At 46.9% G+C, this 115343-nt stretch carries 113 protein-coding genes and 1 riboswitch (2 of these 114 running past the window's edge); of the genes, 46 read left to right on the top strand and 67 right to left on the bottom strand.

The window, feature by feature from the left end; translation table 11 throughout:
- The 9 genes from secY to ACKU40_RS09555 form a co-directional block, all read left to right on the top strand.
- Positions 1–823 carry the 3' portion of a preprotein translocase subunit SecY gene (secY, locus tag ACKU40_RS09595; RefSeq protein ID WP_320176294.1) on the top strand. It extends 488 nt beyond the left edge of the window, so the window shows 823 of its 1311 coding nt (coding positions 489–1311); the start codon falls outside the window, past its left edge; its stop codon occupies positions 821–823.
- A gap of 5 nt (positions 824–828) precedes the next feature.
- Positions 829–1596 (top strand): type I methionyl aminopeptidase, encoded by a 768-nt coding sequence (map, locus tag ACKU40_RS09590; RefSeq protein ID WP_320176293.1) that lies wholly within the window; start codon positions 829–831, stop codon positions 1594–1596.
- 189 nt (positions 1597–1785) lie between these two features.
- Positions 1786–1899, top strand: a complete 114-nt coding sequence (gene rpmJ / locus ACKU40_RS09585; protein ID WP_015851088.1) for a 50S ribosomal protein L36 — start codon at positions 1786–1788, stop codon at positions 1897–1899.
- A gap of 12 nt (positions 1900–1911) precedes the next feature.
- The gene (rpsM, locus tag ACKU40_RS09580; RefSeq protein ID WP_015851089.1) at positions 1912–2283 is read left to right on the top strand and encodes a 30S ribosomal protein S13; all 372 of its coding nucleotides are present in this window, start codon (positions 1912–1914) and stop codon (positions 2281–2283) included.
- A 73-nt stretch (positions 2284–2356) separates the two neighbouring features.
- Positions 2357–2746: a 30S ribosomal protein S11 gene (gene rpsK, locus ACKU40_RS09575; RefSeq protein WP_015851090.1), complete on the top strand. Its 390-nt coding sequence runs from the start codon at positions 2357–2359 to the stop codon at positions 2744–2746.
- Between the two features lie 19 nt (positions 2747–2765).
- Positions 2766–3392 (top strand): 30S ribosomal protein S4, encoded by a 627-nt coding sequence (gene rpsD, locus ACKU40_RS09570; protein ID WP_320176292.1) that lies wholly within the window; start codon positions 2766–2768, stop codon positions 3390–3392.
- Between the two features lie 13 nt (positions 3393–3405).
- The gene (locus tag ACKU40_RS09565) at positions 3406–4446 is read left to right on the top strand and encodes a DNA-directed RNA polymerase subunit alpha (protein WP_320176291.1); all 1041 of its coding nucleotides are present in this window, start codon (positions 3406–3408) and stop codon (positions 4444–4446) included.
- Positions 4436–4861, top strand: coding sequence for a 50S ribosomal protein L17 (gene rplQ, locus ACKU40_RS09560; protein ID WP_320176290.1), 426 nt, complete (start codon positions 4436–4438; stop codon positions 4859–4861). The genes ACKU40_RS09565 and rplQ overlap by 11 nt, the downstream gene beginning before the upstream one ends.
- 84 nt (positions 4862–4945) lie before the next feature.
- Positions 4946–5839 (top strand): selenium metabolism-associated LysR family transcriptional regulator, encoded by an 894-nt coding sequence (locus ACKU40_RS09555; RefSeq protein WP_320176289.1) that lies wholly within the window; start codon positions 4946–4948, stop codon positions 5837–5839.
- A 69-nt stretch (positions 5840–5908) separates the two neighbouring features.
- Here ACKU40_RS09555 and ACKU40_RS09550 read toward each other — a convergent pair whose 3' ends face one another.
- Genes ACKU40_RS09550 through mqnE form a run of 3 tightly spaced genes read right to left on the bottom strand, consistent with a single transcriptional unit; the run spans position 5909 to position 8916 of the window.
- Positions 5909–6733: a menaquinone biosynthesis protein gene (locus tag ACKU40_RS09550; protein WP_320176288.1), complete on the bottom strand. Its 825-nt coding sequence runs from the start codon at positions 6731–6733 to the stop codon at positions 5909–5911.
- Positions 6726–7823 (bottom strand): cyclic dehypoxanthinyl futalosine synthase, encoded by a 1098-nt coding sequence (gene mqnC, locus ACKU40_RS09545; RefSeq protein WP_320176287.1) that lies wholly within the window; start codon positions 7821–7823, stop codon positions 6726–6728. Before mqnC ends, ACKU40_RS09550 begins: the two co-directional genes overlap by 8 nt.
- A gap of 4 nt (positions 7824–7827) precedes the next feature.
- Positions 7828–8916, bottom strand: coding sequence for an aminofutalosine synthase MqnE (mqnE, locus tag ACKU40_RS09540; RefSeq protein ID WP_320176286.1), 1089 nt, complete (start codon positions 8914–8916; stop codon positions 7828–7830).
- 91 nt (positions 8917–9007) lie between these two features.
- Here mqnE and ACKU40_RS09535 point away from each other — a divergent pair, with 91 nt between their 5' ends.
- On the top strand, positions 9008–9856 hold the full coding sequence (locus ACKU40_RS09535; protein ID WP_320176285.1) for a 1,4-dihydroxy-6-naphthoate synthase: 849 nt from the start codon (positions 9008–9010) through the stop codon (positions 9854–9856).
- 62 nt (positions 9857–9918) lie between these two features.
- Here ACKU40_RS09535 and ACKU40_RS09530 read toward each other — a convergent pair whose 3' ends face one another.
- The 5 genes from ACKU40_RS09530 to ACKU40_RS09510 form a co-directional block, all read right to left on the bottom strand.
- Positions 9919–10806: a DMT family transporter gene (locus ACKU40_RS09530; protein WP_320176284.1), complete on the bottom strand. Its 888-nt coding sequence runs from the start codon at positions 10804–10806 to the stop codon at positions 9919–9921.
- 171 nt (positions 10807–10977) lie between these two features.
- Positions 10978–11235 (bottom strand): hypothetical protein, encoded by a 258-nt coding sequence (locus ACKU40_RS09525; RefSeq protein ID WP_320176283.1) that lies wholly within the window; start codon positions 11233–11235, stop codon positions 10978–10980.
- A gap of 94 nt (positions 11236–11329) precedes the next feature.
- On the bottom strand, positions 11330–11845 hold the full coding sequence (yjgA, locus tag ACKU40_RS09520; RefSeq protein ID WP_320176282.1) for a ribosome biogenesis factor YjgA: 516 nt from the start codon (positions 11843–11845) through the stop codon (positions 11330–11332).
- Positions 11846–12140: 295 nt separating this feature from the next.
- Positions 12141–13022 (bottom strand): DMT family transporter, encoded by an 882-nt coding sequence (locus ACKU40_RS09515; protein ID WP_320176281.1) that lies wholly within the window; start codon positions 13020–13022, stop codon positions 12141–12143.
- A 1-nt stretch (position 13023) separates the two neighbouring features.
- Positions 13024–13461 (bottom strand): C-GCAxxG-C-C family protein, encoded by a 438-nt coding sequence (locus tag ACKU40_RS09510; protein ID WP_320176280.1) that lies wholly within the window; start codon positions 13459–13461, stop codon positions 13024–13026.
- A 578-nt stretch (positions 13462–14039) separates the two neighbouring features.
- Here ACKU40_RS09510 and ACKU40_RS09505 point away from each other — a divergent pair.
- Positions 14040–14519 (top strand): Lrp/AsnC family transcriptional regulator, encoded by a 480-nt coding sequence (locus ACKU40_RS09505; protein WP_320176279.1) that lies wholly within the window; start codon positions 14040–14042, stop codon positions 14517–14519.
- A 140-nt stretch (positions 14520–14659) separates the two neighbouring features.
- Positions 14660–17683 carry a proline dehydrogenase family protein gene (locus ACKU40_RS09500; RefSeq protein WP_320176278.1) on the top strand — a complete coding sequence of 1008 codons (3024 nt, stop codon included), beginning with the start codon at positions 14660–14662 and terminating at the stop codon, positions 17681–17683.
- A gap of 82 nt (positions 17684–17765) precedes the next feature.
- On the opposite strand, the gene ACKU40_RS09495 is transcribed toward ACKU40_RS09500, so the two are convergent.
- Positions 17766–19733 carry a HAMP domain-containing methyl-accepting chemotaxis protein gene (locus tag ACKU40_RS09495; protein WP_320176277.1) on the bottom strand — a complete coding sequence of 656 codons (1968 nt, stop codon included), beginning with the start codon at positions 19731–19733 and terminating at the stop codon, positions 17766–17768.
- Between the two features lie 206 nt (positions 19734–19939).
- Here ACKU40_RS09495 and ACKU40_RS09490 point away from each other — a divergent pair, with 206 nt between their 5' ends.
- The 4 genes from ACKU40_RS09490 to ACKU40_RS09475 are packed head-to-tail and all read left to right on the top strand — an operon-like array spanning position 19940 to position 23691.
- Complete coding sequence (locus ACKU40_RS09490) at positions 19940–21055, top strand: MlaE family lipid ABC transporter permease subunit (protein ID WP_320176276.1); 1116 nt, start codon at positions 19940–19942, stop codon at positions 21053–21055.
- Between the two features lies 1 nt (position 21056).
- On the top strand, positions 21057–21854 hold the full coding sequence (locus ACKU40_RS09485; RefSeq protein ID WP_320176275.1) for an ATP-binding cassette domain-containing protein: 798 nt from the start codon (positions 21057–21059) through the stop codon (positions 21852–21854).
- The gene (locus ACKU40_RS09480) at positions 21851–23008 is read left to right on the top strand and encodes an MlaD family protein (RefSeq protein WP_320176274.1); all 1158 of its coding nucleotides are present in this window, start codon (positions 21851–21853) and stop codon (positions 23006–23008) included. Before ACKU40_RS09485 ends, ACKU40_RS09480 begins: the two co-directional genes overlap by 4 nt.
- Positions 23008–23691 (top strand): hypothetical protein, encoded by a 684-nt coding sequence (locus ACKU40_RS09475; RefSeq protein ID WP_320176273.1) that lies wholly within the window; start codon positions 23008–23010, stop codon positions 23689–23691. Before ACKU40_RS09480 ends, ACKU40_RS09475 begins: the two co-directional genes overlap by 1 nt.
- Here ACKU40_RS09475 and ACKU40_RS09470 read toward each other — a convergent pair.
- The gene (locus ACKU40_RS09470) at positions 23673–24824 is read right to left on the bottom strand and encodes a diguanylate cyclase (protein ID WP_320176272.1); all 1152 of its coding nucleotides are present in this window, start codon (positions 24822–24824) and stop codon (positions 23673–23675) included. The genes ACKU40_RS09475 and ACKU40_RS09470 overlap by 19 nt on opposite strands.
- 193 nt (positions 24825–25017) lie before the next feature.
- Between ACKU40_RS09470 and ACKU40_RS09465 the strand changes: the two genes are divergently transcribed.
- From ACKU40_RS09465 to ACKU40_RS09440, 6 genes are all read left to right on the top strand, one after another.
- Positions 25018–25620 (top strand): DUF445 family protein, encoded by a 603-nt coding sequence (locus ACKU40_RS09465; protein WP_320176271.1) that lies wholly within the window; start codon positions 25018–25020, stop codon positions 25618–25620.
- A gap of 115 nt (positions 25621–25735) precedes the next feature.
- Complete coding sequence (locus ACKU40_RS09460) at positions 25736–26689, top strand: tetratricopeptide repeat protein (RefSeq protein ID WP_320176270.1); 954 nt, start codon at positions 25736–25738, stop codon at positions 26687–26689.
- 15 nt (positions 26690–26704) lie between these two features.
- Positions 26705–27883: a hypothetical protein gene (locus ACKU40_RS09455; protein WP_320176269.1), complete on the top strand. Its 1179-nt coding sequence runs from the start codon at positions 26705–26707 to the stop codon at positions 27881–27883.
- Between the two features lie 171 nt (positions 27884–28054).
- Positions 28055–28792: a transporter substrate-binding domain-containing protein gene (locus tag ACKU40_RS09450; protein WP_320176268.1), complete on the top strand. Its 738-nt coding sequence runs from the start codon at positions 28055–28057 to the stop codon at positions 28790–28792.
- A gap of 73 nt (positions 28793–28865) precedes the next feature.
- Positions 28866–29603, top strand: coding sequence for a transporter substrate-binding domain-containing protein (locus tag ACKU40_RS09445; protein ID WP_320176267.1), 738 nt, complete (start codon positions 28866–28868; stop codon positions 29601–29603).
- A 503-nt stretch (positions 29604–30106) separates the two neighbouring features.
- On the top strand, positions 30107–31042 hold the full coding sequence (locus ACKU40_RS09440) for a hypothetical protein (RefSeq protein WP_320176266.1): 936 nt from the start codon (positions 30107–30109) through the stop codon (positions 31040–31042).
- Between the two features lie 78 nt (positions 31043–31120).
- Here the strand turns inward: ACKU40_RS09440 and rpe are convergent, their stop codons facing one another.
- From rpe to ACKU40_RS09355, 17 genes are all read right to left on the bottom strand, one after another.
- Positions 31121–31789: a ribulose-phosphate 3-epimerase gene (gene rpe, locus ACKU40_RS09435; RefSeq protein WP_320176265.1), complete on the bottom strand. Its 669-nt coding sequence runs from the start codon at positions 31787–31789 to the stop codon at positions 31121–31123.
- Positions 31790–32254 carry an AsnC family transcriptional regulator gene (locus ACKU40_RS09430; RefSeq protein ID WP_320176264.1) on the bottom strand — a complete coding sequence of 155 codons (465 nt, stop codon included), beginning with the start codon at positions 32252–32254 and terminating at the stop codon, positions 31790–31792.
- 13 nt (positions 32255–32267) lie between these two features.
- Positions 32268–33464: a heme b synthase gene (gene ahbD, locus ACKU40_RS09425; RefSeq protein WP_320176263.1), complete on the bottom strand. Its 1197-nt coding sequence runs from the start codon at positions 33462–33464 to the stop codon at positions 32268–32270.
- Between the two features lies 1 nt (position 33465).
- The gene (gene hemB, locus ACKU40_RS09420) at positions 33466–34449 is read right to left on the bottom strand and encodes a porphobilinogen synthase (RefSeq protein WP_320176262.1); all 984 of its coding nucleotides are present in this window, start codon (positions 34447–34449) and stop codon (positions 33466–33468) included.
- Positions 34450–34655: 206 nt separating this feature from the next.
- Positions 34656–35840, bottom strand: coding sequence for a 12,18-didecarboxysiroheme deacetylase (ahbC, locus tag ACKU40_RS09415; protein WP_320176261.1), 1185 nt, complete (start codon positions 35838–35840; stop codon positions 34656–34658).
- A gap of 341 nt (positions 35841–36181) precedes the next feature.
- Positions 36182–37339 carry an OmpA family protein gene (locus ACKU40_RS09410; protein ID WP_320176260.1) on the bottom strand — a complete coding sequence of 386 codons (1158 nt, stop codon included), beginning with the start codon at positions 37337–37339 and terminating at the stop codon, positions 36182–36184.
- Positions 37340–37473: 134 nt separating this feature from the next.
- Positions 37474–37809, bottom strand: coding sequence for a hypothetical protein (locus tag ACKU40_RS09405; protein ID WP_320176259.1), 336 nt, complete (start codon positions 37807–37809; stop codon positions 37474–37476).
- A gap of 19 nt (positions 37810–37828) precedes the next feature.
- On the bottom strand, positions 37829–38878 hold the full coding sequence (locus tag ACKU40_RS09400) for a zinc-ribbon domain-containing protein (RefSeq protein WP_320176258.1): 1050 nt from the start codon (positions 38876–38878) through the stop codon (positions 37829–37831).
- Between the two features lie 87 nt (positions 38879–38965).
- The gene (locus ACKU40_RS09395; RefSeq protein ID WP_320176257.1) at positions 38966–39973 is read right to left on the bottom strand and encodes a glycosyltransferase; all 1008 of its coding nucleotides are present in this window, start codon (positions 39971–39973) and stop codon (positions 38966–38968) included.
- Between the two features lie 180 nt (positions 39974–40153).
- Positions 40154–41239 carry a glycosyltransferase family 4 protein gene (locus ACKU40_RS09390; protein WP_320176256.1) on the bottom strand — a complete coding sequence of 362 codons (1086 nt, stop codon included), beginning with the start codon at positions 41237–41239 and terminating at the stop codon, positions 40154–40156.
- A 135-nt stretch (positions 41240–41374) separates the two neighbouring features.
- The gene (gene fliS, locus ACKU40_RS09385) at positions 41375–41917 is read right to left on the bottom strand and encodes a flagellar export chaperone FliS (protein ID WP_320176255.1); all 543 of its coding nucleotides are present in this window, start codon (positions 41915–41917) and stop codon (positions 41375–41377) included.
- A 79-nt stretch (positions 41918–41996) separates the two neighbouring features.
- A complete protein-coding gene (gene fliD, locus ACKU40_RS09380; protein WP_320176254.1) occupies positions 41997–43730 on the bottom strand; it encodes a flagellar filament capping protein FliD in 1734 nt (577 codons plus the stop codon).
- A 206-nt stretch (positions 43731–43936) separates the two neighbouring features.
- The gene (locus ACKU40_RS09375; protein ID WP_320176253.1) at positions 43937–44809 is read right to left on the bottom strand and encodes a flagellin; all 873 of its coding nucleotides are present in this window, start codon (positions 44807–44809) and stop codon (positions 43937–43939) included.
- A gap of 214 nt (positions 44810–45023) precedes the next feature.
- A complete protein-coding gene (gene tsaB / locus ACKU40_RS09370; protein WP_320176252.1) occupies positions 45024–45827 on the bottom strand; it encodes a tRNA (adenosine(37)-N6)-threonylcarbamoyltransferase complex dimerization subunit type 1 TsaB in 804 nt (267 codons plus the stop codon).
- Entirely contained in the window at positions 45828–46895 is a 1068-nt protein-coding gene (gene rseP, locus ACKU40_RS09365) for an RIP metalloprotease RseP (protein ID WP_320176251.1), read from the bottom strand.
- Between the two features lie 9 nt (positions 46896–46904).
- Positions 46905–48107, bottom strand: coding sequence for a 1-deoxy-D-xylulose-5-phosphate reductoisomerase (locus ACKU40_RS09360; RefSeq protein ID WP_320176250.1), 1203 nt, complete (start codon positions 48105–48107; stop codon positions 46905–46907).
- A 45-nt stretch (positions 48108–48152) separates the two neighbouring features.
- Positions 48153–48956, bottom strand: coding sequence for a phosphatidate cytidylyltransferase (locus ACKU40_RS09355; RefSeq protein ID WP_320176249.1), 804 nt, complete (start codon positions 48954–48956; stop codon positions 48153–48155).
- Positions 48957–49436: 480 nt separating this feature from the next.
- On the opposite strand from ACKU40_RS09355, the gene ACKU40_RS09350 reads away from it, so the two are divergent.
- The gene (locus tag ACKU40_RS09350) at positions 49437–51149 is read left to right on the top strand and encodes an HD domain-containing phosphohydrolase (protein ID WP_320176248.1); all 1713 of its coding nucleotides are present in this window, start codon (positions 49437–49439) and stop codon (positions 51147–51149) included.
- Between the two features lie 38 nt (positions 51150–51187).
- Here ACKU40_RS09350 and ACKU40_RS09345 read toward each other — a convergent pair whose 3' ends face one another.
- From ACKU40_RS09345 to fusA, 16 genes are all read right to left on the bottom strand, one after another.
- On the bottom strand, positions 51188–51823 hold the full coding sequence (locus tag ACKU40_RS09345) for a hypothetical protein (RefSeq protein WP_320176247.1): 636 nt from the start codon (positions 51821–51823) through the stop codon (positions 51188–51190).
- Positions 51824–51849: 26 nt separating this feature from the next.
- Positions 51850–52965 carry a hypothetical protein gene (locus ACKU40_RS09340; protein WP_320176246.1) on the bottom strand — a complete coding sequence of 372 codons (1116 nt, stop codon included), beginning with the start codon at positions 52963–52965 and terminating at the stop codon, positions 51850–51852.
- A 6-nt stretch (positions 52966–52971) separates the two neighbouring features.
- A complete protein-coding gene (locus tag ACKU40_RS09335; protein WP_320176245.1) occupies positions 52972–53184 on the bottom strand; it encodes a hypothetical protein in 213 nt (70 codons plus the stop codon).
- A gap of 21 nt (positions 53185–53205) precedes the next feature.
- A complete protein-coding gene (locus ACKU40_RS09330) occupies positions 53206–54969 on the bottom strand; it encodes an SH3 domain-containing protein (RefSeq protein ID WP_320176244.1) in 1764 nt (587 codons plus the stop codon).
- Between the two features lie 216 nt (positions 54970–55185).
- Positions 55186–55881 (bottom strand): isoprenyl transferase, encoded by a 696-nt coding sequence (locus tag ACKU40_RS09325; RefSeq protein WP_320176243.1) that lies wholly within the window; start codon positions 55879–55881, stop codon positions 55186–55188.
- Between the two features lie 4 nt (positions 55882–55885).
- Positions 55886–56443, bottom strand: coding sequence for a ribosome recycling factor (frr, locus tag ACKU40_RS09320; RefSeq protein WP_320176242.1), 558 nt, complete (start codon positions 56441–56443; stop codon positions 55886–55888).
- A 2-nt stretch (positions 56444–56445) separates the two neighbouring features.
- The gene (gene pyrH / locus ACKU40_RS09315) at positions 56446–57165 is read right to left on the bottom strand and encodes a UMP kinase (RefSeq protein WP_015851143.1); all 720 of its coding nucleotides are present in this window, start codon (positions 57163–57165) and stop codon (positions 56446–56448) included.
- Between the two features lie 436 nt (positions 57166–57601).
- Positions 57602–58222, bottom strand: coding sequence for a translation elongation factor Ts (tsf, locus tag ACKU40_RS09310; protein ID WP_320176241.1), 621 nt, complete (start codon positions 58220–58222; stop codon positions 57602–57604).
- A 2-nt stretch (positions 58223–58224) separates the two neighbouring features.
- Positions 58225–59004, bottom strand: a complete 780-nt coding sequence (gene rpsB / locus ACKU40_RS09305; RefSeq protein WP_320176240.1) for a 30S ribosomal protein S2 — start codon at positions 59002–59004, stop codon at positions 58225–58227.
- A gap of 154 nt (positions 59005–59158) precedes the next feature.
- Positions 59159–59926 (bottom strand): fumarylacetoacetate hydrolase family protein, encoded by a 768-nt coding sequence (locus ACKU40_RS09300; RefSeq protein ID WP_320176239.1) that lies wholly within the window; start codon positions 59924–59926, stop codon positions 59159–59161.
- An 83-nt stretch (positions 59927–60009) separates the two neighbouring features.
- Positions 60010–61713 (bottom strand): ribonuclease J, encoded by a 1704-nt coding sequence (locus ACKU40_RS09295; protein ID WP_320176238.1) that lies wholly within the window; start codon positions 61711–61713, stop codon positions 60010–60012.
- A complete protein-coding gene (locus tag ACKU40_RS09290) occupies positions 61706–62425 on the bottom strand; it encodes a lysophospholipid acyltransferase family protein (protein WP_320176237.1) in 720 nt (239 codons plus the stop codon). Before ACKU40_RS09290 ends, ACKU40_RS09295 begins: the two co-directional genes overlap by 8 nt.
- Before the next feature lie 213 nt (positions 62426–62638).
- Positions 62639–63157 (bottom strand): hypothetical protein, encoded by a 519-nt coding sequence (locus ACKU40_RS09285; RefSeq protein ID WP_320176236.1) that lies wholly within the window; start codon positions 63155–63157, stop codon positions 62639–62641.
- A 150-nt stretch (positions 63158–63307) separates the two neighbouring features.
- On the bottom strand, positions 63308–65491 hold the full coding sequence (katG, locus tag ACKU40_RS09280; protein ID WP_320176235.1) for a catalase/peroxidase HPI: 2184 nt from the start codon (positions 65489–65491) through the stop codon (positions 63308–63310).
- Positions 65492–65979: 488 nt separating this feature from the next.
- Complete coding sequence (locus ACKU40_RS09275; protein ID WP_320176234.1) at positions 65980–66399, bottom strand: hypothetical protein; 420 nt, start codon at positions 66397–66399, stop codon at positions 65980–65982.
- A gap of 171 nt (positions 66400–66570) precedes the next feature.
- Positions 66571–68634 carry an elongation factor G gene (gene fusA, locus ACKU40_RS09270; RefSeq protein WP_320176233.1) on the bottom strand — a complete coding sequence of 688 codons (2064 nt, stop codon included), beginning with the start codon at positions 68632–68634 and terminating at the stop codon, positions 66571–66573.
- 203 nt (positions 68635–68837) lie between these two features.
- On the opposite strand from fusA, the gene ACKU40_RS09265 reads away from it, so the two are divergent.
- The 5 genes from ACKU40_RS09265 (at position 68838) to ACKU40_RS09245 (ending at position 72459) form a co-directional block, all read left to right on the top strand.
- Positions 68838–69791, top strand: a complete 954-nt coding sequence (locus ACKU40_RS09265; protein WP_320176232.1) for a ParB/RepB/Spo0J family partition protein — start codon at positions 68838–68840, stop codon at positions 69789–69791.
- An 11-nt stretch (positions 69792–69802) separates the two neighbouring features.
- On the top strand, positions 69803–70903 hold the full coding sequence (locus ACKU40_RS09260) for a spore photoproduct lyase family protein (RefSeq protein WP_320176231.1): 1101 nt from the start codon (positions 69803–69805) through the stop codon (positions 70901–70903).
- 246 nt (positions 70904–71149) lie between these two features.
- Positions 71150–71389 carry a hypothetical protein gene (locus ACKU40_RS09255; protein ID WP_320176230.1) on the top strand — a complete coding sequence of 80 codons (240 nt, stop codon included), beginning with the start codon at positions 71150–71152 and terminating at the stop codon, positions 71387–71389.
- A gap of 260 nt (positions 71390–71649) precedes the next feature.
- Positions 71650–71922: an SHOCT domain-containing protein gene (locus tag ACKU40_RS09250; RefSeq protein ID WP_320176229.1), complete on the top strand. Its 273-nt coding sequence runs from the start codon at positions 71650–71652 to the stop codon at positions 71920–71922.
- 66 nt (positions 71923–71988) lie between these two features.
- Entirely contained in the window at positions 71989–72459 is a 471-nt protein-coding gene (locus tag ACKU40_RS09245; RefSeq protein WP_320176228.1) for a hypothetical protein, read from the top strand.
- A gap of 78 nt (positions 72460–72537) precedes the next feature.
- On the opposite strand, the gene ACKU40_RS09240 is transcribed toward ACKU40_RS09245, so the two are convergent.
- From ACKU40_RS09240 to ACKU40_RS09205, 8 genes are all read right to left on the bottom strand, one after another.
- The gene (locus ACKU40_RS09240; RefSeq protein WP_320176227.1) at positions 72538–73902 is read right to left on the bottom strand and encodes a P-loop NTPase fold protein; all 1365 of its coding nucleotides are present in this window, start codon (positions 73900–73902) and stop codon (positions 72538–72540) included.
- Positions 73903–74095: 193 nt separating this feature from the next.
- Positions 74096–74620: a hypothetical protein gene (locus tag ACKU40_RS09235; protein WP_320176226.1), complete on the bottom strand. Its 525-nt coding sequence runs from the start codon at positions 74618–74620 to the stop codon at positions 74096–74098.
- 151 nt (positions 74621–74771) lie between these two features.
- Complete coding sequence (locus ACKU40_RS09230; RefSeq protein ID WP_320176225.1) at positions 74772–75092, bottom strand: hypothetical protein; 321 nt, start codon at positions 75090–75092, stop codon at positions 74772–74774.
- A gap of 324 nt (positions 75093–75416) precedes the next feature.
- The gene (gene caiE / locus ACKU40_RS09225; protein WP_320176224.1) at positions 75417–76007 is read right to left on the bottom strand and encodes a carnitine operon protein CaiE; all 591 of its coding nucleotides are present in this window, start codon (positions 76005–76007) and stop codon (positions 75417–75419) included.
- A gap of 238 nt (positions 76008–76245) precedes the next feature.
- Positions 76246–77415, bottom strand: a complete 1170-nt coding sequence (metK, locus tag ACKU40_RS09220) for a methionine adenosyltransferase (RefSeq protein WP_320176223.1) — start codon at positions 77413–77415, stop codon at positions 76246–76248.
- Between the two features lie 126 nt (positions 77416–77541).
- Positions 77542–78390 (bottom strand): pantoate--beta-alanine ligase, encoded by an 849-nt coding sequence (panC, locus tag ACKU40_RS09215; RefSeq protein WP_320176222.1) that lies wholly within the window; start codon positions 78388–78390, stop codon positions 77542–77544.
- 150 nt (positions 78391–78540) lie between these two features.
- On the bottom strand, positions 78541–79440 hold the full coding sequence (locus ACKU40_RS09210) for a DMT family transporter (RefSeq protein WP_320176221.1): 900 nt from the start codon (positions 79438–79440) through the stop codon (positions 78541–78543).
- A gap of 37 nt (positions 79441–79477) precedes the next feature.
- Positions 79478–80320, bottom strand: coding sequence for an AraC family transcriptional regulator (locus tag ACKU40_RS09205; RefSeq protein ID WP_320176220.1), 843 nt, complete (start codon positions 80318–80320; stop codon positions 79478–79480).
- A 203-nt stretch (positions 80321–80523) separates the two neighbouring features.
- On the opposite strand from ACKU40_RS09205, the gene ACKU40_RS09200 reads away from it, so the two are divergent.
- Together ACKU40_RS09200 and ACKU40_RS09195 are read left to right on the top strand one after the other, a co-directional pair.
- Entirely contained in the window at positions 80524–81117 is a 594-nt protein-coding gene (locus ACKU40_RS09200) for a hypothetical protein (RefSeq protein WP_320176219.1), read from the top strand.
- Positions 81118–81620: 503 nt separating this feature from the next.
- Positions 81621–82064, top strand: a complete 444-nt coding sequence (locus ACKU40_RS09195) for an Lrp/AsnC family transcriptional regulator (RefSeq protein WP_320176218.1) — start codon at positions 81621–81623, stop codon at positions 82062–82064.
- 3 nt (positions 82065–82067) lie between these two features.
- Here ACKU40_RS09195 and ACKU40_RS09190 read toward each other — a convergent pair whose 3' ends face one another.
- Positions 82068–82322: a hypothetical protein gene (locus tag ACKU40_RS09190; RefSeq protein WP_320176217.1), complete on the bottom strand. Its 255-nt coding sequence runs from the start codon at positions 82320–82322 to the stop codon at positions 82068–82070.
- A 201-nt stretch (positions 82323–82523) separates the two neighbouring features.
- The gene (locus tag ACKU40_RS09185) at positions 82524–84572 is read right to left on the bottom strand and encodes a chemotaxis protein CheW (RefSeq protein WP_320176216.1); all 2049 of its coding nucleotides are present in this window, start codon (positions 84570–84572) and stop codon (positions 82524–82526) included.
- Between the two features lie 398 nt (positions 84573–84970).
- Here ACKU40_RS09185 and ACKU40_RS09180 point away from each other — a divergent pair, with 398 nt between their 5' ends.
- The 8 genes from ACKU40_RS09180 to ACKU40_RS09145 all read left to right on the top strand — a co-directional run bounded on the left by ACKU40_RS09180 (position 84971) and on the right by ACKU40_RS09145 (position 96662).
- The gene (locus ACKU40_RS09180; protein ID WP_320176215.1) at positions 84971–87385 is read left to right on the top strand and encodes a tetratricopeptide repeat protein; all 2415 of its coding nucleotides are present in this window, start codon (positions 84971–84973) and stop codon (positions 87383–87385) included.
- A gap of 14 nt (positions 87386–87399) precedes the next feature.
- Positions 87400–88002, top strand: a complete 603-nt coding sequence (locus tag ACKU40_RS09175; RefSeq protein WP_015851166.1) for a lytic transglycosylase domain-containing protein — start codon at positions 87400–87402, stop codon at positions 88000–88002.
- Positions 88003–88006: 4 nt separating this feature from the next.
- Positions 88007–88492, top strand: coding sequence for a chemotaxis protein CheW (locus ACKU40_RS09170; RefSeq protein ID WP_320176214.1), 486 nt, complete (start codon positions 88007–88009; stop codon positions 88490–88492).
- Positions 88485–90041: a CheR family methyltransferase gene (locus ACKU40_RS09165; protein WP_320176213.1), complete on the top strand. Its 1557-nt coding sequence runs from the start codon at positions 88485–88487 to the stop codon at positions 90039–90041. Before ACKU40_RS09170 ends, ACKU40_RS09165 begins: the two co-directional genes overlap by 8 nt.
- Before the next feature lie 21 nt (positions 90042–90062).
- On the top strand, positions 90063–90641 hold the full coding sequence (locus ACKU40_RS09160) for a chemotaxis protein CheW (RefSeq protein WP_320176212.1): 579 nt from the start codon (positions 90063–90065) through the stop codon (positions 90639–90641).
- Positions 90642–90667: 26 nt separating this feature from the next.
- Positions 90668–92992: a response regulator gene (locus tag ACKU40_RS09155; protein WP_320176211.1), complete on the top strand. Its 2325-nt coding sequence runs from the start codon at positions 90668–90670 to the stop codon at positions 92990–92992.
- A gap of 134 nt (positions 92993–93126) precedes the next feature.
- Positions 93127–94194: a chemotaxis-specific protein-glutamate methyltransferase CheB gene (gene cheB, locus ACKU40_RS09150; RefSeq protein WP_320176210.1), complete on the top strand. Its 1068-nt coding sequence runs from the start codon at positions 93127–93129 to the stop codon at positions 94192–94194.
- Entirely contained in the window at positions 94194–96662 is a 2469-nt protein-coding gene (locus ACKU40_RS09145) for a response regulator (protein ID WP_320176209.1), read from the top strand. The genes cheB and ACKU40_RS09145 overlap by 1 nt, the downstream gene beginning before the upstream one ends.
- Positions 96663–96743: 81 nt before the next feature.
- Here the strand turns inward: ACKU40_RS09145 and pgm are convergent, their stop codons facing one another.
- The 6 genes from pgm to ACKU40_RS09115 form a co-directional block, all read right to left on the bottom strand.
- Positions 96744–98393: a phosphoglucomutase (alpha-D-glucose-1,6-bisphosphate-dependent) gene (gene pgm / locus ACKU40_RS09140; RefSeq protein WP_320176208.1), complete on the bottom strand. Its 1650-nt coding sequence runs from the start codon at positions 98391–98393 to the stop codon at positions 96744–96746.
- A 226-nt stretch (positions 98394–98619) separates the two neighbouring features.
- Complete coding sequence (locus tag ACKU40_RS09135; RefSeq protein WP_320176207.1) at positions 98620–99066, bottom strand: hypothetical protein; 447 nt, start codon at positions 99064–99066, stop codon at positions 98620–98622.
- 19 nt (positions 99067–99085) lie between these two features.
- The gene (locus ACKU40_RS09130) at positions 99086–99547 is read right to left on the bottom strand and encodes a DUF3795 domain-containing protein (RefSeq protein WP_407944326.1); all 462 of its coding nucleotides are present in this window, start codon (positions 99545–99547) and stop codon (positions 99086–99088) included.
- 202 nt (positions 99548–99749) lie between these two features.
- The gene (locus ACKU40_RS09125) at positions 99750–100370 is read right to left on the bottom strand and encodes a tetratricopeptide repeat protein (RefSeq protein WP_320176206.1); all 621 of its coding nucleotides are present in this window, start codon (positions 100368–100370) and stop codon (positions 99750–99752) included.
- Between the two features lie 65 nt (positions 100371–100435).
- Positions 100436–100738 (bottom strand): hypothetical protein, encoded by a 303-nt coding sequence (locus ACKU40_RS09120; protein ID WP_407944333.1) that lies wholly within the window; start codon positions 100736–100738, stop codon positions 100436–100438.
- 61 nt (positions 100739–100799) lie between these two features.
- Entirely contained in the window at positions 100800–101570 is a 771-nt protein-coding gene (locus ACKU40_RS09115) for a YkgJ family cysteine cluster protein (protein ID WP_320176204.1), read from the bottom strand.
- A 100-nt stretch (positions 101571–101670) separates the two neighbouring features.
- On the opposite strand from ACKU40_RS09115, the gene ACKU40_RS09110 reads away from it, so the two are divergent.
- On the top strand, positions 101671–101838 hold the full coding sequence (locus ACKU40_RS09110) for a hypothetical protein (protein ID WP_320176203.1): 168 nt from the start codon (positions 101671–101673) through the stop codon (positions 101836–101838).
- A gap of 69 nt (positions 101839–101907) precedes the next feature.
- Here the strand turns inward: ACKU40_RS09110 and ACKU40_RS09105 are convergent, their stop codons facing one another.
- On the bottom strand, positions 101908–102096 hold the full coding sequence (locus ACKU40_RS09105) for a ferredoxin (RefSeq protein WP_319780348.1): 189 nt from the start codon (positions 102094–102096) through the stop codon (positions 101908–101910).
- A 354-nt stretch (positions 102097–102450) separates the two neighbouring features.
- On the opposite strand from ACKU40_RS09105, the gene ACKU40_RS09100 reads away from it, so the two are divergent.
- On the top strand, positions 102451–103650 hold the full coding sequence (locus ACKU40_RS09100; RefSeq protein ID WP_320176202.1) for an aminopeptidase: 1200 nt from the start codon (positions 102451–102453) through the stop codon (positions 103648–103650).
- A gap of 314 nt (positions 103651–103964) precedes the next feature.
- A complete protein-coding gene (locus tag ACKU40_RS09095) occupies positions 103965–104555 on the top strand; it encodes a hypothetical protein (protein WP_320176201.1) in 591 nt (196 codons plus the stop codon).
- Positions 104556–104620: 65 nt separating this feature from the next.
- Here the strand turns inward: ACKU40_RS09095 and ACKU40_RS09090 are convergent, their stop codons facing one another.
- Positions 104621–105862, bottom strand: coding sequence for an amino acid permease (locus ACKU40_RS09090; RefSeq protein WP_320176200.1), 1242 nt, complete (start codon positions 105860–105862; stop codon positions 104621–104623).
- A 118-nt stretch (positions 105863–105980) separates the two neighbouring features.
- On the opposite strand from ACKU40_RS09090, the gene ACKU40_RS09085 reads away from it, so the two are divergent.
- From ACKU40_RS09085 to ACKU40_RS09070, 4 genes are all read left to right on the top strand, one after another.
- Positions 105981–106856, top strand: a complete 876-nt coding sequence (locus ACKU40_RS09085; protein ID WP_320176199.1) for a LysR family transcriptional regulator — start codon at positions 105981–105983, stop codon at positions 106854–106856.
- An 85-nt stretch (positions 106857–106941) separates the two neighbouring features.
- A complete protein-coding gene (locus ACKU40_RS09080) occupies positions 106942–107385 on the top strand; it encodes a hypothetical protein (RefSeq protein ID WP_320176198.1) in 444 nt (147 codons plus the stop codon).
- Positions 107386–107452: 67 nt separating this feature from the next.
- A riboswitch (ZMP/ZTP riboswitch) is annotated at positions 107453–107541 on the top strand.
- A 53-nt stretch (positions 107542–107594) separates the two neighbouring features.
- Positions 107595–108851 carry a serine hydroxymethyltransferase gene (glyA, locus tag ACKU40_RS09075; protein ID WP_320176197.1) on the top strand — a complete coding sequence of 419 codons (1257 nt, stop codon included), beginning with the start codon at positions 107595–107597 and terminating at the stop codon, positions 108849–108851.
- Between the two features lie 268 nt (positions 108852–109119).
- Entirely contained in the window at positions 109120–109641 is a 522-nt protein-coding gene (locus ACKU40_RS09070; protein WP_320176196.1) for a hypothetical protein, read from the top strand.
- 76 nt (positions 109642–109717) lie between these two features.
- Here the strand turns inward: ACKU40_RS09070 and ACKU40_RS09065 are convergent, their stop codons facing one another.
- The gene (locus ACKU40_RS09065) at positions 109718–110317 is read right to left on the bottom strand and encodes a phosphatase PAP2 family protein (RefSeq protein WP_320176195.1); all 600 of its coding nucleotides are present in this window, start codon (positions 110315–110317) and stop codon (positions 109718–109720) included.
- Positions 110318–110488: 171 nt separating this feature from the next.
- On the opposite strand from ACKU40_RS09065, the gene ACKU40_RS09060 reads away from it, so the two are divergent.
- Positions 110489–111604 (top strand): glycosyltransferase family 4 protein, encoded by a 1116-nt coding sequence (locus ACKU40_RS09060; protein WP_320176194.1) that lies wholly within the window; start codon positions 110489–110491, stop codon positions 111602–111604.
- 110 nt (positions 111605–111714) lie between these two features.
- Here ACKU40_RS09060 and ACKU40_RS09055 read toward each other — a convergent pair whose 3' ends face one another.
- The 5 genes from ACKU40_RS09055 to ACKU40_RS09035 all read right to left on the bottom strand — a co-directional run.
- Positions 111715–112260: a hypothetical protein gene (locus ACKU40_RS09055; protein ID WP_320176193.1), complete on the bottom strand. Its 546-nt coding sequence runs from the start codon at positions 112258–112260 to the stop codon at positions 111715–111717.
- Positions 112261–112507: 247 nt separating this feature from the next.
- A complete protein-coding gene (gene hisF, locus ACKU40_RS09050; protein ID WP_320176192.1) occupies positions 112508–113287 on the bottom strand; it encodes an imidazole glycerol phosphate synthase subunit HisF in 780 nt (259 codons plus the stop codon).
- Entirely contained in the window at positions 113280–113918 is a 639-nt protein-coding gene (gene hisH / locus ACKU40_RS09045; protein ID WP_320176191.1) for an imidazole glycerol phosphate synthase subunit HisH, read from the bottom strand. Before hisH ends, hisF begins: the two co-directional genes overlap by 8 nt.
- Before the next feature lie 237 nt (positions 113919–114155).
- Positions 114156–114965 (bottom strand): DnaJ domain-containing protein, encoded by an 810-nt coding sequence (locus ACKU40_RS09040; protein WP_320176190.1) that lies wholly within the window; start codon positions 114963–114965, stop codon positions 114156–114158.
- Between the two features lie 8 nt (positions 114966–114973).
- A protein-coding gene (locus tag ACKU40_RS09035) for a YkgJ family cysteine cluster protein (RefSeq protein ID WP_320176189.1) crosses the window boundary here: on the bottom strand, positions 114974–115343 show its 3' portion. Its footprint extends 68 nt past the window's final position; 370 of the gene's 438 nt are visible here — the last part of the coding sequence; its start codon lies beyond the right edge, outside the window — the gene reads right to left on this strand; the stop codon is at positions 114974–114976.

Here is a 115343-nt window from a genome sequence, read left to right as displayed (position 1 = left end):
AGCAGGTACTGTATTCCTGATGTGGCTCGGTGAGCAAATGACCGAGAAAGGCATCGGAAACGGTATCTCAATGATCATTTTTGCCGGTATTGTTGCAGGCCTTCCGGCCGCTATCTTCAATACTGTCAGACTGATGCAGGCTGGAGAAATTACTCTCTTCCTGCTCTTGTTTGTTTTGGCATTTATGGTCGCCATTCTCGCTTTTATCGTTTATATGGAGCGCGGACAGCGCAGGATTCCAATACATTATGCTAAGCGCATGATGGGACGTAAAATGATGGGCGGTCAGACTACACATCTGCCGCTGCGAATCAACACCGCCGGTGTTATTCCCCCCATTTTTGCTTCTTCTATCCTGATGTTCCCCGCGACCTTGGCCAGTTTTTCCAATAACGAGATTCTGTCCAAGTTCTCTGCGTACTTTGCTCCATCTTCCGTAGTATATAACGTAGTATACATCGCCCTGATTATCTTCTTTTGCTACTTCTACACTGCGATCATGTTTGATCCCAAAGGAATTGCAGAGAATATTCAGAAGCAGGGTGGTTTTATCCCCGGTATCCGTCCTGGTAACAGAACTCGCGAATACATTGATCGCATTCTGACCAGGATCACTCTCTGGGGATCTCTGTACGTTGCAGCTATCTGCGTACTGCCTATGATTCTTATCGCTCAGTTCAACGTGCCTTTCTACTTCGGTGGAACCGCACTGCTCATCGTTGTCGGTGTTGCAATGGACTTTATGGGTAAAATTGAATCTTACATGATATCCCGTCAGTATGAAGGGCTCATGGGTAAGGGCAGCAAAGTTAAGGGCAGGTAATTGCTTTGAAAAAGTACAGAGGTATCTACCTCAAGAATGACAAGGAGATTGGCCTCATGCGTGAGGCCAATCGTCTTGTTTCTACTATTTTAGATATGCTGGGTGAAGCCATCAAGCCAGGTATTACTACCATGAGTCTTGAAGAAATCGCCTGCAAGGCCTGCGAAGATTTCGGCGTTAAACCGGCCTTCAAAGGTTATCACGGGTTTCCATTTGCCCTGTGCTGCTCCGTGAACGAGGAAATTGTTCACGGATTTCCTTCTGAGAAGAGAATTCTTGAAGAGGGAGATATTGTCAGCATCGATATGGGTGTTATTTATCAGGGGTTTTACGGTGACTCTGCCCGTACTTATCCGGTCGGCAATATTGTCGATTCTACCCGCAAACTTCTTGATGTAACTCGTGAATCTCTCATGTTGGGTATCAAGCAGGCATTGCCGGGCAACAGTCTTTATGATATTTCCCGGGCAGTTCAGGAATATGCTGAAGGAGCAGGGTTCGGAGTTGTGCGCCGTTTTGTGGGGCATGGCATCGGACGCAACCTTCATGAAAAACCTGAAGTACCCAACTTTGTACCCTCGGGTCTTCCCGGTGTGCAACTCAGAACGGGAATGGTAATCGCCATCGAACCGATGGTGACAGAAGGTTCTCATGACATTGAGATTCTCGATGACAAGTGGACCGCTGTGACCAAGGACAGGAAGCTGTCCGCCCATTTTGAACACACCATTGCCATTACTGCAGACGGGCCTCAGATTCTGAGCCTCTCTTAATTTTTTTTAAAGTACTCTATAGGGGTTGATTTTTCTAAAATCATTCTGTAGAGTACACGTCTTGAATTTCGCGGCAACGAAAGACTGGCATGGTACAGTTACCCTTTAGCCGGGTAGCTAGGCATTAGGCCCACAATCGGCTAGCTCCCGATTGTTGAAACTGTTTAACTGCATTATTTGGAGACGGTCATGAAAGTAAGACCATCTGTTAAGAAGATTTGTCCCAAATGCAAAGTAATCAGACGCAAGGGTGTTCTGAGGGTTATTTGTGACAACCCCAGACACAAACAGCGTCAAGGATAGAGAGGTATAACTGTGGCTCGTATCGCTGGAGTAGACCTTCCGAAAAATAAGCGTTTGGATATTGCACTGACTTACATCTACGGCGTAGGTCGGACTACCGCTCTCAAGATTCTTGATACTGTTGGTATCGACTGGACACTCAAAACTGATGATCTCAGTGGCGAGCAGGTGAACACCATCCGTAAGGAACTTGAAGATAATTACAAAGTTGAAGGTGACCTTCGCCGTGATCAGATTGCTGACATCAAGCGTCTGATGGATATCGGCTGTTACCGTGGACTGCGTCACCGTCGCGGACTGCCCGTGCGTGGACAGAGCTCAAAGACCAACGCAAGAACTCGCAAAGGTCCCCGTCGCTCTGTAATGAGCAGGAAGAAGAAATAATATAATCCGCAGTTGTCAGACCATGTAACGGTCCCACGTGCTGCTGATATAAATTCATTCTGGAGAGAATGGTATGGCTAGACCTCGCCGTTCCGGCAAGAAAAAAGAGAAGAAGAATGTTCCCGTGGGCATCGCTCACGTTAAAGCAACATTCAACAATACCATCATCACCTTCACTGACCTGAAGGGTAACGTGATCAGCTGGGCTACTTCCGGTGCATCTGGTTTCAAGGGATCTAGGAAATCTACTCCCTTTGCTGCACAGGTTGCTGCTGAAACCGCTGCAAGGAAAGCTCAGGATCAGGGTATGCGTACCGTTGGTATTTTCGTCAAAGGCCCCGGCTCCGGTCGTGAAGCAGCAATGCGCGCTATCGGTAACGTCGGTATGAAGGTTAACTTCATTCGCGATATAACACCCATCCCGCACAACGGCTGTCGTCCGCCGAAACGTCGCAGGGTCTAATTTCGAAGGAGTAATAACCTTGGCCAGATATACAAAAGCAAAGTGCAGACTGTGTCGTCGTGAAGGCGAAAAGCTTTTCATCAAAGGCGACCGCTGCTTTACTGATAAGTGCTCTTATGAGCGTCGTCCTTATGCTCCCGGTATTGCCGGTCGCATGAGAAAGAAAATGAGCGACTACGCAATTCAGCTTCGTGAGAAGCAGAAAGTTCGTCGTATGTACGGTGTCCTCGAAGGCCAGTTCCGCAGCTACTTCAAGCGCGCAGACGGCATGAAAGGTGTAACCGGTGCAAACCTGCTCATGCTTCTTGAGACCCGCCTTGACAATACTGTTTACCGTCTTGGTTTTGCCAACTCCCGCGCGCAGGCTCGCCAGCTCGTGAAACACGGCATCTTCACCAAAAACGGCAGACGTGTTAATGTTCCTTCCATGCATGTAAAACCCGGTGATGTTATCGAGGTTCGTGAAGAATCCCGTAAAATCCCCGTAATTGCAGAAGCACAGGAAGTTATTGCCCGTCGCGGCTGCCCCGAGTGGCTTGAATCTGACGGTGCTAATTTCAAAGGTGAAGTGAAAGCGATGCCGACTAGGGAAGATATCCAGTTCCCTATCAACGAACAGCTGATTGTCGAGCTGTACTCCAAATAAGAAGGATTAGTGCATGCTTATTCAAGACGGTGACAAACTCATCAACACCCGCAACTGGGCCGAGCTGGTTAAGCCGGAACAGCTTGTGCGTGACCCCAAGTCTAACGAGCTTTATGGTAAGTTCATTTGTGAACCCCTTGAGCGCGGATTTGGAACAACCATCGGGAACTCTCTCCGTAGAGTTCTGCTCTCTTCAATGCAGGGAGCTGCCGCGGTTGCTGTAAAGATCGAAGGAGTTCAGCACGAATTCACCACTATTGAAGGTGTGATGGAAGATGTGACTGAGATTGTTCTGAACATCAAGCAGATCAGATTCGCAATGACTACAGATGAACCCCAGTTTCTTACCCTTCGGGTTAACAAGCAGGGTGTCGTCACCGCAGCTGATATTCAGGAAAACCAGAACGTCAAAGTCCTCAATCCTGAGCAGATTATTGCGACTCTGTCTGAGAAAATGGACATGGAAATGACTTTCGAGATCCGCATGGGTAAGGGCTACGTGCCTGCTGACATGCACGAAGGTCTTGTCAATGAAATCGGTCATATCATTCTTGACTCCAGCTTTTCTCCCATCCGTAAGGTAGCTTACAGTGTGGAGCAGGCTCGTGTCGGACAGATGACCAACTACGACAAGCTTATTCTCGAAGTTTATACCGATGGTTCCGTTACCCCTGAGGATGCTATTGCGTACAGTGCAAAGATCCTCAAGGATCAGCTCTCCGTATTCATCAACTTTGATGAAATGGGATCCGAGCAGGAAGAGTCCAAAGAAAGCGACCTCGATCTCAACCCGAATCTGTTCAAGAGCATCGACGAACTCGAACTCTCCGTTCGTGCAACTAACTGCCTCAAGGCTGCCAACATTCGCATTGTTGGTGAACTTGTGCAGCGCACTGAGCAGACTATGCTTAAAACCAAGAATTTTGGACGTAAGTCTCTCGACGAAATCCGCCGTGTTCTTGATAGCATGGAACTTAAGTTCGGTATGGTCCTCGAGGATTTCGATAAAAAGCATCAGGAATGGCTGAAGAGGAAAGAGAAAAATGAGGCATAAAAAGTCCGGAAGAAAGTTCAACAGAAGTTCTTCTCATAGGAAGGCCATGCTGAAAAACATGGTTCGCTCTCTGTTGACCTACGAGCATATCCGTACCACCGAGCCTAAAGCAAAGGAACTGAGAAGCTCTTGCGAAAAGCTGATCACCCTTGCTCTCCGCAACGACCTTCACTCTCGTCGTCTTGCTTACAAGACCCTTGAGAACCACGGTCTTGTAAAAAGGCTTTTCGATGAAATCGGCCCCCGCTACGAAGGCGGCGGTGGTGGTTACACCCGCATTATCAAGCTCGCTGAACCCCGTAAAGGTGACTGCGCTCCCATGTGCATCATCGAGCTTACCAAACGTGCTGAAGCTCCTGTTAAAGAAGCTGCGGCAACCACTGAAGCTCCCGCTGAGGAAGCTCAGGAAGCATAAATCAATGCTTATCCAAAGGGGCGGAAACTTTTCCGCCCCTTTTTTTTATAAATACTTATAGATATTTTCGATACGAGAAATTACATGGACTTACGTCGACTCGAAGCCTTTTGCAAGGTCTATGAATTAAAGAGTTTTTCCAAGGCAGGTAAAGAGCTTTTCCTTTCTCAGCCAACCATCAGCGCCCATATCTCCACTTTGGAAGAAGAGCTAGGGGTTCCTCTTTTCGACCGTCTGGGCAGGTCTATCATGGCCACTCAGGCTGGGGAGGTGCTTTATCGCAACGCTAAAGATATTTACAGTTTGATCGGAAAAGCACAGTCAGAAATTAACATCTTGCGTGATAAAGTTGTCGGTGATTTGGAAATTGGCGGTAGTACTATTCCGTCTCACTACCTTCTGCCCGAGATTCTGTACAATTACTGCAAAAAATATCCCGACGTTAGTGTGCATCTTTCTGTAGGGGACACAGCAGAAATACTTGAAAAGGTCCGTACCGGTAAATTGATAATCGGTGTTGTGGGGGCTACCGCGGATGTTCCCAATATAGAATTCGTTCCCATTATGCGCGATGAGCTGGTTATAGTCGCTCCTCCGGTATTGGTCCGCAATTACGATGTCATTGATGACATCCAGCATCTTGCTGAACTTCCGTGGGTCATGCGTGAAGGTGGATCAGGTACACGCAAAGCACTTGAAGCCGGGCTGTCCGAAATGGGCACAAGTGTTCGTGAACTTAATGTCACTGTCTGGGTTGAATCCACTCAGGCTGTTGTGCAGTGTGTGAGGGCGGGCCTCGGTGTCAGTGTTACTTCGCGGCTTGCGGCTCAACCGCTTATTGATTCCGGTGAGCTTGTGCATATCAGCGATCTTCCGCTTAATCTTGAAAGAAGTTTTTATCTCGCTCACCTTCAGGGCAGGGAGTTTTTTCCTGCGGTTCGTTATTTTATTGAGCATGTTAAAAATATATCCAAGTAGAAGCAGGATATCAAAAAAGGCCGGATACGCATAAAGCATATCCGGCCTTTTTGTTTGCAGTCCGGTGAACTAAATATCAATAAATTCGAGGTCTGGAATATGGTCTATCTGACCGGTCTTTTGTAAATATTTAGAAAAAACCTTCAGTCCTTCAATTTCAGTTTTGCCTAGATCATAGACGAGACCGTCGTAGTATGAGCGGCTCTCCTCAAGATTGAGCATAGTTTTATCGGCGGTCATTTGGCATATCCTTTCAATATTAGCCTGACCCCATTTTTTAGCTCGTATTAAATCGCGCACAGCCTGCTTTACATCTTCACGATGGGCAGCATCGCGACGTACAGTCCAGATGCCGAATATGAAGGGCAGGCCGGTCCAACGTATCCATTCTTCTCCAAGATCAAATATGTAAGGATACTCTTCATGTTTGCGCAGGTTCAAAGCCTCGTCTCCAATACAAAGAATAGCTTCAGGCTTATCTCCGGATTCGAGCCGTGCTGTTGCGTTACCTGTTTCGTAGGTTGCATTGAGAGGAATGTACTCTGAAAGCAGAATTTTGAGCAGCGCAGCAGAAGTATGGGTCTGGGCGCTGACCAGCACGTCGCACCCTTTGAGCTGTTCAAGCGGCTTACGGCTGATCATTATTACGGATTGGACCGGACCACGGCTGCCGATAGCCAGGTCCGGCAGCAGCAGATATTGTTCAGCATGGCGCAGGTATTCAATGCTGGAGTTGGACGCAATATGCATCAACCCTTCGGCCATCATCGTGTTCAATTGTGCAGGAGGACCGTAAACAAATTCAAAGTCATTAGCGATCAACCCTGATTCGAGGGGATAATAGATCGGCAGAACGTTCAAATAAGAAATGCGTCCTACTTTAACTTTATCCATTAGCGTTCTCCGCAAGGGTGTAATCCATGAGACGTTGTTTGGGTACGAATCCGGCTTTTCTGATCAGGTTATGGATTTCCGCTTCAGAGAGCCTGAAGCTTACGCCTGCGGCTTTAACAACGTTTTCTTCAATCATGGTAGAGCCGAAGTCATTCCCGCCGTAGAAGAGCGCTAACTGCGATATTTTCGGACCCATGGTAACCCACGAGACCTGCACGTTGTCGAAGTTGTCGAGCACAATGCGGGAAACAGCGAGCATGCGCAGATATTCAACGCTGGTCATTTTGCGTGCTTTGGGAATGTTGGTGTTATCCGGCTGGAAAGTCCAGGGGATAAAGGCAGTGAATCCACCGGTGCGATCCTGTACCTCCCGCAATGCGAAAAGATGTTTGATACGGTCTACGGGCTGTTCTTCATGGCCGAACATCATGGTAGCAGTGGTTCGAAGGCCCAAATTATGGGCGGTTTCCATTACTTCCAGCCATTTAGCGGTGCTGCATTTATTGGGAGCAATTTTGCTGCGGATTTCATCCACAAGAATTTCAGCTCCACCACCGGGGATGGAAGCCAGTCCTGCCTTGATCAGTCTTTCCAGCACTTCCTTGATGGAAATTCCGTTCAGCTCACTCCAGTAGACAACTTCCGGCGGAGAAAAAGCATGAATATGGACAGGATAATTATCTTTAATAAAGGCCAGCATCTCTTCATAAAAAGAGAGAGGCAGATCCGGGTGATGTCCGCCCTGCATGAGAATCTGGGTACCACCGAGTTCGATAGTTTCCTGAATTTTCTGACCAAGTTCTTCCCTGCTGATTATGAAACCGCCATCTTTACCAGGAGCAACATAAAATGCGCAAAAGCGGCAGCCGCAATCACAGATATTGGAGTAGTTGATATTGCGGTCGATTACATAAGTAACGTTCGGTGCAGGATGTTTTTTCATCCTGATGGAATGGGCAAGGCTGCCCAGATCAAAAAGGTCAGCCTTCTCCATTAAGGTAACGGCTTCATCAAAATTTATACGTTCCCCGGCTTCAACTTTCTTTCCGATTTCCAGAACTTCAGCGGGGCTTTGAGTTAAATTTGTCATATTATTAAACCTCATTAAAAGCCGCATCGCGTTCAACTGGAGTGAACCCGCAACCGACAATCATTTCTTCCAATTCAGTGCGGCTCAAGCCTTGTTCAGACTCAGCTCCGGCCATATGTCCGATTTTTTCTTCGACGACAGTACCATCGAAATCATCCGCGCCGAAATGGAGTGCTGCCTGAGCCTGCTTAACTCCGAGCATTACCCAGTAGGCTTTGATGTGCGGGATGTTATCGAGCATGAGTCGACTGACAGCAATATTGCGAAGTTCATCAACGCCGGTAAGCGGATTGTCGATCTTGAGCTTGCTGTTCTCGGTCAGGAAGGGGAGAGGAATCAGGCAATTGAACCCGCCGGAGATATCCTGCTGACGGCGTAACTGGTCCAGATGGTCGACGCGGTCTGCATAGGACTCTACATGACCGTAAAGCATGGTGCAGTTTGTGGTATAGCCGAGTTCATGGGCTTCACCGTGGATACGCAGCCATTCCTTGCCGGGAAGTTTTTCAGGGCAGATTTTTGCGCGTACTTCAGGATTGAAAATTTCAGCACCGCCGCCGGTGAGCATCTCAGAACCGGCAGCTTTCAGCCGTTTGAGAACTTCAACGGTGGAGATTTCTTCTGCTTTGGCAAGATGATCGATCTCCACAGCAGTGAATGCTTTTATCGCAGCCTGAGGGAGAAGTTTTTTGATTTCAACGAAAGTCTCTTCGAAGAATGAAAGCGGAATATCGTGATGGCAACCGCCGACTACGTGAACTTCACGGGGGGGGATCGGTGCATTTGCAAGCTTTTCGAGAATTTCTTCTCTGCTTAGTTTGAAAGAACCGTCCTCTTCGGGTTTACGGGCATAAGCGCAGAAGAGGCAACCGTTCACACAGATATTGGTGTAATTGATGTGGCGGTTAATCACGTAAAAGGTCTTGTTGCCGTGAAGTTGGCGTCTGCGGATGGAGGCCAGTGCTCCCAGCGCATTAAGATCAGGACAGTTGAAGAGGGTAAGCCCGTCATCGGCGGAAATCCTTTCTCCGGCAAGCACTTTGTCGAGGATCGAGCCGAGTCCGGCGTTTTGGAAGTAATTTTTTGAGATCATTTATATTCACCTTTGTTCAGCCGTAAATAAAAGTCGCTTCCAGCCATGTCAACACTGGATTTCCGGCTCTTAAAAATATAAAACCTTGTCCATGAGCAAAATATTGAAATTGGGCTATTCGCCCTGTCCGAACGATACATTTATTTTTCATGCCCTCGCCAGCGGGGCTGTCAGCATAGACCCTTTCAAATTGGACGTCACCCTTGCTGATGTGGAGGAACTCAATTCCATGGCCCGTTCAGGGCAGATGGATATCTGTAAGGTTTCCGTCCATGCCGCCGCACATATTATGGATGATTATATCCTGCTGCGCGCCGGAGGAGCCATGGGCCGTGGTGTCGGGCCGTTGCTGCTTACCGGAGCACCTTGCACCATAGCGGACCTTGATGGCAAGCGTATTGCTATACCGGGGCGTAATACCACTGCAAATTTGCTTTTCAGCCTCATGTGCCGCGAAGCAGGAATCAAAGTGGATCTGGTGGAAATGGTTTTTGATCAGGTAATGCCTGCCATCAAAAATGGCGAAGTAGATGCCGGGGTGGTCATTCACGAAGGCCGTTTCACCTACGAAGCGCTGGGCTTATCCAGACTTGCCGATCTCGGCCAGTGGTGGGAGGATTTCTCCGGTCTGCCCATTCCGCTCGGTTCCATTGCAATCAAGCGTTCTCTGGGCGCTGAAACCGCATCTTTCGTCAATGCTGCTATCCGCAAATCCCTGACTCTTTCTTATGTGGATGAAGAAGCCGCATGGCCTTACATCAAAGAACATGCACAGGAAATGGACGACGAGGTCATTCATCAGCACATCAAGACTTTCGTGACTGATTATTCCGATGATGTCGGTCAGGAAGGAGAGCAGGCTGTCGCTAGACTGCTGCAGGAAGCAGCGCGAATGGATGGTATTGAATTGCCTGATCTGCCTGTTTTTATTGATATGTAATTAAATCAAATAATAGCTCTAAACAAAATCGCAATATCTTTCGAGATATTGCGATTTTAATTTTATCCGCTTTTTTTGTCCTGACTTAAAATGACTCCTCCCATTACCAGTGCCGCAGCTACGAACTGCATGGAGGTGAATGTTTCATCGAGAATCAGCCAGCCGAGGAACAGGGTGAACACCGGGATAAGGTTGACATATGCGGTTGTCTGGTTGGCGGGAAGCTTGGACATACCGAAGTTGTACAGCCCGTATGCACCGATGGTGATGCAGATTCCAAGATAGATAATGCTGCCTGCTGCCAGTGGATCAAATACAGTGGGAATGTCGGTTGAAGGCAGCGCCAAGAGCGGCAGATAGAAAATTGCACCCATGAATGCCTGAAATGCAGTCAGAAACAGGGTGGAGTAGTGGGCAGTCATTTTCTTGAGTACGGTCATGTAGCCCACCGCACAACACATAGCCAAAAATTCAAAGAAGTTTCCAAGTATTGGATTGGGGGCACTTTCCGTTGATTCTGAAGAGAGGGAAAGCCAGATTCCGCCGCATACGGCAAGTGCAAAGCCGATTAGAGTCCTGCGGCTGAGTTCTTCATTGAGTATAAAGCGGGCGGCAACTGCCATGAGCAACGGCAGAGTTGCGCAGATCATTCCGGCCTGTGATGCCGAAGTCATGGTCAGGGCCTGACTCTCGAAAACAAAATACATACAAGGTTCGCAAAAGGCCATGAAGACCAGCAACTTGAGGTCTCCCTTGCGGATTGGCTGCTTCTTGAAATTGGGAATGAAAAACAGGAAGCAGATAGAGGCCAGCATCATTCGGCCGAAGATTACAAAAGTGGGGTCATATACCGCCATGGCAATCTTGAGCGCGATGAAGGAGCTGGACCAGAGTAGTACTGCTGTTAGCAGGGCCACGACTGCAATATGCGGGGATTGGAGAAAGGACATTTAGACCCTCACGGGATAGATTTTATCGATAGGAAACATGGAATAGAAGTTGTTATTTGCTTTGTCAATATAGCGTTTTGAGCGGAAACATTTAAATTCGGCTGTAAAATGAGAAAAACCCCGCAGGCCGGAGCTTGCGGGGTTTTGAATTATTGTGGTTACAGCTGCTAGCTATCTGGTCCACGCAAGGAGGTTGAACGGAGTGTATTTGTTATCCGGGTTTTCCGCATAGCGGCAACCGAGGTTGGAATCATCGCGTTTGTTAACGATGTCGCAGTCGGAGCCTACATAGTGCGGGCATTTATTGTTGTTGCAGACTACGATTACCCCCCAACCGGATTCCGGCGGTGCAATCCAAGGGCTGAGCTCTTCTCCACAATGGGGGCATGTTCTTTCTTCCAGTTCAACACCACTAAAAGTATAAGTCACGGTATTTCTCCTTGATTTTTTTCTTGGAAACGGGACTGTGAATTAATTCACAACATAAGTAAAGTAAGAATGTAATCTCAGTAGTCAAGACCGCTTATTCAGATAATTCTCGCAGTGCTTTGAAAAGAGCACGGGCAGACTTCGGCGGCTTGGATTGATCTTTTTCTTTCTTGGCATTGCGGGCCAATTGTGAAAGTCGCTGGCGGTCAGCCTGTGGATGCAGTTCCATGATTTCGTCAAATACGGAAAGATCACCTTCAATCAATCTGCTGCGCCACACTTCGAGAGCGTGGAATTTCATGTTGTCGGCTTTGTTACCGGTTTCGATATCTTCAATGAAGTCTATAAGAGGCTGCGGATCGATATCGCGCATGAGTTTACCGATGTATTGCACTTTACGGCGTTTGGCTTCATGGGCTGTTATAGCCATGGCATCCAGTGCTTCTTCAATAAAGTAGTCCGGAAGGCCGCATTTCTTGACCAGTTCCGGGCCGAGGGTCATCAGCTTTTCGGCAAGTTTCTGCAATGCGGTCATGTCACGCTTTTTTTGCGATCTGCTCGGACCGGAATATTCCTCTTCATCATTATATAAGTCATCTGAGTCGTACATATATTAATGCCTCCAGCGGCTCTCCGAGTGCCAGATAACTTTTTGAGTTTATCCGGACTCTTCAAAAACTTTTACTAGGCTTCGCCGCTCTTTCTAAAATTTGACTGTTGTTAACAAAATACTGTTTTTAGTAGTTATTATAGACCCAAACTATTAACAGGTTTTATGGCTCCGACAGGCCCCGTTGTAGTTAGGTTGGAAGCTTTGCTTCGAGTCTTACGAATACGTGCGGGCTTGATGCTGCCGAAAGCGAAATCTTTCTAAAAGAGCGCGTAGCGCATCATAATATAAAAGTCTAGCTACGGTTGGTCAGCCAGACTCCGAAGATGGTCAGTGCGCCACCGGTTACGAGAAAAAGGTCAACAGGTTCATTTAGCATGATGGCTCCGAGGATGACTGCTACAACCGGGACGAGGTTGATGAAAATTCCGGTCTTGGATGGACCTATTTCCTGCATTGCTTCAAAGTACCAGCTGAATCCCAGTCCTGTGCCGAACAGGGCCAGATACAGAATGCAGCTGTAGTCCACAAGGGAAGCACTTACAATTTCAGAAGTCAGACCATGATAGAGGGCAGGGCCGAAAAGCATCATTGTTCCAAACAGGCAGCACCAGTAGACCATTTCAATAGGATGGATCTTTTTCATGACCGGCTTTCCGGCTAGAGAATAGGCCGCCCAGCTGATTACGCAGCCGATGATGCATAAATCTCCGTAGCTGGTTCCCTCTGTAATTATGGATATGGGATTGCCGTGCCCTATGATGGTGCTGACCCCGGTCAGGGCCAGAATGAATCCGGCAATCTTCCATAACGTAAATTTTTCCTTGAAAATAATGGCAGACCCAAGGGCGATGAAAGTCGGTGTGGCGGCAATGATCAGTGCGGCCCTGCCTGCGGTTACGGTCTGGAGTCCGCTGAAAAACAGAATATTATACAGAAAAACTCCGGTCAGACCGAGGAACGAAAGTGGCAGAATATCTGCTTTGGTACAGCTGGGCTTCTTTCCTGTGGCCCTGCATGTAAGAAAAAACATGAAGATGGTCGCAAAGAAAAAGCGGAGGAATGCTGCAGAGTATGGAGTCAGGTCTCCGGCCAGAATTCTTCCTGCAATCCAGGTTCCGCCCCAGAAAATAACGGAACCGATGAGTTTAAAGTAGAGTAGTGCGGGTGATGACATGTTATGCTTTTTTGTGGAGTAGGTTGATTGTGAAGTCCGTTATATCTTCAACTAGGGGTAAACATTTGCTTTGTTTAACTCTATTTTCCTGAAAATATTTCTGACCTTGTGTGGTGGATAAGTCGCAGGTCGTGATGTCGAAGCAGTTGATAGATTCATTACGTTCATTGAAGTGTTCCGTCAATTTTTGAACTAGGCTGTAGCAATCATCAACTTTATGCTCCGGTGAATTTCGGCCGTGGGTAAGGCTTACTGCCAGAATAGCTCCTTGCAATGCCCCGCATACTCCTTTTGTTCTTGAGGTTCCTGAACAGAAGGCTGTTGTGACAGAGGGTATGCATGGATTATTCATGCCTGTAGATTCGGCTATCGCCAGTAATACACTTTCAGCACACAGATAGCCGTTAGTGAAGTAATGACATGCTTTTTTTTCATTCACGATTTTACTCCAATTTAAATGTTCTATTTCAGTTTTAATAAAGTAATACCTCGCTTGTATTGCGGATTGTACTGATAAAATTTGTTCAGATTGTTTTATGCAGTGAAAAAGAAGATTAATATTCAGGAATCCGAAGAATGTTCGGAAGGCTTGCTTTGTTCTGCTTTATTACATAATATACGAACTTAATTCGTCAAGATCCATTTGGCCTTAAAATACCTCCGATTCCTGTGTAGTCGCTTTCTGTACTTACGAAATCAGACTTTTGTATTAATTGTTTTTAAGTATTGCAGCATTGAAACGTGTTGTTCTGTCTTTATTGTTATGTCGATTTCCTACAAAATTGTATGTTACTTGATGAATGTTTGTTTTTTTGATTGATCAATTAATCAGTAAGTCACAGGTATATGATGCATGTTTTGGTGTGCAGTATTCGAAAATTCAGGTATAAGGGCTCTTGAGTAGAAAATTGTTCGGTTACATTGCTGTTTTGCTTAACTTTTGATGTTTAGATGCGTGTCGTTAGGTGATTTCTTCTTGACAAAACTTTGAAAATTGAATTTTATTCTAAAAGACAAATGAATAAGAGAAAAATTGACGAAACTGATCGTAGAATTCTGACAATACTTCAGAATAGTGGCCGAGTCTCCAATGCCGATATCGCAAGAAAGGTCGGCATGGCTCCTTCAGCGGTGCTTGAGCGTGTCCGCAAGCTGGAACGCAAAGGTGTGCTTACCGGATATGAAGCTATCGTTAACCCGAAGTCTGTCGGACGTTCCCTTACCGCCTTTATATTTGTGAATGTAAATGAAGGCGTAGGTGCCACCTCCACAGGTGAAGAACTTTCACGGGTTCCCGGTGTTTTGGAAGTGCATTACTGTGCAGGGCGCGACAGCTATCTTATAAAAGTCCGCTGCGAAGATACCGACGGACTAGCCATTATGCTGGGGCAGATCGGAAGAATCGAAACCGTCAGGGACACCAATTCAACAATCGTATTAAACACTATCAAGGAGTCTCGGGCAATTCCTCTTGAAGAGGATGATTACGAATCATAGCAGACTGTGAAATATCCCGTGTTCAGGCTCGGCAGTGAGAGCCTGTAAATTCCTGTTGATTCAGGGTCGGAGTGATTTTTGATCGGTCTGCAAAATTTATGATTTTGAAGAACCATTAAAAATCTCTAAGGAGAGCAGGTATGAACGCAGAAGTCTCCACTCTGGACAGCAAAGTAATCGAACGTGGGAAACAGTTTTTTGATTCCATATCCGGTGAAGCGCCTTCAGTCTTTAATAAGGGTTGGTGGACAGGTAAGGTTATGGACTGGTCCATGAAAAATGAAGATTTCAAGGTCCAGATGTTCCGCTTTGTTGATGTGTTGCCATACCTGAATACTTCCGAGTCTCTTTCGAGGCACATTGAAGAGTATTTTGCCGGAGAAGACAGCAATATCCCCGATGTTCTCAAGTGGGGTGCCACCAAGACCGGATTTGGCGGTGGGCTTGTCGCCAAGGTGCTGAACAAGACTATCCGCTCCAACATTGAAGGCATGGCCCGCCAGTTTATTATCGGCCAGAAATCCAAGGAAGCGGTTAAAGGCATTCGCAAGCTGCGTAAAGACGGTTTTGCATTTGTCCTTGACCTGCTTGGTGAAGCTACCGTTTCACATGAGGAAGCTGCAGCTTACCGTGATGGTTATCTGGAAGTCCTTGATGCAATCGAAAATGAATACAAGAAATGGGATGCCCTTGATGCTTCCGGTGATCTTGACTGGGGCCATGCTCCCAAGATCAACGTAGCAGTTAAGCCTTCCGCATTTTACTCCCAGTCCAAGCCGGTAGACCTTGAAGGTACTGTGCAGGGTATGATGGATGCCATCGAGCCTGTGTACAAGAAGATCATGGGCATGGGCGGTTTCATGTGTATCGACATGGAAGCCCTGAAATATAAAGAGCCCACCGTTGAAATGTACAAGCGGTTCAGGAAAAAATATCCTGATTATCCGCATCTCGGAATTGTTTTTCAGGCCTACCTGCGCAGCGTGGATGATGATGTCTCCGACATGATCGAGTGGGCTCGCGCAGAGAATCTGCCAATCTCCATTCGTCTGGTAAAGGGTGCTTACTGGGATTACGAAACCGTACTCGCCAAGCAGAATGATTGGCCTGTTCCGGTCTGGACTCACAAGCCCGAATCCGACATGGCTTATGAGCGTGTGGCCCGAATGATTCTTGAGAATCAGGATATCTGCCATTTTGCATGCGCTTCACACAACATCCGTACAATTTCTTCAGTAATGGAAGTTGCCAATGAACTTGGCGTTCCTGAAGACAGATATGAGTTTCAGGTTCTTTACGGAATGGCTGAACCAGTACGTAAAGGTCTCCGCAACGTTGCCAAACGTGTCCGCCTCTACTGCCCATACGGTGACCTTATTCCCGGTATGGCTTATCTTGTTCGCCGCCTGCTGGAAAACACCGCTAACGAATCCTTCCTCAAGCAGACCTTTGCAGATGAAGCTGATGTAAGTCGTCTGTTGGAAAATCCTGAGCTGACCCTTGAGCGGGAACTTGCCGCCAAGCCTAAAAAGAATCCGGGTAACAAGACTCCTGAAGGTGAACTGCCGCCGTTCAACAACTTCCCGCCTGCTGATTTCACTGTGAAAGAAGAGCGTGCCGGTTTCCCCGTAGCCATGTCTAAGATCAGGAAGGATTTCGGCAAACGCTACCCGCTCTATATCGGTGGACAGGAAATCGTTACCGACGATACTCTCGATTCTTACAATCCGGCTGATACTTCCGAGATCATCGGTTCCGTTTGTCAGGCAGGAACAGCGGAAGTCGATAAGGCCGTTGCAACAGCAAAACAGGCTTACCTCGAGTGGCGTGATGTCGAGCCCAAAGAACGTGCCCAGTATCTGCTCAAGGCTTCTCAGTATCTCAAGGATAATATTTATGACCTTTGTGCCTTGCAGGTTCTAGAAGTCGGAAAGCAGTGGGATCAGGCTCAGGCTGATGTTGCCGAGGCTATCGACTTCCTCGAATATTATGCCCGCGAGATGATACGTCTTGGTGTTCCCAAGCGTATGGGTAACGCACCGGGTGAATATTCCCAGTATTTTTATCAGGGCAAGGGTGTTGCCGCGGTGATTGCTCCGTGGAACTTCCCGCTGGCTATCAGTGTAGGGATGGTTTCAGCTGCAATTGTGTCCGGTTGTCCGGTTGTTTACAAGCCTGCCGGAATTTCTTCCGCAGTTGGTTACGGTATCGTGGAAATGTTCAAGGCTGCAGGCCTGCCGGACGGTGTATTCAACTACTGCCCCGGCCGCGGTTCGGTAATGGGTGATCATCTGGTTGACCATCCCGATGTTTCCGTTATTGCATTCACCGGATCAATGGAAGTCGGCCTGCGTATTCAGGAACGTGCCGCCAAGGTTCATCCCGGACAGGAACAGTGCAAGAAGGTTATTGCTGAAATGGGCGGTAAGAACGGCATTATCATTGATGATGATGCTGACCTTGATGAAGCAGTACTCGGTGTACTTTACGCGGCCTTCGGTTTTCAGGGCCAGAAATGTTCGGCTTGTTCCCGAGTTATTGTCCTTGATTCCATTTATGATCGTTTCATTCATCGCCTCAAGGAAGCAGCTTCGTCCATCAAGCTTGGACCTGCTGAAGATCCTACCAATTACATGGGACCGGTTGTCGATAAGGCAGCTCAAAAGAACGTGCTTGAGTACTGTAAAATTGCCGAGCAGGAAGGTAACGTAGTTATCAAGCATGAAGCTCCGGCTGAATATCGCGACAAGGGCTGTTACGCACCGTTGCTGGTTGTGGATGGCATTACCAAGGAGCATCGCATTGCACAGGAAGAAGTCTTCGGACCGGTTCTGTCCATTATGCGGGCCAAGGATTTTGACGAAGCAATCGATATCGCCAACTCCACCAGGTTTGCGTTGACCGGTGCTGTCTATTCCAGAAGTCCCAAGCATCTTGAAAAGGCTACCCGTGAATTCCGCGTCGGTAACCTCTACCTTAACAAGCCCAGTGTAGGTGCTTTGGTTGAACGCCACGCATTTGGAGGATTTAAGATGTCCGGTGTGGGCTCCAAGTCCGGTGGTCCCGACTACCTGCTCCAGTTCATGGATCCGCGCCTTGTTTGCGAAAACACCATGCGTCGTGGATTCGCACCCATCTCTGAGGATGATGATTGGGTGGCATAGTTTAATCAAGAATAGAAAATGAAATGGCCTGCATATCTACAAGATATGCAGGCCATTTTGTTTTGGTTATGGCAGGTGAAACTTAGCGCTTGTCCTTTGCTTTATGCATCTTTTCGATAAGTGCCTGAAGTTCAGATGCAAGCTGGCTGACATTATCAGCAGCTTCTGCGGACTGGGCTACATTGTCTGATATATCAGCAGAAATGGTGTTTATCTCCATAGTGGAAGAATTGATCTGTTCGGCTGCGGCTGATTGCTCTTCCGTTGCAGTAGCGATCGATTCAACCTGATTAGCTGATTCGGTAACGATTTCAACAATGGACTTTAATGAAATACCGGCATTCTCGGCCAGCTCGGAACATTTGCTAACTGCTTTTTCTGTTGATTGCATAATTTCCAGACTGGTGGAAGTGCCGCTTTGAATTGCGGAAATAGCGCTGCCAACTTCCTGTGTGGCTGTCATGGTCTTTTCAGCCAGTTTACGGACTTCATCTGCTACAACAGCGAATCCGCGACCTGCTTCTCCTGCCCGCGCGGCTTCAATGGCGGCATTCAGGGCCAGAAGGTTGGTCTGGTCGGCAATGTCTGAAATTACGTTCATAATTTCGCCAATGGATTCGGCCTGTTGGTCCTGCTTGGCAAGAGCCGTCTGCAGCTCTCCTGTGCTTGCCTGAACCTGATTTGTTGCTTCGACCACCTGTTCAACAATGGAGAATCCTTCATGGGCTTTCTCGGCAGCATTCCGGGTGCCTTCGGATGCATTGGAAGAGTTACTGGCTACTTCAAGGATAGTTGCACTCATTTGGTCAACGGCTGTGGCCGTTTCCTGTACCCGGTGCTTCTGGTTATCGGCTCCTTGCATAATTCCTGAGGACTGGCGTGCAAGTTCTTCTGCCGCAGAGTTGAGACTTAAGGTGATGTCACCTGCATCATCCGCAATGGCGGAAAGAGTCGCAAGAAGTGAAGTTGCATATTCTTTTTCAGAGTGGGCTTCTTCCATAGCCATCTTAGCTTTCTGAGCCTGATTGTCTGCCTCAACAGATTTTTGCTCAGCTTCGTCCATGCTTTTCTTTAACTGGATGACCATCTCAGCAATTGTTACGCGTAACTCCTCCAGTTCTCCGTGAAAACTGATTCTGTTGCATGATTCAAAATCACCGCCACTGACTTCTCTAGCACACGCCTGTAATGCTGAAAGTGGGCCGAGAATGGATCGGATAATGAAGATTATTGCTGTAATGAGCAATGCAGCGGCAATCAACTCAGCTGCGATAGTTGCGTTGCTGATCAGTTGCTGTTGCTCGTGTAATTGCTTTTCTGATTTGTGTGAAAGATCTTCAAGGAGCGGTTCCATTTTATGGATTATTTTCCTGAATTTGTCTTGTTCTGATTTTAGTTTGAGAGTCATCTGGGCATACTGGTTCATGCCGGTGCCATAAGTTTTAAGTTTTTCGAGAATGTAGTTCTTGCGTTCAGGTTCAAAGTAGGATTCTTCAATGCTGGTGACGAGTAGTTCCATGTTTTTGCTGAATTTATCCAAGTATTTGGGGTCGACTCTCATCATGAAATCTTTTTCGTTTCTGCGCAGTCTGAGGATTCCAGCCTCATAAATTTTGTCACTGCCTATTACAGCCTTTTCGGCATCGTGGACTGCTTTACGCAATTGTCCTTGTAGTCCGGAGTCTTCAGTAAGGCCCAGCTTTATAAAATTATTGGCAACAACCATAAATTGTTTTTCATAACCAGAAGTAAGCGATTTACCCTGTGTCGCTAAGTCCTTGAGAGGACTTTTTTCAAGTTCTGCAAGATGGGTATGCATTGATTTTGTTTTAGCCTTAACTTTGTCAATATAATCTGCCTCCTTGCGCAGCAGGAAATCTTTTTCTGCCCGTCTGGCCTGCAGCATTTCAATTTCGAGTTCAAGCGCGTGCTCTTCCATAAGCAGATTTTTCTGCATTAGTTGCGTGCCATAAAAGTTGATGGCAAAAACAGCGAATAATCCTGCTAGTGCTAAGGCTCCAATAGACCAAAGCTTCATTTTTATAGTCATCGATTTGCCTCCGGCTGGCTTATTTATTACATGTTCTGATGGTATGTTTAGCTGTAATCAATTAATAATATACCACTGCAGAGTAGTAATGGATACATATAGAATTAGAAAATATGGCAGCATTGAATCCTGCATACTTCTTGCTTCCCTTTCGACTTACCACCTGCTAGAAAGCATGATATATAATTGGAAAAGAGTGTATTATTATGATCTCAGATTCTATTGCATTTCAAATATCAGGCTCAACTATGAGTGTCTCCGGTCGTCTTGATGCCGAAGGAGCCGGGGAAGTCTGGGATAAAGCCCGTGCCGCTGTGGCGGCAGGGTGTTCGGTGGTGGAATGTTCCGGGATTGAATATCTGGACGGAGGCGGAGCTTCGTTGTTTATGATGATGAAGGCCGGCTGCCGTGATCGGGGTAGTTCTCTCGTCATTAACGGGCTGCGTCCCGAGTTTGCATCTTTTCTTGATTTATTTGACCTTGATAAAGCTGCTCCACCAAGTGAGCAGGTAAAAAACAAAGGCGGCATACAGGGCTGGATTACATCCGTCGGATTATCCGGTCAGGCTGTGGCCGCAGATATGCGTGAACAAATTGAATTTACAGGGAATTGCGTTCTTGCATCCCTTTCTACCGCGACTTTAAAGAACAGGCTGCGCTGGCCTGATTTCTGGCTTACATGTGAGAAAGTCGGAGCAGACGGATTGCCTATCATCCTGCTGATCGGTTTCCTGATGGGGTTGATCATGTCATTCCAGTCCGCAGTATCCCTGATGCGTTTCGGGGCTGAAATTTTTGTACCCAACATGCTCGGCTTGGTCATGTTTCGCGAACTTGGTCCTATGGTCACAGCTATTTTGCTTGCCGGACGGACCGGATCAGCTTTTGCCGCTGAAATAGGGACCATGAAAGTCAATGAGGAGCTGGATGCCCTGAATACCATGGGGCTTAATCCTGTAAGTTTTCTCGTTCTGCCACGGGTGCTGGCTACTGTCTGCATGACTCCGCTGCTGACCCTCTTTTTCAACTTCATGAGCCTTGTGGGCGGGGCGCTGGTTATGCTTTCCATGGGCTATCCGTTGGCGACATATTGCGGGCGAGTTTTTGAGAATGTGCAGTGGATGGACTTTTCCGGAGGTATGATCAAGGCAGTAGTCTTCAGTTTTCTTGTTGCCGGGATCGGTTGCCAGCGCGGGCTGGTTACCAAGTCAGGGGCCAGTGCGGTGGGTGATTCCACCACCAGCGCAGTGGTCAGCGGAATTATTCTTATTGCCGTGTTTGATGGTATTTTTGCAGTAATCTTTTTCCTTACGGGTATTTAAATTGGTTCGCACAAATAAAAATATAATTAACGTGCAGAACCTGACCTGCGCCTACGGTGATGCGGTCATCATCGATGATATTTCTTTTGATGTCCGGCAGGGGGAAATTTTTGTTATCCTCGGTGGATCCGGTTGCGGTAAGAGTACTGTGCTGAAGCATATGATCGGACTTTATCCTCCGGCAGCCGGTGAAATCCTTATCGAAGGGGATGATATAGGTTCTGCTTACGGACGGCATAGATTGGCAATATTGCAGCGGATCGGGGTTATGTATCAGATGGGAGCTTTGTTCGGCTCCATGACTCTGCTTGAAAATGTACGCCTTCCGCTGGAGGAATTTACGTCCATGCCGCGAGAAGCCATGGATTACACCGCACGTATGAAGCTTTCTCTGGTCGGTCTTGAAGCTTCAGCGGATAAGATGCCCTCCGAACTTTCCGGGGGAATGCTCAAGCGCGGGGCTATTGCCAGAGCTATGGCCCTTGATCCCAAAATTCTATTTCTGGATGAGCCTTCTGCCGGGCTTGATCCTATCACTTCAGCCGAGCTCGATGAGTTGATTCGCAGCTTATCACGTTCGCTGGGGGTAACATTTGTAATTGTAACACATGAGTTACAATCTATTTTTTCCATTGCGGATCGGGTGATCATGCTCGACAAGAGCACTCGTGGCATTATTGCCGAAGGTGATCCCCGTATTCTGAGTGAGAAATCGGAGCATCCGCTTGTGCGTAGGTTCTTTCATCGAGAAGTTGAAAGTAAAGCTATGGAACAGACCTTGGCTACGGAGAATATATGAGTCGGAAAACCAATCCTTTCAGGCTGGGACTTTTTATAATTATCGGCACCATACTTTTTGTGTCGGTGCTGGCAATACTTGGCGCGGGTAAGATATTTGAGCAAAGTGTTAAAATGGAAACCTACCTTAATGAGTCCGTGAATGGTCTTGAGGTCGGTTCACCTATCAAATTCCGCGGGGTTAAAATCGGTACCGTCAGTCAGATCGGTTTTGTGACCGATCACTATGTGGATTTAAACCAGAGTGCGTTGCGCTACGTATATCTTCTTGGCGATCTTAATCATAAGATGTTTAAAACCAAGGAAGGGCAGGAGCTGGTCCATGCCTTGAAGAAAGAAGTTAATCGGGGCTTGCGTGCCCGTCCTGTTTCTCTCGGGCTGACCGGCCAGCTTTTTCTTGAAATTGATTATGTTGATCCAACAAAAAATCCTCCTTTGGAAATTACATGGAAGCCGAAACATCTTTATGTACCTTCAGCTCCGTCCATGATGAGTAAAGTCGAGAGCGCGGTTGCTTCCATCAGTGATACGCTTGAGGATATCAACAAGGCCAATATCTCCGAGGCTATTGAGGACGTCCGTTCCGTGGCCCAGAGTATGAGCACCTTTCTTAAAAATTCAGATACCGGCGAGATCAGTAAGCGTTTGACCGGAACTCTTACCGAGGCCGAAAAATTTATTGCCCGTGTAAACCAGCTTTTGGCTGATCCGGAAGTGGATAACCTTATGCCCGATGTGGCGGCTGCGGCCCGTAACCTGCGGACAGTCATGGAAAGCTCTTCCGGCGATATTGTGGCTGCTATGAAGGATATCCGTAAAGCTTCCGAGAGTGCTAAAAATGTGACCGGAGGTATGGAAGAATATCTTTCAGGGCCTAAAGGCAAGCAGACGCTGGCAGATCTTTCTACTACCCTTAATAATATCAGCGAAGCCTCTAACAGAATCAAGGGGGCGGCCGCACGTTTTGAATCTACACTTTCAAGGGTGAATATGACTGTGGCGGGACAGCAGGGAAATATCGAAGCAATTCTGGATAATGTACGCAGGCTGATGGAAAATTTACGGGAACTCAGTAATGAGGCCAGACAATATCCTTCCGGTGTCCTCTTTGGTGATCCGCCGAAACAGGCTCCGCTTAAGCAGGGGAGTAAGTAATGGGAAAAAATAAATTAATAAATTTTTGGATATGTAACATTTCGGTTATGTTGGTGTTTGTTGCTCTCTGTGCAGCAGCAGGTTGCGTAAAGCTGGAGCGGCCCAGTCTTGACCGAAAATATTACACTCTCGATGTTGTTCGTGATGATGTACAGGAAAACAATATTAAATCTGTAAAGAATCTGATTGTCCGCAGGATCAAAATTTCACCGCGTTATGAAGATCGTGACCTTGTCTATAAGGTTGGTGATAATGTCTTTGAGGCCGATTACTATAATTCTTTTTTTGTTCCGCCTGCATCATTGATAACTCAGGATTTGCGGGTTTGGATGGGTAAGTCTGGAGTTTTTGCCAATGTGCTGGGGCCTGAAAGCCTTGGTACAGGAGAATTGCTTCTGGAAGGTGTGGTCAATTCAATTTATGGTGATTATTCCTGTATGGAGCCGAAGGCGGTCATCAAGATGCAATTCATCATGCTCAACAACAGCAATCCCGATCTTCCAATTGTGTATTCACGTGATTTCAGCAGAGAGGAGACAATAGGCTCAACCGGACCTGCTGCCCTTGTAAAAGCTATGAACAAAGGGCTTACTGAGATTTTTATTGAGCTTGAAAAAGACTTGGCTGAAACGGTTCGTGCAAACCACTTTGACAGCACAAAGGATTATTCACAGGAAAAATAAACTCTGTTTTTACCCTTTATTTTACAACGGTACATATTGTCATCTGCACGTTTGATCACTTTCTCCAAAGACTCGTCGTTGGAAAATTCAGCAACGCCGATGCTTATTGTTTTATGGATGGGTGATCCGTCTTTTGGATGGTATTTATATTCAGCCAGTGCGATGCGAATGTTTTCTGCTACCTTGATAGCTTCAAGACCGTTTGTTTCGGGCAGGATAACCATGAATTCCTCTCCGCCATAGCGGAAGGCTTTGTCTTTGCCACGAATATTATTTTTGATAATTTTGCCTATGGCCTCAAGGATATCATCACCTGCAGCATGACCGTAAGTGTCATTAAACATCTTAAAGTCATCTACATCCATGAGCATTATGCTTAATGGATTTCCGGTGTTTCGGCTTTTGAAAATCTCTTTTTCTGCAACATCGAGCATGTGACGACGGTTGAAAAGTCCGGTCAGCTGGTCGGTTATACTCAAATTCTTGAATCTTTCTTCACTTTCCTTGAGCTTTTGTTCTGCTTTTTTTCTCTCGGCAATTTCCAGTTCCAAGGCATAGTTCTTTTCATCAAGCTCATGGAGTAGGGTAGCCAACTGTGCTGCGTTATCTTCTTGAAGTTCTTTTACTTCCATCAGTTCTTCAATCAACTCTTCGCGGCGGTGTTCGGCTTCTTTTTCGGAAGTAACATCCTGCATAATGCATATGCAGTTTTCAGGGGTGTCGCAGGTAGCTGCAATGTTGGCTACTGACATGTCAATGAAATGGGGAGCATTGTTTTTATCGGTAATAGCTAGACTAATATTTGCTTTTCCAGCAGGGCCGCAAAAAAGATTATACAGATACTCTCTGCCCTCGCTGTCATCTTCGGAAACAAGTATTTCATGCAATAGCTTACCGATAACTTCATCCTGATCATAGGACGTAATTGTAGTGAAAGCAGAGTTGGCGAATAGGATTTCGCCTTCCTTGTTTAGGATTAAAATGGCTGAAGCGGCGTTAGAAAAAAGATCGCGGAACCGGAACTGTCCACAGTCCGGGCATTTGGCAAGAAGGGAATTTCTCAGGCTTTTGTTTTTATCCCTGAGTTCCGCAAGTTCAGAATAAATTGATCTTGAACAGCTTAAATTCTTCATATCATAATACCCCTCTACTTTACTCCACCCTATTAGGGTGACCACTTTACGTTGATTTGAGAACTAATCAAGTGATTTTTTGTTTAAGAGTATGGTTTGGCTTAATTTGCTTGCACTTTATTAGAATTTAGACAAGGATAATCGCGCACTTCTTTTTAGAGTAACCAGAAAAAATAATTCAGGAAAAAATATAATGATTACTATGAAGCTTCTTCTTTCGCCCGTAATTTGCGCTTTGATCGGTTGGTTTACAAACTTTCTCGCGGTAAAAATGCTTTTTCATCCGCACAAGCCGATAAAAATCGGTCCGTTTACAATTCAAGGTATTTTTCCCAAGCGTCAAAAGGAGTTGGCTCTGCGTCTGGGTGAGATGATCGAGCGTGAGTTGATTTCCCATACAGATATTAAAAATGTTATTCACGATCCGGCGTTTATCGATAAGCATAAAGATGTTGTGCTTGAGTATCTGGATGTCTTCTTCCGTGAAAAACTCACCACTTTGCATCCCATGGTAGGCATGTTTCTGAATGATGAAACAATGAAGACTGTAAAGGGAATGCTTTCTCAGGAGCTCGATTCCATGCTGCCTAAGCTTATCGAAACCACATCTTCGCAGCTTGAGTGTTCCCTTGATTTCAAATGTATCGTTCAGGATAAAGTTGAATGCTTTTCCATGGAGCAGCTTGAGTCGATTCTTTTTTCCATAATGAAGCAAGAGTTTAAATTTATTGAAGTTATCGGTGGAGTCCTCGGTTTCATTATCGGTTTGATTCAGGTAGTACTCTTTATGTTATAATATTTACCGATATAAAGAATTGTTAATCCCGTCTACAGGTCTTTATTATAACTGTAGACGGGATTTTGTTTTCTTGAGGGGTCGTAAACACAAACTCCACCGTATGGAGGATGATGTGAAGCGATTTATTGTTCTGTTGGCTCTTTTTTTATTTCTGTCAACAGGATGTACAACCTTTTCCGGTCCTTACTATCTGAACAGTCAGAAATATAAGGAAGGAATCAAAGCGTTCAGTGAAAAGTTGCAGGAAAATCCGGGTGATGCCGATTATGCATATTATGTTAGCCGTTATTATATGGCGTTGAAAAAGCCGAAAGAAGCTCAGCCATATATCTTAAAAGCCGTCCGCATTGCTCCTGATAATGTCGAATATCTCTTTTGGTCTGGGGTTAACTATTGGGCCCTGAAGCAATACAGCAAGGAGAGGACCGCCTATCGCCGAGTCCTTGAACTGGATCCTAATCATATCTCAGCCAATCTGTATCTCGCCCACAGCTATCTTGAAGAAGGAAAGCTCGTCGAAGCTTCTATTCTTTATGATAAGGTCATAAAATTAGACGAATATAATCCTGAAGCCCTCTATAACCGAGCCGACATACTGGGAAGACAGGGCAAGAAAGAGGAAGCCGTTAAAGCATGGAAAAAATACCTTGAGTATTATCCGGACGGTGCCCTTGCTATGAGCGGAACTGAAAAACTGAATCTGCTCGGTGATTTTACCTACCGCAATTTTATATTCGGAACTCGAAATTTAACTTTACGAAGTATTACGTTCAAGCCCGGTCAAAGTGATTCGGACTTTGAAAGCAAGAACTCTCTGCACGTGATTGCCGCGATGATGGAAGAGAATAAAGATCTCCGTTTCCACATTGTCGCTTATGTGGCTGGCAATGCAGAGTTGGCTAAAGCCCGTGCTATAGGAGTTCGGGATTATATATTGAGCGGGCATCCTGATTTTGATCCCGCAAGAATGCCTTTAAGCTGGTTCGGTTCAGCTGAAGAGGTAGAAAGAAGTGGCAGGACTTTCAAGCTGGACGAATCCATACAGTTTATAACTGTAATTAATTAGGGGAGGGAGGAGTCTATGAAAAACATGTTTAGAAAAAACTTGTGTCTGATTGCGATGCTTATCCTGAGTGTAATGTTGGCAGTTCAACCCTTACTTGCTCAGGATACCCAGACCGGTGAAACAACCGGTGTGACTGAGACCACAGATCCCGCTGATACCGGCGAGGCTACTGACACGACTGAACCTACTGATACTACTGATCCCGGTACGGCTGAAGAAGTTGAAGCTCCGGCATTTGCCAACCCTGCTCAGGCTGCAAAGGCTGAGACTCTTGCTGCCGCTGATGCTGCAGCCAAGGCTGAAGAATTCGGTGAAGCTATCGCTGAGGCAGAAGCTGAAGTTGCTTCCGCTCAGGAAACCGTGGACACCGCAACTACTTCTGTTGAAACGGCGCAGGCTTCTGTAGACAGTTATAATTCTAACCTTGAAGCTGCTGAAGCTGAAATTGCTGCAGCGAATGAAGCAATTAGTGCAGCAAATGATGCTATTGCCGCTGCTGCAGATGACGAAGAAGCTCTGGCAGCAGCTCAGTCTGATCTTGCTGACGCACAGGCAGCCTTGTCCGCAGCAGAAACTGCCAAGACTGAAGCTGAGACCGGTTTGACTGCCGCAGAAACTGATCTTGATGCTGCTTCTGCCGAACTTGCTGCAGCGCAAGGCACTCTTGAGACTGCGAAGGCCGCTGCTGACGAAACTCTTTCTGCTGCCGCAGCAGTTGATACCGCTGCTATTGCCTCTATGCGCGAGCAGGGTATGGGTTGGGGTGAGATCGCCCATGAACTTGGTGTTCATCCCGGTACTCTTGGACTGGGACATCAGAAGCAGGCACAGACACGTACTGCCACAACAACAGAAACTGCAACTGCCAAGAACTACGGTCAAAGTAAGAAATCTGCCGCAGCTACTTCAAGGAACACGAAAACCGGTGTTTCTTCAACTCCCGGTGTTTCCGGCGGTAAGGGTGACAAGTCCGTTGGGCTGAGCCGTGCTTCCAGTAAGGCCCAAGGCGGCGCCAAGGGTTCCGAGTCTGCCTCAAGCGCTAAGTCTTCCGGCGGACGCGGTAACTCCGGCGGAGGAGTTGATGGTGGAGCCGGCGCAAGTACCTCTAGTGCAAATGCCGCATCCAGCGGAGCTAAGGGGCAGGGTGCAAGTAAGGGCAACAAGGGTGGAAATGGTAAGGGCAACAATAAATAAAATAAATATGATTTAAAAATAAAACTCCGGTAACTGCAAAGTTGCCGGAGTTTTTTTCCTTCTTTACTTGTATCAAAAGAAAATATTGTTGTATGATATAGTGGTCTAGCTGTCTGAGAGCCGTAACCACTGAGGGCTTTTTTAACAAATTATTTTAGAGGGGCCAGCGTAATGATTAGGAAAGTAATTTTTATCATTTTATCCGTGCTATTCTTGTTTTCTGGATCGGCATTTGCCGGGAAAATACATTTTGCAGAGGGAGAATGGGCGCCTTATGTTTCCAAAAATCTCCCTGAGAACGGTTTTTCTACTGAAATCGTCCGGGCAGCTTTGAAAGCGGTGGGTCTGGAACCTGAACTAGAATATTATCCATGGAAAAGATCAATTAACTTGGTTGAAGCAGGCGAGGCTGCGGGGTCTTTCCCTTGGTCCAAAACACCGGAACGTGAAAAACAATTGTTGTTTTCAGATCCTCTCCATTCAACCCGCGAAGTTCTTTTTTACATGAAATCAAAATTCCCCGATGGACTCAAATTTAATTCGTTATCAGACCTCAAGACTTATGTAATTGGCGGAACTGCTGGGTACTGGTATGAGAAAGCTTTTAAGGAAGCCGGACTAAAAGTGGATTATGTCTCAGACACTAAGACGTCATTTAAGAAGCTTGAGAGGGGCCGTGTTGATCTGATTCCTGAGAATGAGCTTGTGGGGTGGACTATCATCAAAGAAATGTTTCCCGGACAGGAAAATAAATTCGGGGCAACAACAGATACTACGAGATCTGGACAAATGTACGTTATCTTTTCCAAAGATAAAGCTGAGCTTGTAACTATGTTTAACGAGGGGCTTAAAAAAATTAAAAGTGATGGAATCTATAGTGCGATTTTAAAAAAGTATAATCTGAAATAGATTTCTATATCAGGTAAAAAGAGATTACAGCAATTTAGTTTGCTGTAATCCTTATTATGGGGATTCGCTTGTGATGAAGAAATTCATTTTTTTATTCGCCATGACCGTGCTTATCGTTTATGGGCATGCTAATGCTGCAAAACTGCATTTTGCTGAAGGCGAGTGGGTCCCGTATGTTTCACAGGATCTACACAATAATGGTGTCAGTGCTGAAATTGTGAGTGCTGCGTTGCAAGCCGTTGGGCTGGATGTCGAGTATTCATTTTATCCTTGGAAGCGTTCGCTTATAATGGTTGAAAAGGGCGCTGCTGTAGGGTCTTTCCCGTGGTCAAAAACCCCTGAGCGCGCTAAAGTACTTCTTTATTCTGATCCGATCCACTCCACGCGTGAGGTCCTTTTTTATTTGAAAGATAGGTTTCCTGAAGGTGTGGAATTCAAAGCTTTGCCAGATTTAAGCAGCTATGTTTTCGGTGGAACAAGAGGATATTGGTATGAGGATTATTTCATCAAACACGGTCTGAATGTGGATTATGTTGCTGATCCTGAGACCTCTTTTATGAAGCTTGAAAAAGGGCGTGTCGATTTTGTCCCGGAGAATGAGCTGGTTGGTTGGTCTTATCTGAGAAAGTTGTTCCCTGGAAATGAAAGCAAATTTGGTGCAAGTCGCAAGGCCTATCGTTCTGAAAAAATGTATGTGATTTTCAATAAAAAAAAAGGGAGAGTCCCGCGGAATAGGTTTAATGAGGGATTAAGAATAATACGAAAAAATGGAGTTTATGATGCAATCCTTAAAAAGTACAATTTGAAATAGATTGTATTTTGATTCCTTCTGGTAACTGGGTATTGTATTAATGCCTCTAGCTTAGTTGCTTTTTTAGCGTTGTCTCGGGGCTGGTTCGCGAGGGATTTTGTTAAAATGTTTAGTATGCGATCGCTGTGCTCAGATTTTTGGGTCGCCAGCACCAGCGGAGTTTCATAAATCTGCTTCCAGTTCAATCTCGCTTGATTTCAAAATTTCTCTGAGTTTTGCAATGGATTTTCCGTGCTCAGGTAGTTGTTTTCCAGAGTATGGTTCCCAATCCAGCGAAGTTATTTTCAATTTTTTAAACGGAAATTCAGCTGCACTATAACATCGGAACCGGTTGGGTAGAAGGAAATTTGAAAGATGGGGAAGATGCGTAAGCGATGATAATTATGGCGTTCATGGTTGAATACATTCCAGTTAAGTTGGCTGTAGTTGTGTTATAATGCTTATGGTATTGCATATGTTAGATTCAGAAAAATCATGATGGACATTTCAACTAAGGAGTGCATATGGATATTCAAAAATTGGAAGCTGGTGATGTTCTGCTTTTTTCAGCTGAGAAGGGCAGCTTTATTTCTTGGGCAATCACATTTTTAACTGATGCGCCTGTAAGTCATGCTGCAATGTTTTACGATGTTCCCAAGCAGCTGATTATTGAGGAAAGCCCACCGCAGGTTGCGACCAATAACGCTCTTGAGCGCTTTAAGGACAGGAAGATTACTGTTCGTCGCTTGAAAGAAGAGTTGCCTATGGTTCCGGTTATTGATGTTGCCAATACTTACCTTAATGATGAGGAACCATACGATCAAAGCGGTTTGTATTTTGTAGGATTGCTTCTGTTATACAGAAAGTTTACTCCAAGCTCGGCTAAGCAGCGAGTGATGATTAGAATTTTCAAAAAGATAACCGCTTCTATTGTTGAATACATCCATAAGCATCAAAGCCCCGGCAAGGCACCGATGGTTTGTTCTCAGTTTGTGGCCCAATGCTACGCCAATGCCGGACCGGAATATAAACTCAAATTTAAAGGTGGCCTTCTGCAAAAGTCCGCAACGGCACAGCTGGATGATAAAAATTTAATTGAACAGGTTTTGGAAAAACTGGATCAAGCAGAACTTCCGCAGCCACAAAGACTGCTTGCGTCAGTTATGGAGCCTGAAAAGGAAATTTTCCTTTCGGGAGAGGATTTGTGTCGGGAGTTACAAGAGGCATTTTTAGATGAATCAGATAACGTTTCAGTTTCGATTTCTGATGAATTTACTGAAGCTGTGGCGCAGTTTGCTTACGCGCATAATCTTGCACTTACCGGGCAGGCGTCAGCTCTGTCAGACCAGAATGTTCCGCAATTACTGCGTGACTTGAATGACTATGAGAATATGTTCACCACACCGGGAGATCTGCTTAAGGCATGTGAAAGTCTTAAAGATGTTTGTGTGATAAAATAGTCTGAAGGGTTATTTGGGAGTTTTTAAGGCCGGGTAAGGGGATACCCGTTAAAGTTCCCCTTACCCGGCACCGGAGACCTAGCCTGCGCAGGTCTCCAGAAAGAGTTTGTGTCTTTCTGCGTAAGGCGGATATTTGAAGAATGCGGAACCGGAAACAAGCACGTCTGCGCCTGCCTCAACCAGTTCACGACAATTCTCCATGGTCACGCCGCCATCAAGCTGAATGAGGGTTTCAGCACCCATTTCATCGATCATTGCCCGCAGGTCACGCACTTTCTGAGTACAGAAAGGAATGTATTTCTGACCGCCGAAACCGGGGTTCACGGACATTATCAGTACCATATGCAACTGCGGAATCAGGTATTTGATGGATTCCAGCGGAGTTGCCGGGTTCAGTGCAACAGCAGGTTTTACACCTTTTTCTTCAATGGCTGCCACTGCGCGTTCAAGATGCACTGTGGATTCAGCATGAATGCAGAGCAGGTCTGCTCCGGCATCACAGAATTCATCAATATAACGTTCGGGCTGCTCGATCATGAGATGGCAGTCAAAGAACAGGTTGCACTCTTTGCGCATGGACTTGATTACCGGAGGCCCGAAAGTGATGTTGGGCACGAATTTACCGTCCATTACATCAAGGTGCGCCCATTTAAGACCTGCTTCTTCCAGTGCTTTCAGTTCATCTGCAAGACGGCTGAAATCACAGGAAAGCAGGGACGGGGAAATGATAGTTTCCTTAGCTGCCATTTATTTTTTCTCCTTGTCTTCCTTCATGTCAAAATCAACCTTGATCTTGAACAGCTTGGTCGCGGGCAGGTAAAGTACGCGGATGCCTGTTTTCTCGGTAATAGCATCGAGAGTGGCAATCACGGTTTCTTTGTCCGGACCGATGAAGGTAAACCAGATGTTGAAGTCATTTTCACGCAGGTAGTTATGGGTAACGCCGCTGTGACGGTTAACCTCGGCTACAAACTCATCCATTTTTTCTTCAGGCACGCTGGCTGCGCACAGGGTGGAATGCCAACCCAGTTCGCGGGAACCGAAGTTTGCGCCTACGCGGCGGATTACACCTTCTTCGCGTAGGGCGTTGACCCTTGAAAGCGCTTCGTCTTCGGATACTCCCACCAGCTTCCCGATCTCCTCGTAGGGGCGTGAAACAATGGGGAAGTGGGACTGGATGATGCCGAGAATCTCTTTATCTACTGCGTCCATTTATCTTTCCTTTCTATTTTTTAGGCTTCTTTTTGGGCTCGTAGGAACAAAGCGGTTCCGGTCCAAGATAGCTGCCTTCCATGGTCTGGGCGCGCGCACGGCAACCGCCGCACACTTTTTCGTATTCACAGTGACCGCATTTGCCGTCGTATGTTTCTGGGTTGCGAAGGTTCAGGAACTGCGGGGATTTGGCCCAGATTTCCGGGAAGGGAATCTCGCGCACGTTACCGCAGTCGAGATCAAGGTATCCGCAGGGCTGAACCTGTCCACGGTGGGAAATAAAACAGAATCCTACACCGCCGAGGCAACCGCGGCTTACAGCATCAAGGCCGAAGTTTTCAAAGTTGACCGGAATACCTTCTTCCTTCGCACGCTGACGCAGGATGCGGTGGTAGTGCGGTGCGCAGGTCGCTTTGAGCTGCATGTCGGTGGTCTTCTGGAAATCGTAGAACCAGTTGAGAACTTCTTCGTACTCTTCTGCGGAAATAACTTCCGCACCCAGCTCTGCTGCACGTCCGGTGGGTACCAGCAGGAAGATATGCCATGCAGATGCTCCAAGATCTTTGGCGAGCTTGAAGATATCCTTGAACATATGCAGGTTGTTGCGGGTTACAGTAGTGTTGATCTGGAATTCGATTCCGGCATCTTTCAGGTACTGGATACCTTTCATGGCTTGATCGAATGCGCCAACTTCACCGCGGAATTCATCATGGTATTTCGATTCTGCAGCATCAATGGAGATGGAGCAACGCTGGATGCCTACTTCTTTGAGCTGTACGGAATTCTCTGCGGTAAGCAGGGTTCCGTTGGGGGCCATTACGCAGCGCAGACCTTTGTCATTGGCGTAGGATACCAGTTCGAAAACATCGTGGCGTAGCAGCGGTTCGCCGCCGGTAAAGATGATTATCGGGTCACCGGTTTCAGGAAATGTATCGATAAGCGCTTTTGCTTCCTCGGTGGAAAGTTCTCCCGGATAAGGTTCAGGGTGCGCTTCAGCTCTGCAGTGTTTGCAGGCAAGGTTGCAGGAACGGGTAATTTCCCATGCAATCAAACGCAGCGGAGGAGAACCGTCAGCGTTTTTCTGGGGAATGGGATGTACGCCCGGATGACCACCGGGATGTCCGCCACCGGGGTGACCCGGTTTACCGCCGGGATGTCCACCACCCGGATGACCTCCGGGGTGTCCGCCTGTCATTTTTTTATCGCTCATATTATTTCTCTTTCAGTCTTTTGAGTACGTCTTCAGTGAAGTAGGTCAGGATAAGATCAGCACCGGCACGTTTCAGGCCGATGAGTGATTCCCAGACCACGGATTCTTCGTCCACCCAGCCGTTCAAGGCTGCAGCCTTGATCATGGAATATTCACCGCTGACCTGATAAGCCGCAACGGGCAGATCGAAATTGTCGCGGGTCTGACGGATGATGTCCATGTACGGTCCGGCTGGTTTAACCATAAGAATGTCAGCACCTTCGATAACATCCGCTGCTGCTTCGCGCAGGCCTTCGCGGGCGTTGGCCGGGTCCATCTGGTAGGTTTTGCGGTCACCGAACTGGGGTGCGCCTTCAGCTGCTTCGCGGAAAGGACCGTAGTAAGCTGATGCATATTTTACCGCATAAGACATGAGCGGCAGTTCAGCAAAACCGTTTTCGTCCAGAATCTCGCGGATAGCGGCGACGCGTCCGTCCATCATATCAGAAGGAGCAACCATGTCCGCGCCTGCTTTGGCGTGGGAGAGGGCTGTTTTAGCCAGTAGATCAAGGGTTGCATCGTTGAGGATGGTCTCATCCTTAACCAGTCCGCAGTGACCGTGGGAAGTGAATTCACACAGGCATACATCTGTGCAGACCAGCAGTTCGGGCCAGCGTTTTTTGAGCAGGCGTACGGCCTGCTGCACAATGCCGTCCTCGGCGTAGGCCTGAGAGCCAGCGGGGTCCTTTTCAGCGGGAATGCCGAAGAGGATCAGGCTTTTGAGACCGTTTGCAACTGCTTCCTCTACTTTGATTTCCAGTTGTTTCAGGCTGAGCTGAAACTGGCCGGGCATGGAGGAAACTTCTTTTTTGAAATTTTCATCGTCTGTTTCATAGACGAAGTAGGGCATCATAAGATCATCGGCGGAAAGTGTGGTTTCCCTGATCAGATCACGAATAACGGGAGTACGTCTGAGTCTGCGTCCCCGATGGAAGTCGAATACCATGTTAGACCTTCCTTTTTGCCTCCGGCGGCTTAAACCCGTTGAAAAGGGTTTAAGAATCCTAAACTTTTTTAGTAGGGCTTCGCCGTGCAGCTTGGATATATTTATTTCAAATAATAAATCCCGGCAGACCTGTAGGCCCGCCGGGATTCAATAATATCTATCGTCGACAGGACGACCGTCTTGAAACGCTTTTCAAAACAGCGGGCCTAGTCCTTCTTGATTTCCTCGTCAGTGAGGTAACAAGCAGGATCCTGAGCCCAGATGTCGTCGTAGTATGCTTCAGCGCGGGCACGGAAGTTACCGGCACAGATGTTCAGGTAACGACAGGTAGCGCAGCGGCCGCCAACGTGCTGCTTCTTGTCTTTAAGCTTGTGCAGCAGTTCGATGTTCTCGTCCATCCAGATTTCGGAGAAAGGACGTTCCAGAACGTTACCGAAGGTGTGGTTGCGCCAGAACTGGTCAGCGTGAACCTGACCGTCCCAGGAGATACAACCGATACCGCGGCCGGAGTTGTTGCCTTCGTTGAACTGCAGCAGTTCGAGGACTTCCTTGGCGCGTTCGGGATCTTCTTTCAGCAGTCGCTGGTACACGTATACACCGTCGGCATGGTTATCAACGGTGAGGATTTCTTTAGGCATGCCTGCATCATAGAGAGCTTTGGTTTCGTCCATGATCAGGTCGAGCAACTGGCGGGTTTCAGCGTGGCTCAGATCCTCTTTGATGAGTTCGGAACCGCGGCCAGAGTACACCAGATGGTAGAAACATGCTCTGGGAACGTCAAGTTCACGCAGTACTTTGAAGATGGAAGGAACTTCAGTCCAGTTACGTTTGTTGATAGTGAAGCGCAGACCGACTTTCAGGCCTTCAGCCTTACAGTTTTCTACACCTTCAATAGCTTTTTTGTAAGAACCTGGAACGCCGCGGAATTTGTCGTGGGTTTCTTCGGTACCGTCAAGGGATATACCAACGTAGGAGAGACCAACGTCTTTCAGTTCGCGGGCTTTTTCCTTAGTGATCAGGGTGCCGTTGGTGGAGATAACTGCACGCATGCCTTTGCCGGTAGCGTAGCTTGCCAGCTCAACGAGGTCTTTGCGTACCAGAGGTTCTCCGCCTGAGAAAAGCATTACCGGGGCGCCGAATGCTGCGAGATCATCAATGATCTCTTTTGCTTTTGAAGTGGAAATTTCATCTTGTCCGTCAGGATCAACAGCCTGCGCGTAGCAGTGAACGCACTTAAGGTTGCAGCGTCTGGTCATGTTCCAGACTACAACGGGTTTTTTGTCTTTGGAAAACTGCAGAAGGTGAGAAGGCAGTTTGCCAGACTCACGACCGTAGCGCAGGGCGTCGGAAGATTCTACTGCACCACAGTAAAGTTTAGAAATACCAATCATTTATAAATTCCTCCCTAGCTGCTGAGATGGCGCCAGGCTATCAGTTTTAACGATGGTTTCCCCTGATCTAGAAGTAATAATAATTACTGTTTGCGATCCGTCAACTGGGAAAATCAATCGGTTATGCGTAATGAGAGAGCGAGTTTTGAGTAACACAAATGTAAGCGGGGGAAAAGGGCAAAATAGGAGCTTATGTTGTGCAATTTAATGTATTGAAAAATATGAATAAATAATTGAATCTGATTATCATTTAAATGTGTATGACAATGAAAAACCTCCTCGTTCAGTGTGTAATTGAAGCGAGGAGGTCTGATTTGCTGGTTTGGTTTGTCTATACTTTCTTAAGGTGCGATAGATACCTGTACACGTCTATTTAGCAGCTTGTTGTATTTAGTAGTGTTGGGAACCAGCGGATTGGATTCCCCGAAGCCTGTTGTACCGATGCGTTGCGGCGCAATGGGAAAATTTTCTGTAAGGTATTTTTTGACTGCTTCAGCACGTTCTTTACTCAATTTAAGGTTGTATTCCGGCGAAGCGTCCGAATCAGTATGCCCGCCAATCACAACGCGCTTATCTTTGAGGCGGTCGCTGACCAAGGCTTTACCCAGTTCATTCAGAAGTGAGTAAGATTCTGGTTTTATCTGCGATGAATCCACATCAAACTGCACAGCAAGGTTGATTGAGCGCGGTTTGGATTGCGTCTTAGGTGCTTGATTTGTAGACTGCACGGGGGCTGGTGCTGCCTTTGGACTTACCGGTTTTGCAATAGGCTGTTTCTGTTCGGCAGATGTCCCTTGAGACACGGAGTTTCCACTCTGCGGGGGAGCCTGTATCTGCACCATGTTGGGCATCAGGCCTGCGACCATGCCTTGGTTGGTATTCTCGTAGCGTGCCCATGAAGTAAGCGGTACAGCCATGTCTGAAGCTATGGCCTGTATGATTTTATAGAAAGCAGAGTCCGGCATACGGTGTTCCCGCTTTACGAAGATAAAATCGTCATCCATTTTTTTCTCAATGCGTCCGCTTTGTTCAAAAGAGCAGACCAGTTGGCCTCGTTTGGTTTCGTAGATCTTCACCTGAATCGATACAGCGGAATCATCAACGGTATGTCCCAGATAGAGATATGGAACGAATCCTACTACCAGCAGGTCGTAGCCGCGCGAACGGGCTGTGAAAAGGGCTTCATCCAGTCCCCGGTAAATCAGGTTGTCGTCATAAACCATAGATGGAAAGACTTGCAGGCTGGTCCAGTTCTGCCAGACACCCTTTGCAACCAGTTGTCCCCAGTCGCTTCCTTTGTACATGGTCTGGGTTACGTGGAAAGGATAGAAAAGTGCGGAAAGCGGTCCGTAATGCGGTTTTTCCGGTCTTGAGTAGACCATCAACTGCGACAGAGATACCTCGGTATCCTGATAGTAGACGGACTGAGTGGCGATCTGCGTTTCAAAATGGGTGCAGGCGGATAAAGCCAGCAAAAGGATCAGCAAATATTTTTTCATATCGGCAACCGGGATTGGGTTTAATAGTGTCTGAAATTTGACCATAAAATAGTTGCAAAAATAAAAGCAATATTTATGCCGTATGATTCTGAGTAATAAAAAAAGGTTCTTCTTTCGAAGAACCTTTTTAGTTTTTATTGCATCAATTTGGTTGGTGAGGGCGCTGCTTGCATGGAGTCAAGAATCTGTTCCTTGGATTGGATCATGCTTTCCCGCAGCTCCATTCTACGCTGTACGGAGAGTTTTTTGAACTCCGGTTGGCGGGTTAGTTCGGTAAGCTGTTCCATTTCGCCTTTAATTCTCTCTACTTTTTGCAGCATTTCGCTCTGTGGCGAACATACTTGAGAACAGGCGTCTGCAAGATCGGAAATCTCTCTGGCCATATTTCTAAAGCTTTTGGGATTAATTTCCTTGGCAATGCGGACGCGCTCCTTGGCATTGGCAACTTTTCCTTTGATCCATCCAAACATAAACTATCCTCGGATACTGCTAGATTGTGGGCTGGTTGAACTGCATGTAGAAGCCCAGAATGACCAACAGTAGCACAATAGGCATAACCATTGAAAGCACAACTCGCATGTATGTTGTATTATGAATATTTTTGTAGGCAATAATGGAGATTGCCACACTGATCAGCGCGCCGATCATATCACCTACAATAGGGACAATGCAGAGGATGATCGGGGCATATGAGTATGTGGTTGCCCTGAAAGTAGCCTGATAACCGCGTTCTCCTGCTCCGAAGATCATGAGCAGAATGTGGGTCATGCCGATCAGCGGAAAACTAATTCCTGCCAGCATGAGCGGATAAAGGAGCAGGGACATGAGGGCTGGTCCGGTTCCATCCTTCAGAGAGTCTGCGATCATGGAATCGTTCATAATTCTTCCGACATCGGCACCCATTGAAGTGTCAACCCCGGTCATAGCCCAGATAAAATTACAGATTTCCTGAAATTCAGCCAGAATGACAAAAAAGAACAGTGGCATCAGAAAACCCTTGAGCGGCATGCCCCTAAAGAAAGTGGCCGGAGAAAGGATTACCTGTTTGATGGTCAGGAAAAGGCCGGGAAAAAAACCGTATTTTTCCAGATTTTCGAACGGAACTTCGTTCTCTTCGCTGTAGCTTTCAGTCTCATAGCCGTGATCTTCCTCATGAAGGTCCTCTTCTGGTTTCATGGAGTCAAGACGCTGCCAGATATCTGACTTCTCTTCCTGAATCTTTTCCTCTTGGATCGTTTCAGGCTGCTGGTTGAATTGTTCATCATAAGGAAGGGGCTGTTCATCGCCGAATCCTTCGGGCTGCTGTTCCTGTGCATGTTGTTGAGCATAGGCTGCAGCATCCTGATAACCTTCTTCTTCAGGGGCAGGATGGCTGATATCTTCCGGAGCTAATCCCGGAACCGGGTCGCTTTCCCCTTCAAAGTCTCTGAATTTGAACTTGGCCTGACACTTTGGACAGGTGGCAAGCTGGGCAGTTGCCGGAATTTTATCTTCCGGAATTTCACTGCTGAAATCGCACTCGGGACAAGTAACTTTCATATTAAATCCTTGAAGCTGTTTGTCTGAATATTTCGGTCAGACCTAATAAATTTTATACTGTTAGGCAATGCCAATTGTATATAAACATTATGACATACAAATGTCCGGAAGCAGCAATGGACCTACTTTCCTCTCTTTTCGGGGGCTAAGCAAATTATTTGCAATGCTTGGTAATTCACTGCCAAGCTGATGGCTGAAATGGCCGCCGGTCGAAAGATTGAAGTTTTCCAGTTTAGATTCAATTTTTTCCCTGCTCTTCAAAAGATGAGTTAGATGATGAATCGGAATGTCCATTAGGATGCCGGATGCTCCCTGTAATCCGGTTAATTGCTCGTGAATTTTATTTACGAATCTGAGATTACAGTTGTTTTTAAAAAGCCTGAGTTGCAGGTCCGGCCAAAGCCCGTAGCCGATGCGGCAATGATTCTGGTCAGGATAAAATGTCATCCGTGGAAAGTACCATCCATTACACGCCTCGCAGGATGTCATCAATCTTATTTCATCCCAACTTTCAGGATGCAACCTTTCGTCAGCATCAAGATATATGATCCATTCGCCGGAACAATTTTTCAGCATGCGGTTGCGCTGTGCTGAAAAATCAGCATCAAGGGGATGGTGAATATTAATAATTTCGGCCCGGTGAAATCTTTGAAGCTTCGGGACAGGTGCTGACTCTATACAATCCCATACCAAAATAATCTCAGTAATCCAGTCAGGGAAATGTCTTATGAAGTCTTCAAGCTGAGGTTCATCAGGGCTGAGGATTGCCGCTGCAGAAATTTTGCAGGGCAAAGGTTGTGTTGGGATGGATACCTGTTTGCTCCCGGAAAATAGTTTTTGCAGGTTTTGGTGTTTGTTTTTGCTTTTACCATCCAGCCCCGGATTGAGAATCAGATGAGATTCTGAGGCAGAGTATCCGTTTTGAATGAGGAGCAGTAGTATTGCCCAGACTGATGAGTCGGTCAGCAGAATGCAGTTTTCGTGAGATTGGTCTAATTTATTTTGCGTAAGCGTTCTAATATGTTCAGGATAAAGATCACAGATCAAGAGCTCTTGATTTGTTTTTTTGTTTTCCGCCAGCGCTTTTGCCAGCAAACCATTGCCTGCACCGAAAAGGATGATGGTGTCGGTATTACGCCGTGAGGCGAAACTCAGGTGTTTTTGGGCCGTTTCTTCCGGAGTTGCCGCAAGTAGCTTCAGCTCTTCAGGTTCCTGTCCTGAAAGGCGGTAGGATAAAATCTGTTCCGAGTATAAATCAAAGATGTGAGTCATGGCTTAAATGGCTTTTTTCATTTTGAGCAGGTCCAGATAAATATTGCCTAGTTTAGATGCTATGTCTTGTGCACGAAATAGTTTAGCTGCTTTCGCCCGTCCGTTTTCTCCCATTTTTCGTGCTTCCTGTGGATTGGTTAACAAAAAGCGGACGTACTGCGCAAACTCTTGGGTATTGCGGGCAACAAAGCCGGTCTTGCCATGGTCGACAAGTTCCAATTGTGCGTTATCCCGCATTTCTTTGCTGGGATGGGTTATGACAGGAAGTCCAGCAGCCATGGCCTCGGCAATGACTAGTCCGAAAGATTCCCCTGTATCATTGGCATGAACCAGAAAGCTTATGGAATTTAGAAATTCGGCAATTTCGCTGTCAGTCAGTATCGGGGGGAGAAAATAAACTAAATCTTCCAGATTATGGTCAGCGACATAATTTTCAGCTTCAGGTATTCCACCGATGATTCGGTATTGGAATGGCTCCAGCTTTTGATTTTTTACCTGTTCTTTCAAGATCGGCAGGAAATCAAGAGCAAGTGACGACCATTTGCCTTTGTCTGCGCGGGAAATTCTTCCGAACGAATTTGTGGGTATTTTTCGCCCATGCGGACATCTTTTAAGAAAGAAATCGGTGTCTACCGGATTGTATAGTACGGAATACTTCGGCTCCACTGCAGGTATGGAATTAACTGCCGCATATCGTTTAGCACAGAAATGGGAAACGAAAAGGTGCCGGTCAATTAGTTGTCCTTCGGGGCTCGGGTCATGATGTCCGAACACATTTGTTTCAACCAAAACAGGAATTTTGGCTAATTTAAAAGGGCGCAGAGACCCCGGTTCGGCCCAGCCTGCACGATGGATGTGGACGACATGTGGTTGGAATCTATCGAGGACGGTGAGCAGATCAGTTCCCACAAAGGTTTCTATTCCCTGCTCACGGATAAGTTTTCCCCGGGGGCCGTTGGAGGGAGAATAGATCGCAGTGTGAAAAATTTTCCTGTCCAGATTGACTGCAAATGATTGCATGACTTTTTCAGTGCCTCCCAATCCCAGTGAGGGGGAGACCTGAAGTAATCTGATTCTGTCTTCTTCCATGATAGAAATAGATGACAGATACACGGTGTTAAGTAAAGAGGGGCTGTTCTTATCTTACCTTAATTCATAAAAAAGCCCCTGCCTAAGCAGGGGCTTGTCTTATCGTATTATCAGGAGCAAATGTCGGTTGATTCGTTATGCTCCGCCTCCGTATGCGTTTGCTGCCTTTTTCAAGCGCATGGCGTTAGGGGCGGGCATATTATGTGCTTTGGGCATTCCGTAGCCTGCATCGTTTACAAAGCTGCGGTTTACGTTGGTTGTGCCACTGCTGGCGGTCGCAGTTGTCTGCAGGGGAACTGCAGCCTGAGCTTCTTGCGTGGGAATAATTTCCCGGTAAGCGGAAGCAATGCCGTCTATAATCCTGATAACTTCATCAAGTTTTTCTGTATCCATTTTCAGGTTAGCCTGCAGCAGTCTGGTGTTACAATAAATATAGAGCCTGCTGAGGTTTTCTGCCAGTTCTCCGCCTTTTTCCTTGTTTAAGCTGGCGGTAAGTTCAGAAATAACTTCAATGGCTTTGGAAATAAGAATTCCTTTCGCAGCATAATCCTTCTCATTGATTTTCACTTTGGCCTGCTTCATGAATTTGATTGCAGCATCATAAAGCATGATGAGAAGTTCACCCTTGGAAGTGGTATGGACCTGAGTTGAAAGGTATGCTTGAGCGGCTTTGTGCATATATTTGCTCCTCCTGACTTACTGATCGGCAGGCTTTTTAGAAAACCTTAGGCTGTTTTTGATTTATTTTAAATTTAAACTAGCTTTTCATCAGCTGGGTTACACTGGCCGTCAGCTGAGCCGATTTGCCTTGATAGTTACCCAGCAAGGCGTCAAGTCTGGCATACTTTTCTGTAAGCATACGTTTTTTTAGTGCAATTCGATCTTCTTCAGATTCGATTTTCTTATCGATGTTCTTCATGATGGTATCGTAGTTGTCCTGAAGAATTTCAAGAGGACCGCTTTCGCTGGTCATATCTTCAAGTGCTTCAACCATCTCACCGGTCTTACCAAGTTTGAGGTGGACATTGATAGCATCTGAAGCGTCACTGTCGGAGTTGCCGTAAACTCCGTCAGCGCGGTTTTCTACACGGATAGCCATACCAGCTGCATCAGTACCGCCTGCACCGGTAATCTGCCAGTTAGCGGCATCGACCAAGGCGGTTTGGCCGTTAATTGTTGCAGAAATTATCTGACCGCCGGATACTTCGTATTGAACATTATAGTCTCCGGCTTTGGTGGTTCCGTTAATATGCGAGAGATACTGAACATTGGGGGAGTCACTTACCCCTTCATAGTTGGCAGAAAAGAGCATCGCCACTGCCATGGGGTCGGCATCCAGAGCTTTGTTGAGTTCTTCAGTATCCAACTCTAACAAACCCATGTTGGCGCCGCCGCTATCTGCGTTGGTCAGGATTCCAAGCTGAGAGAGTGCGGAATAGCGGTCTCCGGTAAAGTCTCCGTTGGGGAGTTCTTCATACCAGCTGAATCCTATACCCTTACTGGCGATGATATCTTTCATCCGCTGGCCGACAAGCAATTCAACCCCGTAGTTACCTGTGAGAATTGATCCTTTTGCCGAATCAGAAGAGGTTGTTACCGAGGTCAAATCTTTAATCATTTGCCTGATTTCATTGTTCTGATCGACAAATTTCTGGACATTCTCTTTCATGCCCTCTTTGTCGGTAACAATGCCGATCGCGGTGGTTTGACCTGATGCGTTGGTATTTTTCAGGTTGAGGGTTACCCCGTCGATAACGTCACTAATGGTGTTGGTATCGCGTTCTATCCAGTCCCCAGGTGCGGGAGGGTAACCATCAACTTTGATCTGCGAGTTTACTGCATCCTGAGTTTCGTCAAAATCGTTTTTACTGAAAACCATCCCGACAGTATTGTCGATGCTAACCTGATTATCTGCCCCGAGATCAAGTCCGTAGATTTGCAGGTGGTAGCTGGTTCCATCGTTAATGGTGGTCGCCCTGATTTTCTCTCTGGAGTCAACATGGGAGTTGATCAGGTTCACGAAGCCCTGAAGTGATGTTCCCGCGCTGATGTTGCTCAGGGTGATGGTTTCGGAACCATACGTAAAAGTGAACTCACCTGTGGAGCTGAAAATTGATTGTGTCAGACTTGAAACACCTGAATCAGTTACATGAATATCGTTAGTGGCAAGTTGGCCGATCTCAATTGCATGAGAGGAGACCAGAGCTTCCGCTGAGGCTGTGGCGGTGAGGGTCCCGGAATCTGATGTTGTTACGGTCTTGCTCATGAATTCATCAAGTGTATCCATGGACTTGAGCGTGGTCTGCAGGCCGAGGAGAGCGGTGTTCAGTTCCTGAAATTTTTCAACTTTATCACTCCAACTGCTTTTCCAGCTCTCGAGTCTATTGATATGAACCCGTTCAAGCTTGATCAGCCCGTCGATAAGGGACTGGAAGTCGGTTCCGGATCCGAGTCCGGTGAAGTTGATATTTCCTGAGGTGTAATCTGACATGATATTCTCCGGGAATTTTTTTCCCTGGTTCTATTCTCACCTCATCCAATGCAATCAGGATGCCAAACGTTAATGATAGATTAAGTAATGTTAATGGTTGTGAAGAACTTAGTCTCAGCTAAGCTGAAAGCCGGGGCCGGTTGGACCGGACCCGGCTTTCCAATTAAGTCTGACTTGGTCAGAATGTTTTATGCTGCGCCGGTTTATTAACCGATAAGCTGCATTGCCATTCTGGGCATGCTGTTAGCCTGCGAGAGCATAGCCACTGCGGACTGGGTCAGAATCTGGTTACGGGTGAACTCAGTCATTTCAGTTGCAACGTCAACGTCGGAGATGCGGGATTCCGCAGCCTGAACGTTTTCTGCCTGGATAGACAAGTTGGTAATGGTGTTTTCCAGTCTGTTCTGGAGAGCACCGAGGTTAGCGCGGATCTTATCCTTGGAGATGATAGCATTATTCAGCTTATCAAGAGACTGCTGCGCCAGAGCCTGAGTTGAAATGGAGTTACCTGCAGCAAGACCGACACCAAGTGCTGATGCGGTGGAGGTGTTAATGGAAATGTAGTAGTAGTCTTCTGAGGAGTCGTTACCAGTACCAAAGTGAACCTTGACCTTACCAGAAGATTCTAAGCCGGCTCCACTGTGGGTGCCGGATACATTACCATTAAGCAGGTGAATGCCGTTAAAGTCAGTAGCATTCGCAATACGGGTAATTTCTGAAGCCATAGCCTGATATTCGGAGTCGATGATCAGACGCTGGTCAGAGTTGTAGGTACCGGTTGCAGCCTGAGTTGCAAGTTCCTTCATACGAATGAGCTTTTCATCAATAACACCGAGAGCGCCGTCAGCGGTCTGGATCATTGAAATTGCATCGTTGGCGTTACGGATACCCTGGTTGAGTGACTTAATGTCAGCGCGCATAAGTTCGCGAATTGCGAGGCCTGCAGCATCATCAGCCGCGGTTCCAACACGAAGACCTGAAGACAGGCGACGGGTTGATACACCGAGGTTACCATATGATTCCTGCAAGTTGCGTGAAGCATTCATTGCCATCAAGTTGTGGTTAATTACTAAAGACATGTTTTCCTCCTTGAAAAGTGATCTTTGGCTTCCTTGCCAAAAACATTGCCCTGGAACAAAAGGTTCACAAAGCGATACTGGTCCTTCGTGCCTACCTGATCGTCTGAAACTTAGATTACTTTAGGGTTCGAAGGATATTTTTGTTTCTTAATAAAAAAAGGGACCTCCGTTTATGGAGATCCCTTTTCTTAATATTTTTTTTTATAAAATTTAATTAACGAGGCGTAATATCCTTAAGCCGTTCCTTTGCCGTTTCAATGGATATTCCCCGTTTGCTGGTTATAGCTTCAAGGTTTTCTTCAGCATCTGAACCGCGTAAATACATGGGCATAGGCATTGTGTCTGAGTATTCAGCTTGAGTAGCCGCATCCAGCAGACACTGGTCCGAAGGAACGTTAAATATTTCCGGCATAGCTGAGTATTGAGAATGTGCTGCCAGAAATTCGTCAAAGAATGCTTTGTTTTTGAACAGTCCGCTGCCGATCAGAACAGCTTGTTTCTGCTTGTGTGAAATGATTACATCAGCTGCTTCCTGAACAGAGACCGGAAGAGGCGAGGTTATGGTTGTCAGCGGACCATTGGCAGTGATTGCTTCAAAGCCCTGCAGATATACCTGCATCCTGCGTGAATGGGTTACCGCCCAGACAGGAATTCCGCTGATAAGTGCCGCACTTTTAGCAAGGATCGGCAGGTAGTCCAGCGAAGCTACGGGACAACCGCTCCCGGCGGAAATACCAGCTGCTGCAGCAAAGGTTAGTCGCAGTCCGGTAAAGCTTCCCGGACCGGCGGTAATGGCAATCCTCGAGATCTCTCCGGCGTCGTAGCCAAACAGTTTCAGGGAGTCCCGGATGGACGGGATCAAGAAGTTGACCGAACGTCCCGGTACAACCAGTTTTATGGCTTGCAATAAGGAATATGAGTCCTCATCTTCTTCTCGGCGAGCCAGTATAATCTGTAAAGTTTCTTCCGCGCCGTTTATAGCCAGCAGTAGGTCTTCTTTTGCTGTTGATAAAATCATTTATTTTAATGCTTCTCTGGTCAGGTCATTGATAATGGCAAAAGCCATAAGGCAAAGCAGGAAAATCAAGCCTATCTTAGTTGCAACTGCCTGAAGCCTTTCATTCAAAGGGCGGCGCATAACGGTTTCAAGGCTGAAAAAGAGTAAATGTCCGCCGTCCAGTACAGGGATCGGCAGCAGGTTGAGCAGCCCGAGGTTGATACTGATGAATGCAGTGAACTGGAGCAGTTCCAACAGGCCGCGTTCGGACTGTTGCTTTATGGCTTGCGCGATCATGATCGGTCCGCCGATAGAATCCATGGGTACAACCCGCTCAACCATTTTGACGATGCTTGTGCAAATCAACTTGGTAACGTTCCATGTTTGTTCTGCAGCGGCTACTGCTCCGTCGATTCTGTCCATTTCTATGGTTTTGGATTCGCCGGAAGCGACAATGCCGACTACCGGTCTGCGGATGGTCTCACCAAAAATATTCTTAAGTTCCTGAACCTGTGGTTTGATGGCAATTTTTTTGGTGTTGCCGTCTCTTTTAATAACAAAATCAAGGGAGTCGGACTTGCTGTTCTGGATTGTTTCAGCAAGGTCGGACCAGAATATAATCTTGTGTCCTTCAATGGAAAGGACGTTGTCTCCTACCTCTATTCCGGCATGCAGGGCCGGGCTGTCCGGCTGTAATTTGCCCACAGTGGGGGCAAGTCCCATCTGGCCGTTGCTGACAATAATTCCCCAGAAAATAACCCATGCAAGGACAAAGTTGAATAACGGACCTGCAGCAACTACAATCATGCGGTGCCACGGGGGGCGGTTCATGAAAAGTTCATTCTCATTGAATCCGTTGTCCTCGGTCATATCACGTTCTTCACCTGCAAGGCTTACGTATCCGCCGAGAGGAATCAGGGAAAGACGGTAGTTGGTGGCTCCCCATGTGAAACCGGCCAATCTGGGGCCGAAGCCCAGAGAAAATGTCTTTACGCCGATGCCGAGCATACGGGCTGCTAGAAAATGCCCAAGTTCGTGAAAAAAGATCAGACCGCCGAGGACCAGAATAAAATCAACTATCCAAGACATAAATTTTCCTTAGACGATGGATTCCATCACATCTCGTCTGGTTTTGATGTCCAGTTCAAGGACTGCTCCGGCTTCGCTCACATCACATCCGGCATGACTTTCCAGTGCCTTGCCGATAATTGCCGGAATGTCCAGAAAGCGGATCTTTTCTTTCAGGAAAAGGTCGACCGCTACTTCATTTGCTGCGTTGAGGACAATGGGGTGGCTCTGTCCTGCCGAAAAAGAATCCGCTGCATGTTTCAGGCAGGGAAATACTTCAAGGTCCGGCTTTTCAAAGGTCAGAGTTCCTACTTCTGCAAGGTTCAGCTGTTTGAGCTTCAAGGGGACGCGCTGGGGGAAGCACATGCAGAAGGCAATGGGAATCTGCATGTCCGGTACGCCAAGGTGTCCAAGCTGTGAACCGTCCACATACTCAACCAGTGAGTGGATAATGGACTGGGGGTGAACTACCACATCAACCTGTTCCGGCGGCAGGCCGTATAGGTGGCAGGCTTCAATGAATTCCAATCCCTTGTTCATGAGGGTAGCGGAATCAATGCTGATTTTTGCGCCCATATCCCAGTTGGGGTGGGCCAGAGCCTGTTCGCGGGTTACTGTTTTAAGAAATTCTTTTGATTTACCGCGGAACGGTCCGCCGGATGCTGTCAGGATCAGTCTGCTTACATCTTCTCCGTCGTGTCCGGCCAGTCCCTGAAACAGGGCGTTATGTTCAGAGTCCACCGGAAGGATAGTCGCGCCGGTGCGGTGGCATTCATCTCGAATGATGTGGCCGCCCAGAACAAGGGATTCCTTGTTGGCAAGAGCGATCATCTTTCCTTTTTTGGCAGCGGCAAGGGTAGGTTCAAAACCTGCGGCTCCAACAATGGAGGAGAGTACAACGGAGACTTCATCAAGCTCTGCAAGTGCGATGTATGCGGAAGGTCCGGTCAGTATCTCAGGCTTGTAGTCAGCGGGAAGCAGGCTTTTCAGCTCAGCAGCAGCTTCATCGTTAAGTACAGCTAAATACTGAGGGCGATGTTTGATTGCCTGTTCCGCAAGCAGTTTTGCATTTCTTGCTCCGGCAAGGGCGGTAACCTTGAACAGATCCGGATGTTGCTCAATTACCTTAAGGGTGCTGGTTCCGATGGAGCCGGTGCTGCCCAGAATGGAAATTGATCTGGGGAAATCCGGTAATGTAGCTTTTGCCGGCCATGGAGAAATATATGTTTGCAAGTCTTTATATCCGTCTGTTTTGTGGGCTTGGGATCAAGGCCCGGTTTAGAAGAAAGAGTGAATTTGTCTTGCCAGAATATACACGGGAAGAGCGAGCACAAGGCTGTCGATCCGGTCCAGCACTCCACCGTGTCCCGGAAGGATCTTTCCGGAGTCTTTGATTTGAAGTTTTCTTTTAAGAGCGGATTCGAAAAAATCTCCCATCTGGGACGCTATGTTGAGCATTATGGCGAGCGCAACCCAGTACAGAATCGGTGCATGTCCGAAAAAGTAGCCGAATATGGTGCAGCAAAGAATGCATCCGGTCATTCCGCCGATTGAACCGGCCCATGATTTTTTGGGGCTGATCTGGGGCCAGATTTTCTTTTTGCCGAAGAAAGTCCCGGCATAGAAGGCCGCAGTGTCCGAAGATGAAGCCGCGAGGAGAACGAAAAGAATTTCCCAACTGCTCATGGATGTCATAAACTGCATGGTGACGGGAACGTATACCAAACCCGCAAAGAGTATCAGGCTGTCCAGATAGGTGGCCTGATCCGGTTTTGCACTATATGAAAACAGGAACCGGAAGTTGAACAACCAGAATGCTCCCAGCATGATCAAAAGCATCCAGACCGGAGAAACTGTCGCAGAAGTAAGGATAATTCCCGCACCGGCGGCCATGCCTAAAATTCTTGATGCGAGATGGGATTTGTCTTGCCAGAACATGGCATAAAATTCGTAAAGGGCGATGGTGCAGAATATAGCCAGCCCGCCAGTCAAAACTGGACCTCCCATGATAAGGGCTGTGGCAAGGGCTGCGACTAGGAGCAGGGAAGTGATGATTCGTTTCTGAAGGCTGCTTAGGGACATGAAATCCTCGGTTAAAAAATTTCCACAAAAATGCAATTAAAATATATAAGTACTGCTTTTGAAAGATGGTTCTCCGCATGCGTGTGAAGCTTCATGTCTCGAAAGAAGTAAAAAGTCAGTGCCAGTTTAAAGCAGATTATGCTTAATCGTGCAAAAAACTCCATTTTTATAATTCATTAATAACTGGCGGGCAAGTCGTTGACAGTTATTTTTCCATATTAATTATCCAATAGTCACGAATAGCATACATGTTCTCCAATCTTGCCTAGAAATACCTGAGAGTGGTTTCAGAACTTTATTCTTTGTGTTATGGGTAGGTAAAGATTGCTGCAGATTTGATTTTTGTTGCGGATAAAGCTTTATTGTATAAAAATTACCAATGTAGTTCTGGGGTTGTATTGTCAAATTGTGATTTATCCGGTGGGTATTTCTCTGGGTGTATATCCTTGCAGGGAGGGGATGGTGTCACGGAATGGAAAAATGTCTTCAAGAGCAGAAGAATTGCATGATATTTTGGGAAAAGCATTAATCGATTTGCAAGGTACTGATTGCCATGAAGTAGTAAGCAGGCTTAGCCGGGATATTAACGCTGCTTTTGCCAAAAATTCAGATGCAAAGGAAGATCTTGTCGAGCGTTTGACTGAAATAGGGTTGGCCCTTTCCGGTGAGACACGTCTCGAGCGGCTGCTGGAGATGATAGTTGATGAAGCACGTGTTTTGACCCGGGCTGATGCCGGGACTCTCTACATTGTAGACAGCGATGGCCGTAAGCTTGAATTTTCTATTCTCCAAAACGATAAGATGCAGGTTCGCATGGGTGGAACCAGCGGTAATGAGATAACCCTGCCACCGGTTCCTCTTTATACTTCAGGCAATGCTCCAAACAAATCAAACGTATCCTCATACTGTGCTTTGACCGGTGAAACAATCAACATCGCAGATGTTTACGAGGCTGAAGGCTTTGATTTCACAGGTCCGCGTAAATATGATGCGGCTACCGGATATCGTTCAAAATCCATGCTTGTACTGGCTTTGAAAAACCACGAGCAGGATATCATCGGGGTGCTGCAGCTGCTTAATGCACTTGATGATGATGGTGAGATTATAGAATTTTCACCTGACATCGTAGATATTGTCGGTTCATTGGCTTCGCAGGCAGCCATCGCCCTGACCAACGCCCAGCTCATCCAAGGTCTTAAAGATCTGCTTTATTCGGTAATCCAAAGTATTGCCGCAGCCATTGATGCCAAATCACCATACACCAACGGTCATATTGAAAGAGTTGTGACCATCACTATGATGATTGCCGATAAGGTTAATTCCATTCATGAAGGCAAATATGCTGATGTTCACTTTACCGATGACGAATTGGAAGAGTTGAAACTGGCTGCATGGATGCATGATGTCGGGAAGATATCCATCCCGGAACATGTGGTAGACAAATCGACCAAACTTGAAACTATTTTTGACCGTTCCAAAATGGTGGATGCCCGGTTCAGGCTTATTTCTGAGACCATAAAGAACAGGCAGCTTGAGGAGACTATCGCAGCTCTCACAAATGGAACCGACCCTGCGAAGCTTGTTGAAATAGAAATGCGTTATGCCGTCGAACAGGAGCAGGCTGAAGAAGATCGTCTGTTTATTAACTCCTGCAATATTCCTAAGGAATTTATGTCTGATGAACGCATTGCAAGGGTTGAGGAGATTGCGTCCCGCACCTATGAAAGCAATGGTGAAACCTTCACGTGGTTGACCGAGGATGAGGTTAAAAATTTATGTATCCGTAAGGGAACCCTGACAGACAAGGAACGCAAGGTGATTGAAAGTCATGCTGCAATCACTCATGAAATGCTTTCACGACTTCCGTTTCCCAAGCGGCTTTCCCGGGTTCCTGAATATGCAGCCGGACATCACGAGAAATTGGATGGTTCGGGATATCCTAACGGGGTGGCCGGAGAAAATTTGCCCTTGCAGGCAAGGATTATGGCGGTTGCTGACATTTTTGAAGCTCTGACAGCCAAGGACCGGCCCTACAAGAAACCAATGAAACTTTCTCAGGCGATTAAAATTTTAGGATTTATGGTCAAAGATAAGCATATTGATGAAGATATATGTCAACTCTTCATTGATTCCGGACTATATCTTGATTACGCCAAGGCCGAGCTTGATCCCAGTCAATTGGAAGATGATTAATAAAAAAAGGGGGAACAACCTAGCTGTTCCCCCTTTTTTTATCTCTTTTTGTTATTCTCTTTCCAGTGAGTCAGCACCGTATCGATGGTCCTTAAGCGGGCTATCTTGCGGGCAATATCGATAACTGCCAATTTGATGAGCCTGTCCTTCTTGGGGTGCATATATTCCCCGGTCAGGTTCAGTGCATACGAGGTTGGCGGATCGAATTCCACTCCGAGAAAATCTCCGTTGATGTCCACCAACGCAGAGTATTGTTCGTAATCCTCGTCATATTCAATATCTACCTCAGATGCTCCGATAACTACATAGTCCACAGCATTGTCACGGGCAATGGAGATGATTTCATCTTCGGTGACAGTCTGTTGTGATGTGGCGTATGAACGTTTGCAGGAGTCGAGCAGAAATCCGGTTATCATGCGGTCACGGTGGGTTTCAAAACCGGCCTCGTTGAATTCCTGCTGCAGAGATTTATTGAGGTTGCGTATCAGATTCTCACATTCCTGAGGAGAAAGGTTTTCCCCTTTGATGCGCGGTACAAGTGAAAATACAATGGTCGGTTTCCCGGACTTTTTGTATATTTTGTATCCGTCTTTGCTCCCGCATATTCCGGAGGCTGCAAAGGACATCACCAGCAGGGCGGAAATAATGATTGAGATTAATGATCTTTTTTTCATGAAAAAACTCCTTGTCTGCGTTGCGATTACCGTTTGCAGGAATCCAGATCGGAAAGGGCATTGATCAGGCTGTTGTAAAAATTCACATCAGACACGGACGTATGTCCTTTGGCGATTGTAGCATCAACAGCTTTGACGCATTTTATGACATCACCGTTACCCTGAATGTAGGCTGCGGTAGTGTAGTTGCGCTCAATAAAGGCTCCAAGGTCATTATCCTTGGTTCCTGTTTTGATGGTCAGGCTGTATTTGATTTCCGGTTTGGGCATGCGCATGCTGGTCTGATAGACATTATCCTTTTCCGAGAACCCGGATTTGTCCGAACCCTGCTGAAAGGATACCCCGAACATGGAGACCGAAGCATGGAGTCCCTTGCGAATGGCGTTGAACCTTGATTTAGGAGGCATGACCATGATTTCCTGTGAAAGAGCCTGCGATGCCAGCATCTGGGCTAAAGATGTATATTTGGCCGGATTCTTGATGCGTTTGAGTGTTCCTTGAGAGAGAGTAATCTCGTCTACAGAGCATGTTTTGGTCGAAAACAGGTACTCCATATTGGCAAGGCATTTGCCCAGTTCATCTTGTGCATCAGCTTTAAGTCTTTTGCGGTCGGTAAAGAATTCCACAATGGAAGATCGTATTTGACCGGCAAGGGGGTCAAGGCTGAAGTTTTTGGTTTTATCCAGATATGGAACTGAGACAAGCATGGGGGCTGAGTAAACCAGTGATTCAGATTTTGCCTGAAAAAGAAGGAAATTTAGTCCGATATAAATCCTTCCCTTGTACAACCGTTGCTCTGCAGAACCGTATTCGTCCACAAAGGAAATGACGTTATCCACAAACAGAAGGGGAATGAGTATGGATTCGGGGTCAAACTTGTCCCCGAATCCTGCTCTTTTGATATTTATACCTTCGTTTTTAGCAACAGCATGTTTGAGGAAACCAAGAATCCCTTTACGCAGCGCCTTCTTGAATTCTTTATCCTTGAGAATCATGTCCAGTTCCGTCTTGTGGCGGTCATTTTCTTTATTGCGCACCTTGCCGATGGCTGGCGGCATAATATAAAGCTCGGCAGCCTCAACCCATGATCCGTAGAGAAGTGCGATCAGGAGGATAAGTACGAAACTGAATTTACGGACCATAATTATTTACCATTTATAGCCGTCAGTTGAATCTTGGCTTTCTTCCTGCTTGATTTCTTCTGTGCGGTCTTTAGCAGATTTGGTTTCCTCTTTCAGGTCTCCTGCGGACTGGTGCACGCCTTCCATGGATTGCTTTGCAGAGTCTGCCTGCTTGAATCCACAACCGGAAAGGGCCAGAAATACAACTGCGCAAAGTAATAGTAATTTGAATCTTTTCATCAATAAATCTCCTTATACCGTTTAGTCTAACATGTCTTCAGCCAAAGCAACAGAAGCCGCCTTCTTCTCAACCGTTTCGAACCCCTGAGCCGTCTGAGCGGCCATTTGATTCTTGAGTCGCGTACTCAGGGCCAGCTTGTTCTGGTAATATGATTCAAGCATGGTAGTAATCTGGGTGTTTTTTCTGCGTGCCGTCATGATGATTTTACTGATTTCTTTGCCTTGTCCGCTTATAACAGCAGAATTCTCTTCAATGTAATCATAGTCTGCTTGAAAGTCGGCAAACAGGGTTCCCAGAGTGGTCAGGTCTTCCTGAATTTCTATCAGTCGCGGCAAAGCAGTCAGCGCTCGAATAGGGTCGTTCTGGGCATTGCTGATGATTGAAACCAATTCTGCAGTGGCAAGTGCGATAACCCCGGCTTGTTTGGCTGCTTCTGCCGCCATGGGGCCGGCTTTTTCATCGTATGCATTAATAGCCCGGTCAATTCGCAGGATTACATTATTGGCTTTATCTATGCTGAAATCATAAAGGGCATTAGATGCATGCAGGTTGTTTGAAAAGGAATTGATGACCGAATCAAGGTTCTGAATCTGCTGGGTATTGAGATTTGAAAAGTCATCAGCTTCAGATTTGATTTTAGTTTCAAGAGCCTTGAGCATCTTGCCATTCTGGGCAATTTTTACTGCTGCGCCTTCAATGGAGTTGGTCGGTTCGTATGAAAGGTCCTTGATAAAGGCTTTGATGGATATTTTTTTCATCCCGGTGGTGTTAACACCGCGGGCAGTCTCTGCCGCTATTTTGTAGTTGTCGTTCATTGCGACAACTGTGGCTCCGACCAGTGACTGCAATGCTCTTGTTTCATTAAGGGCCTGCAGCATCTGCTCGCGGATTTCCACTGTTTTAGCTGCCAGTTCTTTACCTACGCTGACGCTTTTGAGAATTTCTTTGAGTTGGTCGTTGGAGGACTGAACAGGAACACCGCTTTTACTTGGTGTACCACCTCCGCCGCCGGAGAGCAGGGCTTGTGCAAATGCACCGAACAAGGCTGCCCCGGCACTCTGTCCGCCGCCACTCTTTTTGACGGTAGTCTTCTTTTTAGTCCGACTGCTGGTTCTAATTTTGACTTTTTCTGTCTTGGGTTCAGCGATTGCTGATGTTTTGCTTTTTACCGGGGTAGGGCAGGGAGCACCTGCATTTTCAGGAACAATTTTTCCTGTGACAGTTCTGGTCTCGGTTTTAGCTATAGGACTTAGTGGGTTCGCTACGCATACATTTGTGGGAGCGTAGCCCTCGAAGTCTTCACCTTTGATCAGGTAAAAATCATTTTCAATGCCGATAATGTCGAATGTGGTCTGAGGAGAAATGATGCGTACGGTAGGAGATTTTTTATCAGGAGCTTGGAAGACAACAGTTTTTTCTTTGTTGCGGCCTCTTGTTCCGATGTAATTGCCGAAATCAAGGTTAATTAATTTATGGTAGACAAAACCGGGCTGTCCAGTACCATCCATACGTTTAATCTTGTACCAGTTGCCATTTTTGCCGATTAGCTCAACTTGAGTGTCTTTAGCAATAATATCGACTATATCTGCTTTTGAGGATGAAACCTCTCTCACGTTACTTTTTAGAAGGGTGTTACCTGTCACGATAGGTGTTACAACAACAGTTTCGGTTCTAACAGTTGTCTTAACCGCATTATTTTGAGTGTTCTGTTTAGGAACACATCCCGCTACAAGCAGGCAAGCTATCAGGCTTGATAACAGGCTGTAAACCAATCTTGATGACATGAAACACCTCCCTTTATTCATGAAATACGCTGGTTGTTTGTTAAGAAATGTATGAATGGACGATTATTGGAATCATTCCAAGCTTTAATTTGTTGCATATTTTCTGAATAGAATAAAGTAGTTGACCTGATTTTGTCGATAAAAAAATTAATTTGTTGAGATATTGAACGGAAAGAAAACAAAAAAGTCCCGCAGAGAAAATTCTGCGGGACTTGCTTAAACTTGTTCACCGGTTTTTCCGAATCTTCGTTGCCTTCGGGCAAAATCAGCTAGGGCTTTATCCAGTTCGGCGGGAGTAAAGTCCGGCCAGAAGACGTCTGTGAAATATAATTCCGAGTATGCGGCCTGATAGAGCAGGTAGTTTGACAATCGCTGTTCCCCACTCGTGCGGATGATCAGGTCTGGGTCCGGCTGTCCGGCTGTGTACAGATAGTCCGACAGGGATTCCTCAGTAATATTGTCTTCACTGATACCTTCGGCGATCATTTTTTTGCAGGCCCGTACCAACTCATCCCGGCCAGAATAATTCAGAGCCAGGTTCAGTGTCATGGACTTGCAGTTTTCCGTTTTTTTTATGGTGTGGGCTACAACCTGCTTTACGCCAAAGGGGAACTCAGAGAGTTCCCCCAGTATTTTAAGGCGTATATCCTGCTCACGCAGGCTGGACAGTTCTTTTTTGAGAAAGACTGTCAGCAGATCAAAAAGCGTGCTGATTTCATCTTTCGGCCTGGCCCAGTTCTCCTTGGAAAAGGTATACAGGGTCAGGTGTTCAATGCCGAGTTCACGGCATCGGGTAACGATGTTTCTCGCAGCTTCTGTTCCGGCTCGATGACCTTCACTGCGTGAAAGTCCCCGGGCTTGTGCCCACCGTCCATTACCGTCCATAATAACGGCTATATGTCGGGGCATCATTATACTAGATTTCCAGAATTTCCTTTTCTTTATCGCCGCATGCTGCATCGCATTTCTTTACGTAATCATCAGTGATTTTCTGAACGTCGTCCTGAGCTTTGCGCTGTTCGTCCTCGGAGATATCCTTGTCCTTTTCCAGCTTTTTCAGGGTGTCGTTCATATCGCGGCGTACGTTACGAATAGCGATCTTGGATTCTTCGGTGTACTTTTTAGCGATCTTAACGAGTTCCTTACGGCGTTCCTCTGTGAGAGGAGGAATGGTGATGCGCAGTACTTTACCGTCGTTAACGGGGTTCAAGCCGAGATCGGACTGCATCAGTGCTTTTTCGATAAGGGAAAAAGCGCCTCTGTCCCAGGGCTGGATGGAGATTGTACGGGAATCCGGGATGGAAACGGATGCCAGCTGGTTAACGGGAGTGGGAGTTCCGTAGTAATCAACGGGAATGTTATCCACCAGCGAAGTGGCTGCGCGACCGGTGCGCAGTTTTGCAAAATCGTTTTCCAAAGCGGTCAGTGCGCCTTCCATTCTTTTTTTGCCATCGGCAAGAACTTCATTAATCATTATTATCCTCCGTGAACAATTGTTCCGATCTGCTCACCTTTGACAACCCTTTCAATGTTTCCTTTTTCGAAAAGGTTGAAAACAATGATGGGCATGTTGTTGTCCATGGCCAGCGAGGTGGCTGTAGAGTCCATTACGCCCAGTCTCTTTTCAAGAGTCTCAAGGTAGGTGATAGATTCAAATTTAACTGCATCGTCGTGCTTCATCGGGTCTTTATCGTAGACTCCGTCCACTTTAGTCGCCTTGATGATAGCTTCGGTCTTAAGTTCCATGGCCCTGAGTGCTGCTGCGGTGTCGGTAGTGAAGTATGGGTTACCGGTACCGGCTGCACAAATTACCACCCTGCCTTTTTCAAGGTGGCGTACGGCCCTGCGGCGGATGTAAGGCTCGGCCACAGCCTGCATGGGAATTGCGGACATAACCCTTGTGTCGCATCCGAGCTTTTCAAGAGCATCCTGAACAGCAAGAGCGTTCATGATGGTTGCAAGCATTCCCATGTAGTCAGCGGAAGCGCGGTCCATGCCCTTTGCAGAATCAGACATGCCGCGGAAAATATTACCGCCGCCGATAACCAGAGCAACCTGCAGTCCTTTCTTGGCAACCTCTGCAATTTCGCCTGCGAACTGGCTGATTGCTGAAGGTTTAATACCGAACTGCTGGTCACCTGCGAGTGCCTCACCGCTGAGTTTGATCATTACCCGTGAATAGCGCAATTTGTCCATAGTTTCTCCCGTTTTTCCGCGGATCTTGTCCGGTTATTAGTAGATAAGCAGGCCGGAAGTTAATTTGTTTGGCGCGGGAGGGTGCTCCCTCCTGTTTCCGGCTGTATAAAATCGTTTTTATCCGTTTCCGTTCAGTTGCCCGATGTTACCAGAAAATCCCGCTTCAGGTAATTGCTCGGGTGAAAATTGCCCCTTTAAAAAGCTCAAACCTATACGGCCATGTCCGTATTGATTTGAGCTTAGAAAAATATCCACCGCTGAACTTCCTTCATGTCTATTCGCTGGATTCGCATATGAAGGTCGGTTCGTTTTTGCGGCTTTCCGGTGCTATGAGGAGCAATTGTGTTATGTTTCAAACTTGTCCTTGGTAAGTGTGTGGTCGCTTGTTAAAAAACGGACAAAAAAAACGGGCCTTGCGGCCCGTTTCAATGAAGTCTTATTCGGCTTCGCTTTCTTCAGCGACTGCTTCCGCGAGGTTGATGCGGGCGAAGCGACCGATCTGCATGTTCTCACCGAGAACTGCGATGGTGTCGTTGAGAAGATCTTTAATGGTCTTTTTGTCGTCCTTGATGAAGGGCTGTTCAATAAGACATACTTCTTTGTAGTATTTGCTGACACGGCCTTCAACAATCTTTTCAGCGATGTTTTCGGGCTTACCTTCAGCAATAGCCTGCTGCTTGTAGATTTCTTTTTCTTTCTCAAGCAGGTCCTGAGGCAGATCTTCGGGCTTTACACAAACAGGGTTGGTTGCTGCAACCTGCATTGCGAGGTCTTTGGACAGCTGGATGAACTGTTCAGCCTTAGCAACGAAGTCGGTTTCACACTTGAGTTCAACCATAGCAACGAGTTTACCGTTGCTGTGGGTGTAAGTGCCAACCAGACCTTCACTGGTAGCGCGACCTGCTTTTTTAGCAGCCTTTGCGAGACCTTTTTCGCGAAGGTATTTGATTGCGTTTTCTTCGTTGCCATCGCATTCAGCGAGAGCTTTTTTGCAATCCATCATTCCTACGCCGGTTTTCTCACGCAGGGCCTTAACCATCTGTGCGGTAATAGCCATGATTATTCTGCCTCCTGAGGAGTTTCTTCTTTAGCTTCAGTTTCTACAGCTTTCTCGGCAGCTTTGGTTTCTTCTGCTTCCATAACTTTGTCTTCCTTGCGGCGAGCTGCGCCTTCTAGGCAAGCATCAGCCATGTGGGAAGCGAAGAGCTTGATGGCGCGGATAGCGTCATCGTTACCGGGGATGATGTAGTCAACCATATCGGGATCGCAGTTGGAGTCTACTACTGCAACTACGGGGATACCGAGTTTGCGGCATTCCTGAATAGCGATCTGCTCACGCTTGGGGTCGATGACGAAAGCAACAGCGGGGGAACCGTTAAGGTCTTTGATACCGCCGAGAGCGAGGTTCAGTTTTTTAACCTCACGACCCATCATTACGATTTCCTTTTTGGGGAAGCGTTTGATGGAACCGTCTTCGAACATTTCTTCAAGTTTTTTGAGGCGATCGATGCTTTTTTTGATGGTCTGGAAGTTGGTAAGAGTTCCGCCCATCCAGCGGTGAGTCACGTGGAACATGCCTGCACGGCTTGCTTCAGCAGCGATAGCTTCTTGAGCCTGACGCTTGGTACCGATGAAAAGTACTTTGCCGCCTTTAGCTACGTTGTCAGCGATGAAATCGTGAGCCTTGCGGAAAAGTTTAACAGTCTGCTGGAGATCCATAATGTGGATTCCATTACGTGCGCCGAAAATGTAAGGGCGCATTTTGGGGTTCCATCTGCGGGTCTGGTGACCGAAGTGAACGCCGGTCTCAAGCATCTGCTTCATAGTTACGTATGCCATAATTTCCTCCTGGGTTTTTCCTCCATTCCGGCTGTAATGAACCTGCAACCGCTGCAGGCACCCATATAGAGGCCGGAATGTGTGATTTGGCTACGCACCATTACGGGAATTAGCCTGAAAAGGCAACCCTTGGTGCATTCTTTTTTGAAAATATTTACTGGACCGGTGCTTTCAGGGATTCGTCGTCAACCACAGGGTTGCTGAGCTTGCCGATTCCTTCGATTTCGACTTCAACTCGGTCTCCGGCTTTGAGGGTTCCGATTCCCGGAGGTGTACCGGTCATGATTACGTCTCCGGGATTGAGAGTCATATGTTGTGAAATATAGCTGACCAGTTCTGCCGGGCTGTACTGCATGTCTGCAATGGTGCCTTCCTGCCGGACCTTATCATTAACTATAGTACGTATGCCAAGTCTGCTGACGTCAATATCAGTTTCAATACATGGCCCGATGGGGGCGAATGTGTCAAAACCTTTGGCCCGGGTGAATAAGGTGTCCTTGCGCTGGAAATCCCTTGCTGTGATGTCATTGGCGCAGGAGTATCCGAAAATCATGGGGTCTACATCATGCGGCTGAACGTTCTTGGTTGTCTGCCCTATGATAATGGCAAGCTCCCCTTCATAGTCCACTTGTTCGGAAATAGAAGGGATAACAATTGCATCGTTATTTCCGATAACCGCTGAGGGCGGTTTCAGGAAGATCATGGGTTCATCCGGGATTTTCATATCCAGTTCAGCTGCATGCGCCCTGTAGTTCAGGCCTACGCAGACAATTTTGGAAGGAACCACGATGGGCAGGATAGCGCATTCCGAAAATGGAATTGGCACGGAACCGGGCTGTCCGGTTACCAGACTTTTAAAATGTCCGTCTTCCAAAGTTGCATAGAATACATTTTCGCCATGTCTGATTCTGTAAACTTTCATTTAATCTCCCGGCATGATCTGATTCAGTCGCAAAAATAAAAATAGCACAAACAAAAAAAACAGCCAAACAGGGTTTGGAGTTTTTAGAGTATACATTTATCGCACTTGGCGTCGATATCCTTTTCTTCGTCTCCGGTCAGTGAAATAACAAGGGGAATGACCACCGGATCTCGGCCGAGAACCTTGCGGAAAAAACGGCGCAGGGCCGATCGGATGCGTTCTTTGAGTTTGTTGGTGTGTCCCGGAGGTATGTTTTCAAACACATCAAGTACAATGCACTTGGCATCTTCCAGAAGGTGAGAGTACTGCTGCTCAAAGACAAATCCCTTTGATGTGACTTCCGGTCCCTTGAGGATTTCGCCGGTGTTTACATCGACGATCAGAGCCACAATGACCAAACCTTCTCCGGCCAGCAGCTGGCGTTCTTTGAGTACGGTCTGGCCTACATCCCCAACTCCTTTGCCGTCTACAAGGGTGCATTGTACAGGCACGTTTTCTTCGAAACGAATGCCGTGCAGCAGGAAAGTCACGGGTTCACCGTCTTCAATTACCAATGAACGTTCAGGAGCGACTCCGGTTTCTACGGCAAGACGGGAATGCTTTATTAAATGTCTGTACTCTCCATGCACGGGAATAAAATATTTGGGACGCACTGTTTCAAGCATAATGCGCAGTTCTTCGCGATGCGCGTGGCCGGAAGCGTGAATGCCTTGAACCTTTTCATAAAGAACTTCTGCGCCAAGCTTGTAAAGTCTGTTGATGACTCTGGTGATGGCTTTGGTGTTGCCCGGAATAAAACGCGAGGACATTAAAACAAGGTCGCCTTCCTTGATGGAAAGCTGGCGGTGGTCTCCGGTGGAAAGGCGTGAAAGGGAGGCCAAAGATTCGCCCTGAGACCCGGTTACCAGCAGAACTATTTCATCATCGCGATAATCGGGGAGATCTTCGAGGTCTATGAGTGTTCCGCCCGGAAAACGCAATTTGCCAAGATCGCGGGCAAGTTCGATATTGCGGGCCAAGGATTTTCCGCTGACTCCAACCTTGCGTCTAGCTTCCACGGCAAGGTCAAAAATTTCCTGCATGCGCTGAATATGGCTGGAGAAGAGGGTAACCAGAATGCGGCCTTCTGCTTCAATAAAGAGGTCGCGCATGGTGTTTTTGATTTCATTTTCGGTGAGGGCGTATCCATCCTGTTCAACGTTGGTGGAATCAGAGAAAAGCAGGGTGACACCAGATTCGGAAAATTTTGCAATGGCTTCAAGGTCCGTTTCGTGTCCATCCAGCGGGTTGCGGTCAATCTTGAAATCGCCAGTATGGATTACCCGGCCTACTGGTGTTTCAATACCCAACGCATAGCCTTCGATAATGGAATGGCAGACAGGGAAAAAATTAAAAGCCAAGTCGCCCAATTCCACCCGGTCATGCGGGTTTACAACGCGCAGGTCAACGTAATCTTCAAGATTATGTTCACGAAGTTTGTTTTCCACCAGTCCAAGGGTAAACTTGGAACCGTAGACGGGTACATCTATATAAGGAAGCAACCACGGCAAAGCACCGATATGGTCCTCATGTCCGTGGGTGAGCACGATCCCTTTTAAGGTGTTCTTCATGGCCATGATATGGTCAAAGCGGGGAATAGCTATATCCACACCGAAAAGGGCGTCATCTGGAAAAATGAGCCCGCAGTCGATCACTACTGCCGTTTCAGCAGTGCTGAGCATCATACAATTCAGACCGATTTCACCAAGGCCCCCAAGCGGACATACTGTAAGCTGGGGATCATTCATCTTTTAGCTCCGCATAGGCTGCACCCATAACTGCTTCGAGCTGTTCCTTGAGTTTGACGCGGTCACGGACTTTGTATTCTGAAATATCAATGGGCGGCAGGGCCTTGATTTTGATCTCCTGAAACGGATTCATCCACAGGCTGTGTTTTTTGCAGACCTTGTTAATGCCGTACATAACCACCGGGGCGATGGGCTTCTGGCATTTCAGAGCCAGTACCATTCCACCGGTTTTAAATTCCATAAGGCCGTCTTTTTCAGGGGCGGGGTTACGGGTCCCTTCGGGGAAGATCAGAGGAGAAAGACCGCTGTTGGCAGTATCAATAGCGTTCTGAATATCACGCATTCCCTGTCTGCGGTTTTCGCGGTCAATGGAGATGTGTCCCCCTGCGGTCATGGCATGGCCAAAGACCGGAAAATCGAAAAGTTGTTTTTTAGCAACAAATTTGAATTGCCAAGGTGCAAGGAATTTGAAGAGCAGGGGAATGTCGTAAAAACTCTGGTGGTTTACCATGAAAACGTAAGTTTGATTTTCGTCGAGGGCGCTCAGGTCTACCCGGTTCGTGCTGGCGCAGAGCCATACAACCAGTTTGCCCCAGTTCCGCTCACACCAGTGGCTGGATTTCTGGGAGCGTCCAATGATTGCCACGATGGAAAAGAAAATAGTGGCCGGAAAAAAAACAAGGTAAAAAAATAAGGTTCTAAATAAGTTCACGATAGTAATTAAGGTTAAACTGTTTTGCAGGGAAATATATTGAAGGCCGTGGATTTTGAATCCAACTGACCAATCATTAATTAATAACAAATAAACCACCCATTAAGTAGTTTAATTTTTCCCGCTGGACAAGAGGAAAGGGAAAATAATGAAAAGAAGGAATTGTTGCATAACGAAGAAAGCCCCGGCATGTAATTGCCGGGGCGATGGAGTCTAAAATGGTTGCCCATTGTTGATGGGAGAAGTCCCTCCGTGGCCTGAGCCAGTCCCATGCATTCCCCAATATCTGTATTGCCCGACAAGGGCTTTGCTGAGTTTGTCGTTGTTGGATGTCCATTTAACTAATGCGTGTCCGAAAACAGTCCTTTGGTTAGCACTGTCATCAAGCATGTACATGCGGGTTCCATGGGGAGGGATTTCAAATTCACCAGTTCCCAGTGCAATAGTTGTCCATTGCCCGGTATTATCGCCAGTCATTACCCTTCCTCGATTGGTGACATCCTCTCCTTCATGGTCATAAACAACGATTTTACAGTTTACTACCGTATCAGTGATATTAGAAAGGCTAATGTATGAAATGGCTTTATTGGTTGCAGTATAGTGATAAGTGAAAATGTGTGGAACAATGGCGCTTCCCTGTGCATTGAATGTGGGGTTTTGAGCCATTGATGTGCCGCAAAGGACTAAGATTGAAACTACTACTAAAATGCCGATGTTAATTGTTGTCTTCATTGATTTCTCCTTTAATTATGTTTTTGTGATAAAATCTATTTTTAATAAGTAATGTCAAGATATATGTATTAGATTTAGATGATAAAAGAAAAAAGCGGCGTATCAGAATAATGAAACGCCGCTTTTTTATTATTGATCTGTTAAGCTATTTTAGAATCGTCCCAGATTCATAACCTTATCCCATGCGGTGATGAAGTCGTTAACAAACTTTTCTCCAGAATCTTCACATCCATAAACCTCGGCAATTGCTCGCAGCTGGGAATTGGCTCCGAAGATCAGGTCGATTCTGGTGGCGGTCCACTTTAATTCACCGCTTTCGCGGTCGCGTCCCTCAAATAATTCCGCATCTTCAGATGTGGGAGTCCATACCGTATCCATATCAAGCAGGTTGCTGAAGAAGTCATTGCTCAGGCTTCCGGGGTTATCTGTGAATATGCCGTGCTTTGAGCCATCAAAGTTTGCATTTAAGGCACGCATCCCTCCGATAAGTACGGTCATTTCAGGAGCGGTCAGGGTCATGAGCTGGGCTTTGTCCACCAGCAATTCTTCCGGGGTAACGGAGTATTTTACCTTCTGGTAGTTGCGGAAGCCGTCAGCTGCGGGTTCGAGCACTGCAAATGAATAGACATCGGTCTGTTCTTGTGAAGCATCGGTGCGGCCCGGAGTGAACGGCACGGTCACATCAAATCCAGCATTTTTTGCGCCTTGTTCCACTGCTGCGCAACCGCCCAGTACAATCAGGTCGGCGATGGAGACCTTTTTATTGCCGGATTTGCTGTTGAATTCCTGCTGAATTCCTTCGAGCTTGTTCAGCAGTTCCGGTAGTTGCAACGGCTGGTTTACATACCAGTCCTTTTGCGGTGCAAGGCGGATTCGCGCACCATTGGCACCTCCGCGTTTGTCGGAATCACGGTAGGTTGAAGCGGAGGCCCATGCAGCGGAAACAAGTTTCGAAACAGACAATCCTGAAGCCAGAATTTTAGCCTTCAAATCTGCAATATCTGTGTTGTCGATCAGTTCGTGATCCACTGCGGGAACCGGATCCTGCCAGATGAGCTCTTCATCGGGAACCATAGAACCCAGATAACGAGAACGCGGTCCCATGTCGCGGTGGGTCAGCTTGAACCATGCCCGTGCAAAGGCGTCGGCAAACTCTTCGGGGTTTTCGTGGAAACGTTTCGCAATGGGTGCGTATATCGGGTCCATGCGCAGAGATAGGTCTGCGGTTGTCATCATTGGAGGATGGGTCTTGGAAGGATCGTGTGCATCCGGCACGGTCTTTTTTGCTTCCGGATCGGATGGATGCCATTGCCAGGCCCCGGCAGGACTTTTTTCCAGATTCCATTCATAGCCGAACAGAGTGTCGAAGTAGCTGTTGTCCCATTTAATGGGGGTCGGGGTCCATGCGCCTTCAATGCCGCTTGAGATGGTATCTCCACCCTTACCGCTGCCGAATTTGCTCTTCCAGCCCAGTCCCTGCTGTTCAATCGGTGCGCCTTCGGGGTCCGGACCTACATTGGTTGCGTCTCCTGCTCCGTGGCATTTGCCGAAGGTGTGTCCTCCTGCGACAAGGGCCACGGTTTCTTCGTCGTTCATGGCCATACGGGCAAAAGTTTCACGCACATCCTTGCCTGAAGCCACGGCATTCGGGTCACCGTTAGGACCCTCGGGGTTCACGTAAATCAAACCCATCTGTACTGCTGCCAGCGGGTTATCTAGCTTGCGGTTACCTGAGTAGCGGGTGTCTCCGAGCCAAGTGTCCTCGTCGCCCCAGTAAATATCTTCTTCCGGTTCCCAGATATCTTCGCGGCCTCCTGCAAACCCGAAAGGCTTCAAGCCCATGGATTCAATTGCGCAGGTTCCGGCAAAAACTATCAGGTCGGCCCATGAAATTTTGCGTCCGTATTTCTTCTTGATGGGCCAGAGCAGCCTGCGGGCTTTGTCGAGGTTTACGTTGTCAGGCCAGCTGTTGAGCGGTGCAAGGCGCTGGCTGCCAGATCCGGCACCGCCACGTCCGTCTCCGATGCGGTAGGTCCCGGCACTGTGCCATGCCATGCGGATAAATAATGGGCCGTAGTGTCCGTAATCTGCAGGCCACCATTCCTGAGAGTCGGTCATCAATTCGAACAGGTCTTTTTTGAGTGCTTCAAGGTCGAGTTTTTTAAATTCGTCAGCATAGTTGAAGTCTTTGCCCATAGGGTCAGATTTTGCTGAATGCTGATGCAGGATGTTCAGGTTAAGCTGGTTGGGCCACCAGTCTTTGTTCGATGTGCCGCTACCGGCTACCTGACTTGAGGTACGCCCGGTTACCGGACATTTTTTTTCGTCATTCATGATTTCTTCTCCCGTGATTTGTTGAATTAAAAATCAAGATCATAGTTAGCATATTTTAGTTATCAGTAGGAAGAAGATAAGTGATTTAGTTTTTTAGATCAACAATAAAGAGAATTATTACTAGTTAGATGAGTGGCTAAAAGTATAGTCTTTAATAATTGGTAGTAAGCTTAATATTTTTTTAGTAAATTCTTATTTGTTTTTTGCCATCTTTTTCAATTACAACAACACTGGTTGCCTTTACGGAAAACAGAGTCCGGTAATCAGATTTTCCATCATACGGTCCAAATTCTTTATCTAACGCTTCTAGAGCGGTTGCAAGCCCGTCTATCTTGCCGGTGTTTCGACCAAGGTCGAACCATTTTCCCCGAACATGCATGTAAAATGGAATATATCCTGTCAGGGTTATTAATACGCCGAGAAGAAAGGCTGCTATTGTTTTTTCATGATGTTCTCTTAAATGGTGATGCTGTTTAAGTATAATGAAGTCAGTTTGTTAGACTGTTCTTTTCGTGATTTTTTATTCTTATCCATGCTGTGAGCAGTGAACCTGCGCAAACAGCAACTGTGAAAAGGATATGGGCTCTCCGGCTTTCATCAAAACCTGCTGTTCCGAAAGAGGATAGAGCCTCTGCGTTTGTTACTTTTAGTGTAGTGATAAGGTTGCCTAATTGATCTAGCTGCTTTTGATATTTTAACAATGCAATATGATTTTTAAAGCAGAAAATGAGATAGGCCCCAATAATAATTAGTGGTTCTTTTATTGTTCGTACAGCCTTGTCACTATTCAGTATTATTCCCACAACGGTCAGAGATACAACGCTGAAGTAGTTCCATATTTTATCAACTTGGTCTATTTGAACCTGGTATACACTGACGGCGTTCAAGACTAGTTCCAGATTTTCCATTTTGACCTCCATTATTGGAGTCTATGAGAGCTTGGTTGTTTTCACAATACTAAGTTGTTTTTTCGAGTCTGTTATATTGGAAAGATAAGAATTGATTGTCGTATGGTCATAAAAAAGGCCGGGACACATGTCCCGGCCTAAGTAGTTCAACCATAGTAAACAGGTGCAGGATTATTCGTCCTTACCTGCGTTGTATTGTTCAATGACCTTTTCCGCGATCGGCGGGGGGCACTCTTCGTAGTGGGACATTTCCATGGTGAAAGTTCCCTGACCACCGGTCATGGAGCGCAGGTCCGGTGCATACTTGAGAATTTCGGACATGGGCACGTGGGCCTTGACCTCGGTAACGCCTGCGGTGGAGTCGGAACCGAGTACCTTGCCACGGCGGGAGGAAAGGTCACCGATGATGTCACCCATGAATTCGTCAGGCACTTCGACCACAACGTTCATCAGCGGCTCAAGCAGGGCAACACCGGCTTTTTCGCATGCCTTTTTAAAGGCCATTGAACCGGCAACCTTGAATGCCATTTCCGAGGAGTCAACGGAATGGTAGGAGCCATCGTAAAGGGTTACCTTGAAGTCGATAATAGGTGAACCTGAAAGGAATCCCTTCTGGGCTGCTTCCTGAACACCTTTGTCGACTGCGGGGATGTACTGCTTTGGAATTACACCGCCGACGATGTTGTTTACGAACTCATAGCCGTTACCCTTGGTCTGAGGCTCAAGTTTGATCCAGCAGTCACCGAACTGTCCACGTCCGCCGGACTGTTTCTTGAAACGTCCCTGAACTTCAGCAAAACCTTTGATGGTTTCGCGATAGGGAACCTTGGGTGCATTAAGCACGATTTCAGCCTTGTAGCGGCGCTTTGCTTTCTCAACGGAGATTTCAATATGGTTCTGTCCCATACCGGAAAGCAGGATGTCGCCTGTTTCCTCGTCGCGTGAGAGGCTGAGGTTGACATCTTCGGCGAGCAGCTTCTGGATAGCCTGAAATACTTTATCTTCGTCGCCTTTTTCTGCCGGAGAAAGGGCGAAGGTGATCAGCTGCGGAGCCAGCTGCGGTTTTTCAAGGGTAAACTTCTTGTTGTCATCGCAGAGAGTATCACCGGTAAAGGTTTCCTTGAGCTTGGCAAGTGTGATGATTGCACCGGGACCTGCCGGGCTCTTGAGCGGTTTTTGTTCCTTACCGACCATGAGCAGAATGTTGCCCATTCTTTCCTTGGCGCCGGTATTGGTGTTGGTCAGGGTCAGGTCGCCGGTGACTGTTCCGGAGAGAACTCGGCAGATCGTAAGCTGTCCGGCAAAGGGGTCAGCAAGGGTTTTGAATACAAAGCAGGCAACGGGGCCGTCTGGGGAAGATTCACGGGTTGCACCGTCTTCGCCCTGCCATTCGGTATGGTCAAGCGGGGAGGGCAGGTAAGTCTGGACCATGTCCAGCAGGAAGGAGCCGCCTTTATTTTCCAGTGCGGAACCAACGCATACCGGGAACAGGCTGCGGTTTTTTACACCGGCAGTAAGGCCTTTTGCGATTTCTTCGGGGGAAAGTTCACCTTCTTCAAGGTATTTTTCCATGAGATATTCATCACTTTCCGCAATGTTTTCGATCATGGTTTCGCGCAGGACTTCTACTTCGTCTGCGATATCGGCGGGGATATCACTCTTGGTAACCTTTCCGTTCTCTTCGAACAGATAGGCCTGACCGGAGAGCATATCCACTACGCCCTTGAAATTTTCCTTGATTCCGATTGGATAATGCAGCAGTACGGGGCTGATGCCGAGAGAAGAGCTCAGGCTGTCGAATGCAGAATCGAAGTCTGCACGGTCTCGGTCCATCTTATTTATGAAAATAACAGTGGGTAGGTTTGCTTTTTCAACTGCTGCCCATGCTTTGCGCGAAAGGGGCTTGACTCCGTCCACGGCGTCAATGGTAAAGACAACGCCGTCGGACGCGGCTAGAGAGTATGGCAGGTCTCCGCAAAAGTTTGCATCACCCGGAGTGTCGATCAGAAAGTGGTCGTTTTTGTCCCACTTGTACCCGGCGAAACCGGACTGGATGGAACCGCGGCGCTTAATTTCTTCAGGTTCGGTATCGAGGGCGGTGGTGCCTTCCTCGATCTTACCGAGTCTGTCGATTACACCGGCATTAAAAAGAATCATCTCGGCGGTGGAGGTTTTGCCACAACCGCCGTGGCCCACAAGTGCAAAAGTCCTTTGGTTTTGTAAAGCTTCAGACATTCAACAACTCCGTTTCTCTGAATGTTCACAGCCGGGACCTGACGACCCGGCCAGTACAGGTCTAAAGGTGCAACTTATAATTCTTCCTAATAATCCCTATAGGTATAGCCCTGCTAACATGTCAAGCGTAGATAATTAATTAAATTTCGTGCATAAATAGTAATTGAGCACGACTTTATTCCGTTTTTCGGAGGTTATATAAATTGAGTAATCCCAGTATTTGCAGTCTTTATCCGGCTGATATCGACTGTTCCGGTCCATGGCTTCTGCATCCTGAGTCCCCGTTTGAAAAACTTATCCCGTCGTTGAAAAAACACGGGCAGCTCGTTCCAGTGCTGGCAGTTGAAGAATCCGGTAAAATACTGCTTGTTGCCGGCAGGGCAAGGGTTTCTGCTGCTTCAAAGCTTGGGCTTGACGTTTTGGTGCGATATATAGATGCCGCTGATGATATTTCAAAAGCCGTGCTACATCTTGAAGAAAATAGTGCGCGTTTAGCAGACGAATCTTTGAAATTGTCAGTGGTCCGTTTTTTTGCTGCACGTATAGATGCTGCTGAACTTCCCAACATCGTTGCCCCGCTGCTTGGCCTTAAGCCTAAATCACGGGATATGAAATTCTGGCTGGATTGGATGGAACTCGAGCTGGAATATGATGAATTGCTCAAGCTCGGGCATATTCCTTTGGCAGCGGTTTCTGTTCTCATCAAACTTGATGAACCAGACCGCACCGCTCTGGTTCGTTTTTTCGAGAAGCTGAGTTGGTCCCGTTCCAATGCGGTTAATTTCCTGACTTGGCTTTATGAGACTTCCCGTCGCGAGAACAAATCCATAGTTGAGCTGATCTCTGCTCCCGCATTTGACTCTGCGGGTGAGAGTGAATCCCCCAAGGATGCAGTTAGCCGTTTTTGCAAGTCTGCAAAAGAATTGTGCTATCCTACCCTGAGCGAGTTGGAGAAGGTTCATTGCAAGATTGTTTCGGAAATCTGCGCCGGAACCAAATGGCGCGTTGAACCTGTCGGCAGTTTCGAGACCGGGGAAGTTATGATTCAGACCCGTTTCAAGAATCGTGAGATGATGGAAAAGGCAATGGCTGATCTGGAGTCAATCTTCAAGTTCAGCGGTTGGGAAGATCTTTTCGAACTTGGTAGAGACAAGTAGCGGATTTAAAAATGAGCAATGATTTAGTACTTCCCGATCATTTAAAGGGAATTGAAAAAATATATATTGATCGCAGCATGCAGAAAGTTCCGCTTACCGAGCGGGTGCTTTCACGTATGCCCGACCTCCCGGTAGAAGTAGTGGACCCGGACAATTTCCCGCATGGGGAACTTGGCGGCAAGCAGTCTCTGTATCTGAAAGAGTACAAGGGTAAGTTTCTGCGTTTTTGTCCCGGCACCCGCTACTACCATTGTTGCGGATACAGGATCATCCATATCGGTGAGGGCTGCCCTATGGCTTGCTCTTACTGTATTTTGCAGGCTTACTTTCAGGACAATGTGCTCAAGGTATGGGCTAATCAGAACGATTTGTTCGATGAACTGGGCAAGGCGTTCTCGGCTGATGTTTCCACCCGCTACCGCGTCGGTACCGGGGAATTTACCGATTCCCTCGCCCTTGAAGCTGTCACCGGATACAGCCGCGATCTCGTAGAATTTCTCGGTGATTATCCCAACGTTTGTCTGGAATTGAAGTCCAAGATCATCGACCTTTCATGGATGGATGTGGTTAAGCGTACTGACCGCCTGCTTCCGGCATGGTCCCTCAATGCTCCGTTTGTTAATGAGCATGAGGAATTCGGTGTTTCAACACTCAAAGAACGTCTTGAAGCCGCCCGCACATGCGCTGAAGCCGGTTTCAGGGTCTGCCTGCATTTCGACCCCATCATCCGTTTTGACGGTTGGCGTGAAGGATATGCTGAAATCATCGATATGATCTTTGATTATGTGAAGCCGGAGCAGATCGCTTACTTCAGCCTTGGATCATTCAGGCATATGCCGCACCTCAAGCCGATCATTGAGCAGAATTTTCCGGAAACAACTTACATCTTCGATGAGTTCATTACCGGGAACGACAATAAAATGCGTTTGTTGCGGCCCCTGCGTCTGCGCCAGTTCAAGTTTATTGTCGATCGTCTGCGCAAGCACGGCATGGGCAAACAGTTATACTTCTGCATGGAATCCACCGAAAACTGGCAGGATGTCTTTGGTTACACCCCCAAAGATTTAGGCAGCCTTGGAAAGCATCTTATGAATCAGGCTTTTAATGATTAGTTGAGTTTAGTATAGTTTTCAAAACTGATTAAATGCCCCGCAGCAATTCTGTTGCGGGGTTTTCTTTTGCACAAAACTTGATGGTGCTGCACATGGCTTAATTATGTCGTGCAAGTTCTTGCATATATTTTTATTAAGTTAGGATTAACAGTGTCTTAAGTGTTTTTCTAATTGGTGCGGATTTAACATTTTTTTGTTTCTGGCATGCAGCATGAAATTCTATTTACAAAAATCACGAGGTTTAGAATGGAATTATACAATGTTGCAGTTGATGTTTTAAGCGTGCTTTTTTCTGATGGTATGGCTGGAACTGTTTTTTGGATTCTGGCTGTACAGTTAATTTTTGCAGTTATCGTCATCTGGGCTGCAATTCGTGTCCTTCGTAAATCATCGAATAGAGCTGAGTTTTCTACGGCTTTCTACGTAAAGAAGAAACGTTATGGGATTAATGTAATGGATGACCGTCCTTACGATTACCTGAAGTAGTTGTGAGGAGCCGACCATGTATTCACTGAATGAACTTTTGGCTTTTATCTGTATTTTATTCTTCGCATATCATGCATTGTTTGGCGGGACATAAATAGTTTCAGAGCATGAGTTGTGCAATCCTTTGTCTATCTATTGTGCAGTCTAGTGCACATTATTAGGTGGTTGGTTTGTAGTGTGTTAGATTTACAACTTAAATTTATGGCATGGGATATGCTTTTACTTAGTATGTATATAAATAAATTTAACGAGGTGAGGACATGGAATTTCTCAGCGCATTAAGCAGTTGGTGTAGCGGTCCCGGATTCGGCCATGGTGCCGGTTATGGTATGAGTGGCTGGATGCCGTTTCATTTTGGCGGAATTTTGCAACTCGTAGTCATCGGGTTGATCATTTATTTTACTGTGCGCATGTTTCGCAAGCCGGATACCGGGCCCTGTGCGCCTTCCGCACAGGATGTTTTAAAGAAGCGTTACGCTTCCGGCGAGATAAATGAGGAAACTTACATCCGCATGCGAGATGAATTGAAGTAAGGAATAAACTAGTTTGATTAGCTGTTAAACTTGGTGTAATAACTCAATTAAAGGGGGATTACACCAATGTCCTTACAAGATTATAAAGATCGCATTGATCGCCTGCAGAAAGGGCTGGGAAAGGCCTTTGCTGAAAATCCTTTTATCCTGAATATTCCGGGCAAATCCATCGCGTTAAAGGTGGACCCCTATTATTACGTGGCCTTCGAACCTGCCTTTTCCGAAAACTTGAGTCGTTTCGGGGTCATGTTGCCTAAAAATGTACGTGATACCTTGGTGCGTACCGGTAACTTGGTCACGGATCATGAGACCCGCAACCCGATCATTAAAATCCGCATGAAGTGGAATGACCGTTCATATGCCATGAACGTCTGCTTCGTGGAATCCGGTTTCATCGACCAAGCCCTGAAAATTTACGGCGGGGTCAAAGAGGAAGTTGGGTTGTCCGAAATCCGCATTCTCGAATCCGAGCGCGAAAGGCTGGAAGAATTTTTTGGTGAGCGGACGCTTTTGAAGAGTGTGGCGTTTGTGGAGTAGGGGAAGCTTTATTTGTTTAATTGTAAAAGCCCGTCAGAACACTGTTCTGGCGGGCTTTTTTTAGATAATCACGTTATATTAGTTTGTTTCAGGGAGAAATCTTAATAGACTTTTGCAGTATATGGGGACTAAGTCATTGATATTATAGCGATGGTCTGCAAACCTATGTCTTTCATCTGGTGTGGCTTGAGGGTTTAAGATGGAGTGCCAAGTTAATTTAAAATAGCCGAATTCTCCTGTTTGATTATCAAAATGTTCAGGGGTACTGTTGAATTCAAAAAAAGTTTCACATTCTTGCCAGCATTGTTCTTTCACTAATAATTTTTTGAAAATACTAGGTTCAAGTAGATGAATAAGACACAATCCACAGATTAGATTGTCCCATTCTGATAAACTTTTTCTTAGGCTGCTTTTTGCAATTGATACACTTGTTAATAATTTTTCAACTTCACGAAGTGCAATGTCTTTTTTAGAACTGTAAAACGTTAAAAGCTTTACGGCCTTATAGTCTAATCTCAAATCCATTCTTGATGATACAAATTCAATGAACTTATTGCTGTCGTCGTAATGAAGTTGGCTTATGTTTTTGTTTTTAGGTAGCATGGTTTCTATGTTAATGAATTTATTCAAATATATTTGCGATTGAACCTTAGCTCCATATCGACATTCAATATGTCCACACATCTGCTCCTTGTTATAAACAAGCACAAATACAATTCCTGGAACAGAAAAAACATGCTTAACCTTTTCAATTAAATCTAAAGCAAAATCAGGGCGGCATCTGTCTAACTCATCAATTATGAAGACAAGAGGTTTATTTTGTCTCTCACGTAGCTCTTTGCCGATAGTTTTTAAAGAATCACGGAATCCTTTTAATCCGCGTTTGGCTTCTTGGCGGGCTTTGAAAATGGCTTCAATTTGTTCTCCTGTTACTTCTCCAGTTGCAGCTGCACCTGCTGTTGCAGCATCGGTTTCTGGGCCACCGCCACCAGAACATGCTGCTGAAAATGCTCCTATCCCTGCTCCAAATATTTTTCCGACGGCTGGAGCTTTACTGGCAACCCAGTTTGCTGCTCCTTCAAGGTAACTTGGTTTTTGCTCCTGCCAAAAATCATCGCTTTCTTCCGTTGATGTCTTTTGGTCAATGAATGCATAGAACTCGTCTGCAAGAACGGCGAGAGGATCATATTGGTAGTCATGTGCAAATGCGTCAAAGTAAATGGAATCGATTTCAAAGTCGTTTTTGAGTAGTCCCTGCCATTGCTTAACGAAAGTTGTCTTACCTTCGCCCCAAGGAGCATCAAGGCCAATGACTAAAGCATCATCTGCATGCTTCACTAAGCGAGCTAAACTTTCACCGAATTCTTTACGATTGAAAGTGTCATTTTCCGGGGTAAAGCCTTCGCCTTCTTTGATTTTAATTTGAGGGGGGAACAACAGCATGGGAACTCCTGATTGAAAAAGTGTCTATAATTTGTTGTTCGTTTATATAGTAGAATGATTTCCGATTGGCGAGGGGTGAAATGATTTGTTAAATCCTACGCTTACTTTGAAGCTTATGATCAAAACAAACAAAAGCCCGCCAGAGCAAACGCTCTGGCGGGCTTTTCAATTTCTATATCAACAAAAAAACTTACTATTTACGTGTCTGGCTCTTGGGGCAGGTGTCCTCAAGGTAGCAGACTTCACAGCCACCGGAGTACGGGAAGGGAGTGAATACCGCGTACTGGCGGTTAACGGTACCTTCCTGATTCCAAGTGAGTCCGAGGGATTCGAATGCCTTGAGCACTTCTTCACCCGGCTTGGGAAGCGGTGCACACTTACCTTCTTCCAGCTGCGGAATCAGGGACTGTGCTGCGGACATTACGATGGTGATCGCGAGGTTGTGGTGTGCAAGGCCCTCGGTGGGTGTTTTCTGCCAGATTTCTTCAACGGAATCCTCAACTTCCTTTTCAAGGTAAAGAAGCAGGAAGTCGGTGCCTTTACCGCCTTCAGGCTGCTTCAGAGTGTAAGCCTTGAGGTGGGGCAGCCATTCGTTCCAGTATTTTTCGAGGCTTTCCATGAGGGAATGCTCGATGCGGGTGGAACCGTTAAGCTCTGCAAAATAAAAAATATTAAAATCCGGATTCGGTTTAGCTTCGACGATTTTAAAAGCACTCATATCGTAAATCTCCTGACTTGCGTTCTGGTTGATGCAAGCCGTTTCTTTACCCGCTAAAGCGATTTGGCTCAAGTGTAAAAAAAACACCCGGAAAATTCAGATTCTCCGGGTGGTTTAAAGTTTGTTAGCCGCTTATTGTCTTCTTTGCATTCTAACCGTGGTCGTGATTGTGAGAGTTGTCATCAGAGTGGGCATGTGCTTCGTCTGTGCAATGGCTTCCGTGGGAATGGAAATGATCGTGGTTATGTTCACTGTCGTGGGTGTGCGAGTGAGTGTGGGTGTGGTCGTGTGAATGTGAGTGAACATGTGCATGCTCATGCGAATGGGTTGTTCCGTCTGCATGGGTATGCTCATGGATGTGCGCATGTTCGTGATCGTGGTCATGGGAATGAGCTACTCCGTTACCGTGAGCGTGGGCATGCTGATGCTTTCCTGATTCGCTATTGGTACCGCAATTACAAGTCTTGCACATTTTATTCTCCTTTTATTTGATCGTGAATTGTATGTGGTTATTAATGGTATACTAACATGATCGACAGGCTCCACGTCAAGGGAGTTACATAAAAAACTTTAAATCTCAGGGTGTTGTACGAAAAAACAATTCAGACTCGTTTTTGTGCTTTTAAGCCTATAAGAGTTGCAGAAAATGGATGCGATTGAATCATGCTGATGCTGATGAAGAGTACGCTTTTAATAAACGTATGCCGAAATTAACGGTGCCGAGTTTTTCTATATCAAAAGAAACCCCGAAAACCAGACGGTTTCCGGGGTTGGGAATGTGAGCGGTAATTTATAACTACATCTTGGGTTTTACATCCGTAACCCCTGCTAGTCGGGGACGGTTTTCTTCCACCGCAGTCAGTGGCTGCACTTCTTTTATCGATTGTGCCGAGCGACCGGCCAAGGCCTGATATTCCTTGATGTTCAATCCATGCCAGTGCATATCCTGATCAGTTACCTGACGGAGTTCTTTTGCTGGAGAGCCTGCCAATAACTGTCGTGCTGTTCCTTGGAATCCTGCCTTAACAAAAGACATGGCCGCTACGATGCTTTCTTCTCCAATTATGGTACCATCCATTACCACGGAATTCATGCCTATGAGCGAGTTCTTTTTGACAATACATCCGTGCAGAACTGCGCCGTGCCCGACAGATACATTCTGTTCGACAATTGTATCTACATCGCAATAGCCATGCATGATGCAGCCATCCTGAACATTTGATCCTTCTTCGATGATCAAACGTCCGTAGTCTCCCCGCAGAGAAGCGCAGGGACCTATGTATGCTCCTGCTCCTACGATGACATCGCCGATAAGTACAGCTGTCGGATGTACATATGCTGTAGGGTCTACTACCGGTACCAAGCCTTCAAATTCATAAAATGGCATATCGTTAATTCCTTACAAAATCATAAAGTGATTGCTAGATAATGAAAACAGCACCTCTGGTGCACTCCAATTTGTCAACAGGAACATACTTTCACATAATCAGGTTTTATTTTCAATCGCGATTTTTTATTAATCTTCGATTTGTGAATGTGCAGGAATATGATATTTGTTTGAAAAAAAGAACCCCCGGAAACCAGAAGGCTTCCGGGGGTGAGTAAACTGTGTGATTCAGTGCTGCTTAGATTTTGCAGGCAGTTCTGAGATCGTCTACAGCGTCGGTGCGTTCCCAAGTGAAGTTGGGGTTGTTGCGGCCGAAGTGTCCGTAACAAGCGGAAGGCTTGTAGATGGGACGACGAAGGTCCAGACGCTCGGAGATGTACCAGGGGCGCAGGTCGAATACTTCCTTAACTGCTTCAGTCAGGGTTTCATCGGAAACTTCGCCGGTACCGTGGGAGGTAGCCAGAACGGATACGGGCTCTGCAACACCGATTGCGTATGCAACCTGAACTTCCGCGCGCTCGGCAAGGCCGGCAGCTACGATGTTCTTAGCGATGTAACGGGCCATGTATGCGCCGGAACGGTCAACTTTGGACGGGTCCTTACCGGAGAAAGCACCACCGCCGTGGTTGCCCATACCGCCGTAGGTGTCGTTGATGATCTTACGACCGGTCAGGCCGCAGTCACCCATGGGGCCGCCGATTACGAAACGACCGGTGGTGTTGATGTAGATTTTGGTTGCATCGTCAACCATGTCTGCGGGCAGGGTAGCCAGAACAACTTCACGTTTGATGTCTTCGTAAATCTGTTCCTGCTCGATGCCGTCATCGTGCTGTGCAGCGATAACAACGTCAGCGATGCGGACGGGCTTACCGTTGAAGTATTCGAAAGAAACTTCGGTTTTACCGTCAGGACGAAGGTAGGACAGGGTCTTGTCTTTACGTACGTCAGCCAGTTTGCGGGAAAGTTTGTGGGACCAGTAGATGGGAGCAGGCATGAGGGTGTCGGTTTCCTTGCATGCGAAACCGAACATCATACCCTGGTCACCAGCACCCTGGCTTTCGGGGGTGTTGCGGTCAACGCCCTGAGCGATGTCCACAGACTGTTTATCAATAGAAGAAATAACAGCACAAGTATCAGCGTCGAAGCCCATGTCGGAGTGAACGTAGCCGATTTCACGGATGGTATCACGAACGATTGCGGGGAAGTCTGCGTATCCTGCAGTGGAGATTTCACCAGCGATGAATGCCATACCGGTGGTTACCAGAGTTTCACAAGCGACGCGTGAGTTGGGATCCTGCTCAAGCAGGCAGTCGAGGATTGCGTCGGAAATCTGGTCAGCCACTTTGTCGGGGTGACCTTCGGTAACTGATTCAGAGGTAAAAAAGTACTTGCCTTTGCTGCTGATCATTTAAAAGTTCCTCCTGGAATTAATTAGCGGGGTAAATGTCTTTCGAGACCGTATCTCGATAACTCCCCGAAATATATAGCACATAATTGCTATATAAATAAATTTGCATATAAGAATGAAGTCACCTTACACTTTTATGAGTAAATTGTCTATCAATCTTGCGTTGCCAAGTTGTATTGCTACCGCACAAAGTGCAGATTCGCCCACATTTTTAAGGATATTGATGTTTTCGGGGTGTACAATTTCGATATAATCAACCCGGCCGGTTGGGATCGTTTCGGTATAGAATTCAACGAGGTCGGATTTGAGTTTAGCCACGTCAGATTCTCCGGCTGACACCCAGTCACGCATTTTTTGCAGTCCTTTCTGGATGTTAGGGGCTACGGATTTTTCATCCTCGGTAAGGTAAACGTTACGGGAGCTCAAAGCCAGCCCGGAATCTTCACGAACTATTTCATGTCCCTGCACATCGACCGGAATATTCAGGTCGCGGACCATCCTCTTGATGATGGCAAGTTGCTGCCAGTCTTTTTGTCCGAACACAGCGACATGAGGCTGGGCAGTCATGAACAACTTGGTGACCACGGTTGCAACGCCTCGGAAATGTATGGGGCGTGATTTGCCGCAAAGGTTGGTGGCCAGATCGGGTACTTCCACCCATGTGGAGTGGTCCTCAAAATACATGTCGTCGCGCACCGGGGCGAAGAGAATATCCACACCGCGTTCTTCGGCAAGTCTGGAATCACGTTCCAGATCGTGGGGATAGGCGTCGAGGTCTTCGTTCTCCCCGAATTGGGTGGGGTTCACAAACAGGCTGACTATAAGCACGTCGCACTGCTTGCGGGCAGCATCCATGAGGCTCAAGTGCCCTTCATGAAAATAACCCATGGTCGGTACAAGGCCGATTTTTTTGCCTTCAGCGCGAAGCATGAGACACAAGTTTTGAAGTTCCTGCGGATTATTGATTGTTTCCATCTTATAAACCCTGATAATTGGTTTTGTAGCCAGAGGCTTTCATTAATATATATATGGAAGGCTGGGGAAATCCTGTACCTCTATCGTTCAGTACTGTCCATAGCATAGTGAGAGTTTTAGCGTAAGGTGTATTGGATTTTTAAGTTGATATCAGTCCCGTATTGAGCGGCGCACAAGAAATATTCCGCTTATGACCATGGCGCACCCGGCTATCTGTACGGGGCCCGTTGTTTCATTAAGGAATATAATTCCCATACATAAAGCTACAACCGGAGTCAGGTAGGAGACTGAAGATGTGGCAATGGCTCCTATAGACTGGATAAGACCGTAATATATTACATAAGCAAAACCTGATCCCATGATTCCTAGTCCCACGGCAATGCTGGAGGCCACTTTCCATGATTCGGTAATACTTGTTATTCCAGTCCAGTCCGTAAATGGAGAATAAAATATCGTCGCAAGCAGCATCTGGAGTGCTGCCAGACTTATGGAGGCTACTCCGGTATCAACAAGGTTCTTTCGGGCATAAACGAAAGCTGCGGCGTATCCCATTCCGCCGAAGAGCATATAAACTGTCCCGATTAAAGTTACTGATCCAAACCCGTTCCATGGAGGTGCAATAAGCAGTATTCCGACAAAACTGATTAGTACCCCAGACAGTTTTCGGGCAGATAATTTTTCTTCGGGGAGAATCAGTACAGCCAGCATCGCGGTTAGGAGTGGAACAGATCCGCTAAGAATACCGGCAGTTCCTGAATTGAGTCTGCTGGTTCCTTCCATAAAGCAATGAAAGGTTAGAATATTTGCAAATAGAGCTATTACCGATACATGAAGAAGAAGTTTTTTTTCTTCTTTGACAGCCACCATAACCGCCGGAAGAAATGGAGATAGAACCAGTGCACCGAAGGCAAGGCGCAGCCAGACTATTTGTGAAGGAGTCAGTGTGGAAGCACCTATCTTCATGAATATGAAATTTGCACCCCATAACAATCCGAGCAGGCCTAACCAGAAAAAAGGTATCTTATTAAATGAATTTTCAAGTGATGACATAAAATCCTCCTGTTATTTCAAGAGATTTTATGCAGTACTATTCGGAGAAATATTGTAGATTCTTGCTCAGTTTACGGAACAGGCCGGGAGTTACACCAACCACGGCCTTAAACCTGTTTGTAAGGTGGCTTTGGTCCACGAATCCTGTTTCAGGGGCAATTTGGGCAATAGGCAGATCAGTGCATAGTAATGCTTTGGCAGCTTTTATGCGCTGACATAATTGATACACATGGGGAGGTATTCCCGTCTGGGAGCTGAAGGAGCGCACAAAATGAAATTGGCTCATGCATGCAACTTCTGCCAGTTCGTCGAGTTTGACCGGGGTATCATAATATGCGTCAAGGTACTCGCGGGCACGGGATATTCCGGGAGTGTTCTTTCTGTTCCGTGGCAAAGACGGTTTTTCCGATCCGTAACGAAGGATAAATTGTGAGAGCGCATTGTTGAGTAAGGTTTGTTTTGCAAGGGGAGTAGAGAATTTTGAATTAAGAGATGCATGCAGGCGTAGGAATAAGCTGGACACAGTTTTATCTTGATACACATTTTGATTGAAATACGGTGTTCCTGTTGAGTGTTCGTGTATCTGTTCTGATATTGTTTTTAGTACTGACGGGTGAGGGTATATGACTTTGTAGCTCCAGCCTGCTCCGGTGGCGGCATGTCCGGTATGGAGTTCTTCCGGGTTGATGACACAGGTGGTGTTTTCAGGAAAAATTTCATGCCCTCCACGAAGACGTACTCGCTGTGCACCGGATTGAATGACTCCGATGACATATTCCTCATGGGCGTGTGGCGAGAACCGATGTGAATAGTATGTGGCATCCAGGCATTCAAGACCGTCAAGGTCGTGGTCAACCCAGTAACTGGCTTTGTCTTTCATCGTAATGCTGTGACTTCTCCGGCTTGGTTAATAGTGTATTTCAAAAACAATCTCTTTCTTTTATAAAGTCGTATAACAATATGTGTTTAAGCAGATTAGTCAATTAGGGGATTTTGTTGTCGATTTAAGTTCTACTCTAATTCAAACTATGCTAAGTTATAAATGTTTTAATTCTGATATGTTAGCTAAGGAGGGTGAGTCTCTTGCCTAAATCGACCATATTTTACGCAATTGCAGGGATTGTTCTTCTTGCCGTAATTTGGTGTCTGGTACCAAAGCCCGAATTGTTGGTGTCTATTATTGTGAGACTTTTCGCTTTTGGGATTGCTGTGTTTGTTTCAGTTAAATTTCGGGAGTGGAAGATTCTTTTTCTTGCCGCAATGTTTTTTTTGATGGCTGCAAGGCAAATACTTACGTTTTTAATTTGGACCAATGAGTTGCAACGGGGGCCTTTGATTAACGCTTTAAGTGAATTGCCAGGTTTTGCGGTTACTGTTTTGGCGCTTTTGTCCATCGTATATCTAGGAGTTCTGCTTTCAAAAAATTCAAAATTACTGGAACTTAAGGAAGAAAATATACGCACTTTGAACAGTTTGCTGCCCATTTGCTCCAAGTGTAGAAAAATCAAGGATGACGAGGGGTATTGGAGTGACCTGGAAGCATATATCGAGAGTCATACAAATTCATTGTTCAGCCACGGTCTATGTGAGAAATGTTCGGATGAGTTGTATGGAGATCAAGAGTGGTATCAGAAGAGCAAAGAGAAACGTAAGCAAATGAATGAGAATAAATCTTAGATATTGTAGGATTTTGCCGGTGTAGTTGGTGTTTTATAAGGCCGCACAGCTGGTTTGTCTGCAAAAGGGGATGATTGCGTCTTGTGTGCTTGTGCTGCTGTGCGGCCTTGTTCTCAGAACTCCATCGCCGGGGATGGTCGATGTGAAAAGTCCTGCAGGGATGTTGGAAATTATTTATTATTAGCTGGTGCTGAATTTTCAATTGAGCAGGCGCGGGGCATATGCAGCCTTGCCTGAATGTTATAGATCGCTTCGAGATATGTTCTGAAAGCTGTTATTAAGCTGTTAGATTTTAATGCGAAGTTCATGATTTACTCCTTGCTTGGAAGCGGTTCAGTGTTTTGGCGCTGAATTCCTTCTTGTTTAATTCTTTTTTGCGTTTTTATGCAAACAATTTTCACTAATGCTTAAAAATATCAAAATATGTGCATTGATTTGACTTTATTTGCGTGAGATGTGAAATAGAGATTTGAATCAAACCTGTAATCGCAAAGAGTTTGCATATGACAAAGCTTGATGATGTAGATCGGCAGATAGTTGCCGCTCTTCAGGAAAATGGACGGATCTCAAATAAAGAGGTGGCAGAGTTGGTTAACCTTACCCATTCGAGCTGTTCTCGCCGGATAGCACGTTTGGAAAAAGAGGGGGTGATTGTCGGTTATCGTGCCCTGACCGATCGCCTCAAGCTTGGGTATTCCGTGCGTGCGTATTGCGGGGTCTTCCGCGATGCAAGTGTCGGCTGGGCAGAGCTTGCTGAAGAGCTGTCCAAGATTGAAGGCGTAGTCAGTGTCTACGCAGTCTCCGGCAATGTTGATATTATGGTTGAGATTGTTGCGCGTGATATGCAGCACTATTCCTCCGTGGTAATGAAAGAATTTGCCAATACCAAAGGAGTTAGTGCCACCCGGAGTACTTTTGTGCTGGAGGAGGTAAAGTCTATTTACTAAAATTCAATCATTGTCCCGATTGCGGACATCATTGCGCCATGTCATGAGCGGGGCACAACAGCCGAGGCCTTCGAAAAGCTGGAGTTTTGCGTCATCACCTTCGTTGGGGTCACTCATCAAAAGACAGACGTAGCGGTTTATAGAATCTTCCCAGAAGAGATCCGGGCATCTTCTCATGTATCCGTATTTACGGTGTGAAACTTCGCATTGGTCGGAAACACAGCACCATCCGCATCCTACACATGGCTTAGCGGACAAGGTTCATGCCGCCTCTGCGGACGGCATGTGACATATAAACAGAATGGAATAAACGGACTTCTACTGCCCGGAGAAGAGATAGGTTCATTAGAGAAATCCTGAAAAAGTGGGCAGTATTGCTGTAGCGATGTTAATTGATGTCGGGACGCTACACCTGACAACAATGAAAGGCAAGAAGTCTTATGTCTTGTGTTTATGAGTTTAAATCAACACCCGCACCACGCAGAGCACGTTGTTTTTATAGCTTCCGTCCCGTTTATATTCCCGATATCCGGCAGAGTGTGCACAGCCTACAGCGTAGAGGGAGCCGTCTTCTTCTGTCAGTTTGACAGCTGATTCGCCTTCGTTAAGCTTGGTGAAATCCGGGTCTAAGTTGATTATTTCACCCGGCTTGCGTGCGGGGTTGGTTGCGGAGATCAATTTGCCTCCCGGTTCTACAAACATTCCTTCTGCACCCTCAATGATCCTGCCCTGACCATCTTTAGGGAGAACGTCCCCCAGCATGGCTTTAAATTCAGGTTCTGAATCAAATACAATACCGATGCCGCCCAATACATGTGTAGAATCTTCATGCGCGGTGATGGATGCATTGTATATGTATGTATATCGGTCCTGACCTTCCGAAGCATAGAGGTCGGTCTTGATGAAATCGGAAACGCAATACAGCTGTGAATCGGTTATTCTTGTGGCTTCGACTACGTAGCCGGCGTTTAATATCCTTCCTTCCTTGTCGTATTCTCCGGGGTTGGAGCAGCCCAGTATTTTTCCTGTCCGGTCATAGACGAACAGGTTGGTGTAGACTGTGTACAGGCTGTTGATATAGCTCAGAATTCTCCGCATCCGGTCTCGGTCTGCGTCATCAATTGTCGGCTTTGCGAGAATTGTCTTGAAATCTGATGTCAGCGCCCACCAGCGGCAGTCATTGGCCCGTTCGTAAAGGTTGCGGTCCATGATGTCGATGGCCAGCTGGGCAAGGAACTGCGTGTCATGCAGTCTTGAGGCGGTAACGAGCTGGAGGAGTTCGTCGGTGGAGTGCTGGAATACGCTCTGCACCTGATCACCGATTTTTTTGATCTCATTAAGGATGTGCGGAAGGGCGCGTCCTTCCATCTGCTCAACCGGATTCGGCGCAATGCATTTCTTTGCAGCCATAATTTCGCCGTTCTGCACAACCAGTTCAAGGTCTGAAAGAACATTTTCGGAAGCTTCTTCCACATGGGTAAGTCTCCCTGAAAAATGAGCTTTGTCTCTGATGGTTGCTGCGTCAAATGAATTGTTGCTGCTTCCACTGAAGGCTGTGTCCAGTCTCTTTAGAACATGGCCATACCATGGCAATCCGAAGAATCCCTGATATCCTTTGGTTCTGACTGTTTTGGATAGGTACGGAGTGCTGTTGATGCTGACTATCTGGAAATCCTCATCAAGATTCATGTTTATCCTTCTGCCGACAGGAATTGAGTCTGAGTTGCTGGAAGCGATTGCGCAGCCCCGGTCATCCAGTACAATAAGCACTGTGTCCTTTGAAAACTCGCTCAGGTGTTTGAAAACCCCATCCATTTCACCGTCGAAATCAAATATTAAGCACAGGACTCCAAGGTTGGTTCCTGTTCCGGGAGATTTGATTGCCTGAGAATATATCAGGACTTTTCCTGACTCCGGGGCTAGGTCGCTGCTTCTGTAAGTTTCCACATAATCTTTTGCTTCAAGGGTTTCACGGATAAGTCGATCTCTTGAGGCCGTAATTTTGTTGTTCTGGTCAAGGTGCGCGCAGACTCTGCCCTCAGTGTCGAGGATAATTATTTCATTGTATACTGTGTATTTGTCCCTGTACTCGCGAAGCCTGTCTTCAATAATGGATACTTCATGGCTGTATCTTTCCGGATTTGAAAGAAAGCGGACAAGGTCTTCATCTGTAGCAAGGAAGCCGACGTCTGCGGTTCTCTCGAAGAGATTCCGTTTAAGGATGTCGATAACTACCTGCGCTACAGCAGATATTTCCTGAACGACTTTGTTTGTGTTTTCCTTAATCAGGATATCGATCAGGTTCTGTCTGAGGCCGGAGAAGTTTTCCTGAGTTTTGATGATAAAATCAATGAGGGTCTGTGCGATCCGGCTGCAATTAATTTTTCCGGTCATGGTTGCCATTGTCCACTGCCTGTCCAGTCTGGTCAGTCTAGACATGCAGTTGGAAGTGGCGGGCATTACCTGCAGCAGCTGTTTTGAGTGTTTTTCGATCAGGGTAGGGGGCATTAAAATCTCGCTTGTGAGTCTTTTTTTAGAGAGTAAAATCTCAAAATTGTAAAATTATCTTATTCATATTTGTATTTTGCAATTAATATTTGCAATTAGTGTGCAAAGTGGTGTATTCTGATTTGTTTTATTGTTTAAATATGCGGTTAGTGATTGATTGAGTAGTCAAAAAATAAGAAATGGGAGTGCTTGTTTGGGGGATGGAGGAGCGAAAATACGGCAGTATGTAATGAAAAGTGTTGCAAATTTGTATTAAGCTACAAAAGTCTTTGTTTGGTATTTACGAAAATGTTTATTTTGTTGAAAAGTTCATAATTATTCCGTCTGGGGCTAATTAACAGCCCGTTTCACTAACTCCCTGCTTGTCTTGAATCTCCATGCGGGTTATGTCCCTGCCTATGAATAAGGATAATCTCTTCACCTCCGGAATCAGTCTTTCCCCGCAGGATTTGATCCTCTACGAGCACACCCTTAAGGACCTCATTCAGGAATTCCTGCCTTTCGAATCATACAGCCTTTATTTTCCCAAGCCTGCCAAAGGGCAGTTTCGGGCCAAGCTGGAGGCTCGCTACAATGCCGAGGAAGCGCAGCTTATGCTTCCATTGCGGTTACGCGGCCGCGACCTCTGCTATTTTATTGCACGAGGCGTAGAGCTTGAAGCACCGGAAGCTTTGCCGCCTTATCTCGAATCCTTGGCTGCCTGTTCGCTGGAAAAGATTCTGCTTTATAAAGGTTCCATTACCGATCAGCTGACCGGTATGGCTACCCGTGATTATTTCATGTCCAAACTGAATAGGGAATTAGACCTGATCCAGAACTGCATGATGCCCACCACCGGTGGTTGCAAAGATCCCGGTATTCCCACTTTTAGTGGTTCTGTGGGTGTTGTTGTTCTCGATCTGGATCATTTCCAACGCATCAATGATCGATACGGATATGGCCTTGGCGACTCCATAATAGCCGATCTTTCGGCGAGCATTAAGGAAGTTGTACCCGAGTCCGTGATCTGTGCCCGTATTTTTGATGATAAGTTTTCATTCCTTATTCCGGATGGACGGCCTAAAGCCTGTGCTAAGCTGGCGGAAGAATTGCGCGCTCTGGTGGAGAAATTTAAGGTTGAAGATCCGGTAACCGGTGATGTGCTTAAGATCAGCGTCAGTGCCGGTTACGCCAACTATCCGCAGTCCCTTTCCGGTCCCCATTTTAAGCGTTCAGCAGACGAGCAGGCCCGCATTCTAATGCGCAAGGCCGCCAAAGCCGTAGCTACGGCTAAGGATTTCGGACGAAATTGCGTTTTTGCCTATTCCGAGATTTTGCAGAAGGGTGCCAAGGTTCTGGAAGTCCTGCCGTTGCAGCGTCTGGCTCTGTCTATCGGGCAGAGTGTAGATGCTCGTGAAGGGGCGCGTTTTCTGGTCTGGTCCCCGGATTATCAGTCCGGTACACAGGCCCGTCTCACAGAAGATGAACGTATTTCAGGAACCTATCCGACCATGTACAAGGCCGAGGTGGTCATTATCGAGGTGCAGGAAGAAATCGCCTTTGCGGAGATTCTGCATTTAAGTGATCCGGCATGGCCTGTTACCGATGGCGACCGGCTGACCCTGCTCAATGAAAAGGACAGTTTTTTTGATGCGCAGGCCGGACCGGAAGCGAATGTCTCCCCGCAGAGGGATATGATTACCGGACTGTACAGCTACAAAGAATTCATCGGGCGTTACAGCCGGATGCGTCAGAATTTGGAGAGATTTTCTGTAGCAGTACTGCGTCTCGCTGCTAATCCGGCGGAGCAGGGGGGCAATTTTCAAAAGCTGACCGATGCCCAAGTCCAGAAAGTTGCCTCAAGGGCGGAGACCTTTTTTGATAAGTCCTGCATGGGAGGGCGGTACAGCCTGAACAGCCTGATCTATTTCTTCCCTGATGGTGAATCAGATGCTGTGATGGAAAATGTACTGCGTTTGGTGCGCGAGTGCTCAGATGACTTTGAAATCGAGCTTGCTGCCGGGGTCGCTTCATTTCCCTTCCTTAATTATCGTCGCAGTGAAATTCTTGAGAACTGCCGTAAAGGTCTGGATCATTCGCTCATGCTCGAAAAGCCCATGGTGGCCCAGTTTGATTCAGTTTCGTTGAATATTTCAGCTGACCGATACTACGTGGATGGTGATATTTACGGCGCTATTGAGGAATTTCGCCTTGCCCTGCTGGCTGATTCCGACAACATACTTGCTCGAAACTCCTTGGGGATTTGTTATGCGCAGGTCGGCAAGCCTGAGCAGGCCCGCAAGCAGTTTGAGGAAGTTCTCAGCATTACGCCCAAGAACATCATGGCCCTCTACAACCTCGGCTGGACCTGCCAGATGCTTGGCAGCATGGACAGGGCGCGTGAGGCTTACGAGAAATGCCTTGAACTGGAGCCTGAAAACGTCTTTTCCCTCGTACGTCTTGGAGTGCTTTCCGAGCAGGACAAGGGCTTGGACGAGGCTGAGCAGTATTATCTAAAGGCTGCAAAGCTCAAGGGCGGGGATGCCCTGAGTATGCGCCATCTGGCCCGGATTTCCTATACCCGGGGAGATATGGACAAGGCTCGTGAATATTTGCATCAGGCCTTGAACGCCAACCATAACGATGCCGCAGCCATGAATATGCTGGCCCGTATTTATCTCGAAAGCGGCGAGGATCCGCAGGTAGCTGAAGTTCTGGCCCGCCAGAGTGCGGCGCTTAAACCTGCGAAAGAGCAGTTTTGGGAAACACTTGCCAAGGCCCTTGAAGTGCAGGAAAAATTTGAAGAGGCCGAACAGGTCAGATCTAGATTTTAGGCAGTTAAACGTTAATGACTAGATTCATTGTTGCCTTGTATCTAATCCTTAGCGGGGCTATTGTGTTCCGTATGATCATTCCGTTTGATGCGGAGCGTGAGTTTTCACCTTCGCAACGGCATGAGGTTCAGCAGCGTATAAAGGTGGCAGACCGTGAACGGGTTCCTGTTCCTCCGCTTTTCGGGCAGGTTGCCGATGAATTTTCCCTGCATCCGGAAATTCTGAATGCTATTGCGGATCATGAGAGCGGCTACAACCCGTGGGCCTTGAACATCGAGGGTAGAAGCGTGTATCCTGATTCCCGTGAAGAAGCTCTTGCCATTATCGAAAAGTATAAGGGCAAAAGTTATGATGTGGGGCTGATGCAGGTAAACTCATACTGGATCAGGAAATTTGACCTCAGTCCTGCCGAAGCTTTGGAGCCGGAAGAGAATTTGCGGCTGGGAGCATGGATACTGCGCTATTGTCTTGACCGTTATGGCTATAATTGGCGGGCTATCGGGGCCTATCATACCGGTTCGCCCAAGAATCTGCCCGGCAGGGCTCGTGCCTATGCGGTGAAGGTGATGAAGAAATACAATGCCCTGATGGAAAAATCTGCAGCTGCCGGGAAATAAAATTATGCCTAATACTGAATACGTAATTTTCGAGGTTGATTCCTGCAAATTCGCCTTGCCTTCGGTTGCTGTGGATCGCGTTGAGCGTGCTGTGCAACTGACCCCGGTTCCGGATGCGCCCGTTCCTGTTCTGGGCGTGGTTAATCATGGCGGTAATATTGTACCGGTTCTTGGTTTGCGGGGCAGGATTGGCGGAGAAGAGCGTGATGTGATTCTTAGCGACCGGCTTATTTTCAGTTCCGCCAATGGGCGGCGCATGGCTGTGCTTGCTGATCGTATCAGTGACGTTCTTGAAATTGATAACAAAGCCACACATGATGCGGACGAAATCTGGCCGGGGATATCCCTCCTGAAATCTCTAGCAGGTATTGGTTCTGATGTGGTGCTGGTTCAGGATATGAGCAAGCTTCTTGATCCGGAACAGGAAATGGATTTACTGGCAGCTATAGCGGCAGTGAACGAAGCGGAGGATTCCGCAGCAGATGATTAATTTTTTGACTGATGACAGGGTTAGCGAATTGGCGGACATGGTTCGTAACAGGTTCGGCCTGAATTTTTCCTCGGAGAGGTGGAAGGACCTGCGCAGTGCTGTGGTTCGTTTTCAGCGGGAAGATTCATCATTCAGAACCCCTGCCGAGTGCCTTGAGTATATTCTTTCCCCTAATGTTGGCAATAATGATCTTGAGCAGTTTATCAATAGGCTGACTATTGGTGAGACTTTTTTCTTTCGTGATACCAATGCCTTAATGGTTCTGGAATATGAAATCCTGCGAAAGCTGAGGGACAGGGGTAGTGGACTGAACGGCGCGGCCAGAATTTGGTCTGCGGCCTGTTCAACCGGTGAAGAACCTTACACCATTGCCATGATCTGCCGCAGATCCGGAATTAGTGCTGAAATTTTCGGCACGGACATAGATAGCAAAGCTTTGATTAAAGCCCGCGAAGGGTGTTACCGCAAGTGGTCATTCCGGTCAGAGGATACGGGCTTCAGGGATATTTTTTTTCGCAAGGTCGGTTCCAATTCATTTATTCTTGATTCGTCCATTAAAAGGATGGTTAATCTTTCCCGCTTGAATCTAATGGATGCATCCGTGCCTGTGACATTACAGGATATGGATGTCATTTTCTGCCGTAACGTACTTATGTATTTTTCGTCGGAGGGAGTCCGGTCTGTCCTCGATAAACTTTGGAACTGCCTTACTCCCGGTGGATGGCTTGTTGCGACGCCTAGCGAATCGGGGTTGCTCAGCAGTCACGGGCGCTTTGAACCCGTAAATGTCGGTGGAGTTCTCCTGTTCCGGAAAACTGAAAATTATGTGCCGGAATGTCAAATGGGCTTTGACGGCTTTAAATTTCGGGGTGATTCTGAAATTCCAGTCTCATCTGCTGCAGAACAGTTTGATTTTAATGCGCAATTGGAGTCTACTCCGGTTGATTCTGATGATTTTCTGTTTGCTGAACCGGAAATTCCTGTGCATGAGGTTGATTCTGTGCTTGAACCTCCTGTTCTGCCACGGGCGGGGAACGACGGTGCGGCTTTGCTCAAGCAGGCTGAGCAAGTGTGGATGCAAGGTGATACTTTCAAGGCAGTATCACTTTATAAAGAAGTGGTTGAGCATGAAAATCCGAGGGAAATTAAGGCTGCTGCCTTTCTCGGAATTGCCCGAATCAAGGCTGATTCCGGTTTGGCTGATGAAGCTGCCCGGTGGTGCGTTAAGGCTCTTGAGTTGGATCGGGTTTCCCCGTGTGCCCATTTTTTGCTCGGACAGATTTGCTTTCAGCAGGGGGATTTGGGTACAGCTTTAGCTCATATGCGTAATGCTGTTTTTCTGGATAGCGAATTTATCATGGCGCATTTTCTTCTCGGCAATATATATTTGGAAAAGAATGACAGTAATGGTGCATTGCGACATTTCCGTATTTCTGTGCAGGAGTTGGAGAAAATGGATCAGGATGAGTCTGTACCTTGCTCAGATAATGTAACAGCCGGACGGTTGATGGAAATGGTTCATTTGGTTCAGCAGCAGTTGGTTAAGTAGCATTTGATCAGAGGTTAAAGAATGGAAACGAATACCTTGGATTACTTCAAACGTGAAAGTGACAGGGAACTTCTCCGTAAGAGGGCGGAAAAGTTGGCCTTGAAAATTTCTGCAGAAACAACTGAAGAAGAACAGAAGTCCGGCGCGCGGGAATATGTTTTTTTTCGCATGGGCTCCCACACCTACGGTGTCGAGACTTCGGTAGTCAAAGAAGTGATGATTCCTGAAGATATTGTTCCCGTTCCTTGTACCCCTGATTTTCATCTTGGGGTGATGAGTGTTCGCGGTCATTTGTGGGCCGTAGTTGATTTGTGCGTTTTTCTTGGAACCGGTGATAAACTCGATTCGGAAAGGCCCGGTGTCGTCTTGCTGGCGGATGAGGAGACTGAATTCGGCGTTGCCGTTGATGAGGTTATCGGGGTTCTTCCTGTAGAAGATGCAGAGATAAAATTCTTGCCTGACGGTGAAAAATTGCTGACCGGTTTCAGTATAGGACTCACGGAGGATCGCAGGACCATTCTAAATGGGGTTGCCTTGCTGCGGGAGGACTCGTTCATCATCAATGAGTTTGTCGGCGGTAGTCGACACGGCCTGTCTTAACGGGAACACGGGGAGTTGATGTGGGTATGATTGACGGTGATCTCAAGCAAAGGCTTTTAGCCGCGTTCAGGGGGGAAAGCGCTGATCGCATGCGGGTCCTTTCCAATGATTTTATGAGATTGGAAAAAGGCTGCGGAAAAGAAGATCTTTCAGCAGTGATCGAGTCTTCTTACCGTGAACTGCATAGCCTGAAGGGTGCGGCACGAGCTGTCGGGCTTGGAAAGGTTGAGGAATTTTGCCAGGCTTTTGAGTCCTTTTTTGCAGTGCTTAAAAAATATGGACTGACTCCTTCCGGCAAGATTTGTTCTGTTATGCTGGGTTGGCTGGACCTGCTTGAGGATATGCTTCGTGATGAAGATGATTCCCGTGATTTCAAGGTGTCGCCGCAGGTGCAGCTGGCTATTGTCCGCATGAAGGAATTGGCTGAGTCCCCGCAGCAGATTGAAGCGGAAGGCGGGGGGCGGGATTCTGAAAAAGAACCTTATGTAGACAAAAAAGATTTCGGAGCATTCGAAAAAGCAAACAGTACCGACGCAGATAGCACTGCCGATATCAATGAGCCTGAGGAAAGTGTTGAACCTCTTGATCAGCAAAGACAGGAAAGTGCTTCCAGTCCGACTTCCATGGGTGATACTGTCAGGATAAGCTCATCCTTTCTTACCGGTCTTCTTTTGCAGACAGAAGAGTTGATTTCTTCCCGTAATTCTCAGCGCAGCAGAGTACAGGATATCTCGGAAATGGATACTCTCCTGCGTGAATTCAAGCTTTTTTTCAATGATTCTCAGGATAGGCGGACTGATTTCTTTTCTGAAGAAGAGATGAAGTTGAGTGCTTTTATGGATAAAAAGCTGGATGAGCTTTCCAGACGATTTAATGCGCTGGAAATTTCAACCCGCCGTGCAGAGCGTGATTTAACTTCAAAGATTGATTCACTTCTTGGTGATTTTAAAAACTCCATGCTGCTTCCCTTTTCTTCCTTACTGGATGTATTCCCCCGCATGGTCCGTACTTTGAGTATGGAGCAGGGCAAGGAATGCAGGATGGAGAGCAGTGGCGAAAATGTGCGTATTGACCGCAGAATTCTTGAAATGCTGCACGATCCTCTTATGCATATGATGCGCAACTCCGTTGATCACGGCATCGAGAGCAGTGAAGGCAGAAAAGCTGCAGGCAAGGACCCTGTGGGCAGGATATTCTTTTCCATTACCCAGACAGATCGAGACGTGGTCAAGATCGTCTACGGTGATGATGGCCGGGGAATTGATCTGCAGCGTTTGAAGGCGGTAGCAGTAAGTCAGGGGCTCATCTCAGCCGACGAAGCTAAGAGACTGGACCGCCGTGCTGCATTGGATCTTGTTTTTGTTTCCGGTATGTCCACCAGTGAGATTATAACTGATATTTCCGGGCGTGGATTGGGCATGGCGATTGTACGCGACAAGGTGGAATCGCTTGGCGGCAGTGTAGTGCTCGCCAGTCCTGCGGGTAAAGGTTTCAGGGTGATTCTGAATATTCCTGTAGCCCTGACATCGTTCCGGGGGATAGTCGTAGGGGCCGGCGAAAAAAGCTTTGTGGTACCAAAATCAGGGGTGCGCAAGGTCATGCTGGTCCGGCAGGACGATATTATTAACACAGGCGGCAAGGAGACTGTTTTTGTTTTTGGCAGGCCGTATCCTTTGGTCGGCCTTGCAGATATTCTTGAGCTTGGAAGCCAGACTAATCAAAGCCAGTCTTTTCCTGTTCTGATTGTAGGAAAAGGCAGTAAGTCTGTAGCCATAAGTGTTGAGAAATTGGCAGGCGAGCAGGATGTGATGGCTAAGAGTATGGGCCCCCTACTTAAAAGAGTACGCAATGTCTCAGGCTTTTCCATGCTAGGCTCAGGAGAGCTTGTGCCCATTCTCCATACTCCGGATATGGTTCGTACCGCGATGGGAATACACGCAACTGGTCAGGTTCGATCCGTTGTTCACAGGCAGGGAGTTCAGGAGCGCAAGACGGTGCTTGTGGCTGAAGACTCCATTACCTCGCGCATGTTGCTCAAGAATGTTCTGGAAGCCGCCGGTTATAACGTAATCACAGCTGTTAACGGTCTTGATGCCTTGCAAAAAATAGAATCCTCATTACCTGATGTACTGGTTTCAGATGTTGAGATGCCGCAGATGGACGGTTTTACCCTGACTGCAAAAGTTCGGCAAATGGGCAATAGTGCAAATCTGCCCATCATCCTTGTTACTTCACTTGGTTCGGCTGAGGACCGGGAGCGTGGAGTTGATGCCGGTGCTGATGCATACATTATCAAGTCCAATTTTGATCAGGGTAATTTGTTGGGAGTAATCGGGCGGTTAGCAGGGTGATATTAGTTTTAGCTGCGAATAAGTGGTGCTCTTATTTATGTTATTGATGGGCTGATTTTGCGTGCCTGATAGTTAGGGTGTAAATGATAGCTCCAAATGTTGGAGTTAAGTAAGTAGTCAATTGGAGTGGTGAAGTGATTAAGGTTTTGATCGTGGACGACTCAGCATCTGTGCGGACTTTGTTTGTAGAGATGTTTAAACGTGAGCAGGATTTTGAGGTGGTCGGCTGTGCCGAAGACGGCTACTCTGCTTTGCGTATGGTCCGGGAGTTGAAACCGGATGTGGTCACGATGGATGTAAACCTTCCTGACTGTGATGGCTTCCGGGTCACTAGAATGATTATGGAAGAAAACCCGGTCCCCATTGTAATCGTCAGTGCCATATACCGGGCCTCGGATGCTGAAATCGGTTTTCGCCTTATTGATACCGGGGCACTTGCTTTTCATAACAAGCCTGCATTGAAAGATGAAAACTTCGAAGAGCAGATGCAGGAAATTATTATATCAGCCCGCTTGATGTCAGAAGTTAAAGTTGTTCGCCGTAAGACCCGGTTCAGCAGTAAGGCCATTAATGATTCGGTTACTCCGTCAGAGTATCCAGTCCGATCTGAAGCCTTTTCCGGCAGGGGAACAGTTGTCTGTATTGGTGCTTCCACAGGCGGTCCGCAGGCCATAAAACAGATTCTTATGTCATTGCCACAAGGCTTTCCTGTTCCCATACTGATTGTTCAGCATATGTCTGAAGGTTTTACCGAAGGAATGGTTAACTGGCTTAAAAACCATACCGGGCATGATATCAGGGTGGCTGCTCATAATGACGCATTGAAGCCTGGAGTGGTTTATTTCGCACCTGAAGGTGTGCATATGGAAGTCTCGTCCAATAGGCGTATTGTTCTTACTGACGCGCCCAAGGTTAACGGTATCAAGCCTTCTGCCTCTATTCTTTTCAATTCCGTAGCCCGTAATATAGGGCGTTCTGCTGTCGGGGTGTTATTGACCGGAATGGGCAAGGATGGTGCTGACGGACTACTTGAGATAAGGCGCAATGGCGGCTACACTGTCGCTCAAGATAAAGAGAGCTCAATTGTTTTTGGTATGCCTGGAGAAGCGGTGAAGATAGGTGGTGCGGTTTCAGTTCTGTCGCTAGATAATATCGGGGGAGAGCTCTGCAGGATTTTTTTGGGATTGCTGGAGGATAAATAGTGGGAAGCAATCATATTCTGGTCGTGGAAGACAGCCTGACTCAGGCGGTTAAGCTGGAATATATTTTATTTGAGAAAGGGTTCAAGGTCTCCCTTGTATCCAATGGAGAGAATGCCCTTCAGCTTTTGGAGGACAAGGACGTCGATCTGGTTATCAGTGATGTCGTTATGCCCGGGATGGATGGCTATGAGCTGTGTGAAAAGATCAGGAAGAGCTCACGCTATAAGGACGTTCCAGTCATTTTGCTGACCAGTCTTTCCGAGCCCGGAGATATTATCAAAGGACTCAAAAGCGGGGCTACCAACTTCGTAACTAAACCTTATGATGAAGGTTTTTTGATCTCACGCATTGAGTCTGTTCTTAAAAATAAATATTTTGATGCTGAGAGTTCCACTGTACAGGAAGTGGATTTTGAGTTTCAGGGAGACAAGCATGTCCTGAAGGCTGATTTCAGTCAGGTCTTCCATTTGCTGCTTGCAACATATGAAAATACTCTTCTGCAATCCAGACAACTTGATGTGGCTAACCGTAAGCTGCTCGCCCGTGAGGAACAGCTTAGTTCTGTGCTGGCTTCCATGTCAGCTAAAATTGCCGTGCTGGATACTGATATGAAGGTTATCGCTGCCAATGATTCATGGCGGGATATCTTTTTACCCGGTATAAGCGAAGAAGCTCTGGATGGAATTGATTTCAAGGATGCTGTATTCGCTTCCGGTTGCCTGCGCGGTTCCATGAACGAATTGGTAGACGGCGTCCGTTCCGTTGTAGAAGGAAAGAACAGTAAATTCTCCTACGAATATTCTTTTGAGCTGGATGGTGATTCTTGCTGGTACCTGCTGGAAGTTACCCCCATGCAGGGTGAATCCGGTGGTGCGGTAGCTTCTTTTATCGAGATCACTGAGAGAAAGGAGATGGAGCGGGAGCTAATCAAAGCTCGCGATGCAGCTGAAAAGGCCAACCGTTTCAAATCCCGTTTCCTCGCATCTATGAGTCATGAGATTCGTACGCCCCTTAATGCCATAATCGGCCTGACTGACCTGACTTTACGCTCTGAACTTTCATCAAAACAGACTGAAAATCTCGAGCTGGTTAAAATTTCCGCAGATCAGCTGCTGACCCTGATTAATGATATTCTTGATCTCTCCAAGGTTGAGGCCCGTATGCTTACGCTGGAAGAGTCTGATTTCAGTTTGAGCGAGGCCATGCAGGATGTTGTTAGGAGTATGCAACAGCAGGCCCGGGATAAGGGATTAGCTTTGAGTATAGAAGTTGATGCTGATGTCCCTGAAGCTGTCTGTGGTGATCAGGTCAGGTTGAAGCAGATTTTGTATAACCTTATCGGCAACTCCATTAAATTCACCGAAAATGGCGGCGTTTTTGTGCAGGTCAGCAAACTTGAGGATCGCAAAGAGCTAAGCGAAGCCGTTATTCTGGTTTCCGTTCGTGATACCGGGATTGGAATCCCTGATGAGAAGCAGAATATTGTGTTTGAGAGTTTCCGTCAGGCGGACGACTCAACCACCCGCAAATTCGGTGGAACAGGACTGGGGCTTGCAATTTCCCGGGAGCTGGTTGAGATGATGGGCGGCCGGATCGGGGTAAAGAGTTCTGAAGGTTTCGGTAGTGTCTTCTCCTTTCATGTTGTCCTTAAGTATGGTGATTCCCGGAAATTTGTTGCTGAGAATAGTGCTGACTGGGTTCAGGATTTTTCTGCGGTAGCGGCTGAATATTCAATACTTCTGGTTGAGGATAATCCAATCAATGTTCTTGTCGCCACAAGCCTGCTGGAGAAGATGGGGCATTCTGTAGAAGTTGCTTCAAATGGTCTGGAAGCGGTAAGCATGCTTTCCGGACTTGATGTCGACCTTGTGCTGATGGATTTGGAAATGCCTGAGATGGACGGCTTCAGTGCATCTATGAGTATCCGCAGGGGGAAAGCGGGAGATTCTGTCCGGAATGTTCCGATTATTGCTATGTCCGCCCATGCCATGGCCGGGGTCAAGGAAAAGTGTGCCAGAGCAGGCATGAATGACTATATTGCCAAGCCTGTGCAATACGTGGATTTGCGGGAAGTGATTCTCCGGACGATGAATGAGACTTCCGGTGTTCCTGTAGTTGCTCCGGAATCAGTTCCGACGGAATCAAAGGTAATTGATCCTGAGAAAGCTAATGCCATGTATCAGGGGGACAGCTCTCTGTACAATGAGTTGTGTTCAATGTTCATGAGTGACGTGTCCGGTGATATTCTGAAATTTAAGGAAGCACGCGAGAGTAACAAGATTTCCGTCGCGAAGAGAATAGTTCATACCTTGAAGAGCAGTTGTGCAGCAATATGTGCCCCGCGCGCAAGGGATGCTGCGGTGCAGCTTGAAAAAGCCCTGCTTAATGAGGATGCCCAAGCGGTTGAAGAATGTCTTGCCAGATTTGAGGCCGAGGCAACCAGAGTGTGTGACGAATTGACTGATTAGAATAAATTATTTTCAACAATAAAAAAAAATGGCGGGGAGCTTAAAGCCCTCCGCCATTTTTATTGTCATGTGAACTCTGAATTATTTCAATGCGACTTCAAAAGCAGCATTTACTATGCTGGCCGCTTCTTCTTGAATGGCTACGAGATGAGCCAGTCCCTTGAAGGATTCAGCATATATTTTGTAAATTGATTCAGTTCCGGAGGGACGGGCGGCGAACCATCCGTTTTCGGTCACAATCTTAAGGCCGCCGATGGCTTCTCCGTTACCGGGGGCAGCGGTGAGGCGCTCTTCAATTGTTTCTCCGGCAAGTGTTTTGGCTTTAACCATGTCCGGGGTAAGAATGCTGAAAGCTTTTTTTTGTTCCTCGGTAGCCGGGGTGTCGATGCGCTTGTACACCGGATGGCCGAATCTCTTTTCAAGGGATGTATAGTGCTCACCGGGGTCCTGCTCGGTAATGGCGGTAATCTCAGCTGCCAGCAGGTTCATGATGATACCGTCTTTGTCGGTAGTCCACACGGTTCCGTCTTTGCGAAGGAATGATGCGCCTGCGCTTTCTTCTCCGCCGAAACCACAGGTTCCGTCCAGCAACGGTTCAACGAACCATTTGAAACCGACCGGAACTTCCATGAGTGGACGGTTGATGGATTCAGCAACCCTGTTGATCATGGAGCTGGAAACAAGGGTTTTACCGACGGTAAGTTTTTCGCTCCACTGCGGCCTGTGCTTGTAGAGGTATTCAATGGCAACGGACAGATAATGGTTCGGGTTCATCAGGCCTCGGCTCTTGGTGACAATGCCGTGCCTGTCTGTGTCCGGGTCATTGGCAAAAGAAATATCATACTGGTATTTCAGCTCGATAAGACCTGCCATGGCGTAAGGCGAAGAGCAATCCATACGGATTTTGCCGTCCTTATCCACATGCATAAAGGAGTATGAGGGGTCGAGCTTTTTGTTAACCACATTGATATTCAGGCCGTATCTTTCTGCAATTGGATCCCAGAAATCAATGGCTGCTCCACCGAGGGGGTCTACACCGATGCTGAGCCCTGCGGACGCAATAGCCTGCATGTCTACAATGTTTTCCAGATCTTCAACGTAGGGTGTAATGAAATCGAACTCTTTAGTGGTGTCAGCTTTTATGGCTTGGCTGAAGGGAATGCGTTTTACATCCTTGAGTCCGTTCTTCAGGATTTCATTGGCCCTGTTCTGGATGGTGCTGGTTGCTGCGGTCCCTGCAGGTCCGCCGCTGGGCGGGTTGTACTTGAAGCCGCCATCACGCGGGGGGTTGTGTGATGGGGTAATTACCACTCCGTCAGCAAAGCCGTCTTTTCTGCCCTTGTTATAGGACAGAATTGCATGGGAGATTGCGGGAGTGGGAGTGAACCCCTTGTCATTGAGCTGTACGGTAACACCGTTTGCAGCAAATACTTCAAGGGCAGAAATTTGAGCCGGTTCGGAAAGGGCATGCGGATCCTTGCCCATGAAGAGCGGACCTGTGTAGCCTTTTGCTTTCCTGTATTCGCAGATGGCTTGTGCAATTGCGAAAATGTGGGCTTCGTTGAATGAGCCGTCAAGGGCAGAACCTCTATGCCCGGAGGTTCCGAAGGCAACAAGATGGGAATCAAGGGAAGGATCAGGTTTTACGGTATAGTACGCTGAAACTAGTCTCGGTATGTTTTCCAGAATGTTTGCAGGAGCCAGTTGTCCTGCCAGTTTGCTAAGAGCCATTTAATCCTCCGTATTTTGAATGCCGATAAAGAATATCAAAGAAATATAAAAAAACAACAGTTAACAGATGTTTTTAAGCTGATTGTAACCTGCTTGTGAGCAGGGAGCATTTCTCGATAATTAACAGCATGCATCTCCCTTTGTCTATAATTCTCGGCAGATATAGGCATTCTTTTGGTAATAATTGGGGCGGGCTGGAGGATATAAAAAATAAGTAGGCGGTATTTTATGACATAAAAATGAAATCCCGGTTCAATACTGTTCCGTAAAGCAGGCATATTCCGGTCAGCAGCGCTATGATGGAAAAGAAAATTTCTTTTGTTTCTGTTTTGTGTGGATTTTTGAGCAGATTGAAAAGCTGGACAGGCAGTGCAAGTCCCCGGATGCAGAAAATACTCCCGATTGTTATCAGCACCGGGCCGAGCATCGGCATTCTGGCAAATTCTCCTGCTCCTGAAAAAGCGTATAGTCCGAACACGGCAAGCACTGTCGCAATGAATGCGGTAAGAAGAGGGGGGATCGGTGAGTGCTTCTCAGCGAGTGACGCCAGATCTTCCCCGGCACCGAAGTAGCGGTAAGCCTTTGGGCCTACAATAATTATCACGATGTGCAATATGGCGATCAGAAAGCAGATTGTTCCGCCAAAGTTGAGCAGAATGGTAGGGTCGTACATATGCTGTCCGGGTCAGTCGTTATGGGTATCGTGGTTTAGAGCCTTGAGTTTTTATGAATTTGTCCACTCCGTGCTGTTTCATGAAATTGTTATTATCCTGCCATCTTTGAAGTAGTGTTTCAGGTAGTCCGGTTTTGCCGCAATCTGGAAAACTGCTGCATTCAAAACAGAATTCACAGCTGTGCTCCTTTATACATTCGGAAACGTTGCACTGAGGAAGGCAGGTTCTGTTCTTAGAACGACAGCCATCGCAGTGTGGTGAGCTTAATGATTCAAGCAGTTCACGAAATTGGGGGTAATTTTTCATTGCGGGGTTGAAACCGCTGAGTCTCTCTGCATAGGTGTGGAAGTTGTCTCCAAGAGTTTTTTTAATTGTTTGGGCATGGCTGGAAACTGTTCCGGCAGTGCAGCCTACACAGCGTGAACAGTCCAGGCCGCAGGGGGCGATTAGTTCTCGTTCGCTCTTTGAGGTGTTTGTCATGTGGGGAGTCTCATGTGACAATGGGGTCAGAATTGAAAATAGTTTTCTATTTGAAAGCAATATAAACCAGAAGCGCATAAATTACGAGAGGCTTACAGTCTGAAAAAGATGTTTGGAGGAAAATTATATTCGTTAAAAAAAGTCCCCCGATCCAATTGGGACCGGGGGACTTTTTTTACATTATGAATTAGCGGGAAGCGTATTAGCGGTGCTCTTCAAGTTCTTTGAGGAAGTCTTCGGATACGTCAAAGCCGGTTTCAATTGCTTTGTCTACGCATTCAATTGCTTTTTTGTAGTCTTCTTTTTCAGTGTAACAGAGGGCGAGGTTGTTCCATGCAGGACCGAAGTTGTCAGCCAGCTTGAGAGCTTTCTCGCAGACTTCGATGCAGTCATCCAGTTCGCCTTCGTTAAAGTAGGCAGCACCGAGGGTGGAGAGAGCCTGTACGAAGTTGGGATCGTATTTGATGGCGCGTTTCAGGGCCTTGATAGCTTTATCAGTTTCGCCCTGTTCCATGTATACGTAGCCGATGTTACCCCAGGGTACAGCGAAGAAAGGACGCTGCTGGGTAGCGGTGATGTTGTAGCGCAGGCATCCTTCAAGGTCGCCGCGCTGCATTGCGATACCGCCAAGCTGAACATATGCTTCAGCCATTTTGGGGGATTCGTCGATTGCTACGAGGAATTCACGCTCAGCTTCCATGAAGTCCCTTTTGGACAGGTAGGCAACACCGAGGTTGTAGCGGGTGTTACTACATGTGGGGCTGGCTTCTTTTTTCTTTTTCAGGTCCGCGATGTAATCATCAATATTATCAAATTTTTGCATGGGATAAACCTCTTATATTACAAAGTTTTGTCGTTATTGGTCTGCTGCCGATTTTTTGGCGAAGGCTAAGCTTTTTTACCTTCTTTTCTCAGCAGTTCTTCGTACCAGACGCAAAAGTCATAAATGGGGCGAACTTTTTCAAAGTTCATGACCAGCATTACCCCGAATTCGGCCGCGGCCTGCGCGTATTCCGAGTTGCGGCTTACATGGACGTCTTTGATGAACTCTTCACAGAGTTGCTGTGAAGTTCTTCCGGTAACATCCTGACGCAGGTCAATGGGGTCGAAAGGTTTCGCAAAAGGGTCCCATTCGTCGTAACCGATTTTGTCTACAAATTTGCGCCTGCGTGGCGAAAGTTTGTCGTACATGTATCGTTTTTGTTCTTCTATTTCTTCCAGAGTAAGGGTGCCCACTTTTATCTCCTGTATTCTAATTCTCGGGCATTGCGCCGAGTTCAACAGAGTAGTTGCAGCTGGCACATGCGGACTTGTCTTTGTCACAGGTTCCGCATGCTTCGGAAGGCTCGGCAGCAGGAGCAGGTTCTTCTACCTTGTCTCCTGTGTTGGCGCCGAGGTATTCCGGGGTGTAGTCGGTTACCAGTGCCATTGAGAGGGGAACCAGTACTTCCGGGAGCTCTTTCAGGGAAGAGTTAATGGAAGCAGCCAGTTCTTCGCTCAGCTGCATCAGCTTGGACTGTAATGTGTCCATGTTGATGGTGGGGTAGGATTTACCCGCAGTGAAACCTGATTTCTGGCAGGAGTGAGCCTGTCCGCCGATATTCATGGGAACACCGTAAATGCGGCAGGTCAGCGGCCTGTAATTATAGAGGGCACAGAGATTGTTCTCCTTCAGGCAGGGGCATTTGACCCGAGCGAGAGAAATTTCCTTGAGGATTTCTGTTGTGGAGGCTCCGGACTGGCTGGCTTTGAAAGCCCTTCTTTTGATCTTGTGGATCAGGCGGTCCGCTTTATCCGCTTCCTGCATGATCTCGGAACGTTCCATGCCGCTATAAGTTTCATTGAACTTGCGGTTGATGTAGATCGCTTCCACAAGAGTCAGATCGAAGAGAGCGTGACAACAGTCACTGCAACCTTTGGCGCATTTTATGCCGTCTTCAGTCTGTTCGGATATTTTATTGAAAGTCTTGTCTACTTCAGCGACAAGAGCTTCGTATTTTTGAAAAATTTCTTTGAACTCCAAAGCAAAACCTCCGTAAAAAAAATATGTTCAGAGCCTTGGCGGAATAAACCGCGCAAACTCATATAAGCTAAGTATTATTGTTCAGCAGTCAATTGTTTGCGTGAAAATAATTACTGATTTTGTAGAACCGGTCCCGCATGACGGTTCAATCGGCACTGCCTGCATGCCGGGGATGGCGCATAAAAAAGAAATGAAGAGGGGAGAAGAAAAAGAAATCCGGCTCCGGCAGACTGGTCCACTGAACGATATTAAATTCGCTGACCGTTAATTAAAGAGCAGGCGGGAATCTGGGCTAACCCTGATTCCCGCCTTTGAAACTTCGTTAATGAAGAATTTTTTACTGCTCTTCGATGGTGATAGCGTCCTGTTCGCAAACTTCGATACAGGATTCACAACCGAGGCATTCGTCTTCGTTAACAGCTACTGCTTTGCCGTCCTGAAGTTCGTAAACTTCGGTAGGACATACATCAACGCATTCGCCGTCGCCGTTACATTTGTCAGTATCAATAGTGATAACGTAGCTCATAGAGTTACCCTCCAAAAAGATTGATTTTTTAGCCTCTGGTAGCCTGCGCACATATGCCTACAGGCTACGCAGTCTTTTTACAATTAGGATTGAGCCGGATTAATTCCAGCTTTTACCCCCGACTCAGGGCTATTGAAATGTGGATAGCCACAAGCCTTCCGCATGTCAAGAAGGCAGGTACTAAAAAGTACAAGAAACATCTTAATTATCAAGATTAAGATTTTCAAGCAGAGATTATGATTTTCAGTTCAGTGCCCCTGCTTAACTTCTTTATAGAGGATGACATTGGTTGGACATTGAATTAATAAGTGACTTTATCTCTCAATAATAGATGTTATAATTTTAGGAGTTTTTATGCTGACCGAAGAACAGCTGGATAAATATGTAGATGCCTTGTGGTGGGGACTGACTACCGCACGCACCAAACCTTATGAGAAGGGTGATCTGATCATGGTTCGCTATGAAGCTGAAGCCCTGCCTCTTGCGGAAGCAGTTTTCAAGCGTCTTATTGCCGAGGGCCTCAATCCTGTACCGAGGATGACCCTTACCCCGGCAATGGAGAAAAGTTTTTACGGTGACGGCAATGATGATCAACTTGAGTATATTGCTCCCGGTGAGGTGGAATTCACAGAAGGTCTTAACGGTTTGATCGTACTTCTGGCTCCTTCTTCACTGACCCATTTGGCAGGAGTAGAGCCTTCCCGCATGGGTAAATGTGCGGTGGCCCGCAAATTCCTGCGCGATATTATGGAAAAACGGGAGCAGAAAGGCGAGTTGGGCTGGACTCTTTGTTCCTATCCCACAAGGGCTCTTGCTGAATCTGCGGGACTTACCATTAAGGAATTCACCGATCAGATCGTGAAGGCCTGCTATCTTGACGAAGAAGATCCCGCTGCCTGCTGGAAGGGTGTTTTCGATAAGGCTTCCGAAGTCAAAAATTGGTTGAACAGTCTGGGTATTGAATCCTACCGTGTTGTTACCGATGATATGGACCTGACCGTTAAGCATGGCGAACTGCGTCAGTGGATCGGTGTTTCAGGTCACAATATTCCTAGCTTTGAGCTTTTTATCTCTCCTGACTGGCGTGGAACCTCCGGGGTTTACTATGCTGACCAGCCTTCCTACCGTTCCGGAAATTATGTTGAAGGTGTCCGCCTTGTCTTTGAAGATGGTGTTGCCAAGGAAATCAGTGCCAAGGAAGGTGAGGAGTTTGTCAAAAAACAGTTGGCAATGGACGAAGGAGCTGCCCGTCTCGGAGAATTCTCCCTTACTGATCGCCGTTTCTCCCGCATTGACAAATTTATGGCTAATACCCTCTATGATGAAAACTACGGCGGAGAGTTCGGAAACTGCCACGTTGCAGTTGGTTCTTCGTATGCTGACACCTATGCCGGGGATCAGGCCGAGCTTAATGAGCAGATGAAAGAGGAACTTGGTTACAACACTTCCGCACTTCATTGGGATCTTGTAAATACTCAAGATAAAACAGTTTATGCTAAATTGAAGGATGGCAGTGAAGTGGTCATCTATAAATCTGGAGAGTTTCAGATTTAATTTATATAGCTATTAGTTGGTACTTTCTGCGAATTCCCGGCTGGGGTTATCCAGCCGGGAATTTTTTTCCCTTTTTGCTTTGGCACCGGGTTTGCTAGTTTCAAATGTTTTCTGTCGTTTTTTCGACAGAGGACACTTGTTTTTGTTCGGGAAATGAATATTTTTTATATGTGTTTATTCTTGCATATATTAAGATTAAAATTGTTGGGCTGTTAGCTTCAATTGAAGGCGACTGTGGGATAATCTGGATTTCTTGACTGAAATTTTAATTCGGGATATTTCTCATATCAGGGAAAATAGGTGGAGGTAACCTCATGAAGAAGATTTTAAGTATATTGGTCTTGCTGGCTATGTTGGTTTTGCCGGCACAGGCTTTTGCATCATATTATTATACCCTTGAAGGTACAGTTGGATCCGTAAGTGATGGCGGAGGACTGGCCAGTGCAGCCGGGATATCCATCGGCGATACTGTAAAGTATGTCATTGAAATTGATACAGACCGGGCCGGTTATAGAACCATTGGTAATGGTCAAACCAAGACTGTAAAAAATTCCTATTATACCTCTTTGTATTCCGGTACATTGAATGGTTATGGCTCTACTGCTAATGGATATTTAGAGAATAAGGGCTATGGTTATTCAGCGTATACAGGAAACGAAAAATCAAAAGTGTATATGAATGGTTGGGGAGACAATTTTGCAGACCTTACTGTAGGGTCTGTAGTGCAGCAGATATATGAATCTGCTTACAATGCAGGTGATAATTGGTCTTACAGTCAGATTAATGTTATCGATTTGAAGGTAACTAACATTTCAAATACTGCTCCGACCCCTATCCCGGGTGCTGCATTACTGATGCTCGGCGGGCTTGGTTTTGTCGGATTTGTGAAGCGTAGATTCTTTTAAGAATTACAGAAGTTAAAAAGTATAGCCGGAACCTTGATCCTTATTGGATTGCGGTTCCGGCTTTTTTATTTTTCGGCGAAAGTAATTGGTTGAATTTGTCTGTGAACTAACGTGACTACACTTACTGCGGCAAGTGTCAGCAGCGGCCAGATGGAGGAAAAAGCCAGCAGGGCACTGAAGCCGATGCAAAGGATGATACAGGATATGCGTACGGCGAGGGATTTGAATATTTTCAGGGCTGCTCCTACGGCGATTAAAGAATTGGTGAGGAAGAATACATTGGCAAACGAAACCAGTTCTTCAAGGGAGAGTACTCCGGTTTGCAGCAGAAGCAGGTTTACCATGTGTATGCCGCACATGATCAGTATTGCCGCTGACGGTGCATTGTTAGCGTTGGTCTTTGCCAGAATGGCTGGCAGTTTACCTTTGGCAGCGAGTTTTGCGATAAGCCGGGAAACCCCGCCGATGATCATCAGGTAGGTGCAGATGCACAATGCGCAGGTAACCAGCATGACCGTTAAGTTTGCATAACTGCCCAGTAACGGTTTTACAATTTGGGCAACGTTTAAGGCGCCATGTTCGCTTTCTCTAATCGAATGCATGGCCCAGCCTGTCAGTAGATATACTACGCTGACAGTGCTTACTCCGAGAAAGGTTGCCAGTGGAATTGTACGTTTAGGGTTGCGCACTTCCATGGAGTAATTGCCAATTATCTCCCAGCCGATGATGGCCCAGAAAAGAAGCAGCAAGGTAGAGCCGAGTGCCGGAATATCCGGCGTATTTACCGGTATCGGGTTTATCGGGTTGAAATTGATGGTGGTGAAACTTCCACCGATTATAACTAACCCGATGGCAATGCTGGCAATGAGCGAGATGGTGCTCACAAAGGTTATCCTGCGTAACAAAATGGAAGCGCATATGAGCACCATGATTGCGGCACTGCTTGAAAGCTGAGCTGCGGGTAGGTTGAAAGTATGGGCGATGGAATTTGCTGCGGTCATCATGACTGCAACAGGACCAAAGCAGACGGCACAAATTATATAGTTTGAAGCCAGCTGTCCTGCCTTCTTGCCGAATGCTTTACGGACGGCAATGGGAACACCTTCAGAACCGGGGTAGGCAATGGCCAGCCTTGCGAAAAGTGAAGCAAAGATTGCGCCCAGTGCCATGATTATCAGCCACGCGGTAACTGACCATTCTCCAAGTTTTGCCTCCGCCATGGGCGGCAGCAGAATTACCCCCGAACCGAGAACTGCCCCGGCCAGTAAACCGCCCAGTTGAAGGGGGCCCATTTGTTTATTTTCCATTTCTACACCTTCCTGAATTTAATGCGCAGAGCTTAGCAAGTTATTTGTTATCTGAGAAACTGAATATTCAGATTGAAATGTTCATTAAAACAGATAAGAGTGAAATCAGGAGGATAGCATGGAAATCCGGCATTTGCTTTCATTCAAAGAAATTGTGGAGCAGGGCAGTTTTATCAAGGCCGCTCAAATGCTCAATTATGCACAGTCTTCAATCACGTCCCACGTGCGGGTGATTGAAGATTACTACGGCCGGCCAGTTTTTGATCGGCTGGGTAAACGGGTGGTCCTGAACTCTTTCGGGGAGCGGCTTTACCGCAGGGTTTTGCCCTTGCTGGCTGGATATGATGATCTTTGCGGATTGAAAAACGAAGTGGGAGAACCTGCGGGGCAATTACGTATCGGTGCACCGGAATCAACCATGCTTTATCGTCTTTCCCCGGTTCTGCAGAAATATAAATCCATGTATCCCAAGGTAGAACTGATCATGCACAATCTGATTTGTTCGGTTATGCGTGGGCAGTTGCGGGATGGCTCTCTTGATATGGCCGTTTTGCTGGACCGTGTGTCGGAAGAAGATGAACTGATCTGCAAACCGCTCTTTGATGAACCAATGTGTGTGGTCCTGCCGCGCGAATATCCTGCTGACGAGTTGATCAATTCCCCGGCGCACGCGGTGCTCTATACGGAAACCGGCTGCAGTTACCGTCTGATATTCCAGCAACTGCTGGTTGATAAAGATATCAGGGCTGACAACATCATCGAGACCGCTAGCGTGGAAGTTATCAAGCAATATCTGCTTTGCAATATCGGGGTGTCCTTTCTGCCGGAAATTGTGGTTCGTAAAGAATTGGATGATGGCAGACTCAAGGCAACCCCATGGAAATCCCTTGATCCTATCCGGGTCCAGATTCTCCATCACAAGGATAAGTGGATTTCCCCGGCAATGGCCGAATTCATGAGGTTGCTTGAGGAGGCTGCATTGGGGTGGGGGTAGCTGTTTGCTCAAACTTGTGATCCCCGCCCAATTGGAATACGTTGTTGCAAAAGCAATTATTCAAGCAAAAAAGGAGCACTCTGGCATGGCAAAGCATTACCAGCCCCGCATGCATTCTGCGGAGCATATTTTGAATCAGGTGATGGTGCGGAAATTTGATTGTGACCGTTGTTTCAGTGCGCATATCAACAAGAAGAAATCCAAGTGTGATTACAATTTCGAGCGCGGTCTGACTGACGCTGAAGCTGGCGAAGTCGAGCAGGGCGTTAATGATGCTATTTCATCCAATCTGGAAGTGACTGAACAGATGATCAGTCTTAAAGAGGCCGATGAACGCTTCAACCTTACCCGTCTTCCTGAAGGTGTGACCGAAGTTAGAGTCGTAAATATCGGCGATTTTGATGCTTGCCCCTGTATTGGCGAACATGTTGAAAATTCCAATGAAATAGGTGAGTTCAAGATGGTATCGCATAGCTTTGAAGATGGAGTTCTGCGCATCCGCTACAAACTTGGTGAACCGGAAATTTAAGCTTAGTTTGAAAAACTTGTTTACAGAGCTGAAATCTGTTGCTAGTTATAGACCAGCTTTTTGAATACACATTCCGTGCAACTGGCGATGTAATGTGGAATTAACCACAGGGAAACACGGAATTTATTTTACCAGCCGCTCGCCTGGGCCTCGTCTTTTTCAAGACGTGCATCCTTACCTCTCCACGAGGTGAATCATAAGGAGTGCCCATGCAGCAATATCGAAATCTTCTCCAAGCAAATGATCCTGACATTTTCAATGCTCTTTCCGGCGAGGAATCCCGCCAGAGAGCCGGTATTGAACTGATCCCTTCTGAAAATTATACCTACCCTGAAGTACTCTGTACCCTCGGCAGTGTTTTTACTAACAAATACTCCGAAGGTTATCCCGGCAGACGTTACTACGGCGGTCAGGAATTTACCGATACCATCGAAGATATTGCCCGCGAAAGAGCGAAGCAGGTCTTCCGCTGTGAACATGCCAATGTGCAGCCTCTTTCCGGTTCTCCCATGAACCAGGCTGTATACCTCGGCCTCCTTGAACCCGGCGATACCATTCTGGCCATGGATCTCTCCCATGGCGGACACCTCACTCACGGTGCCCCGGTTTCCTTCATGGGCAAGCTTTTCAATTTCATCCGCTACAAAACCGATCCGGTTGACGGCAGCATAGATTTTGACGAGCTTCGCAAAACCGCCCTTGAACACAAGCCTAAAATGATCCTTTGCGGTTACACTTCGTACCCCCGCGATCTGGATTACGCTGCTTTCAAGAAAATTGCCGACGAAGTAGGGGCCATTACTATGACCGATGCTTCGCACTACGGCGGACTCATTGCATCCGATGTCATCCGTAACCCCTTTGACTTCGGCTTTGATGTCGTCACTTCCACCTCACACAAATCCCTGCGCGGTCCCCGTGGCGGAATGATTCTTTGCAAGAAGGAATTTGCGCCCAAGATCGATAAGGCTGTCTTCCCCGGTCTGCAGGGTGGACCGCATATGAATACCATTGCCGGTATTGCGGTCACTCTTAAAAAAGCACTTGAGCCCGAATTCAAGGAATACGGCAAGCAGGTGCTTGTTAACGCCAAAACACTCGCAGATGAGCTGCTCAAATCCGGTGCATCCCTTGTCACCGGAGGAACTGACAACCATATGATGGTGCTCGATACTGAGAAGAGCTACGGCATTAACGGCAAAGTTGCCGAAGAGCTGCTCGACGAGGTTGCTATCACCACCAATAAGCAGATCATCCCCGATGATCCCAATCCGCCCCTGAAGCCTAGCGGTATCAGGATCGGCACTCCCGCCGCCACTTCCCGCGGCATGAAAGAGGCCGATATGGTCAAACTGGCGGGCTGGATCACCACCATCCTCCAAAATCCTGAAGATAAGAATCTGGCCGCCACCACCCGGTCAGAAATTGAATCTTTCTGTTCAAGGTTTCCGGTTCCGGGAATCTAGTTGAAAACTCCTTCCTTCCCATGTGTCCGGGATTCCATGCATCCCCGGGAATCCCGGACAAAGATTTCTAACCGGACTGGCTGAAAATTTTATTGTAAATTGTCTTGTGGGTAACAACTTTTTTAGTCAGTCCGGTAATTTTTCATCACCCCATCCTCCAAATAAAAAAGACTTGATCCTTATGGTTCAAGTCTTTTTTTTATTTATCGTCTTGATAACTGTATTAAAAATGTTATTATTTATACAATAAAACAAAAGAAGGGTGGTTATGAATACTGCTTTACTGCTCTCACTTGGGCTTGCTGTTTTATGCTGTTTCAGAAAATTTAAGTTTAAAAAAATACTTTCTGGTGCAGTCAAGGTCTTTTCCAGTTCGTCAGGAAAAACGTATTATGTTGATCCTGTCCAGCTTTCTTGTAGTTGCTCTGATTGGAAAAAATGTAGAGCTGGATTTTCGCAAGATGATCCACGTAGGCTTTGTAAGCATTTGATAAATTCTTGCGTTGGACAGGATAAGATACCAACATCCCTTTCATTATATGATGAAGCTTTGCACCGCTTTTACGATAATGGATGGGAAATTCCAGCAGACGAGGTAATTAAAAAAGTTGATAGTCCTCAAGGTGAGATTGCCTATTTTAAAGATTGTGAGGACGATGTTTGGTATAATGTTTGTTTCCAAGGAAAGCGATACGGATGGCTTAAAGAACAAAATTGTTGGTGTGAATGTACACCAGAAAATGTTAAGGATGTTCTTTATAGAGCTATCAATGGTGTTCCTGATGATTGACTCTTAGATTCCATAAAGACTTTGGCAGCAGATCAATTGAAATCCCCCTTGGAATTTTCCGAGGGGGATTTTAGCTTTATGGCCTATATTTTTCCGGTAATTTATACTTCAACCAGTGGCTCCAGATCAGCCAGACTGATATCGCCACACATGCCCCAAAGGCCCATCCGGCCATTATATCGGTGGGGAAATGCTTGCCCAGATAGAGGCGCGAGTAGCCGACTCCGATGGGCAGGAAGAGCATCCACGGGCGGAGTTGGCGGAAGAAAAACATGAGCATTACCGCAAAGGCCATAGAGTTTGCTGCGTGTGCTGAGGGGTAGGAGTTACCGCGCTCTTTGGTCTGCTGGTAATCGAGCGGTCTGCGTTGCCATTGGCCGTCTTCTTTAAAATAGGTCAGGGCTATGGAGTTCAGCGGACGGACTCTGCCGATGGATTTCTTTATTATATTGGTTGAAAAATCAGCCAGCCCCATGGTGGCGGAGATGAGCAGGATAATGACCAGAAATTTTGTTCCCTTTTTCCAGACACCGAAAATAGTCACCAGCGCTATGATAGACCAGAGCAGGGCTGCGGACGAAAGCAGCGGCATTACTACATCCATCCAGTTTTTGCGGAATATCTGGTTGGCCAGAATGAAAATCTTCATATCCAGCGGTTGAGTAAGAAACGGCACTTATTTCTCCTGTGTGAGCGTTTTCCTTGGCAAGACGGTTGTTTCCGAATAACATCCCCGTCCGTTGTTATGAACTTAACTCGTAATTTGTAATTTCAGGCGGCTTTATCGCTGCCGGATATGGTTTGCGAGTATCAATATAAATAAAAGCCCGCAAGGGACTTCCTATAGATGAACATGAAAAGAATTTCCTTAATTCTGCCTCGTTTCAGCCGCTATGGCGGAGTGGAGCGCTTTGGATACAATTTGAGCGCAGCTCTTGCCGATGCCGGATATTCCGTTGATTTTATCTGTGCCCGCGCCGAGGATGAGCCTCCGCAGGGAGTGAATATAGTCAAAGTAGGTCGTTACGGATTTTGCCGTGCCGGGAAACTGCTCTGGTTTGTCATTGCTGCCGAAAAGGCGTGCAAAAAGGGTAATTATGATCTTACCATCAGTCTTGGTAAGTCTCTGAATCAGGATATTTTGCGCATCGGTGGCGGCCCGCTGGAATCTTTCTGGGCACTTTCACAGCGAGCGTGGCCGGCAGGTTTTGCTCGTTCTTTCAAGATGTTTCGCCGCCGCACCGCATTGGTCAATATGATCATCAAATACATAGAGCGCAAACAGGCTGCATCGGATTGCCGCATGGTTTGTGTTTCTCACCGGGTTCGCGACTGGATGTTGGATTCCCATCCTGCACTTAGCGGGCGCAAAATTGATGTTATTTACAACAAGCCGGATCTGTCACTGTTCAGCCCGCTCAGTCAGGAAGAAAGATCTCTTGCCCGCGCTGAATTTCCCCTATCCGATAATGACGTTCTTATCTCAACCGCGACAACAAACTTCGCTCTCAAGGGTGTTTCATTCCTGATTAAGGCCCTTGCTGAACTTCCCGTTAATTATCATCTGCAGATTGCCGGGGGGCGTAATCCTTCCAAGTACATAAAGCTTGCTGAGGAACTTGGTGTTGCCGAGAGGGTACGTTTCTTAGGTAAAGTGGAAGATATGCCCGCACTTTACGGGCGTTCAGATGTTTTTGTACTTCCTTCATTTTATGATGCCTGTTCCAATTCTGTATTGGAGGCTCTGGCCTGCGGAATTCCGGTAATCAGTTCACGCGATAATGGTAGCAGCTACTTCCTGCCCGAAGAGCAGATCATCGACGATCCGTCTGATTATATGAAATTGGCCGGAATGATCAGCAAAGTGGCCAGTGAGAATAGCGGAGAAGCTTTTGAGTGGCCCGATGATGTTCCGTGTGGGATCGAACCGTATCTTGAACTGGTGGCGGAGATGATTGGATAATTGTTCCATCTTTTCGTGTTTTGAGTTTCTTCTGTAATACTTTTGAAAAAAGCTGGAATTGTATTCGCCCTTGCAGAGCATTAAAGTCTGCAAGGGCTTTTTTTCGTCTTTTATCTTTTCATCATTTCAATGATGATCCCTGTGCGATCCTGAGTCTGACGGAATTTAACAGCACTAAACTGAATGAAAAGGGAGCCAAGTTTGGTGTCTCCAAGTTTCAGATCAGAAGTGTTGCCATTGTCCATTGTTTCTGTGTCTCCCCAGATCTCACCGCGATAAGGTTTTCCTTGAACAGTCTTGTCATAGTTGGTGCCTTCAGTTTTATTCAGTTTGATCAATTCAGCACGAATAGTCTGGTAGTCTTCCTCGCTTCCATTAGGGATATACAATTCACAAAATGCTTGTCTGAATTTTTCACCAGTTGTCACTATCAGTGTCTGGCCATCAGACTTTTTCTCGAAGACTTTTTCGCCAAATGGATTTTGGGGTTTTGCAGAGCTTTTAGCAAATCCAAGTTTAACAACTGCGGCGTCACCGGAATTTAGCGAAGCATCACAAACGGCAGCAGCTTGTTTTAGGATAGAGGAAGTTGCGAAAGCTGGGGTTGCCACTGCAACCAAAGCCAGAAGTAAAGTAAAGACTATAGCTTTTCTCATTAGTTTCTCCAGAATTAAATTGTTGGTGTTAGAAGATCTTTCTCTTAGCGGAGAAGGATAGAACAGTACTTTGTTTGTCATATGAAACTGATTTCACGGTATAAAAAAAGCCGATAAGGCCTTTATTAGAAGTGTAATAAAAAAGCAAGACATTCTGATTGTCCTCATACATTTGCACAGTGAAAGTGAAGAGGCGTTGATGTTGCCATCAACGCCTCTTTTCAAAACTTAGGTTAGTTATTTAAAATTACCAGCTATTGCGAACGCGTACGCCCTGAGCAGCCATGTATTCTTTGAGTTGCGGGATGGTGTAATCGCCGTAGTGGACGATGGAGGCGATAAGCGCGGCAGTGGCGCGGCCTTCGGTAACGGCCTCTACCATGTGCTGCGGGTTACCTGCGCCACCGGATGCGATAACGGGAATCTGGACGCTTTCGGCTACCAGACGGGTCAGCTCAAGATCGTAGCCTGTTTTTACGCCGTCGGCATCAATTGAGTTGAGGCAGATTTCACCTGCACCGAGAGATTCTCCGGTCTTGGCCCATTCGAGGGCATCAATGCCCATGTATTTGCGACCGCCGTTGATGACGATCTCGAAACCGGAAGGAATATTTTCAGATTTTTCAACGCGTTTTACATCCATGCCGAGCACTATGCACTGGGAACCGAATGCAGCGGCTCCTTCGCTGATGATATCGGGGTTCTTGACCGCACCGGAGTTGACGGAAACCTTTTCTGCTCCGGCGAGGAGTACGTCGCGCATATCCTGAACTGAGTTAATGCCGCCGCCAACGGAGAAGGGGATGAAGATTTCGGAAGCAACGCGTTCAACCACGTCGAGGAAAATTCCGCGACCTTCGGAAGATGCGGTTATATCGTAGAATACGATTTCATCCGCACCCTGCTCGTAGTAGAGACGGGCGGTTTCCACTGGATCGCCGATGTCAACATTACCTTTGAATTTAATGCCCTTGGTGAGGACTCCGTTCCTTACATCGAGGCAGGGGATGACTCTTTTACTAAGCATCGGAAACCTCCTTGCAGTATTCATAGAAATTGGAAAGCAGCTGCAGGCCGGGGCGTCCGCTCTTTTCCGGGTGGAATTGAACTGCCCAGAGTCCTTCACGACCGTGCAGAGAGCAGAAGGGACGGCCATAGATGGTTTCACCGATGATGAATTTTTCTTCGGGGGCCGGATAGTAGCTGTGTACAAAATAGAAATGTGCATCAGGATCAATATCCTTGAAAAGGATACAGTCCTGTTTCAGCTCAATCTGGTTCCAGCCCATGTGGGGAACGCGGATGGGCACGCCTTCGTAATCTTCCCATGAGGGGTTGAAAAGGCGGCATTCTCCGGGGATAACGGAAAGAGCCTGAGTGTCGTTTTCTTCGCTGTAGTCCAGCAGTATCTGGCAGCCGACACAGATGCCGAGCAGCGGCTTTTTCTGCTGCACCAGATCCTTAAGAAGTTCATCCAGTCCGCCGGATGTTAGTTCATCCATAGCCTGACCGGCAGCTCCTACACCGGGGAAGATGATGCCTGTTGCTTTGGACAACACTTCCTTATCATTGGTGATTTCGTTTGGAATACCCAGTTTGTTCAGCGCGCGCTGTACACTGGTTTGGTTTCCGGCTTTGTAGTCAAGAATAGCCAGCATGAGAGGGGCCCCCTTCTGTTTGTTAAATACTTATTGAACCGCAGAAGTCTGTAACTTTAATGAGGGTATATTTCCCGGATGCAGAAATGTATCCGAAAGAACGGCTGCCTTAAGGCGGCAGTATGTAACGGTTCTGTTCTATATATAGGAGCTAGTCAAAAAAACGAAGGAAAACAAGTGAAAATGTAGCCGGAATATATTTTTTTCAAAAAAAGAAAAGGAGAGTGCTCTAAAAGATTACTTTGCCATTATACGCAGATACAGGTCGCCTTTGAATGGACCAAGTTTGCGGCCCTGACCTTTAAGGCGGATGGGGCGTCCGATAACGAAATCGCGGGGCAGGGTAATTTCAAGTGTTTTGCTTTTCTTGCGGATGCCCTGCTGTAGGGTGATGCGTACGGTTCGGCCGGGATGGAGGGCAGAAGCCGGGAAGTAGACAGTCTGTTCGTCGTCCAGCTGTCCTTTGAACCAGCTTTTGATTCCTGATCCGAGTCCGGCGGAAACATCAACCGATGTGCTTTTGTCACCCCAGTTGACGTTTAATTTACGTTCCTTGATTGGGGCGGAAGGCTTGCTGAAAGGCTTGTCCTTACTGATCTGGCTGTAGATGTCTTCAAATACCTGCCGCGCAAAAGGATCGTTCAGGATATCCTTGAGTACATCTTCTTCCTTCTGGAAAAAGTAGCGGCTTTGCTGGGCATTGGATGTGCCGTTGCTGCGGGCTTCGGTTTTGGCCTTGGATTGCTGCGCCCGGTAGGCATTGGCACCTTCGCGGGCGGTTTTGCGGTCTGAATGTGAATTGAAGTTCGATTTTTGACTGGTGTATGAACGTTTTTCCGCGGAAGCTTTTCCGGCTCCAGTGTTTCCGGCTACGTTTTTGAGAAAGACGTACGCTTCATTAAGTTCGCGGAATTTCTTAGCGGCATCAGGGCTGGGGTTCAAGTCCGGGTGCATGCTGAAGGCCAGCTTGCGAAAAGAACGTTTAATGTCCTCCTCGCTGGCATTGGGGCCGACTTTTAAAATGCTCTGTGCCTGTCTTGTATTCATAGCAGCAATTAATCTTCGTCAGTAATCAGTGCGTTGGGTGCAACATCAGGATCATGCTGGCGCAGTCCTTCGGCGCGGATGTATTCCTTGCCTTCTTCAACAAACTTAGCGTGTCCGGCTTCTTTGTTCACGCCGGGACAGTAATCCTGAATCATTTCCCAGCTCATCTCATCAATGAGATTGCCACGGAAAAAGGGCCATGCACGGCAGATGTCCGGGCGTCCCGGGTGGACTCCGCAGCCTTCATTGAAAAATACACAGAATCCGTCCTCACGTGACTGGAGGCGGATTTTTCCATTAACGGTTTCACTGTGTTTTTCAATCAATTCCTGTTCGGAAATGCCGAGGTGATCGGCGAGACGATTGCGGTCCTTGGCG

This window comes from Maridesulfovibrio sp., from assembly GCF_963666665.1.
Classification (GTDB): domain Bacteria; phylum Desulfobacterota; class Desulfovibrionia; order Desulfovibrionales; family Desulfovibrionaceae; genus Maridesulfovibrio.
The sequence above is the reverse complement of the archived record's forward strand: the minus strand, read 5'-3'. Positions and strand labels throughout refer to the sequence as shown.

What these genes read in the sequence shown, in the direction of transcription:
- rpmJ (WP_015851088.1), top strand. Translation starts at nt 1,786, where the DNA reads ATGAAAGTAAGACCATCTGTTAAGAAGATTTGTCCCAAATGCAAAGTA.
- rpsK (WP_015851090.1), top strand. Translation starts at nt 2,357, where the DNA reads ATGGCTAGACCTCGCCGTTCCGGCAAGAAAAAAGAGAAGAAGAATGTT.
- ACKU40_RS09565 (WP_320176291.1), top strand. Translation starts at nt 3,406, where the DNA reads ATGCTTATTCAAGACGGTGACAAACTCATCAACACCCGCAACTGGGCC.
- rplQ (WP_320176290.1), top strand. Translation starts at nt 4,436, where the DNA reads ATGAGGCATAAAAAGTCCGGAAGAAAGTTCAACAGAAGTTCTTCTCAT.
- ACKU40_RS09555 (WP_320176289.1), top strand. Translation starts at nt 4,946, where the DNA reads ATGGACTTACGTCGACTCGAAGCCTTTTGCAAGGTCTATGAATTAAAG.
- ACKU40_RS09550 (WP_320176288.1), bottom strand. Translation starts at nt 6,733, where the DNA reads ATGGATAAAGTTAAAGTAGGACGCATTTCTTATTTGAACGTTCTGCCG.
- mqnC (WP_320176287.1), bottom strand. Translation starts at nt 7,823, where the DNA reads ATGACAAATTTAACTCAAAGCCCCGCTGAAGTTCTGGAAATCGGAAAG.
- mqnE (WP_320176286.1), bottom strand. Translation starts at nt 8,916, where the DNA reads ATGATCTCAAAAAATTACTTCCAAAACGCCGGACTCGGCTCGATCCTC.
- ACKU40_RS09535 (WP_320176285.1), top strand. Translation starts at nt 9,008, where the DNA reads ATGAGCAAAATATTGAAATTGGGCTATTCGCCCTGTCCGAACGATACA.
- ACKU40_RS09530 (WP_320176284.1), bottom strand. Translation starts at nt 10,806, where the DNA reads ATGTCCTTTCTCCAATCCCCGCATATTGCAGTCGTGGCCCTGCTAACA.
- yjgA (WP_320176282.1), bottom strand. Translation starts at nt 11,845, where the DNA reads ATGTACGACTCAGATGACTTATATAATGATGAAGAGGAATATTCCGGT.
- ACKU40_RS09515 (WP_320176281.1), bottom strand. Translation starts at nt 13,022, where the DNA reads ATGTCATCACCCGCACTACTCTACTTTAAACTCATCGGTTCCGTTATT.
- ACKU40_RS09505 (WP_320176279.1), top strand. Translation starts at nt 14,040, where the DNA reads ATGAATAAGAGAAAAATTGACGAAACTGATCGTAGAATTCTGACAATA.
- ACKU40_RS09500 (WP_320176278.1), top strand. Translation starts at nt 14,660, where the DNA reads ATGAACGCAGAAGTCTCCACTCTGGACAGCAAAGTAATCGAACGTGGG.
- ACKU40_RS09495 (WP_320176277.1), bottom strand. Translation starts at nt 19,733, where the DNA reads ATGACTATAAAAATGAAGCTTTGGTCTATTGGAGCCTTAGCACTAGCA.
- ACKU40_RS09490 (WP_320176276.1), top strand. Translation starts at nt 19,940, where the DNA reads ATGATCTCAGATTCTATTGCATTTCAAATATCAGGCTCAACTATGAGT.
- ACKU40_RS09480 (WP_320176274.1), top strand. Translation starts at nt 21,851, where the DNA reads ATGAGTCGGAAAACCAATCCTTTCAGGCTGGGACTTTTTATAATTATC.
- ACKU40_RS09475 (WP_320176273.1), top strand. Translation starts at nt 23,008, where the DNA reads ATGGGAAAAAATAAATTAATAAATTTTTGGATATGTAACATTTCGGTT.
- ACKU40_RS09470 (WP_320176272.1), bottom strand. Translation starts at nt 24,824, where the DNA reads ATGAAGAATTTAAGCTGTTCAAGATCAATTTATTCTGAACTTGCGGAA.
- ACKU40_RS09465 (WP_320176271.1), top strand. Translation starts at nt 25,018, where the DNA reads ATGATTACTATGAAGCTTCTTCTTTCGCCCGTAATTTGCGCTTTGATC.
- ACKU40_RS09455 (WP_320176269.1), top strand. Translation starts at nt 26,705, where the DNA reads ATGAAAAACATGTTTAGAAAAAACTTGTGTCTGATTGCGATGCTTATC.
- ACKU40_RS09450 (WP_320176268.1), top strand. Translation starts at nt 28,055, where the DNA reads ATGATTAGGAAAGTAATTTTTATCATTTTATCCGTGCTATTCTTGTTT.
- ACKU40_RS09445 (WP_320176267.1), top strand. Translation starts at nt 28,866, where the DNA reads ATGAAGAAATTCATTTTTTTATTCGCCATGACCGTGCTTATCGTTTAT.
- ACKU40_RS09440 (WP_320176266.1), top strand. Translation starts at nt 30,107, where the DNA reads ATGGATATTCAAAAATTGGAAGCTGGTGATGTTCTGCTTTTTTCAGCT.
- rpe (WP_320176265.1), bottom strand. Translation starts at nt 31,789, where the DNA reads ATGGCAGCTAAGGAAACTATCATTTCCCCGTCCCTGCTTTCCTGTGAT.
- ACKU40_RS09430 (WP_320176264.1), bottom strand. Translation starts at nt 32,254, where the DNA reads ATGGACGCAGTAGATAAAGAGATTCTCGGCATCATCCAGTCCCACTTC.
- ahbD (WP_320176263.1), bottom strand. Translation starts at nt 33,464, where the DNA reads ATGAGCGATAAAAAAATGACAGGCGGACACCCCGGAGGTCATCCGGGT.
- hemB (WP_320176262.1), bottom strand. Translation starts at nt 34,449, where the DNA reads ATGGTATTCGACTTCCATCGGGGACGCAGACTCAGACGTACTCCCGTT.
- ahbC (WP_320176261.1), bottom strand. Translation starts at nt 35,840, where the DNA reads ATGATTGGTATTTCTAAACTTTACTGTGGTGCAGTAGAATCTTCCGAC.
- ACKU40_RS09410 (WP_320176260.1), bottom strand. Translation starts at nt 37,339, where the DNA reads ATGAAAAAATATTTGCTGATCCTTTTGCTGGCTTTATCCGCCTGCACC.
- ACKU40_RS09405 (WP_320176259.1), bottom strand. Translation starts at nt 37,809, where the DNA reads ATGTTTGGATGGATCAAAGGAAAAGTTGCCAATGCCAAGGAGCGCGTC.
- ACKU40_RS09400 (WP_320176258.1), bottom strand. Translation starts at nt 38,878, where the DNA reads ATGAAAGTTACTTGTCCCGAGTGCGATTTCAGCAGTGAAATTCCGGAA.
- ACKU40_RS09390 (WP_320176256.1), bottom strand. Translation starts at nt 41,239, where the DNA reads ATGGAAGAAGACAGAATCAGATTACTTCAGGTCTCCCCCTCACTGGGA.
- fliS (WP_320176255.1), bottom strand. Translation starts at nt 41,917, where the DNA reads ATGCACAAAGCCGCTCAAGCATACCTTTCAACTCAGGTCCATACCACT.
- fliD (WP_320176254.1), bottom strand. Translation starts at nt 43,730, where the DNA reads ATGTCAGATTACACCTCAGGAAATATCAACTTCACCGGACTCGGATCC.
- ACKU40_RS09375 (WP_320176253.1), bottom strand. Translation starts at nt 44,809, where the DNA reads ATGTCTTTAGTAATTAACCACAACTTGATGGCAATGAATGCTTCACGC.
- tsaB (WP_320176252.1), bottom strand. Translation starts at nt 45,827, where the DNA reads ATGATTTTATCAACAGCAAAAGAAGACCTACTGCTGGCTATAAACGGC.
- rseP (WP_320176251.1), bottom strand. Translation starts at nt 46,895, where the DNA reads ATGTCTTGGATAGTTGATTTTATTCTGGTCCTCGGCGGTCTGATCTTT.
- ACKU40_RS09355 (WP_320176249.1), bottom strand. Translation starts at nt 48,956, where the DNA reads ATGTCCCTAAGCAGCCTTCAGAAACGAATCATCACTTCCCTGCTCCTA.
- ACKU40_RS09350 (WP_320176248.1), top strand. Translation starts at nt 49,437, where the DNA reads ATGTCTTCAAGAGCAGAAGAATTGCATGATATTTTGGGAAAAGCATTA.
- ACKU40_RS09345 (WP_320176247.1), bottom strand. Translation starts at nt 51,823, where the DNA reads ATGAAAAAAAGATCATTAATCTCAATCATTATTTCCGCCCTGCTGGTG.
- ACKU40_RS09340 (WP_320176246.1), bottom strand. Translation starts at nt 52,965, where the DNA reads ATGGTCCGTAAATTCAGTTTCGTACTTATCCTCCTGATCGCACTTCTC.
- ACKU40_RS09335 (WP_320176245.1), bottom strand. Translation starts at nt 53,184, where the DNA reads ATGAAAAGATTCAAATTACTATTACTTTGCGCAGTTGTATTTCTGGCC.
- ACKU40_RS09330 (WP_320176244.1), bottom strand. Translation starts at nt 54,969, where the DNA reads ATGTCATCAAGATTGGTTTACAGCCTGTTATCAAGCCTGATAGCTTGC.
- ACKU40_RS09325 (WP_320176243.1), bottom strand. Translation starts at nt 55,881, where the DNA reads ATGATGCCCCGACATATAGCCGTTATTATGGACGGTAATGGACGGTGG.
- frr (WP_320176242.1), bottom strand. Translation starts at nt 56,443, where the DNA reads ATGATTAATGAAGTTCTTGCCGATGGCAAAAAAAGAATGGAAGGCGCA.
- pyrH (WP_015851143.1), bottom strand. Translation starts at nt 57,165, where the DNA reads ATGGACAAATTGCGCTATTCACGGGTAATGATCAAACTCAGCGGTGAG.
- tsf (WP_320176241.1), bottom strand. Translation starts at nt 58,222, where the DNA reads ATGGCTATTACCGCACAGATGGTTAAGGCCCTGCGTGAGAAAACCGGC.
- rpsB (WP_320176240.1), bottom strand. Translation starts at nt 59,004, where the DNA reads ATGGCATACGTAACTATGAAGCAGATGCTTGAGACCGGCGTTCACTTC.
- ACKU40_RS09300 (WP_320176239.1), bottom strand. Translation starts at nt 59,926, where the DNA reads ATGAAAGTTTACAGAATCAGACATGGCGAAAATGTATTCTATGCAACT.
- ACKU40_RS09295 (WP_320176238.1), bottom strand. Translation starts at nt 61,713, where the DNA reads ATGAATGATCCCCAGCTTACAGTATGTCCGCTTGGGGGCCTTGGTGAA.
- ACKU40_RS09285 (WP_320176236.1), bottom strand. Translation starts at nt 63,157, where the DNA reads ATGAAGACAACAATTAACATCGGCATTTTAGTAGTAGTTTCAATCTTA.
- katG (WP_320176235.1), bottom strand. Translation starts at nt 65,491, where the DNA reads ATGAATGACGAAAAAAAATGTCCGGTAACCGGGCGTACCTCAAGTCAG.
- ACKU40_RS09275 (WP_320176234.1), bottom strand. Translation starts at nt 66,399, where the DNA reads ATGGAAAATCTGGAACTAGTCTTGAACGCCGTCAGTGTATACCAGGTT.
- fusA (WP_320176233.1), bottom strand. Translation starts at nt 68,634, where the DNA reads ATGTCTGAAGCTTTACAAAACCAAAGGACTTTTGCACTTGTGGGCCAC.
- ACKU40_RS09260 (WP_320176231.1), top strand. Translation starts at nt 69,803, where the DNA reads ATGAGCAATGATTTAGTACTTCCCGATCATTTAAAGGGAATTGAAAAA.
- ACKU40_RS09255 (WP_320176230.1), top strand. Translation starts at nt 71,150, where the DNA reads ATGGAATTATACAATGTTGCAGTTGATGTTTTAAGCGTGCTTTTTTCT.
- ACKU40_RS09250 (WP_320176229.1), top strand. Translation starts at nt 71,650, where the DNA reads ATGGAATTTCTCAGCGCATTAAGCAGTTGGTGTAGCGGTCCCGGATTC.
- ACKU40_RS09245 (WP_320176228.1), top strand. Translation starts at nt 71,989, where the DNA reads ATGTCCTTACAAGATTATAAAGATCGCATTGATCGCCTGCAGAAAGGG.
- ACKU40_RS09240 (WP_320176227.1), bottom strand. Translation starts at nt 73,902, where the DNA reads ATGCTGTTGTTCCCCCCTCAAATTAAAATCAAAGAAGGCGAAGGCTTT.
- ACKU40_RS09235 (WP_320176226.1), bottom strand. Translation starts at nt 74,620, where the DNA reads ATGAGTGCTTTTAAAATCGTCGAAGCTAAACCGAATCCGGATTTTAAT.
- ACKU40_RS09230 (WP_320176225.1), bottom strand. Translation starts at nt 75,092, where the DNA reads ATGTGCAAGACTTGTAATTGCGGTACCAATAGCGAATCAGGAAAGCAT.
- caiE (WP_320176224.1), bottom strand. Translation starts at nt 76,007, where the DNA reads ATGCCATTTTATGAATTTGAAGGCTTGGTACCGGTAGTAGACCCTACA.
- metK (WP_320176223.1), bottom strand. Translation starts at nt 77,415, where the DNA reads ATGATCAGCAGCAAAGGCAAGTACTTTTTTACCTCTGAATCAGTTACC.
- panC (WP_320176222.1), bottom strand. Translation starts at nt 78,390, where the DNA reads ATGGAAACAATCAATAATCCGCAGGAACTTCAAAACTTGTGTCTCATG.
- ACKU40_RS09210 (WP_320176221.1), bottom strand. Translation starts at nt 79,440, where the DNA reads ATGTCATCACTTGAAAATTCATTTAATAAGATACCTTTTTTCTGGTTA.
- ACKU40_RS09205 (WP_320176220.1), bottom strand. Translation starts at nt 80,320, where the DNA reads ATGAAAGACAAAGCCAGTTACTGGGTTGACCACGACCTTGACGGTCTT.
- ACKU40_RS09195 (WP_320176218.1), top strand. Translation starts at nt 81,621, where the DNA reads ATGACAAAGCTTGATGATGTAGATCGGCAGATAGTTGCCGCTCTTCAG.
- ACKU40_RS09185 (WP_320176216.1), bottom strand. Translation starts at nt 84,572, where the DNA reads ATGCCCCCTACCCTGATCGAAAAACACTCAAAACAGCTGCTGCAGGTA.
- ACKU40_RS09180 (WP_320176215.1), top strand. Translation starts at nt 84,971, where the DNA reads ATGAATAAGGATAATCTCTTCACCTCCGGAATCAGTCTTTCCCCGCAG.
- ACKU40_RS09175 (WP_015851166.1), top strand. Translation starts at nt 87,400, where the DNA reads ATGACTAGATTCATTGTTGCCTTGTATCTAATCCTTAGCGGGGCTATT.
- ACKU40_RS09170 (WP_320176214.1), top strand. Translation starts at nt 88,007, where the DNA reads ATGCCTAATACTGAATACGTAATTTTCGAGGTTGATTCCTGCAAATTC.
- ACKU40_RS09165 (WP_320176213.1), top strand. Translation starts at nt 88,485, where the DNA reads ATGATTAATTTTTTGACTGATGACAGGGTTAGCGAATTGGCGGACATG.
- ACKU40_RS09160 (WP_320176212.1), top strand. Translation starts at nt 90,063, where the DNA reads ATGGAAACGAATACCTTGGATTACTTCAAACGTGAAAGTGACAGGGAA.
- ACKU40_RS09155 (WP_320176211.1), top strand. Translation starts at nt 90,668, where the DNA reads ATGATTGACGGTGATCTCAAGCAAAGGCTTTTAGCCGCGTTCAGGGGG.
- pgm (WP_320176208.1), bottom strand. Translation starts at nt 98,393, where the DNA reads ATGGCTCTTAGCAAACTGGCAGGACAACTGGCTCCTGCAAACATTCTG.
- ACKU40_RS09135 (WP_320176207.1), bottom strand. Translation starts at nt 99,066, where the DNA reads ATGTACGACCCTACCATTCTGCTCAACTTTGGCGGAACAATCTGCTTT.
- ACKU40_RS09130 (WP_407944326.1), bottom strand. Translation starts at nt 99,547, where the DNA reads ATGACAAACACCTCAAAGAGCGAACGAGAACTAATCGCCCCCTGCGGC.
- ACKU40_RS09125 (WP_320176206.1), bottom strand. Translation starts at nt 100,370, where the DNA reads ATGCAAAAATTTGATAATATTGATGATTACATCGCGGACCTGAAAAAG.
- ACKU40_RS09120 (WP_407944333.1), bottom strand. Translation starts at nt 100,738, where the DNA reads ATGTACGACAAACTTTCGCCACGCAGGCGCAAATTTGTAGACAAAATC.
- ACKU40_RS09105 (WP_319780348.1), bottom strand. Translation starts at nt 102,096, where the DNA reads ATGAGCTACGTTATCACTATTGATACTGACAAATGTAACGGCGACGGC.
- ACKU40_RS09100 (WP_320176202.1), top strand. Translation starts at nt 102,451, where the DNA reads ATGCTGACCGAAGAACAGCTGGATAAATATGTAGATGCCTTGTGGTGG.
- ACKU40_RS09095 (WP_320176201.1), top strand. Translation starts at nt 103,965, where the DNA reads ATGAAGAAGATTTTAAGTATATTGGTCTTGCTGGCTATGTTGGTTTTG.
- ACKU40_RS09090 (WP_320176200.1), bottom strand. Translation starts at nt 105,862, where the DNA reads ATGGAAAATAAACAAATGGGCCCCCTTCAACTGGGCGGTTTACTGGCC.
- ACKU40_RS09085 (WP_320176199.1), top strand. Translation starts at nt 105,981, where the DNA reads ATGGAAATCCGGCATTTGCTTTCATTCAAAGAAATTGTGGAGCAGGGC.
- ACKU40_RS09080 (WP_320176198.1), top strand. Translation starts at nt 106,942, where the DNA reads ATGGCAAAGCATTACCAGCCCCGCATGCATTCTGCGGAGCATATTTTG.
- glyA (WP_320176197.1), top strand. Translation starts at nt 107,595, where the DNA reads ATGCAGCAATATCGAAATCTTCTCCAAGCAAATGATCCTGACATTTTC.
- ACKU40_RS09070 (WP_320176196.1), top strand. Translation starts at nt 109,120, where the DNA reads ATGAATACTGCTTTACTGCTCTCACTTGGGCTTGCTGTTTTATGCTGT.
- ACKU40_RS09060 (WP_320176194.1), top strand. Translation starts at nt 110,489, where the DNA reads ATGAACATGAAAAGAATTTCCTTAATTCTGCCTCGTTTCAGCCGCTAT.
- ACKU40_RS09055 (WP_320176193.1), bottom strand. Translation starts at nt 112,260, where the DNA reads ATGAGAAAAGCTATAGTCTTTACTTTACTTCTGGCTTTGGTTGCAGTG.
- hisF (WP_320176192.1), bottom strand. Translation starts at nt 113,287, where the DNA reads ATGCTTAGTAAAAGAGTCATCCCCTGCCTCGATGTAAGGAACGGAGTC.
- hisH (WP_320176191.1), bottom strand. Translation starts at nt 113,918, where the DNA reads ATGCTGGCTATTCTTGACTACAAAGCCGGAAACCAAACCAGTGTACAG.
- ACKU40_RS09040 (WP_320176190.1), bottom strand. Translation starts at nt 114,965, where the DNA reads ATGAATACAAGACAGGCACAGAGCATTTTAAAAGTCGGCCCCAATGCC.